Genomic DNA, 115343 nt, shown 5'->3' with positions numbered 1-115343 from the left:
GAGCACCCGGACCCCCGCCAGCCCCAGTTCGGTGGCGAGCATCAGGCCGACCGGCCCGGCGCCCGCCACGAGCACGTCGTAGTCCGTACGGCCGGTGTCCGCGGCGGGCGCGGTCTTCGTGGACATCTGGTCTTCTTCCGCAGAGGGCAGGGTCACGAACGGCATTCTATGCTTCAAGAACACTGATCGTGTCAACCAGAACGCTGCTCGCCTGTGGCTAGACTGTGCCGCATGGCATCACCCGCTGAGCGACGGCGCGCGGCGCGGCACCAGCAGCCCCTGGCCGACGACACCACCGCGACCCGTCGCGGGCCGTCGGCGGGGCGCAAGAAGCCGATCACCGTGGAGGCCATCGTCGAGACCGCACTCGGCATCGTCGAGCGCGAGGGATACGACGCCCTGACGATGCGACGAGTGGCCACCGCGCTCGAAACGGGCCCCGCGTCGCTCTACGCCCACGTCGTCAACAAGGAGGACCTGGACGACCTCCTCATCGGACGGCTCTGCGCCGAGATCGAGCTCCCCGAACCGGACCCGCGCACCTGGCGCGCGCAGATCATCGACGTCTGCGCCCAGCTCCGTGACCAGTACCTGCGCTACCCCGGCGTCTCCCTGGCGGCGCTCGCCGTGGCCCCCACGAACCTGGAGACCCTGCGCGTGAGCGAGGGCATGCTCGGCATCGTGCTGGCGGGCGGCGTCGACCCGCGGACGGCCGCCTGGGCGATCGACGCGCTGACCCTCTACGTCAACGCCTTCTGCCTCGAGACCTCTCTGATGGACCGGCATGTCGACCAGGAGGGGTGGGCCGTCGGCCGGGACGAACTCTTGCGCCGGTTCGCCGCGCTGCCCGGCGCCTTCCCCCACACGAAGCGGTACGCGGCCGAGCTCACGTCCGGCACCCCCCTGGACCGGTTCGAGTTCACCCTCAACCTGATCGTCGGCGGCCTCGGCGCCCGCGACTAGTGCCTCACGGTCGCGCGGGGATCACCGGAGCTCGATCATTCCCCGCGGCCCAGGCGGTACGCGGGGAGGATCTGCGCCGCGTCCCGCCGCAGGTCGTCCTCGTCCTTTGCGGGACCTCCGGCGCTTTCCCAGATCATCCTCATCGCGTGGTCCAGCCAGTCGGCGTCCAGGCGTAGCCAGTGCTCGGCCAGGTGCCTCAGGACGAGCCGGCGGAAACGGCGGCGGGTATGGCGGTCGGCCGGCGCGAACCCGAAGAGCGCGATCTGCAGGCACGCCTCGAAGGCCTCGGTGAGCTCTTCGGGCCCTTCGTCGCGTCCGAGTTCCAGCCACAGACGGATCAACGCGTGCGCCGCCGACAGCGGGGGCCTTTCGCCGTGCACGTGAAATGTCGCAACGGCGCTGCCCAGCTCCCCGGCCAGCGGTTCGAGGGCGTGGACGAGGACGTCGTCGCCGTCATCGCACAGGACCCGCGCCTGCCGGCGGAGGAGGCCGGCGTCCGTCCGGATCCAGGCCAGCCACCTCAATCCGCGGGTTCGGTTGGGGTGTCCCGGGGCGATGTCGTAGGTCCAGAACGGATCGGTGGGCGAGAGTTCGCCGTCGGAACGCCCTCTTATCCGCAGTTGCCGCCGATCGCCCTCCCACACGCGGTCGAGGTCGAGGAACTCGACGAAGGCGAGCCAGCCTTCCGGGGGAAGCTGGGAACGCCAGAGAAGGGCGATCCTGCGCCATTCCGCGACCGGATCACTCGCGTTGGGGAACAGCTCGTCACCGGTGAGCTCGCCGCCGGTGAGCAGCAGGAGGAGCACCAAGTTGGCCGAATAGACCGCGGGCCCGCGCGGCACCGTGACCGGCTGGGGGGCGTAGTCGGCGTGGCGGGTGTCCCGTCTCGGGACCAGGGCGTCGTGAAAGAGCTCGAGGAACAGATCCCGGAACAGGACGCGCTGCTCCTCGGTAATGTCCTGGAGCCGTTCCTCCACGAAGCCCACGGTCGTGTTACGCATCGTGAGGGGCATGAACGACAGGACGGCGTGCAGGTACGCTTCGTCGATCGGCACGTGCCGGCCACGCTCCCTCGTCCGGCTCATCAGTTCGGCCAGCTCGGCGATCTCGTTGACGACGCACCGGGCGACGAGGAACTCGCCGAAGGTGGCGTGGAGGAACTCATACGTCGAGAGGCGCCGGTCGTCGCGCGTGGCCTGCGCCTCGTGGACGAAGAAGAACCGGCCGAGAACGATCTGGGCGGCGGTCAGCCGGGAGCGGAGGCCCGCCGGTGCCATCGGCTGGTCGACGTCGGCGGCGAGCGCCGCGAGGTCGGCGTCGAGTTCGACCTCGGTAATCCACTGCCGGCCCCGGTTGAACATCGCGAACGCCACCAGCGACAGGTGCGTCAGCTCGCGCTCGACCGCTCGCTGGAAGTCCGGCCGCGCGAGTGCGGCTCCGGCCTTGCGGACCTCCCGCTCCGCGAAGTCGTGCAGGAGCCGCTCGTAGAGCTCGCCCTGACCGAGGGAGGCGTCGCTGCCGCGCAGCCGGTTCCGGCCGGCGTCGTAGAGGGCGAGCATCAGGAGGAGGAGCGGCTGGCGCGCGAGTTCGCCCTGGGCCAGCACCGCCTCGGAGGTCAGGGGCCGCCAGCCGGCGTTGGTCTCGTTGGTCTCGTTCCACACGCGAAGCCATGCGCCGACCTGCCGTTCGCGGAACGGCTCCAGGCGCACCGCCACCATCCCCGCGACCGGACGGGCCCGGTCGGCGACGGCCGTCCGGCTCGTCACCCACACCGCCACCGGACGCCCCTGATCGGCCTCACGACTCTGGAATTCGGCGACCTTCTGCAGATAGTCGGTCTGGCTGACCCCGGTCGCCTGCAACAGCTCGTCGAACCCGTCCAGTAAGACCACCGGGAGCGCGTCGCCCCTGCTGCGCGCGAGCTCGGGCCAGGACAGGGTCTCTCCGGTGGCGGTTCGCACGGCATGCTCGATCTGCGCCTGCAGATCCGCGTCGGCGGGCACCTCGCGAAGTTCGACGCGTACGGTCAGGAACTCGCTCGGCGGCAGCCTCGCCGCCAGGATCCGGGTGAGCACCGACTTTCCCGACCCGGGCTGGCCGAGGACCATCAGGGGAGCGCGGGTCGCCTCCGGGACGGTGAGACGGCCGAGCAGGAAGGCCTCCAGGTCCTCCCGTACGGGCTGCTCCTCCCACCAGGACTCCTCCCCCACGCCCTCGGGCCGGTCGACCACGGCGGTGCGGTAATCGGGGTTCACGTAGGCCATGCCGAGTGACGGCAGGCGGACCCCCGGGAACGCGTCGTTGGAGGTCAGGATCGGCCGGTCCAGCGCCGCGCGGTAGGCGCGGGAGAGACTCAGCCGCCGCTCGTCCGGAAGCCGGCCCGTCGCGATGCCGGCGAGGGTCCGTTCCAGTCCCGCGAGGGCGCCGCCCAGCTCCCGGAGCCGCTCCCGCGTGGCCTGATGGTCCACCGCGTTCGCCCAGAAGGCGACCTCGGGGAACTCCACCGCGAGCCGGCGGAACAGCTCCTCGTAGCGCACCACGGCCCGGCCCGGCGTCTCGGTGATGAGCGTCCCGGTCAGCCGGTCCCGCTGCGTCTCGTCGAGCCGGTCCCAGGCGGCGAGCCCGGAGAGGAAGCGCACCACCTCCTTCGAGAGCCCCCCGTAGAAACCGCCGAGGGTGTCGAGCGTCACCTCGTACGGCCACTGCGGCGCGGGCATCGGGACCTCCGCCTTGAGCAGGCCGGTGGCCAGGTCGGCCGGCCGGTTCGTCCCCGGCGGGCCGCCTCCCGCGAGCGCCACCTGCTCCGACGGCTCGATCCGCTCGACGTCGAAGGGCAGATCCAGGCCGGCGAGCGCCTCGAAGTAGGCCGTGAGGACGATGACGGCGTGGGCCGCCGCCAGCCGCTCACTGCGCTGGAAGCGGTCCAGCCCCCGGATCCGGTCGCCCAGCTCGGTGACCAGAGCGCCGCTGAGCCGGGCCAGCTCCCCGCGGGCGTCGAAGAGGCTGAGGACGAACGCGCCGCCCGTCGCCGAGGCGGCCAGCAGCAGCCCGCCGCTGAGCCGGTCCAGAGCCTTGGCGGTGCCGCTCTGCCCGCCCAGCAGGCGAACCGCGTCCCGATAACTCAGCCCCATCGTCCACCTCGCCCCGGAACGGTGCCAGCGGCCGGACGACCTGAGCGGCCACCGCGGCTCGCCCCACCCAAGCACGGCCCCCGACCGCGGGCCACCCCGATGCGGACGTTCCGCTCGAACGCGGTGGCCGTTCGTGGTCAGGGTCGTCGCTGGCGCGGGACGATCGGCGGTTCTCGCCGCTCGTCGTCGGCGGGTGGGCGGGCGCCCGGCGGCAGGGTCTTCACGCGCAGGCTGGAGCAGGACGGGCACGACGGGTCGATCCACGGCGGCATGCTCGCCGTCCCCTTGTAGCGCCAGGTGACCACCTGGCCGCCGCGGCCGTCGTCGCAGTGCCACGCCTCGTACACGCCCTCCCAGGCGTGCTGGCACGTCAGGCAGTTGAAGGGCCAGGTCTGAAGGATGATGTGCGGTTCTCTCATGACTCGCTGCGCTCCTGGAAATCCGGCAGGACGTGCTGGCAGATCACCGTGGGCGCGGACCCCGGACGGGCGCGCGAGGATGAGCGGTCGCGGCGGCTCGGAGCGGCCGGGACCACGTCGCGGCGTGTGTCAGGGGTGCGCCGGCGCCGTCACGTACGCGAGGAGCACAGATCGATCAGCAGGCCCGCACCCGCGTGTGCCGCGGGCGGACGCGACCAGCGGCCGCCGGAGCGGACGCCCGCCGGCCGGGCGGCCGCGCCGGCGTCCGGCGTGGCCGGCAGGAGCCACGGCACCGCCGCGGCATGCCACGGCCCGAGCGCGCGCTGCTGCGCCGAGCCGCGGTGGTCGATGACGCCGCACGGCGGGTGGTGGTGCGGGTGGGGCGCCGGCGCGCACGGGCGGCCGGCGTCGGCGACGCTGTCGGTGTCCGGCGTCTCGCCGCGGCTCGGCTCGGCGGGCGGCGGCGTGCCGGAGGCCGATGAGACGCACGCTCGCGTCGTGGCGCTCAGCACACCGGCGTGGACGTTCGGCGGGCACAGACTCGAATGGATCACGACGCCCGCGAACACGAACAGCCACAGCACCCAGCGGTGTCCGTGGGCGGCGTTCGTACGCGGGTCCGTAATCATCAGGCGGCATACTACTCTCGGTAATCATCGGCTACGAAGAGTGGAAATCGCCTGGCACACCGGCCATTCACCCGGCCGCGAAGACGAGAGATCGCCATGGTTTCCGCCGGCCACCCGCCTCTCGGCCGTCGCCGATCACGACCTCGGGTCGTCGAAACGCCGCAGCGTACGGCGATGCCACATGATCAAGACGCCCGGATACCGACCAGAACGCGCCACTTCGGGCCGTTGATCATGCGACACCGGCCTGCCTCGCACAACAGATTTCGTTGACTGTCAGTAATCGACATGTGACAGTGAGCAACGCGCCATTCGTCGGCGAATCCAGGACGACAGGCGCGGTGGTGCCGCCGCGGTAAGGAGAAGACATGCTGGTTCGCAGGCCCTCATCCGGCTCCTCCCCATTCCTACCCGCGGTGATGGCGATGACCGGGCTCGCGTTGTCCGCCGCCGCGCTCACCCCGGACTCCGCCGGCGCCGTCTCCCGCCCACGAGCAGGCCGCGCGCATGCGGCCCGAACGGCGGGGACCACCGCCTGCGGCGGCTCGCAGACCGTCGCCTACTCCCCCGGCCTGACGACGCGGCCGCAGGAGATCACCATCCACGGCACGTCCACGCTCATCCGGTGCGTCTCCAGCGCGGACCCGGCCATCACCGCCGCCCGGTCGACCTTCCACGCCACCGGCCGGCTGTCCTGCGTCTCCGGCCGGTACTCCGGCACCCGGAAGGTCACCTGGAACAACGGCCGGACCAGCACGATGTCCTTCACCGCGGTGGTCTCGGTCAACGCCGGCCAGAGCGTGGTCGCGATCAAGGGCACGGTCACCGACGGGGAGTTCGACGGGCAGAAGTGGAGCGCGGCCTACACGATGTCCACCGCCCGGCCCCAGTCCTGCGCCACCAGAGAGGGCCTGCCCACGGTCGCGGGCCGGCTGCTGCTGACCGTCGGCTCGGCCGTCCCGGGCGCCGCGGCCCCGGACCTGTCCCGCCCGACCCGCCACTGACCCACCGCCGGACATGTGCCGTACCACATTGGTCGGCTCCGAGTCATGGAGGCCTCCCATGTGGAGCGACCGGGGCCGGCGGTCTAGGTTCGCTGGCATGAGTGGTGAGACGGCGAAGCACCGGGAGCTGACCGGCAGGACCGCGGTCGTGACCGGCGGGGCCAGTGGCATCGGGCGGGCCTGTGCGCGGAGGCTCGCCGAGGCGGGCGCGCATGTGATCGTGGTGGACGTCAGCGCCGACGGGGCCAAGGAGGCCGCGAGCGAGGCCGGCGGGGAGTTCCGGGTGGCCGACCTGTCCGAACCGGACGTCGTGGACACCCTGGATCTGGCCGCCGACATCCTCGTCAACAATGCCGGCCTGCAGCATGTGGCGCCGGTGCACGAGTTCCCGCCGGAGGAGTTCGCGCGGATCCAGCGGCTCATGGTGGAGACGCCCTTCCGCCTGGCGCGCCGGCTCCTTCCCGGCATGTACGCCCAGGGCTGGGGGCGCATCGTCAACGTCTCCTCGGTGCACGGGCTCGTCGCCTCGCCGTACAAGGTCGCCTACGTCACGGCCAAGCACGCCATCGAGGGCATGTCCAAGGTGATCGCGCTCGAGGGCGCCGAGCACGGCGTGACCTCCAACTGCGTCAACCCCTCCTACGTCCGTACGCCGCTGGTGGAGAAGCAGATCGCCGCGCAGGCCCGGGCGCACGGCCTCAGCGAGACGGAGGTCGTCGAGCAGGTCATGCTGGAGCCGGCCGCGATCAAGCGGCTGCTCGAACCCGCCGAGGTCGCCGACGTGGTGGCCTACCTGTGCTCCGAACAGGCGGCGTTCATCACCGGCTCCTCGATGCCGATCGACGGAGGCTGGACCGCGCACTGACCCGCGAGAACACCCCCCGTGAACACCCGGATCTTCTTCGAACTGCTCGCCCGTGAGGCGCCGGCGGTCGACTTCGAGACGCCGATCGCCGAGGCGAGGGCCGCCGGCGCCTCCCCCGCCGACCTCGCCGAGCTGGAACAGGCCAAGACGGCCGCGTTGCGCGTACGCGCGCTGCTGGCCCGGCGGGCGCGGCGGGAGGTGGAGCTGTCCGCGCTGTTCGAGACCGCGAGCGACCTGGCCGGGCTGCGCGACCTCGACGCGGTGCTGAACGCCATCGTGCGCCGGGCGCGCCAGCTGCTGGGCGCCGACGTCGCGTACATGACGCTGAACGACCCGAGCCGCGGCGACACGTACATGCGCGTCACCGACGGCTCCATCTCGCGTGCCTTCCAGACGCTCCGGCTGCCGCTCGGCTCCGGGCTCGGCGGGCTGGTCGCGCAGACCGGCGCGCCGTACGCCAGCTCCGGCTACCTGAACGACGAACGGTTCCGGCACACCGGGTCGATCGACGGCGGGGTCACCGAGGAGGGGCTCGTCGGCATTCTCGGAGTGCCGATGCGGCTCGGCGAGCGGGTCATCGGCGTGCTGTTCGCCGCCGACCGGTCCGAACGCTCCTACGCCCAGGAGGAGGTGGCGCTGCTGTGCTCGCTGGCCGCCCACGCCGCGGTCGCGATCGACAACGCCCGCCTGCTCCAGGAGACCCGCGTCACGCTGGAGGAGCTGAGCGCGGCCAGCGAGGCCGCACGAGTGCGCGGCGACGCGGTCGAACGGGCCGCGCGGGCGCACGACCGCATGACCGACCTGGTCGTACGGGGCGGCGGCGTCGAGGACGTCGCGTCGGTGGTGACCGACATCCTCGGCGGCTCACTCGTCGTGCTGGACGCCGACGGCCGCCGCCTCGCCGAGGTCGGCCGGGTCGATCGGGTGGACGAGGATCTGATCACGCGAGCGCGCACGCTGGGTCGTACGGCGCGGCGGGGCGACCTGCGGGTCATCCCGATCGGCGCGGGCGCGGAGGTGCTCGGCACGCTGGCGCTGCACGCCGCCGGTGACATCGCCGACGCCGACGAGCGGATCCTGGAACGCGCCGCCCTGGTCATGGCGCTGCTGCTGCTGTTCCGCCGCAACATGACCGAGGTCGAGGGCCGGGTACGCGGCGAGCTGCTGGACGACCTGGTCGCCGGGCACGTCTCGGACCCGGACGCGCTCGACGCCCGCGCCCGCCGGCTGGGCGTCGACCTGGGCGCCGACCACGTCCTCGTCGTCGCCAGACACGGCGGCCGGCGCGAGCGGGCGGCGTTCTGGGCGTCGTCGTTCTCCGCGGCCGAACACGGCCTCAGCACCGCCTACTCCGGTGAGGTGGTGCTGCTGCTGCCCGGCCATCGTCCGGAGGAGGCCGCCGCCCGCGTCGCCAAGGAACTCGGGGCCGCGCTCGGCCTGCCCGCCACCGCCGGCGCGGCCGGCCCGGTCGACCTGCCCGGCGGCGCGGACGCGGCGCGCCGGGAGGCACGGCGCTGCGCCGACGCGCTGCTGGCCCTCGGCCGCGAGGGCGACGGCGCGAGCGCGGACGGCCTGGGCTTCGTCGGGCTGCTGATCGGCGAGGGCGGCGACACGGGCGCGTTCGTCGAGCGCACGCTCGGCCCGGTCATCGCCTACGACGAACGCCGGGGAACGGCGCTGACACTGACGATGGCGATCTACTTCGGCACCGGCGGCAGCCTCGCGCGCACCGCCGAGCGGCTCCACATCCACACCAACACCGTCACCCAGCGGCTGGAGCGGATCGGCCGGCTCATCGGCGCCGACTGGCAGCGGGCCGACCGGGCGCTGCAGATCCAGCTCGCGCTGCACCTGCACCGCCTGCGCGGCAGCCTCCCGCTCTGACCGGCCCCTCGCGTTCACGCTCTGACCGGCTCCCCGTTCTCCCTCTCGCCGACGGGTACGGTCGCCCCGTCCGCGGCGCGCTCGCGGCGGCCGGCCGTCAGCCAGGCGGCGGTGCCCCAGATGCCGCGCCGGAAGACCAGCACGGTGAGGGCGAACACGGTCCCCGTGACGATGCCGGTCTCCTCGAAGCCGGCCGTGGACAGGTAGTCGCCCAGCTCGACGATCAGGACCGCGCCGAGCACGCCGCCCCACAGTGTGCCGATGCCGCCGAGGACGACCATCATCACGACCTGGCCCGAGGTGGTCCAGTACACCTCCTCCAGCGAGACGAAGCCGTGCCCCATGGTGAACAGTCCCCCGGCCAGCCCGGACAGCCCGGCGGACAGCACGAACGCGAGCAGCTTGTACCGGTCGACCGGGTAGCCGAGCGCACGGGCGCGCGCCGGGTTGTCGCGCACCGCGACCAGCACCCGACCGAACGGCGAACGCACCACGCGCCAGGCGAACCACAGCCCGAGCACGGCGATCGGCAGGCCCGCGTAGTAGAAGAAGAACGGGTCGGACAGGTCGACGCCGAAGAAGTCGCGCGGGATGCCCTGCAGCCCGTTCTCCCCACCGGTCAGGCCGCGCCACTGGTTCGCGACGAAGTAGACCAGCTGCGCGAACGCCAGCGTCACCATGGCGAAGTAGATGCCGGTGCGCCGCACCGACAGCCAGCCGATCGGCACCGCCAGCACGGCCGCGGCCAGCGCTCCGCCGAGCACCGCGACCGGGAACGGCAGCCCGCTGTGCAGCGCGATCAGCCCGGTCAGGTACGCCGAGGAGCCCCAGAACGCCGCGTGCCCGAACGACAGCAGCCCGGTGAAGCCGAGCAGGAGGTCGACCGCCACCGCGAACAGGGCCCAGCAGACCATGTCCATCGCGACCGGCGGATAGATCAGCCACGGCAGGGCGAGCGCCACCAGCAGGCCCGCGGCGAGCAGGACGGGCCGGGCGGCCAGTCTCCGGAGGATCACGCGACTCCCTCCTCGCGTCCGAACAGCCCCGCGGGCCGCCAGAGCAGGACGACGACCATGAGGATGAACACCAGCGTCTGCGACAGCGACGGCAGGTAGAAGTTCGTCACGGCGGTGAGCACGCCGACCGCGAAGCCGGACACCACCGAGCCGAAGATCGAGCCGAGCCCGCCGATCACGACCACCGCGAAGACCGCGATGATCAGGTCCGATCCCATGAGCGGGTTGACCGCGCGCATCGGCGCGGCCAGCACCCCGGCGAGCCCGGCCAGCGCGATCCCGGCGCCGAACACCGGGGTGACCCACCGCCCGACGTCGATGCCGAGCGCGCGGGTCAGCTCCGGCCGTTCGGTGGCGGCCCGGACGATCATCCCCGCCCGCGTACGGGACAGCGCGTACCAGACCACCAGGCAGGCGACGACCGCGACGCCGAGCACGAACACCCGGTACGACGGATAGGAGAACAGCCCGAGGTTCACCGAGCCGGACAGCGCGGACGGGCGCGGGTACGGCTGGGACTGCACGCCGTACTCCCGTTTGACCAGGTCCTGCAGCACGAGCGCGATGCCGAAGGTGAGCAGGAAGTTGTACAGCGGGTCGAGCGCCGCGAGCCGGCGGACCAGCAGCCGTTCGACGGCCACCCCGACGACGCCGAGCACGACCGGTACGACGGGCAGCGCGATCCAGAAGCTCACGCCCCAGTGGTCCAGCAGCACGTACGCGCCGAACGCGCCGAGCATGTAGAAGGCGCCGTGGGCGAAGTTGACCACGCCGAGCATGCCGAAGATGACCGCCAGGCCCAGGGCCAGCAGGGCGTAGAACGCCCCGCTGACGAGGCCGTCGAATGCCTGTTGCAGCATCAGAGCCCGCAGGCCGCGTCGGGCTGCTGGAACGCCTGGTCCGCGGGAATGGTCTTGAGGATCTTCTCGTAGTCCCAGGGCTCCTTGACCTCAGCGGACGGCTTCACCTGGGCGAGATAGGCGTCGTGCAGCAGGAGGTGGTCCTGCGCGCGGATCGTGCCGTTCTTGGCGAACACGTCGCCGAACTTGTAGCCCTCCAGCTGCTTGACCACGGCGTCGGACTTGTCGGTGCCGGCGCGCTGGACCGCCTCGAGGTACTGCAGGGCGGCGGAGTAGTTCGCCGCGTGCGCGAAGGTCGGACGCTTGCCGGTCTTGGCCAGGAACCGGTCCGCCCAGGCCCGGTTGTCCGGGCTCGCGTTCCAGTACCAGGCGTCGCTGAACTTCGTGCCCGCCAGGGCGTCCGGGCCGACCGAGTGGATGTCGGTGAGGAACATCAGCCCGACGGCCAGCCCGATGCCCTTCTTCCTCAGCCCGTACTCGTTGTACTGCTTGACGAGGTTGACCAGGTCACCGCCGGCCTGCATGGCGCCGAGCACCTGCGGCTTGGGGTTCAGCCCGGGCGCCTTGAGCAGGAACGTGGAGAAGTTGTCGCTGGGGAACGGTGTCGGGTCGTTCTTGACGATCGTGCCGCCGGCGCCCTTGATCGCGGCACTGAAGCTCTTGGTCATGTCCTGCCCGAACGCGTAGTCCGGGTAGATGATGTACCAGTTCTTCGCGCCGTCCTGGGTGATGGTGTCGCCGGTGCCGTGCGCCAGCATGTAGGTGTTGTAGCCGTAGTGGAACGTGTACTTGTTGCACTGCGCGCCCTCCAGCGCGGTGGTGCCCGCGCCGATGTCCATGAAGATCTTCTTCTTGGACTTGGCGACGCCCGCCACGGCGAGGGCGGCCGAGGAGGTCGGCACGTCGAGGATGATGTCGGCGCGCTGCCGGTCGTACAGCTCCTGGGCCTTGGAGCTCGCGACCTCCGGCTTGTTCTGGTGGTCGGCGGTGGTGACCTCGATCTTCTTGGCCACGGCCTTGCCGCCGTACTTGGCCTTGAAGTCGGCGATCGCCATCTTGACCGCCTCGACGCTGGCCTTGCCCGAAAGGTCGGCGTAGACGCCGGACTGGTCGTTGAGGACGGCGATCTCGATCTTGCCGTCGCTGATCTTCCCGCCGCCTCCGCCGGGACCGCCGTTGCATCCGGCGGTGACCAGGGCCACCCCGGCGGCCAGCGCGGCCGTACGACGATAAGTCCTCATCGCGTTCTCCTTCAGATTCCGAGGTAGCCGAGGAGCTCGTGCTCGCGCGCCTTGACCTCGGCGTTGTCCATCGATTCGGCGATCCGGCCCTCGGCGAGCAGGTAGTGCCGGTCGGCCACCGTGGCGGCGAAGTGCACGTTCTGCTCGATGAGCAGGACGGTGACGCCCTGGTCCTTGACGTCGCGCAGGATCCCGCCGATCTGCTGGACGATCAGCGGGGACAGGCCTTCGGTCGGCTCGTCGCACAGCAGCAGCCGCGCGCCCATCCTCAGCACCCGGGCGAGCGCGAGCATCTGCTGTTCGCCGCCGGAGAGCCTGGTGCCCGGCGAACGGCGCCGTTCGCGCAGCCGGGGGAAGGTGTCGTACACCTGGTCCAGCGACCACGGCTTCGGGCCGGCCACCGGCGGCAGCAGGAGGTTCTCCTCGACCGAGAGGTTCGCGTAGATCCCCCGGTCGTCCGGCACGTAGCCGAGCCCGCGCCGCGCCCGCCGGTGCGGCGCGAGGCGTGACACGTCGGCGCCGAGGAACTCCACCGTGCCCTCGGCCTGGGAGTGCAGACCCATGACGCAGCGCAGCAGGGTCGTCTTGCCGGCCCCGTTGCGGCCGACCAGGGTGACGATCTCGCCCTCGCCGACCTCCAGGGACACCTCGCGCAACGCCTGCGCCTCGCCGTACCAGGCGGACAGGCGGTCAATCCGTAGCATCGGCGTCTCCCAGGTAGGCGGCGACGACCCGGGGGTCGCGCCGGATCTCGGCGTACGGCCCCTCGGCGAGGACCCGGCCCGACTGCAGGACGGTGACCTTGTCGGCGAGCGAGGCGACGACGTTCATGTTGTGCTCGACCAGCACGACCGTCCGGCCGTCGCGTACGCGACCGATCAGTTCGACGGTGGCGTCGACGTCCTCGGCGCCCATGCCCGCGGTCGGCTCGTCCAGGAGCAGCACCTTCGGGTCCAGGGCGAGGGCCAGCGCCAGTTCGAGCGCCCGCTTGTGCCCGTACGAGAGCGCGCCCGCACGCGTGTCGGCCAGGTCGGCGAGGCGCACCTGCGCGAGCAGGTCCCGCGCGCGGTCGCCGAACCGGCCCAGCCGCTTGTCCGAACGCCAGAACCGCCAGCCGAGGCCGGTGCCGCCCTGCAACGCCAGCTCGACATGCTCCCGCGCGGTGAGCTGCGCGAACAGGCTCGTGATCTGAAAGGACCTGGCGACCCCGAGACGGGCGATCCGCTCGGGCGGCCGCCCGGACAGCTCGTGCTCGCCGAACGTCACGCGGCCCGCCGTCGGCCGCAGAAACCCGGTGAGGAGGTTGAACAGCGTCGTCTTGCCGGCGCCGTTCGGGCCCACGAGCGCGTGCACGCCGCCTTCGGGGACGTCGAGGTCCACGTCGTCGACGGCACGGAAGCCGCGAAACTCCTTGGCCAGGCCCCGGGCGCGCAGAACCGCTGCCATCCGCTCTCCTGCCGTTGTCGCGTCGATCACACCGTTCGTTGACCGGGAACCCTAGGACGCGGGTCAGCGACCGACCATGTGCCGCGAACACACATTCGGCCGCGAAGAGGCGTCCCTCTCCTCCACAGGACCCCGGTCACCACGGCCGCGACCGCCGGGTCCGCACCCCCCACGAGTGGCTGATGTGGGTCACGCACACCTCCGGTGGCGCGAAAGTGTGGCGGCGGCCGATGGAACGCGGTCGCCCGCGCGGTGACGATTACGGCGTTCTCGGGGGGCGCCGACGACGCAGGGAGACTTCATGCCGCGTATTCGCCTCCTCGCCGCGATGGCCCTGGGTCTCACGCTCACCGCGCCACCGGCCGTCGCGGCCTCCCCGCGCTCGTGCGAGGTCGCCGTGCCCGGCGCGGCGTACGAGGTCGGCGCGTGCCTGCCCGACCTGACCACGGCCGGCACCGTCGCCGACGGGCACAGCGACCCGGCGCAGTGGGTGGGCCTGCAACCGGCCGGGACGCGCAACCCGACCGGGGTGCCGGGCACGCAGATCGACGGCTACTTCCCCGACACCTCGACGCTGAACACCACGCACGGCTGGAACCACGACTCCCAGTTCGTGATCCGCCTGCCCGACCACTGGAACGGCGGACTCGTGGTCGCCGGCACGCCCGGGAACCGCGCGCAGTACGCCAACGACTTCACGATCTCCGACTGGGTGCTCGCCCGCGGGTACGCCTACGCGGCGACCGACAAGGGCAACGTCGGCTCGGCGTTCTACCGGGACGGACGGCGACCCGGCGACGCCGTCGCCGAGTGGAACACCCGCGTCACCCAGCTCGCCCGTGCGGCCAGGACGACGGTCGCCCGCAGGTACGGCCGGGCTCCCGCGCGGACGTACGCGGCCGGCATCTCCAACGGCGGCTACCTGGTCCGCTGGCAGCTGGAGAACCACCCGGAGCTGTACGACGGCGGCGTGGACTGGGAGGGCACGCTGTTCCGCGCGGACGGCCCGAACCTGTTCACCTACCTGCCGGCGCTGCTGAGGAACTACCCCGCCTACGCCGCCGGCTCCGCCGGGGCGCACCGGGCGCTGCTGGACGCCGGCCTCGCGCCCGGCTCGGAGTTCCTGTGGCCGTACCACGAGCAGGTCTACTGGGACCTGACCCAGCGGATCTACCGGGAGGAGTTCGACCCCTCCTACGACGGCGCCACCGAGGCGGGCACACCGTACTGCGCGAGCGGCACGCCGGGCTGTGACGCCGACTACGACTACGCCGCCCGGCCCCGCTCGGTGCACCGGGCGGTGGCCCGCGTGTCGCTGACCGGCCGGATCCGCAAACCGCTGATCACCCTCCAGGGCACGCTGGACACGCTGCTGCCGATCTCCCAGGACGGCGACGTGTACGCCCGCATGGTGCGCGGGCCGTTCCGCTACTACCGGGTCGAGGGCGGCAACCACGTCGACGGGCTGTACGACACGTATCCCGACCGGCTGCGGCCCATGTTGCCGTGCTTCCGCGCCGCGTTCACCGCGATGGAGGGCTGGTCGGCCGGCCACACGCCGCCGCCCAGCGCCACGCTGCCCAGGCCGGCCTCCGGAGACCTCGCCAACACCTGCTCGCTGGCGTCCTGACCAGCGAGCCGCTTGAGGAAAGGAGCACGATGAGATTAACTCTGCGCCGCCTCCGCCGGGGTGCCGTCGCCCTCGCGGCGACCGGCCTGCTCGGCACCGCCGCGACCGCGGTCGCCGCACCCGCCCACGCCGCCACGCTGGGCCGTTACAACGTCAGCGCCGTCTACGACTCGGGGGTGTCCTCCGGCGGCTTCATGGCCGACCAGCTCCACGTGGCCTACTCCGGCACGATCAAGGGCACCGGCGTCTTCGCGGGCGGCCCGTACCACTGCGCCCAGGGCAGCCTCACCACCGCCGAGCTGGCGTGCATGTACAACATCCAGAGCCGGAACCTGTCCTCGCTGGAGCAGACGGCCCGCACCCGGTCCGCGCAGGGCACGATCGACAACGTCGCGAACCTGTCGGGCCACCGCGTGTACGTCTTCCACGGCACCGCCGACACGACCGTCAGCGTCGGCTCCCCCAACGACCTCGTGCAGTTCTACGAGGACTTCGGCGCGAACGTGACGTACGACAACACGACCCCGGCGGCACACTCCTGGGTCAGCCCGCTCGGCCCGAACGCCTGCGGCACGAGCTACACCCCCTACATCAACAACTGCGGCACCGACCCGGAACGCACGATGCTCACCCACCTGTTCGGGTCGGTCGCCGCACCGGCCGCGAGCCCGTCCGGCAGCGTCGTGTCGTTCGACCAGAACGCCTACGCGCCCGGCGGCAGCGCGAGCGCGATCAGCATGGGCGCCACCGGCTACGCCTACGTGCCGCCCGCCTGCGCCTCGGGCACCTCGTGCCGGCTCATGGTCGCACTGCACGGCTGCCTGCAGGGCGCCGGCTCCATCGGCACGACGTTCGTCACCAAGGCGCACCTGAACGAGTACGGCGACACGAACAACATGATCGTCCTCTACCCGCAGGCCGTCGCGAACTTCGGCAGCAACCCCCAGGGCTGCTGGGACTGGTGGGGATACCTGAACGCGGGCAACTACGACACCCACGGCGGCGCCCAGATCACCGCGATCATGAACATGGTCCACGCCCTCGGCGGCTGACGCTCACCCCCGTACGGGCCCGCGCCACCACGGTGGGCGGGCCCGTCGTCGCTTTGCGTGCGCTGAGGACGGCTGTTGGACGCCAGCTCGGTGACGTGGTCGGCGATGCGTACTGTCCTTCGGCAAGCCGCCGGCACTCAAGTAGATATCATTGTTCTTTAGTGGATACCATCGCTCTTTGTGATCTCTCCACTGCGACCTGGGGACCCTGCGCGGATAGGTCCGTACCGGTTGGAGGGCCGGCTGGGCGCGGGAGGCATGGGACAGGTCTATCTCGGGTCATCCCCGAGTGGCCGGGCCGTCGCGGTCAAGCTCATCAGAACCGAGCACGCGCGGGACCCGCGGTTCCGGATGCGGTTCTCCCGGGAGGTCGAGGCAGCGCGGCAGGTGGGCGGTTTCCACACGGCGCAGGTGCTCGACGCCGACCCGCATGCCGACTTCCCCTGGCTGGTCACCGCCTTCATCCCGGGCCCCACGCTGCAGCGTGTCGTTGCCGAGCACGGGCCGCTCGCCTCAGCCGCCGTGGCCCGGTTGGGTGCGGGGTTGGCCGAGGGGCTGGCGGCCATCCACCGGTGCGGGTTGGTCCACCGTGACCTGAAACCCGGCAACGTCATCATGGCCGACGACGGGCCGCGCATCATCGATTTCGGCATCGCGCATGCCGAAGACGGCGACTCGACGACCGGCGGCGGCGCGGTCATCGGCACCTACGCCTACATGTCGCCCGAACAGGCCCGCGCCGAGCCGGCATCGGCGGCCGGCGACGTGTTCTCCCTGGGTTCGGTGCTGGTCTTCGCCGCCACCGGCCGAGGTCCGTTCGACGCGACGACCGTGCCCGGCATCGTCCATCGGATCACCAGCGAACCGCCGTGGCTGGGCGGTCTCGATGGCGAGCTGCGAGCCCTGCTGGTCGAATGCCTCGCCAAGGACCCGGCCGATCGCCCTTCCGCCGCCGACGTGCTGAATCGCCTCTCCGTGACCGGGCCGATGGCACACGCCTTCGCCGACGCCGCCACGACCCCGGGCACCGGCGCGCCGCTGGGACGGCGCACGCTGCTGTTCGGTGGGATCGCCGCCGCCGCCACCGCGATCGCTGTTCCCACGGTCCTGCTCTGGCCGAATGTCACGTCACACAGCGCTCCCGCCGCCAAGAGCGACGTCGGCAAGCCGCTCGCACGTCTGGACGCCGGCGACACCGGCGATGTCACTGAGATCGCCTTCAGCCCGGACGGCAGGACACTCGCCGGCGCGGGTTTCGACCGCACCCTCCGGCTCTGGGACATCACATCGGGCCGTACGGTCTTCGCCATCGCCGGGCACCGCGACGTCCTGGCGGTGACCTACAGCGCGGACGGTCAGACCCTGTTCAGCGGCGACAATGCCGTGCGGCGCTGGGACGTGCACACGGGCGAGTCACGAGGCGTCCTGGTGAGCTATGCCCGGGGCACCGTCACCTGCCTGGCGTTCAGCCCCGATGAGAAGACTCTCGCCGTCGGCCTCACCAGCGGGGACGACAGCAGGGTCGAGGTCGTGGACATGACCACCGGCCGTTCCGTCGCGACGTTCGGGCACAACGGCAACATGAACTCGGTCGCCTTCAGCCCGGACGGCGAGACCGTGGCCAGTGTGTCCGATATGGAGGCGGCGGTACGGCTGTGGTCGGCCAAGACCGGCCGTCTCATCCGATCGTTCACCGCCCCCATGGGCGGAATCCTGGACTACGCCTCGGCGATGTTCAGCCCTGACGGGAAGACCCTCGCTGGAGCCGGGCCTGGCATCAAACTGTGGGATGTGGCCACCGGGCGCCTCACCGCGACGTTCACCGACTCCCACCACATCCTCGACACAGCTGCATATCGCCCGGGCCGGGCGATGATCGCGGGCGCCGGACGCGGTGACCGGGTCGGCGCCGGCGACACCATCGGCAAGACCATCAGCCTGTGGGATCTGTCCAGCGGCCGTGTCACCACCACGCTGACCGGCGTCGTGCCGACCTCCCCGGCCGGCCACGAGGTCCCGTCGCTGGCGTTCAGCCCGGACGGCGGGATCCTCGCAGCGTCCATGGGAGAGCCAGGTGGTGCCCGATGGATCCAGCTCTGGAAGCTCTCGTAGCGGACGTTCCCCGACTAATTCCGGATGGTGCAAGTGGATGCCTTGTCGCCCGACGATCCGCGACAGATCGGCCCTTACCGCCTAGAGGGCCGGGTGGGCGCGGGCGGCATGGGGCAGGTCTATCTGGGCACCTCGCCGGGCGGACGCAAGGTCGCGGTGAAGGTGATCCAGCCGGAACTGGCGAACGCCCCACAGTTCCGTGCTCGGTTCACCCGGGAGGTCGAGGCGGCCCGCCGGGTGGGCGGTTTCCATACCGCCCATGTGGTCGACGCCGATCCGGGCGCCGAAGCCCCCTGGCTGGTCACCGCCTTCATCCCGGGCCCCACACTGCAGGAGGCGGTCAAACAGCGCGGCCCGCTCCCGCCGGAGGCCGCGGCACGGCTCGGCGCGGGGTTGGCCGAGGGACTGGCCGCCATTCACCAGTGCGGGCTGGTCCACCGTGACCTGAAACCCGGCAACATCATCATGGCCGACGACGGCCCGCGCATCATCGACTTCGGCGTCGCTCGCGCCCTCGATGCCACTTCACTCACCGCGACCGGCTCGGTGATCGGCACCTACGCCTACATGTCGCCCGAACAGATCCGCGCTGACCGGACCGACCCCGCGAGCGACGTGTTCTCCCTGGGCTCGGTGCTGGTCTTCGCCGCCACCGGACGGAGCCCGTTCGACGCACCCACCGTCGCGGCGATCGTCCACCGGATTCTGCACGACCGGCCCGCACTCGGCGGTCTCAGCGGCGATCTGCGCTCCGTGCTGGCCGCATGCCTGGCGAAGGAGCCCACCGATCGTCCGGCAGCGCAGAGCCTTCCTGCCCGCTTCACCGGCCTCGGTCCTGGTGGTACGGCCCTTCCTCACACTGCGGCCCTTCCTGCGCCCGCCGTGGAGCAGACCGTGCCCGCGACCAGGATCCACCCTCAGACGTGGATCGAACCCGACCGGCCAGAGCTCTCTCGCGGGGTATCCCGCCGCACGCTGATCATCGGCGGGCTGGCGGCCACCGCCACCGCCGCCGTGGCAGGAGCCTCCGTGCTCCTGTACGGACGGGAACACTCGGCTTCCCGGTCTGGTAGACCCACTGCCGGCACCGCTGCCTCCGGCTCCAACGGCGTCGCCCTCACCGGACCTCAGTCACCCATCAGGGCCGTCGCCTTCGACCCGACCGGCCAGACGTTGCTCGCGGCTTCCGAGAGCTCTGCTGACAGCAGTGTCTGGCGCTGGAACGTCGCGACTCGCCGCGGGGCCGCCGTCCACATCAGCGCGCCCCAGTCAAGTCTCGGCCAGACCATGGTCTTCAGTCCCGACCGCACGCTGCTGGCCAGAGCCGACCTGAACAAGATCATGCTCTGGGATGTGGCGACCGGCCGTGTCACGCGCACGTTCGCCGTAACCGCCCAGCGCCCGAACGGTGGCCCGACCGACGGCTACGTCTTCTCGGTGGCTTTCAGCCCCGACGGCAGGGCCCTGGCCGCCGCCGGGCTCTTCAGGGGCGTGTATGTGTGGGACACCTCCTCAGGCCGCTCCCTCGGCGTCTACAAGGACTCGCCGGGCGGCTGGGTCGCCTTCAGCCCGGACGGCAGGCTCCTGCTCACCGGCGACCAGCCCCTTCAGCTCCGCGCCATGCCCTCTGGCCGGGTCGCGGCCACCTACGACTACCGCTTCGGCTATGCACCAGGCACGGTCGCGTTCAGCCCGGACAGCCAGGTGCTCGCCATCACCGTTCACGAGACCATCTACCTGTGGAATGTCGTCTCGCAACGCCCCGTCACCACGCTGAAGGGCCACACCGGATACATCCGAGCACTCGCCTTCCATCTCCGAGGCGGTACCTTGGCCAGCGGGGGCGACGACAAGACGATCCGGCTGTGGAACACCGCCACCGGAGCCACGGTCACCAAGTTCACCACCCTCGGCTCCGTCAGCGCCTTGGTGTTCGCCCCCGACGGGTCAACTCTCGCGGCCGGCCTCAGCGACGGCAGCGGTGATACCGCCAACGACCGCATCCGCCTCTGGCACATCCCCTGATCGTGAGCCTGCAGAGGCCTGTGGGAGAACGGATGACTCCGCAACCGAGAAATCCCCAGAAGCTGAACCCGGCCCGGCTATGACAAGTTGAAAATGCATGCGGCCTAAAAAAGGCCTTAAGTTCACGCCGCGTACCCCGTGTACTGGCGGATGCCTGCGGCTGGCGCTGTTACAGCAGGGGGATTTGCTCGGCCGTGTCGGGTGGTTGGAGGTCATCTTCCATTGGGAGCCCGGATAGGTGTCGTAGTTCGTTGAGGCTGAGGGTCACGTTGTTGGGCAGGTCGTTGACCAGTGCGGTGAGTAGGAGAGCTGCTGCGGTGGCGTCCCACAGGGCGCGATGGGGGCGGCTGTTGGGCGTCAGGTCGGTGACGTTGTCTGTGAGTGCGTAGTGTTCGACCAGTGCGGTGAGGTTTTTCTTCCGTAGGCCCGGGTGGAGGTATCGGGCGAGGCGCAGTGTGTCGATCAATCCGGCGGGCTGGATGCTCGGGCAGCGGCGATGGAGGAGTCGCCAGTCGACCGAGGTGTTATGGCCGACGAGGACTTTGCCGGAGACGCGTCGTGCGAGTTCGGGCGCGACTTTGGGAAGTCGCGGTGCGGTGGTCAGGAGAGCGTCGGTCAGACCTGGGGAGATCCAGGGGCGGCGCGGGATGGGTCGTTCCGGGTTGATGAGGGTGGTGTATGCGTTGTCGAGGGACGGACGGCCGGCGGTGATGGGGACGAGGGCGATCTCCAGGATGGCCTCGTCGTCGCGGTCTTGCGCCCCGGTGCCTTCCAGGTCGAGCGCGACCAGGGGTGCTTCGGTCCACAGGGCGCTGGCCATGGCCGCCCGCCTCTCGAATGGTGGTCAAGGATCAGTCGTCTTCATCAAATCGTGTTGTGGTGGTGAAGCGCTCGCGTATCGCGGCGAGGTGTTGTCGTTCTTCGTCGGTTGGGCCGTGGCCGGTGAGTGAGCGGCCGTGGGCGTGCAGGTAGTGGGGTTGGTCGAGTTCCCAGATCTGGTACCGGAGGGTGTGCTGGATCGGGTAGCGGCGTTGTTCGCCGAGCCCGTGGGTCCAGACATGACCGCCTTCGGCATCGATGAGGTAGGGGCTGGAGTAGTCGAGTCCGCCCAGGACTTGCTCGAACTCTGAGGGACTCGGTGCCCGGTGGTCGGCGGCGCACAGGTTCTGCTGGGCGACGGGGCAGATGTCGCACAGTTCGCGGACTCCCCAGTGGCCGTTGTAGTCGGGCAGGTCGTGGGCGTAGGAGACGCCGCACGAAGTCTTACGGAATAGCGGCGTGGTGATCCCGGAGGCGCGCCAGGCGTCGATGACGCGGGCGTCCAGTTCGGCGGGCATGGTCTTGCGGCGGTGGAAGTCGGCGGCGTCGTAGGGCAGGTCGACGCCTTGGGCGTGCAGGTAGGCGGCGTTTTCAGGCTTGTGGTAGTAGCCGGTGAACACGATCGCGTCGGCGGCGTCGCCGATGTCGAGGACACGGCGCATGGTTTCGGGTGCGTCGTTCCAGCCGGGCACGATCGGCCGCCAGTACAGCACCACCTTGGTCCGGTTCTTGTGCTCGCAGGCGGTCGCGAGTGAGGAGACCGTGATGGTGCTCTTGGCCATCGGTTCGACGCGGGTGTCGGTGATGCCGGAGTAGGTGAACAGGAGCGTGACACGCAGATGGCGGAGTTCCTCCAGCTTGGCCATGTCGGCGGCCGTCACGCGGAATCGGGTGATGATCAGGACCAGGTTGTCCAGGCCGCGGTCATCCAGGGCTTGCAGGATGTGGAACAGGTGGGGTTTGACGCCGGGCAGGAACGGATCGGTGGCCTTGTTGAACAGCTGGATCGGCGTGATCGACGGGCGGAACGTCTGGTGGCCGAGAAGCATGTCGATCGCCTGGTCGGTGGGGCACAGCAGGTGGGGTGTCTTGTGCTCGAAGTCGCCCCAGAAGTGGCGGACGCAGTAGCCGTAGTCCAGTGGGCAGCCGATGATGTGATTCAGCGACAGCCCGGACTTGCGGTAAGTGATGATCTGCGCCATGTACGGATCCAGCGACGCGCGCTGGTCGGCGGACATTAACGCGAGTGTGCTGGGGCCGGTGGGGATATCGGTCATTGCGGGCTCCGTTCTGTGGTGGGGATGAGCAGGTGCCGGTTCGCGGCGCCGTACCAGATCGTGAAGTCGCGTTCGACGACGCCGGTGTGGTCGGAGGTGTGGATCAGGTTGTCGATCAGCCGTCCCTCGGCTCGGGCCGTGGCCAGGTTGTCGGCCCCGAAATGGCCGCGGATGCTGTTCGGATCGGCGAGGGAGGGATCGGTGCCGCCCAGGACCGCTCTGAGCCGGTCGGCGGCCTGATGACCGTGACCGAGGGCGACAATGACCTGGTTATCGACGAAGATGCGGCGCAGCTCAGCGGGGACGTCGAGTCCTAAAGTGCGGCAGACCTCGGGCGGAAGCATGTCGTCGTAGTGGGCGAAGACCTGCGCCTCCGTCGGGATGAGACTGCGGACGGCCGAGACGGTGACCACGCGGCCGACCCGTTGGAGCACGGCGTCGGCGAGTCCGCGGCGAAGGCAGTCGGGCTTGAGCAGGATCACCGTCCATTGCGCCCAGTCGACGACACCGAAAGGTGTCGTATCTCGTGGCGTTGCTGGCGCCGTCATCGGATCGTGCTCTCGGCGGGCTCAGCGCCGGCTCGAGTGGGCCAGCGCTGGGTCACCAGCCAGCGGTGTGCGGGCGTGAGGGCGTCGAGCGTCGCGGCCTCAATCGGTTCGCCGGGCTGGTGGATGATCTGCCGGTACACCTCGAACAGCAGTAAGACCTGGCGCCAGTACAAGCTCGCTGGGGCCGGCGGACGGGCCTCAGGATCGAAGCGGCGCCGGTTCGTGCGGAGCTCGGACTCCCACCGTAGGACGTGCCTGATCGTGTCCCAGGAGGTGTCGGCAGGCAAGGAAAAGCCGGGGAACGGATCACCGAGTTCGGGCTCGGCCAGAATCACGTCCATGCGCGCCAGGTCTGGCTCGTTGACGTGCATCGAGGCCACCTGGTGCGTGTAGGTGCCGAGCTGGGCACCGAGCTGGACGGCCGTGAACTCCTGGATGAGGGTGAAGGAGAACACGTCACAGACCAGCCCGATCATCGCGTCGTTACCGCGCATACCGACCACCAGGTGCAGGCGGCCGCCCCGAAGCAGGAACTGCAAGGACAGGGTGCAGGCCACATCCGGGTTGGCGGGATCGGTGAGTTCGTCTGGTCGCATGACGGTCATGACGGCCCGCTTGGAATCCGGGTCGTGCCGCAGCAGGTCGACGACCTGTTCCCACTGGCTGGGCCGGTCGGCGCCGGGGGAGCGGAACAGCCGTGGTCCGTACGCGGTGCCGGTGAGGTGGAGCCCGTCGCGTGAGAGGGAGCGCAGGCGGGGCGCGTAGTAACCGATCATCGCCAGGTCATCGCGGCCGGACAGGTACCACAACGCTTCGGCGTAGTTGAAGACGATGTTGGGCCTACGGGCCTTCAGGTACGGGGTGCGCCGACGCGGGTCGGCGAGGGTGAAAGCCACGTTCAGGCACTCGCGGGACCGGTTGCCGCGGGACGCGGTGGTGTATTCGGCGCCGGTGTGGAGCCGGTGCAGGACGGCTCGGTAGGCGTCGGTGAAGGAGGGGAAACGGGGCGGGTGCATCAGGTGCGCTCCGATCCGGTCGGGATGGTCGTCATGAGTTGAGTGAGCCGGCGCGCCCATGCCGAAAGTCGGAACGGCTCCAGAAGGAGCAGGCAGGCCTCGATCAGCTCCTCGTGCTCGCGGCTGCCGGCGATCCGCTGTGCCCACGTGATGCGTTCGACGGTCTCGGCACCGTCGGCCACATGGAGGGCAGAAGGCGTGTAGACGTCTGCGCACGCGAGGCTGGTCGGGGTGAGCGGAAGACAGCCGGCCAGCACGGCCTCGCCAAGGCGCTGGCTGACGTGACCGACCCGGGAGTAGCGGGCGCGGTTGAGCAGGATGGTCGTGGTGGCCGTCAGATACACGGCGCGGGTCTGGGAGAAGGCGCAACGTCCGGTGAAGTTCACCCACGGCCACCGACTGGTCTGGGTCCACTTTCCCGCGACCTGGTGCGGGAAGCGCGCGGCGGCCGGTGCGAAGAAGGCGGCGAAGTCGCCGTCGCGGTCGTACTGGTTCCCCACGTAGGCCAGCGCCAGCATCCGCGTCCGCGCCGATAACTCGGCAGGATCAGCCGCGTCGAGAAGACGGTCGGGCACAGGGGTAGGCAGAGAGACGCTCCCTGGCGGCGGCGCCAAGCCGGGTTCGCACACGAGGACGTTCCGCAGCTGCCGCAGGGACGCGTCGGTGGGCAGTTGCCGGTCGGTGTCCCAGATGAGTGTCGGCACACCTGCGTTGGTGTAGCTCCTGATCAAGTCGGTTTGTCGATGCAGGTCGCAGGTGTGGCCGACTGAGCCGCACGGGGTGGTGTTGCGTCCGGGGAGCGGCCAACGCCACTCACACATCAACACGTCCACCGCGGGGAATCCCGCATGCCAGCGGTACGGCAACGCCTGACCGGCCTCCGTACGGTCCCAATCGGTCTGCAGAAGCACGACCTCGTGCCCGAGCCCGATCAGCTCATCGACGATCGGGCGACGCCAAAAACGCCCCCCATCAGGGGTGTCGATGATCCCCGAACCGAGAAATCCCCAAAAGCTGAAACCGATCCGCATGCCGCACTTCCCTGGTCGGCGTAGGAACGCTGTCAGCCGACACGCTGCCGCACTGCGGGAAGCGCTTCAATTCTGGCGTGTAATGGCCCTTGCGGCCCGGCTATGACAAGTTGAAATATATACGGCCGAAAAACAGTATTAAGTCCACGCCGCCTACCGTTACTGCCACGTCGTTGCCTGCCGCCGTCTGGAGGTCATCGATTGATGGGCAGCGGCAGGATGAGTACGTCGAACGTCGGAGCATCCGGCCAGGCGGGCCGAAGTCTGGCCGTTTTCTTCCAGCCCCAGCGCAGGTACGCCTGGTACGCCCTGGTGTTCGCTGGGCGGACGAGGAGTGTCGCCCGTTCTTCAGTCCGCGCGCCGAGCAGTTCGTCATGCAGGGCGTGGGCGATGCCCTGTCCGGCGGCGGCTCGCCGGACCATGATTTCGGACAGGGCGAAGGTACGGCGTCCGTCTTCGCGGGTGAAGTCTGGTTCGGGCTCATCGAGGAGGCCGGCCCACCAGCCGTTCATGGCGTTCTCGTCCAGCGGCCAGCCCCATGCCTGCCCGACGGTGGCGCCGTTCATCTCCGAGAAGAGGAGGTCGAACCCGTCTCGGGCTGTGTAGGCGTCGTAGCGCCGCATGAACTCCCCATCTGAGGAAAACCCTACGCCTTCGCCGTAGGCGTCGCGGTGAATATCGGCGACCAGTTCGCGGACGGATCGGGCACCGGCCGCGTCGTAGCGGCGGAACTTAAGGGCGGGCACCGGTGACCTTTCCTTAGGGGGCGACGGACAGGGCGTGCGCGGCCGAATCGAACAGTGCCACGAGCTCCTCGGCCGACGCCTGGTGGGCGGCGGCGCGTACGGGGCGGAGCTCGATGAGCGTCCTGGCCGAGGTGAGCCGGTCGCCCAAGTCGGGAAGGACCGACAGCCCCTGGGCGATTGCCTCAGATGGGTCACCGTCTTCCAGCAGGGCGCCAGCGAGCCGGGCGCGATAATAGGCGGCATTGCGTGGTGGGAGGTGGGCGCCCAGAACATCGTCGTAACGCGATACGGCTCGACTGGCCTGCTTAAGCCGTAGCCAGCCGTCCGCGTCGTGTCCGTCGACCTCCGCGCGGGTCACAAATGTGGTCCACGCCGGGTCGGCTAGATGGTCGCCGCGATCGAGTTCGCGGTGGGCGCTTTCGATAGAGGTCTTGAACGCGGTCTCATCACCGAGCTGGGCGTAGGCGGCTGCCTGGCGCAGAGAGATCAAAGCGTGCAGTCGCGGTGAAGGCTCGTGCCGGGCGGCCTCAGCGGCGCGGGTCGCGAAGCGCAGGCCTTCTCGTGCCACGCCTCGGGAGGAAGCCCCGGCACGGGCGAGATAGGTGGACTGCATGGCCAGGTTGACGAACACATGGGCGGTGAGCTCGCCTGCGCCGACGCTACCGGCCAGGAGGTTGGCCTCCCCGTACATCTGGCGCGCGATGTGCTGCTGCCCACCGTCGTAGGCGAACCACCCCGTGGTGATCGCCAACTCCGTCGTGACGGTGAGCAGCTCACGGCCGACCGCGTCGGTGTAGTCGCCTTCGTCCAGCATCCGTCGGGCCCACGCGTACTGACGAGCCGCCTGCCGGACGATCGCGCCACCGCCGAGGTCGCGATCCTGCCGCCGCAGCTCGTCGAGGCAGCAGCGCATGTAGCGGACATGTGCGGGTCCGACGCGGTTCGGTATCCGCGTCGGCGACAACGCCGTACCCAGGGCGGCCACTGCCGTCATCCGGGTGAAGGATCGGCGATCCATGTCCACCTCTCCCGCAGGTTCGACGTCCTCTTTCCCGTCCAGGGGCGTATCACGCTCACCCAGCAGCAGCGGCAACAGCGCCTCGCGCGGGACGCCGAGCGCGTCGGCGACGCGGAGAAGTTCACGAACGTCGTAGAGGGTGTCTCTCTTGCCGCGCTCGACCAGGGAGACGGTCGACTGCGACCAGCCCTCGACCAGCGCGGCAAGGTCGAGCTGCGACAGGTCGGCGCCAGTACGCAGGAGCGTCAAGAAGGCGCCGAGGTCACCGCGAGCCAGTGCTTCCCGAATCGGTGCCGAATCCCAGACCCAGACCGGGACGCGGGTCTCCGCCGCTCGCGTCGCCTGCAGGCACGACGCGCATACGGGGTCGGCGTTGTACCTGCTTAAGACAGTCAAGCGGCAGCTTGGGCACACGCGCCCGGCGGCGGCCATTCATACGCCCCTTCTTCGCCACGAGATAATGTCCGAACCAGCGTAGCCCCACCCCTGAACACCGACTATGCCAAAGTGTCATAGGCGTATCCGCCACCCTGAGCGAATTCCCGCATGAAACGCCTATTCGGTGGTCGGGTAGGTGCCGCTGCGGTTCCGCACCCTGACGCGGCCCATCAGGATGCGACGCATAGCCCCGTAGCTGCATTCGAATCGGTCAGCGACCTGCCGGATGCTCCATCCTTGGCCATACAGGCGTACGGCGTCCTCCACCATCCGTTGCCGTTCGGTGTCGCACTCGGGATCGGTGGCGAGTAGCTCGCGGACCGCTGTCCGGCTGTAGCGACGGTGGCCGCCCGGTGTGCGAAGTGGCGACAGCTTGCCCTCGCGAGCCCATCGGGCGATTGTCGTCGTGCGGACGCCGAGCAGTTCGGCAACCTCGCGTGGTTTGAGCATGTCGTTGGGTTCCTGGACGAACATGGGTCTTGGTCACATCCGTCCGCGTGAGAGCGATCCTGCGGACGAGGCTGTTGGGACGTCGATGACCGACCAGACCGTCTTACCGCCATGCTCTTCGAGCCGCCAGCCCCAGTCCTTGGAACAGGCCTTGATGAGGAGCAGGCCGCGTCCGTCCACACGGTCGACAGACTCCTGCTGGCGCTCCGGGGCCGCTTCGCTGCTGTCCCATACCTCGATCAGCACGTTGTCGGTCCGCCGGGAGACGGTGATCTGGAAGACTTCACCGAGCTTCGCGGCATTCGTCACCAGCTCGACGGCGATGACCAGGACGTTGTCGATGACGTCGCCGATGTCCCAGCCGGCGGATGCGAGCCGCACCAGCGTGCGGACCTGTTCGGCCGCGATCGGATGCGGCGGAAGAGGAAATCGACACGTCCGGCTCTTGGAGATCGCCAGCCGCATGGTCTTCTCTGTGGCGGCAACTCGTAGATCGCGCGACGCGCACACTGTGCCCTCCCGTGTGTCTTGCTCCTGGAGCCGTCTACATGCGGCTAGCGCAATCAGACGGCTATGTGGGCCTGAGACCTTGCCGGGAGGGCATCGCATCCCGCGACGCCGTTATGTCGTGCGATGCCGCGCACAGCCATTACGCATCAGAATAATCGAAGACTCGGGTAGACGTGAATCTACTAAACGGCCATAAAGTCGCCGAAATTGACAGAACGGTGAAACTCTGCCGGTATCCAGATTCTGTTAACGGCGATGATCGCCCGGCCGTTTCGTGTCGCTGTGCCGTACGAACGATGGATGGCTGATCATGTTGATCGATGCTCCTCTCCACCGCGGCGCAGAGGAAGCACAGCGGATGCTGAGACATCAACCCGCTGGGGGGCGGAGCCCCTCACATCGGGGATTCCAGGGGGTCGCCCCCTGGGCAACACTGTGGCTGACCATCACCGCCCGTACGGGCCCGCGCCGCACCCGGCGCGGGCTCGTCACTTTGCGTGACGCTTATCGTGTACGGATGAAGAGAGCTGTCTTCGCGCTCTGCGGCCTGGTCGTGGCCGCGCTGCTCGCCCCGGCCGGGCCGGCGGCGGCCGAGCCGCGCCCGCATTTCGTCGCGCTGAGCTCCGTCGACTCGACGATCATCCAGGACATCCGGTACGCCACGCCGCACAACTTCACCGGGCGGGTCGTCACCGGCTACCAGGCGCCGCTGTGCCTCCTGACCGTTCCGGCGGCGCGGGCCCTGCACCGGGTGCAACAGGGGCTCCTCCACCGCGGTTACTCGCTGAAGGTGTACGACTGCTACCGCCCGCAACGGGCCGTGGACCGGTTCGTGGCGTGGTCGGGCGACCCCGGCGACCACGCGATGAAGGCCGAGTTCTACCCCGAGGTCGACAAGTCCCGGCTGTTCGACGAGGGATACATCGCCCGCCGGTCGGGCCACAGCCGCGGCAGTACGGTCGACCTCTCGATCGTGAGGCTGCCGGCCACGCCCACCCGCCCGTACCGGCCGGGCGAGCACCTGACCTCCTGCTACGCGCCGAAGGCCCAGCGCTTCCCGGACGCCTCGATCGACATGGGCACCGGCTTCGACTGCTTCGACGAGCGCGCCCACACGCTGGACGGCCGCATCACCGGCACGGCCCACACGGACCGCCTGTGGCTGAAGCGCCTGATGGAGGGCGCGGGCTTCACCGGCATCCCGGAGGAGTGGTGGCACTTCACCTACCGGCAGGAGCCATACCCGGACACCTACTTCGACGTCCCCGTCTCCCCCACCGAAGCGGGTCGCTGAGCGTGGAGGATCTCGATCAGTGACTCGGTGGTCGGGGCGGTGGTCAGGCCGCCCTGAGCGATGCGGGCGTTGCCTCCGCCACCGCCGCCCAGCCGCCGGGTGGCGCTCTCGACCAGCGCGTCGGCGCGCAGGCGGTCGGCCAGGCTCGCCGGGACGCTGACCACCAGGGTGTTCTTCTCCCCCGAGGTGGTCCAGAGCACGACGACCCGGTCGCGTTCGCCGGCGGTGCGCCGAGCCTGCTCGCGCAGGGCGCCGACCGTGCCGCCCGCCTGGGCCAGCATGACCGGTACGTCGTCGACCGCGGTCTCGACCGCGTTCGCGAGCGTCGCGGTGTCGCGCGCCGTCTTCGGTGTCCTGGCCGCCGCCACGAGACGGCGTGCCGCGGGCACGACGTCCTTCGGTGACGTCCTCAGCGTGGCCGCCACGTCCGACAGCGCCGCCCCCTGCTCGATCGAGTGGTCCACCGCTCGCTGCCGCGTCACCGCGACGACGCGGCGGACTCCCGCCGCGACGCTCTGCTCAGAGACGATGCGGAACGAGCCGAGCTGTGACGTGTGCTCCACGTGCGTGCCGCCGCACAGCTCCTTGGAGAAGTCGCCGAACGACAGCACGCGTACCGCCTCGCCGTAGTCCTCGCCCTCCAGTGAGACGGCGCCGGACGCCTTCGCCTCCTCCGCGGGCATGACCTCGACGCGACGCGGCGCGTCGGTCAGGATCCACTCGTTGACCAGCCGCTCGACCGCGGCGAGTTCCTCGGGCGCCGGGGGGCCGGGGTGGGTGAAGTCGAACCGCAGCCGTCGCGGCTCGACCAGCGACCCCGCCTGGCGTACGTGCGGGCCCAGCACCGTGCGCAGGGCCGCGTTCAGCAGATGCGTCGCGGTGTGGTTCGCCGCCGTGTCCGCGCGGGAGGACGGGTCCACGGTCAGGGTCACCGTGTCGCCGACCCGCAGGACGCCCGACCGGACGCTCACGCGATGCAGGTGGCCGCCGCCGGCGTGCACGACGGTCTCGGTGACGTCGCCCAGCACCCCGTCGCGGCCGACGACGCGTACGGTGCCACGGTCGCCGACCTGCCCGCCGCCTTCGCCGTAGAAGGGCGTGCGGTCCACGATCAGGTCGGCGTCGGAACCGGCCGCGACCGCCTCTGCCGTGGTGCCGTCGGAGAACAGCGTCAGGACCGTGGCCTCGGCCGACAGGGTGTCGTAGCCGAGGAACTCCGTCGCCGGACGGCTCGCGATCGCGGCGGGCAGCACGTCGTCCACCCGGAGCCGCCGATCCGTCCTGGTGCCGCGGCTGAGCTCACGGTGCCGCCGCAGCGCCTCGTCGAACTCCTCGCGGTCGAGGCTCACGCCCCGCGCGGCGGCCAGGTCTCGGGTGATCTCCACTGGCAGTCCGTACGTCGCGAACAGGTGGAAGGCGTCCGTGCCGCTCACCCGGCCGTGCCGGGCGACGACCCGGTCGAGCTGGTCGAGGCCGCGCCGTACGGTGTCGCCGAACTCGTCGCGCTCCTCCGCGATCGCCGCCGTGACCGCCGCCTGCTCGGCGGCCATGCGCGGGTACGTCGGGCCGAGCGAGCGCACGACCGCGTCGACGATCGGTGCGACGTCGAGGCGTTCCCGGTGGCGGCCCATCGCCTGGGTCACGCACTTGCGGATGAGGCGGCGCGGGATGTAGCCGCGGCCCTCGTTGCCCGGCCGTACGCCGTCGGACATGATCGCGACGGCCGCGCGCAGGTGGTCGGCGATCACCCGGTGGTGGTGCAGGACCTCGCCGGTCTCGCCCAGGACGTCCTGGACCGTACGGACCAGCGGCGCGAACAGACTCGTGTCGTAGACGCTGTCGAGGCCGTTCAGCGCGAGTTCCATGCGTTCCAGGCCCGAGCCGGTGTCGACGCTGGTGAACGGCAGCGGCCGCAGCACCCCGTCCAGCCCCTTGTCGAACTGCATGAAGACGCCGGCGTTCCAGATCTCGATGTAGCGCCGCTTCGTGTCGAACACGCCGCCGGGCACGTAGGCGGGCCCGAACTCCTCGCCGGTGTCGAGGAAGACCTCCGTGCACGGCCCGCAGGGACCGCTCTGGCCGGCCGGACCCCAGAAGTTGTCCTCCGCGGGCAGCGCGACGATGCGGTCGCGCGGGACTCCGGCCCGCTCCCACGCGCGCGCTGACTCCTCGTCCGGCGGCAGGCCCAGCGCCTCGTCGCCGCCGAACACGCTGACGTAGAGACGCCGCGGGTCCAGGCCGAAGTCGCCGGTCAGCAGCGCGTACGCGAGGTCGACCGCGCGCTCCTTGAAGTAGTGACCGATCGACCAGCTGCCGAGCATCTCGAAGTAGGTGATGTGGTGGCGGTCGCCGACGTCGTCGATGTCCTTGGTGCGGACGCAGCCCTGGACGTCGCACAGGTCGGGCGCGGGCGGCACCTTCTCCCCGGTGAAGTACTTCTTCAGCGGTGCCATTCCGGAGTTGACGAACAGCAGCGTCGGATCGCCCACCGGCACGAGCGAGGCGCCCTCGATGCGCCGGTGACCGTTGCGTTCGAAGAAACGCAGAAAAGTCTCACGAATCGTGTCGCCGTCCGTCGCGGACACCGCACGGCCCTCCCTCCGGCGACCGGGAATCCGGCCGTCCAGGTCGTTCACGTCTTCGCGGCATCGTAGGAAGACGAGTCGTGAGGACACGAACGAATTTCCCGGCTCCGGCCGCTCTGGTCCGGCGCCGCGCGGGGTCCTACGGTGGCGATGTTCGCATGATCGGCGGCCGACGGGGGGAGCCCATGCCCGAGATCTCGTCCCTGCGTCCGGGGGACCCCCGGAAGCTCGGCCGTTACCGTCTGACGGGACGCCTCGGCGAGGGTGGTCAGGGTGTCGTCTACGCGGCGACCGCCCCGGACGGTTCCCGGGTGGCGCTGAAGGTCCTGCACACCGAGTGGGCGGCCGACGGACGGATGCGGGCGGGCCTGGCCAAGGAGGTGGCGGCGGCCCGGCGGGTGGCGCCGTTCTGCGTCGCCCAGGTGCTGGACGCGAACCTGGCGAAGTCTCCGCCGTTCGTCGTCACGGAGTTCGTCGACGGGCCCACGCTCCTGCAGTCGGTACGGGCCGAGGGTCCGCGGTCGGGTCCGGCGTTGCACCGGCTCGCGGTGGCCACCGCGACGGCGCTCGCCGCGATCCACGAGGCCGGCGTCGTGCACCGGGACTTCAAGCCGGCCAACGTGCTGCTCGGCACCGACGGGCCACGGGTGATCGACTTCGGCATCGCCCGTACGCTCGACGGCGGTCCCACCCTGACCGGCGGCATCGTCGGCACGCCGGCGTACATGGCGCCGGAGCAGTTCGAGGAGCGGACGATCGGGCCGGCGGCCGACGTGTTCGCCTGGGGCTGCGTGATGGTGTTCGCCGCGTCGGGCTCCTCGCCGTTCGGCGGGGACAGCATCGCCGCGATCAGCAACCGCGTCCTGCGGGGGAAGCCCGACCTCGGACCGCTGTCCGGGCCGCTGCGGGACCTCGTCCTGGCGTGCCTGGCCAAGGACGAGCGGGCGCGCCCGTCAATGCGCGACGTGCTGATCTGGCTCCTCGGCCGGCCGGACGCGGGACGGGCGCCGATCGGCGAGGCGCTCGCGGCGGGCCGCCGGACGTCCGTGCTGCCCGACGAGCAGCTGCCCGACACGGGCGCGCCGCCGCCCGGCACCGTACCGGGAGGGCCCACGGGCCGCCGCGGCCTGGCGCTCGCGGGCGCCGCCGTCGCGACGGCGGCCGTGATCACCGTGGGCGGCCTGGTGGTCTGGCCGGGCCTGCGCGGAAACGGCGCCGTCCGCAGGCCCACCCCGTCGCCGTCGGCCTCCGCGTCCGCGCTCTCCGGTGACACCGGTCAGCTGTCCCGTACGCCCCGCCTCGGCCTGGAGTTCTGGCAGGGCGGCGCCCAGGACGCCATGTCGTTCGCGCAGCGGGGCGACAAGGACGTCGTGACGGTCGCGATGAAGAGGGCGCCGTTCGAGCTGCGCTTCCCCCGACAGGCCAAGGACGTCTCCCTGGAGGTCTGCGCCTGGACCGACGACAGCGTCTTCAACCTCCAGGACGGCGCGTCGGTCGCGGAGAACCCCTGCTTCCGGCCCGGCACCGGGCTCGCGGACTACGAGTACGGCAGCGGCACGCTGTACCTGGACAACGAGGGCCACAACGAGTTCGTCGGCACGAGGGTCGCCCACCAGTCCGCCGGCCAGGACAAGGTCTACATCGCCCACACCTGGCGCGACCAGCAGGAGACGCCCCTGCAGCAGTGGCACGGCGACGTGTACCTGACGATCTTCATCGACAAGAACCAGGACGGGAGGGCCCGGCTCACCGGGCCCGCCGAGTACGAGTTCGTCGTCCTGCACTTCTGACAGGCCGGCAGGGCGCGCTCAGTCGTGCGGTCGGAACGCCACGCGCACACAGCCGTCCTTCTTGTGCTTGAACATGTCATAGCCGTGGGGCGCGTCGTCGAGCGACATCTCGTGGGTGGCCAGCTGGCTCGCGGAGAGTTCACCGCTCGCCATGCGCTTGAGCAGCATCGGGATGTAGCGGTGCCCGTGCTGCTGCGCCCCGGCGAGCACCAGGCCCTTGTTCATCAGTATGCCGAGCGGGAACCGGTCCACCATGCCGCCGAACACGCCGAGGACGAACACCGAACCGCCCTTGGCGCACACCTGGATCGCCTCGCGCACCGCGATGGGCCGGTCCTGCTGCATGTGGAGCTGCTGTTTGACCCGGTCGTAGGCGTACTGGCCGTCCGGGGCGCCGGTGGCCTCCATCCCGACCGCCTCGATGCACACGTCCGGGCCGCGTCCGCCCGTACGCTCGTGCAGGTCGGCCCGTACGTCAGTCTGGGAGAAGTCGATCGTCTCGACGTCCATGTACCGCTCGGCCATGGCGAGCCGCTCGGGCAGCCGGTCGATGACGATGACGCGTTCGGCGCCGAGGAGCTGCGCCGCGCGTGCCGCCATCTGGCCGACGCCGCCCGCGCCCCACACCGCGACGACGTCGCCGGGCTTCACGCCGCCCATGTGGGCGCCCATCCAGCCGGTCGGCGCCGCGTCGGAGGCGTACAGGGCGTCCAGGTCGCTGACGCCGTCGGGCACCGGGAAGGTGCCGAAGTCGGCGAACGGGACCCGGATGTACTCCGAATGGCTGCCCTTGAACCCGCCCATGGCATGGGAGTAGCCGTACACGCCGCCGGTCTCGAAGCCGAGCGTGTCCTGGGCCAGTTCCCAGTTGGGATTGGTGTTGTCGCACAGCGACCACAGGTCGTGCGTGCAGTACCAGCACCGGCCGCAGCCGATGAAGGAGCACACGACGACCCGCTCGCCGACCTTGCGGCGACGGACCCCGCGGCCGATGTCGACGATCTCCCCCATGAACTCGTGGCCGATCACGTCGCCCGCCTGCATGGTCGGGATGTAGCCGTTGATGAGGTGCAGGTCCGAGCCGCAGGTCGTGGTCAGCGTGACCTTGACGATCGCGTCCTGGTCATTGAGGATCTGCGGGTCCGGGACCCGTTCGACCGAGAGCCGGTTCACGCCCTCCCAGCACAGCGCCTTCACTGCCGGCCTCCTCGGCGGCCGGCGAACTCCAGGAGCTTGCCCGCCTGCGCGGCTTGCGCGGCGGCCGGCCACTCCCCGCGCAGCACCTCCCCCGTCTCGATGATCGCCTTGGCGTCGCGGAGCGCCTGTTCGACCATGCGCCGGGGATCCTCTTCGGGGTGCCGGGTGACCATTCCGGCGACCTTCGTACGCGGCAGGTCGCGCAGTCGCGCGCCGAGCTCGGTGCCGCGGTCCCCGGGCGCGGGAGCGATCTTGATGTCGACCGCGTCGCCGAGCCGGGTGATCGGCTCTGGGAGGTCGGCCCGGGAGGCCAGCCGCTGTGGCGAGCAGTTGACGGTCACCATGATCCAGCGGTTCTTGAGCTCGCGCTCCCGTGCGCTCGGCCGGTTGATCGCCCAGCGGGCGACGCCCATTCCGGCGGCCAGCAGTCCCAGTCCGCCGGCGACCCGCTTCATGTTCGAGGTCATGCCCGTCGGCATCGCCGTGGGCATCGTCATCCGGCCCGTCATCCGGCCCGCCATCCGGCCGGACATCCGCCGCGCCATGCGAGCGGGCATCCGGGTGGGTCTCCGCCCCATCATCTGACCGGGCATCCGCGCCGCCATGCGAGCGGGCATCCGGCCCATCATGCCGGTCGGCGTCCGGCCGGGCATGTACTCCGCCACACGTGCGGGCATCCGCGCCGCCATGGCCTGGGCGGCGGACATTCGCCCGTGGGTGGGAGCACTCATGCCCCGAGCCCGGTCGCCGAGCTCCTGACAGGCGCTGACGAGCGTTCGGGCCGAGTGCGCGAGCGGTCCGTCGCGCATGACTCGGCGTCTGGGTATTCTCTCGGCGGCGAAGCGCCACCCGCGGATCTGCTGCTGCATGCGTCGGCACCGTTCGTGTCGCTGGAATATCGCTTTGACCTGCGATGTGCCGTACCCGCGCCCACCAGCGCGTCATGCGCGACGCGCGGTCCGCGGACGAAGCTTTACCGCCGCCACGCCGCGCCTTGCCCTGTCCCTGGGATCAGGAGACCGCGCCGACTCCGGCCAGCACCCAGGACGTGCCGTCACCGGTCTCGCCGTGGACGCCGGGGTGCCATTCGGGCGCCGGCACGAGCCCGGGCGGCACCAGGTCCAGGCCGCCGAACAGGCGCTCGATCCGCTCCCGGGGTCGCAGCACGGCCGGGGCCGTGGAGTTCGCGTAGGCGGCCGTTATCGTCGCGACCTTGTCCTCCCGCTGCCCGGTGCCGGTGATCGTCGAGATGACCACCCGGCTGCCCGGCGGCACCGCCTCGGCGAACCTGCGGACGAGCCCGGCGGCCTCCTCGTCGTCGGGCACGAACTGCAGCACCGAGACGAACAGCACCGCGACCGGCTCGTCGAAGTCGATCAGTGCCTTGAGCCGGGGATCGCCGAGGATCGCGTCCGGCTCCCGCATGTCCGCCCCGATGAACGCGGTCTGGTCGTCCGTGGCCAGCATCGCCTCACCGTGGGCGAGCACGATCGGATCGTTGTCGACGTACACGACGCGCGCCCCGGACGCGACCTCCTGCGCGACCTCGTGCACGTTGCCCTCGGTGGGCAGGCCGGTGCCGAGGTCGACGAACTGCCGGATGCCGGTCTCCAGCGTCAGATGGCGGACCACGCGGCGCAGGAAGGCGCGGTTCTCCCGCGCGACCTGCCGACCCTCGGGCATGACCGCCAGGATCGACTCGGCGGCCTCGCGGTCGACGGCGAAGTTGTCCTTGCCGCCGAGGTAGTAGTTGTAAAGGCGCGCGGGGCTCGGCCTGCTGACGTCGGCCGTCCGTGGCTCCGGCCGATCCTGCGGCTCCGGCACGGCGCGCTCCTCCCGAATGATCGTCGAAGCATCGTATCCACGGAGAATCCGCGCCACACCGTGAATGCCGGGAAGCGCCCAGCGACCGCTGGAATACGACGTCCCGTACCCATCGAAGCCTTTACTCCCCGTTGTCCGATTATGGGTGTCGATTCGTCAGGGAACGCCCATAACGTCAGTTACTAATCATCGGGATGCCGCCGTATTTCACGATCCGTGGGGAGGCCGAATGAACGCCTGGCTCCGGCTCCATCTACGGAGGCGCCCGAGAAGGGACGATTCCCGGCCGCCCGCGCGCGATGGGCGCCTCGATCACGCCGACGCCGGACGCCCGCCGGCGCCGAAGGACCAGCGGCAGGCGAAGACGGTGCGCGAGCTGGGGATCGCCGGAGCCGTCCTCCGGGCGGTGGAGCGGCGAGCGGCCGGCCGCCGCGTACGGCGGGCGCGCGTACGCGCCGGCGCCCTGCTCCGCATCAGCGGCCCCGCCCTGAACCAGGCGTTCATCGCGGTGTCCGACGGCACCGTGGCGGACGGCGCGCACCTCGACGTGGTCGTCGAGCCGGTACGGCTCGGCTGCCGGTCGTGCGGACGCGTCGTGACCTCCGACCGGATCCTCGCCACCTGCTCCGGCTGCGGCAGCACCCGGCTGGACCTGCACAGCGGCGACGGGCTCGTACTGGAGTCCGTGGAGTTCACCGAGTCCGAGCGGAGACACGAGCCGTCGGCCTGAACGCGGCACTCACGTCCGGCGGCGTGCCTCGTCCGGCTTCGGCGTCCGCGGGCCGGCTCACAGCACCAGGTTCAGCAGCATGATGAGCACGATGGAGACGACCGAGATGATCGTCTCCATGATCGACCACGTCTTGATGGTCTGGCCCACGCTCAGCCCGTAGAACTCCTTGACGAGCCAGAAGCCGGCGTCGTTGACGTGGGAGAAGAACAGCGACCCCGAACCGATGGCCAGGACCAGCAGGGCCGTGTGCGATGAGCTCATGCCGGTGGCGAGCGGGGCCACGATGCCGGCCGCCGAGATGGTGGCGACGGTGGCCGAGCCGGTCGCGAGCCGGATGCCGACCGCGACCAGCCAGCCGAGCAGCAGCGCGGAGATGCTCGCGCCGTTCGCGGCCTGGGTGATCGCCTTGCCGACACCGGCGTCGATCAGGGTCTGCTTGAAGCCGCCGCCGGCGGCCACGATGAGCATCACGCTCGCGATGGGCGGCAGGGACTCGGCGACGATGGCGGAGATGCGCTCCTTGTCGAACCCCGCCGGCACGCCCAGCGTGAACATGCCCACGATGACCGCGACGAACAGGGCGAACAGCGGCGTGCCGATCGCGTCGAGGGCGGTACGGACGGCGCCGTCGTCCAGCCAGACGTCGGCGACGGCCTTGGCGAGCATGAGCACGACGGGAAGCAGGACGGTGCCGACCGTGAGCCCGAACCCGGGCCGCCTCCGGTCCGCCTCCTCCTCGCCGCCCTCGTCGTCGTCCATCAGGCCGGCGGGCGGCTCGGCGTGCACCCAGCGTGAGGCGACCCGCCCGAACAGCGGCCCGGCGATGATCACGGTGGGGACGGCGACGAGCAGTCCGAGGGCGAGGGTGACGCCGAGGTCGGCCTTGACCGTGCTGATCGCGACGAGCGGGCCGGGGTGCGGCGGCACCAGGCCGTGCAGCACGGACAGACCGGCGAGCGCCGGGATGCCGAGCAGCATGAGCGGCCGCCCGGAGCGCCGCGCGACGAGCAGGACGACGGGCACGAGCAGGACCAGGCCGATCTCGAAGAACATCGGCAGCCCGATCAGCACGGCGATGAGGGTCATCGCCCAGGGCAGCAATCGCGCGCCGGACTTGGCGAGGATGGTGTCGACGATCTGGTCCGCCCCGCCGGACTCGGCGAGCAGCTTGCCGAGCATCGCCCCGAGGGCGATGAGGACGCCGACGCTGGCGACGACGTCGCCCACGCCCTTGCTGAAGCTGGTGATCATGTTTTCGAGGGACATGCCGGCGACGGCACCGAGCGCTCCGGACCCCAGCGCCAGCGCGAGGAACGGATGGACCTTCAACTGCGTGATCAGTACGACGATGACGGCGACACCGATGACGGCTGCCACGATCAGCCGGGTGTCGTGGCCGTTCCAGGAGGACGCGGCCAGCGCGGGACCAGCGAGCGCTGTCATGGGGGCTCTCTTCCTGTCGTGAGGCTGGTGGGGGTTCGAGGGGGTCATCCCTTGGACAGGCGGAGTACGACACCGGCGGCGCTCGGGAAACGATCACAGCGTCCATCCTCACTCCTCTACCGACAAACCGCCAGGTACCAGGCTTTCCTCGCTTTCCCTCATCGACGCGGTTCAGTCATCGCGTTCACCGGTGGCTGAGGTAGGTGAGGACGGCGAGGACGCGGCGGTGGCCGCGGTCGGTCGGCGAGAGGCCGAGCTTGGCGAAGATGTTGCCGATGTGCTTGTGCACGGCGTTCTCGGTGATCACGAGCCGGGCGGCGATCGTGGTGTTGTCCTTTCCCTCCGCCATGAGGGCGAGCACCTGGCGTTCGCGTGGCGTGAGGCCGGCGATCGGGTCGCGGGCGGAACGCGTGAGGAGCTGCGCGATCACTTCGGGGTCCATGACGGTGCCGCCGGCGGCGACCCGCCGCAGCGCGTCGACGAACTCGCTCACCCGGCTCACCCGGTCCTTGAGGAGGTAGCCGACGCCGCCGCGTTCATCGGAGATCAGCTCGCCGGCGTACTGCTGCTCCACGTACTGGGAGAGCACGAGCACCGGCAGGCCGGGGTGCCGGCGGCGGGCCTGGAGGGCGGCGTGGATGCCCTCGTCGCGGAAGGACGGCGGTAGCCGTACGTCGACGATGGTGAGGTCCGGCCGGTGTTCGTCGACGGCGTCGATGAAGCCGGGGGCGTCCTGGGCGATCGCGGCGACGTGGAAGCCCCTGGCGGTCAGCAGGAGCTCCAGCCCGCTGGACAGCAGGACGTTGTCCTCGGCGATCACGATGCGCATGGCAGGCTCACCGTGATCGTGGTCGGGCCGCCGGCCGGGCTGTGGATCTGGATGGTGCCGTCGAGTGCCAGGACGCGGCGGCGGATCCCGGCGATGCCGGTGCCCCGCGTCTCGTCGGCGCCGCCGATCCCGTCGTCGGCGACCTCGATCGCCAGCCGGTCGCCGGCGCGCGCGACGCGGACGGCGGCCCGGGTGGCCTGACCGTGCTTGGCGGCGTTGGTGAGCGTCTCGGCGACGGTGAAGTAGGCCACGGCCTCGACCGCGGGCGGGATCGTGCCGAGGTCGCCGACATCGAGGGTGGTGTCGATCGCCGATCGGGTTCCGAGCGCGGTCAGCGCCCCGGCGAGGCCGCGGTCGGCGAGGATCGGCGGGTAGATCGTCCGGATCACCGCACGCAGCTCCGCCATGGCCTCCTCGGTACCCTCATGCGCTTCCCGCAGGAGCCGGCCCACCAACTCCGGGTCCTCCCCCAGCGACTCACGGGCCGCGCCCAGCCGCATGGCGATGGCCACCAGCCGAGCCTGGGTGCCGTCGTGCAGGTCACGTTCGATCCGGCGGAGTTCCGCGCCGTGCGCGTTCATGGCGCCGGTCCGCGTCTCGGTCAGCGTCTCCACCCGCCGCGCCAGCCTCTCGGTGGCCGAGGGGGACAGCAGCGCGACACAGATCCGGGCGTGCAGGCGCGCCAGCGGCGGAACCAGCCAGTAGGTCAGGGCCGCGAAGACGACGAACTGCCCGGTCCCCAGGGTCAACGCCGTACCCCACCCGGACAGGGGGACACCGGCGAAGAAGCCGCCCGCGGGGGTGCCGGCGGGCAACGCCCACCACAGCGGCACCGTGACGGCCGTGGCCACCGCGTTGCCGGCGCACATCACCACGACGAGCCCGAACGCCAGACTGGTCACGATGTACGTGCCCAGCCACCCGAGGACCCGCCACGTACCGACACGGACGGGACCAGAACGCGAGAAGAGCAGCAACCGGTCGGCGCGGCGACGATGCCAGGACGCCCAGGCACGGGCCATCGTGGGGACGAGGAGTACGGGCAGCGCGAACAGGGCGACCGGAGCGGTGAGCAGGCTTCCCAGCAGGTAGCCCAGACCGCGCCACATCGCCGAAAGCCGGCCGACCCCGTGGTGCTTCATTCGCCCAAGTCTGAGCCATGGCGACCGAGCCCGGCACTACAGCCTGCTACCTCCTTTTCCCACTGGTCAGCGGTATCGTCCGCCGCGCCCCGCCCGGCCTAGCGTCGCTGCCCATGACGAGATCATCCACCCGGCGGCGCGGCCGCTCCATCCCGCGGAACCTGGCCCTGACCGCCATCGTGGCCGGGGCCCTCTCCACCGGCTGCGCGTCCGGCGCGAGCGCGGCCCGGCAGCACGACGGCCAGGCTCGGCTCCAGCGCGACACCGACGCGATCACCGCACTCGGCGTGACGGGGGTGCAGGCCCGCCTGATCGGCCCTGACGGCCGGAACCTGACCGCCACCAGCGGCGTCGCCGACCGGACGACCCGGCGGCCGGTCCCCCCGGACGGCTACTTCCGGATCGCCAGCACCACCAAGACGTTCGTCGCCACCGTGATCCTGCAACTGGCCGGCGACGGCAGGCTCTCCCTGGACGACACGGTCGAACGATGGCTGCCCGGCGTGGTGTCCGGGAACGGCAACGACGGCCATGCGATCACCATCCGCCAGCTGCTCCAGCACACCAGCGGCATCCACGACGACTACCCCGACTACACCTCGGCGGAGGACTTCCACCGGCACCGATACGACACCTACACACCCGAGCAGACCGTCGCACGGGCGATGCGCCACCGGCCGGACTTCCGCTCCGGCACGGACTGGAGTTACTGCAACACCGGCTACGTCCTGCTCGGCATGGTCGTCCACCGGGTCACCGGACACCCCTGGCACGAGGAGGTACGGGATCGGATCGTCCGGCCGCTCGGCCTCCGGCACACCTTCTGGCCGGGTACCTCACCCGAGCTGCCCCGGCCACACGCCGAGACGTACCAGAGCTTCGCGCCCGGCGAGCCACCCGTGGACGTCACCGAGCAGATCGGCCAGGGCACCAATGGAGAGGCCGGGCTCGTCTCCACGACCGCCGATCTCAACCGATTCCTCCGTGCCCTGCTCGGCGGCCGACTCCTGCGCCCGGCGCAGCTGGCGCAGATGAAACACACCATGCCGGTCAGCGAGGAGTTCCAGAAGCTCATGCCGGGCGCCCGTGACGGGCTGGGGGTCTTCTCCCGCCCCCTGTCGTGCGGCGGGGTGTACTGGGGCCACGAGGGCGGCGATTCCGGCTGGATCACCGCCGACGGTGTCACCGCCGACGGCCGGCGCGCCGTCACGGCGTCGCTGTCGGGCGTGTTCGCCGCATCATCGGACGACGTCCTGCGCGTGGAACAGGCCGAGAGCAAGCTGATCGACGACGCCCTGTGCGCGGCCCCGGACGACGGCCCCGAGCGGCGTTGAAGCCGCCTGGGACGCCAGAGAAGATTAATTGTGACGTAACGGGCGAAGTTGTTTACTCCTGGCGCTCTTGACGGCGAACACCGCGCCAGCGGACAGTAGAAGAGATCGCACATTGTGCACTTCTGCGGTCGATTCGGAATGCGATGGCGCATTTATCGCCAGCCGGATAACTCGGTCCGCGGCCGGTCGCTCGGAGATGTGACCGCGCAAACCCGAGGGCAGGAGACGCCGCATCCCGGTGGCGCGGGGATGCGGCGTCGGCGACCCTGCCCGCCGCGGCCGCATGGCCGGCCGGCGCGAGGGAAGAGAGTTCCCGTGGGCGATCGGGAGAGCCTCCCGGTCGCCCATTTCGTGTGCCCGGAGATCCCGCGGCCGTTGGCATATACCCCCTGGGGGTAATAACATCGCCGGGGACCACGTCATCGGCCGGGAAGGGGCGCAATGGGCGCGATCGGGCATGCTCTGGCGATAGCGGGGTCGATGGCCTGGGAGATCCTGTGGGCGCTGATCCTCGGCTTCGCGCTGTCGGCGGTCGTGCAGGCCGTCGTACGGCGATCGACGATCGTCCGGCTGCTCGGCGACGACCGGCCGGGCACGCTCATCGTCGCGACCGGCCTCGGCGCCGCGTCCTCCTCCTGCTCGTACGCCGCCGTCGCGCTGGCGCGTTCGCTGTTCCGCAAGGGGGCGAGCTTCACGGCCGCGATGGCGTTCGAGATCGCCTCGACCAACCTGGTGATCGAGCTGGGCATCGTGCTGGCGCTGCTGATGGGCTGGGAGTTCACCGCGGCGGAGTTCGTCGGCGGGCCCGTCATGATCGTGGCCATCGCGCTGCTGTTCCGCCTGTTCCTGCGCGAACGCCTGCTGCGGGAGGCGCGTCACCAGGCCGAACGCGGCGTCGCCGGGTCGATGGAGGGGCACGCGGCGATGGACATGGCGGTGCGCCGGGAGGGGTCGTTCTGGCGGCGGCTGTTCTCCAGGGAGGCGTTCACGGCGGTCTCCCACGTGTTCGTGATGGAGTGGGCGGCCATCCTGCGGGACCTGGTCGTCGGGCTGCTCGTCGCCGGCGCCGTCGCCGCATGGGTGCCCGACTCGTTCTGGCGCCACTTCTTCCTCAGCGGGCATCCGACGGCGGCCGCCCTCTGGGGTCCGCTCGTCGGGCCGCTGGTCGCCGTCGTCAGCTTCGTCTGCTCGATCGGCAACGTCCCGCTCGCCGCGGTGCTGTGGAACGGCGGCATCAGCTTCGGCGGGGTGATCGCCTTCATCTTCGGCGACCTGATCATCCTGCCGATCATCAACATCTACCGGAAGTACTACGGGATCCGGATGGCCCTGTTCGTCACCGCGACGTTCTACGCCGCCATGGTCGCCGCCGGATACGTCGTCGAGCTGGTCTTCGGCACGACCGGGCTCGTCCCGGAGAGACGTCACGCGGCCGTGATGGCGGCGCACGTCTCCTGGAACTACACGACCTGGCTCAACATCGCCTTCCTGGCCATCACCGCCATCCTTGTTGCCCGTTTCGTCCGTACGGGCGGCGTGCCGATGCTTACCATGATGGGCGGCGACCCCGAAAAGGACCAGACTGCCCACCATCACGGGTAGCCGGCACGCTCACCCGCTCCAACCGGCTTCGCGACGCCGGCTGTCATGGCTGAGGAGAACCGTCAGCCGTTACATCCGCACGAACAGCCTTTGGGGCAGGAGCAGCCCGAGCCGTGACCACATGAGCAGTTGCGCATGTCCCGATCGTGCGCCGTGGTCACCCTGACGGGCAAGGAAGACTATGGTCACCTCCGCGTCGACATGCGCTACCGAACGACCGTTGCGGATGAGACTTGTCTGCCTTCCGGATGCAACCCAATCGATACGCGCGGAGTCCAAGGGCGGCAGGATCGGACCCGATGACGGAGGCGTGAGGCTAGATGGGCACCGGTGAGCCGCGGTTCGGCGTGCTCGGCCCGTTGGTGATCGAAGTGGACGGGCGGCCCGTGCCGCCGCCCGGGTCCGCGGTGGTCCGCGGGCTGCTCGGCGTGTTGCTGCTCGCGGGGAGACGCCCGCTGACGACCGAGCAGCTGATCGAGCTCGTGTGGGCCGACCGGGCGGACCGTACCGGCCGCGGATCGGTGCAGGCCGCGGTCTCGCGCCTGCGCGACTGGCTGAGCCGGCTGCCGGGTGACACACCGCCGGTCGAGTACGACGGCGCGGGCTACCGGCTGGTCGTGCCCGCCGAGGCCGTGGACATCGGCCGGTTCCGCGCGCTGGCGCGGAGCGCCTCGGCCACCGACGACCCGTCGGTGCGGTGCGAGCTGCTGGAGTCCGCCCTGGACCTGCGGCGGGGGCCCGTCCTGGCCGATCTCGACCGGGCCGGGTCGCTCATCCGCGAGGCCGACGCCGGTGTCCGCCGGGCCGCCGTGGCGTTCGCCGAGGCCGCCATCGCGGCGGGCCGGCCCGGCTCCGCGGTGGCGCGGGTCGACGCCCTGGCGGACGAACATCCGCTGGACGAGGAGCTCCAGGCGAGCCTGATCGAGCTGCTGTCGATCGCCGGGCGGCCGGCCGACGCTCTGCGGCGCTACCAGCGGGTGCGGGAGCGGATCATCGACGAGATGGGCGTCGAGCCGGGTGCCCGCGTCCAGCGCGCGTACCTCACCGTGCTCGCCCGGGACCGCGACCACGGACCCGGACCGCTCGTGGAGACCGCGCTGCCGCCGCCCGCCCAGCTGCCGTCCGCGATCGCCGACTTCATCGGCCGGGAGGCGCACGTCTTCCTGCTGGTCCGGGTGCTCAGGCAGGCCACCATGCCGGTGGTGATCTCGGGGATGGGCGGCGTCGGCAAGACCGCGCTGGCCGTGCACGCCGCGCATCGTGTGGCCGAACGGTTCCCCGACGGGCAGCTGTACGCCGACCTGGGCGCCGAACGCGCCGAGCCGGCGAGCCCGGCCCGGGTGCTCGGCGGGTTCCTCACCGCGCTCGGCATCGCGGCGCACGCGGTCCCGGAGTCGCTGGAGGAGCGCAGCGCGCTGTTCCGGAGCCTGCTCGCCGGCCGGCGGATCCTCATCGTGCTCGACAACGCGGCCAGTGAACGCCAGATACGCCCGCTGTTGCCCGGATCGCCGGGCTCGGCGGTGATCGTGACCAGCCGGGCCCACCTGACCGGGCTGGAGTCGGTCCGGCGGATCGAGCTGGACGTGTTCGACTCCGGCGAGGCGACCGCCCTGCTGGCCCGGATCGCCGGTCAGGACCGCGTCGAGGCCGAGCCGGAGGTCGCCGCGGAGATCGCCCGGCTCTGCGCGTACGTGCCGCTGGCCGTGCGGATCGCCGGCGCGCGGCTGGCCGGCCGCCGCCGTTGGAGCCTCGGCCATCTGGCCGCGATCCTCGGCGACCAGCACCGGCGGCTCGACGAGCTGTCCGCCGGCGACCTCGCGGTCCGCGCCGGTTTCTCGGTCGCCTACGCGCGGCTGCCCGACGGCGCTCGTGCCCTGTTCCGGCGGCTCGGCCTGCTGGACGTGGGCGACGTGGCGGGCTGGGTGGCCGCCGCGATGCTGGACGCCTCGGTGGAGGAGGCACAGGAGCACCTCGAGACGCTCGTCGACGCCCGGCTCCTCGACGTCGCCGGCGCCGACCCGACCGGACGGCTCCGCTACCGCTTCCACGACCTGCTGCGCCTGTACGCCCGCGAGCGGTGCTACGAAGAGGAGCCGGACACCTGGCGCGAGGCGCTGACCAGGGCCTTCAGCGCGTGGCTCGCCATGGCCGAGCGCGCCGCCGAGCACGTGCCGGGCCCCTGCTACGCGGCCGTCCACGGCACCGCGCCCCGGTGGCCGCTGCCGACGACGATCACCGCGGCGGCGCTGCGCGACCCGGCCGCCTGGTTCGACGCCGAATGGCCGGCGCTGGTGGCCGCGGTGGGCCAGGCATGCGACCTCGGTCTCGACGAGTTCGCCTGGGACCTGGCCGGATGCCTGGAGAAGTACTTCGACGTCCGGGTCATGACGGCGGAGTGGCAGGCGGTCCACGAACGCGCCCTGCGACTCTGCCGCTCCACCGGCAACCGGCTCGGCGAGGCCGTGCTGACCCGCGGACTGGTCGAGCTGACGACCTGGATCTCGTCCTCGCGGTCGGGCACGGCAATGGCCACGCTGCACGAACGGTCGCAGCGTTTCCTGACGATGTTCGAGGAGCTGGGCGAGCCACGCGGCGTGGCCGACGCGCTGGTGAACTGCGCCTGGGCGCTCGTGGCCGGGGGTGACACGGACGAGGCCCTGGCGGTGGCCGGCCGCGCGCTGGAGCTCGCGCGCGACCACGACCACCTCGGCGGGCAGGCACGCGCGCGCCAGGTGATGGGCGTCGCCTGCGGACACGCGCGCGCCGAAGCCGCCATCGAGCACCTGACCCACGCGCTGCAGCTCGCTCGCGAACTGGGCAACCCGCGCTTCGAGGCCACCGCGATGCAGTTCCTGGGCGCCGCGCACTGCGCGGCCGGCCGGCTCGACAGCGGGCACGACCTGCTCGTCGCGTCGCTCACCATGTGCCACGCGCGCGGCGACCGCTACGCGGAGGCGTTCTCGCTGCTCTACCTGGCCAAGCTGTACGCCGCGCTGGAGGATCCCCGCGCGCGGCCGGCCGCCGAGGCGGTCCTGTCGGTCAGCCGCCGGCTCGGCATGCCGCACCACCTGGCCGACGCCCTGAGGGTCCTCGGCGACCTGGACCTGGCCGCCGGGCGGTACGCCTCGGCGACGCTCCGGCTGGAGGAGTCGGTGCAGATCTGGCGGAGCCGCGGCTGGACCTCCTTCCTCTCCGAGACGCTGCGCAGCCTCGGCCGCGCCCACGCGGGGACCGGCGACACGACGGCCGCCGTGCGAGCGTGGGCGGAGGCCCGCACCCTGTTCGAGGAGCTGGCCGACACGGCCGGGGCCGCGGAGGTCACCGCGCTGCTGGAGAAGGCCGGCGCGACGCTGTAGGCGCGCCCCTGCGACCGGTGCACGCGGCCCGCCCCGCGGCGGGCCGCGTGCCCGGTGTTCGCTCCCCCGCCGGTCAGGACGTCGCGGCCAGGTGGTCGCGCAGCCCGGCGCCGAACGGCGTGGCGGTGCCGTTGTAGTCGCTGATCAGCGACGGGCCGGAAGAGCAGTCCCAGGTGTTCCAGGTCCAGCCGAGGTAGCCGACGCCGTGGGCGTCCGCCCAGTTCATGACGGTGTCGATGAACCCGTGCCCGCAGTCGTTCTCACCGATCTCACTGAGCGTCAGCGGCACCTTCGCCGCCACCGGAGCGAGCTGGGAGTCGAAGCACGACGTGTTGGAGCAGGTGTTGAAGTTGTACAGGTGCGCGAACGCCGCGAGGTTGTGCCGCGGATCCGACGGCTCGTACGCGAGCCACTGGGTCAGGTCGTTGGAGTAGGCCAGCCCGCCGACGAGGACGACGTTGTCCGCGCCGGTCGCGCGTACCGCGTCGACCAGCGACTGGAACCCGGCGACCTGGTACGGGATGCCGGCGCACGTGCCGCCGTCGCGCCAGCAGGTCCAGCCCGAGGTCTCGTCGCCGGTCGCCCGCTCCGGGTAGGGCTCGTTGAACAGGTCGAACACGACCGCGGTGTCGCCCTTGAAGGCACCCGCGACGCCGGTCCAGAACGCCGGGGCGTACTGCGCGTCCGGCATCGGCTTCTGGCAGGTCGCGTTCACGTCCGAGCAGCCGGAGGACGGGCCGGTGTAGGTGCCGTGGCTCCAGTGCATCTCGACGATCGGCGTGATGCCGTGCGCCTCCAGCCGGGAGACGAAGCCCTCGACCTCGCTCTGGTACGCCGCGCCGCCGTACCGGGAGTCGACGTCGCTCAGGCCGAGCCAGCAGTCCTCGTTGAGCGGGATCCGCACCGCGGTGATGTGCCAGGCGGCCATCGCCGCGATGGACGCGTCGTCGACCGGGCCGTCCCAGAAGCCGTAGCCCTGCACGCACATGAACTCCCCGCCGGACCGGTTCGCGCCGCGGAGCCGTACGGTGGCGCCGGCGGCGTCGACCAGGTGGTTCCCGGACACGTGCAGCTTGGGCGCGGTCGTGTTCCCGCCACCGCCGCCCGCGGTCACGTGCACGGCGGCGGAGGTCGCCGAGGCGCCGGCCGCGTCATAGGCACGGGCGGTGAGCGTGTGGGCGCCGGCCGGGACGCCGGCCCAGGTGTAGGCGTACGGGCTGGTCGTGTCGGTGCCGAGCAGCGTCGAGCCGTCGTAGAACTCCACCTTGGCGATCGAGCCGCCCGTCTCGGTGGCGGTCGCCGCGATCGGCAGGTCCGCTCCCGCGGCGACGGTGGCGCCGTCCGCCGGGGTGGTGATGCCGACCTGTGGCGTGGCGCCGCCGCCGTCCCCTCCCCCACAGGTGGTTCCGTTGACCGCGAACGACGCGGGAGCCGCGTTGGTCCCGCTGTAGCTGAAGTTCGCGCCGATCTGGGTGCTCGCGCCGGTGGCGAGCGTGCGGTTCCAGGACGCGCCGGTCACCGTCACCGTCCGGCCCGACTGGCTCCAGTCGCCGCTCCAGCCCTGGGTGAGCGTCTGGTTCCCGGTGTAGGCGTAGGTCAGCGTCCAGCCGTCGAGCCGGTCGCCGAGGTTGTGCAGGGTGATGGAGGCGGTGAAACCGGAGCCCCAGTCGTTCACCGTGTAGTCCACCGCGCAGCGCACGGCGGCGTACGCGGGGCTCGCGCCGGTGGCCAGGACGCCGCCGAAGGCGCCCAGGGCGAGCGCGAGGATCGCGGAGATCACGCGTCGGGATCGCATTGGCCACTCCAAGGGGCGAGTCGCAATGGGAGCGCTCCCACATGCCGCCACGACGGTAACTTGACCCCTTACTTCAAGAAAAGTGGCTTTCACCGGCATTCACGGAAACCTTGCGGGCGCGGCCTTCTTCGGCAATTGTTAGGGAGGCTCCCAATCAAACGTGGTGACGGTCAGCCTGGAGGATCGGACCCGGAAGGTACGGTTATCTATGGTCAGGACATCTTTGATCATGGTGGCGCTCGCGGGAACGATCACCGCGGCGGCCGCGACGCCGCCTCGCGTCGCCACCGCGGCCCCACCGCCCGCCGCCGTCATCGCGCCCGGCCCCGGCACCGCACCGCTCACCTCCGGCTGGCGCATCCAGTCCTCGTCCGTCGCCGGGACCTCCGGGGCGCAGATCTCCCGCCCGGACTACTCCGCGACCGGCTGGCTGCCGCTCTCCCAGCCCCAGACCCTGATGGCGGGCCTGGTGGAGAACGGCCGGTACCCGAACGTCTTCTTCTCCGACCGGCTCAAGAGCGTGCCGAAGGACCAGTTCAACGTGAACTGGTGGTACCGCGACCAGCTCACCGTGCACCCGCGGGCCGGCGGCCGGACGTACCTGATCATGAACGGGGTGCTGGGCACCGCGGACCTGTGGGTCAACGGCACCAAGGTGGCCGACCGCACGCAACTGCAGGGCGCCTACTCGCGGTTCGAGTACGACGTCACGCCCTACGTCCACGACGGTGCCAACGCGATCGCGCTCGACGTCGCCAAGAACGACCCGAAGACCTACCTCACCGACAGCCAGCTCGACTGGAACCCGCACGCGCCCGACGAGGGCACGGGCCTGCGCTTCGCACCGCAACTCGCCCAGGCCGGGCCGATCTCGCTGCGCGACGTCCACGTCGTGCAGAACAACGCCAAGGACCTCAGCAGCTCCGACCTCACCGTGAAGGCCGACCTGCGCAACGACACCTCCACGGCCCAGCGCGGCGAGCTGGACGCCACCATCACGCACGGCGCGACGCGCGTACGGGTGACCACCACCGCGGACGTGCCGGCGCGAAGTACGCGCACGGTCACGCTCTCCCCCGCCGACCACCGGCAGCTCCACCTGTCCCACCCGGCGATCTGGTGGCCGTACCAGCTCGGCGGCCAGCCGATGTACCACCTCGACGCCGCCGTACGGACCGGCGGCCAGGAGTCCGACCGGTACGGCGAGGACTTCGGCATCCGCACCGTGACGTCCTCGCTCACGCCGGTCACGCAGGGCAAGACCCACGCGCCCCACGGCTACCGGCGGTTCGTGATCAACGGGGTGCCGCTGGTGATCCGGGGCGGCGGATGGTCGCCCGACATGTTCATGCGCTACTCGCCGCAGAACATCCGCGACCAGCTCGCGTACGTCAAGAACCTCGGCCTGAACACCATCCGGTTCGAGGGCAACCTGCCCCCGGATGACATGTTCGCCCAGATGGACCGCGCCGGGATCCTCGCCATGACCGGCTGGCAGTGCTGCGACCGGTGGGAGGACCCCATCGCCAAGTGGCCGGACGCCCTCCGGGCGAACGCGGCCAACCAGGCCACCCGCGTCGCGTCCTGGCTGCGGAACCACCCGAGCGTCTTCACCTGGTTCCAGGGCAGCGACGAGGCGCCGGAGGCGGCCAAGGAGGCGATCTACCTCAAGGCGTTCGCGGACGCGAACTGGCAGACGCCACAGGTGGCCTCGGCGGAGTACAAGAGCTCACCGAAGCTCGGCCCGTCCGGCGCCAAGGAGGGCCCGTACAACTACGTGCCGCCGGGCTACTGGTGGGCGAACGGCCCCGAGACGGCGGGCAGCGACCCGAGCTTCACCAACGCCGGCAGCGCCTGGGGGTACGACACCGAGACCAGTGCGGGCAACACCGTGCCGACGCAGGACTCGCTCAACCGCTTCCTGACGCCCGCCGACCAGGCGAAGATCTGGGACCTGTCCACGACGAAGGGACCGGGCACCGGGCCGGACCTGTTCCACGTCGCCGCCTCGTTCAACACCTACACGAAGACCGCGCGGATGGGGCAGTACAACACTCCGCTGTGGAACCGCTACGGCTCCTGGTCCGACATGGCCTCGTACCAGAAGATCGCGCAGATGGGCGGGTACGAGGTGACGCGGGCGCAGTTCGAGGCCTACCTCGCGCGCTCGGGCGATCCGGCCAACCCCAGCCCCGGCGTCATCTACTGGATGCTGAACAAGGCGTGGCCGTCGCTGCACTGGAACATCTACAACTACGACTTCGACCAGCCGGGCGTGTACTTCGGCGCGCTCAAGGCCGGCGAACCGGTGCACATCATGTACGACTACGCCGACGGCTCGGTGAAGGTCTCCAACGTGACCCGCTCCCGGCAGGACGGCCTGACCGCGTCCTCGCGCGTCATCGACCTGAACGGCGCGGTCCGCGACGAGCGGCGGGTCGCCGTCTCCGGCCTCGCCTCACAGGGCGTGCAGACCGTGCTGACGCCGAAGGTGCCGGCGCAGACCTCGCAGACCTACTTCCTCGAGCTCACACTGAGCAAGGGCGGCCGTACGGTGAGCCGGAACGTCTACTGGCTGTCCACGAAGCCGGACAAGGTCGACTGGGCCAAGACGGTCGGCCAGGGCTACGGGGCCACGTTCCAGCCCGCCGGGTACGCCGATCTCACCGGCCTGCAGAAGCTCCCGGCGGCGACCGTCGCGGCGTCGGCGTCGACCCGCCGGGAGGGCGCCGACGCGGTCACCACGGTCACGATCCGCAACACCGGCAAGGCGCCGACCGTCTTCACCCGCGCCGACGTACGGCGGGGCGCGGGCGACGGCCGGGCGGCGAACGGCGACAACCAGGTGCTGCCGATCACCTGGAGCGACAACTACGTGACGCTGTGGCCGGGCCAGAGCCAGACGCTGACCGCGCGCTACCGCGCCGCGGACCTGCGCGGCGCGCATCCGGTCGTCAGCCTCACCGGCCGCAACCTGCCCGACCGGACGATCGCCGCCGGCCGTTAGGGCCTGTCTCAAAGCCCCGCTGTCCTACTGCGCGGCGCGGACTTTGAGACAGGCCCAAGGACCTGTCGCGAGAAGCCGTCCGCCGGTTACGACACGACTGCGACCTGACGCGGACGGCATCTCGACACGGGTCCGGCACGGTCGGCACCATGACGCAGCTTCAACCGGCCAGGGCCACTCGGGCGACGACCGGGCGCAGGCCGCACCTGCCCGCGCTGGACGGGCTACGGGGTGCCGCGATCCTCGGGGTGCTGTTGTTCCACACCGGCCACCTGCCCGGTGGTTTCCTCGGGGTGGACCTGTTCTTCGCACTGTCCGGCCACCTCATCACCGACCTGCTGCTGCGGGAGATCGAGGCGACCGGCACCGTGTCGCTGGTCGCCTTCTGGGGCCGGCGCGCCCGCCGGCTGCTGCCCGCCCTGGCGACCATGCTCGCCGGCGTCACCGTGCTGGTGTGGGCGGTGGGGCCGCCGGACCTGGTGCGAACCACGCTCTCGGACGGCCCGTGGGTGCAGCTGAACCTGGTCAACTGGCATCTGCTCGCCGAGTCGGCCGGCTACTGGGACCGGTTCGGGCCGTCCCGGGTGTTCGAGCACCTGTGGAGCATCGCGGTCGAGGAGCAGTTCTACCTGGTGTGGCCGGTGGTCCTGCTGGTCATCGCCCGGTGTGGACGGCGGGTCGCGACGGTCGCGGCCCTGGTCGCGGCCCTGGTCTCGGTCGTCTCACTGGTGCTGATGGTCACGCTGGTCGACCCGGCGGACCCGACCCGGGTCTACACCGGCACCGACACCCGGGCGTTCTCGTTGTTGCTGGGCGCCATGGTCGCCACCCGGCCGGTGCGCGCCCTGGTGGCCCGCGTGGCCGGCCGGCGGGCGGGCGTCGTGTCGTGCTCGCTGGCGATCGGAATGGGCACGGCGTGGTCGCTCGTCGACGGTGTGAACTCGGCGTGGCTGTTCACCGGCGGGCTCTTCGTGCACTCGCTGGCCGCCGCGCTGCTGGTCGGGCTGTGTGCGGGAGAGCCGCGAACGGCGGTCGGCACGGTCCTCGCCTCGTGGCCGCTGCGCGGGCTGGGACTGATCTCCTACAGCCTGTACCTGTGGCACTGGCCCGTCTTCGTACTGCTCTCCGCGCAGCGCGGGTGGGTCCGTACGGTCGCGGCGTGCGCCGTGTCGATCGGTCTCGCCGTGCTCTCGAAGTACCTGGTCGAGGACCCGATCCGGTTCCGTGCCGGGTGGGCCACGAGGCGAAGCGGGCTGCTCGCGTTCGCGGCGGTCATGGCCGGGCTGGCCGTGTTGTGGTCGGTGCTGCCCGCCCCGGCCCCGGTCACCATCGACATCGGCAGGCTGGGCTGATCACCTGAACAGCGGGCAGGTTCGCCGCTTGTCCGACTCCGGGGTGGGCAGGGTGAAGCGGACCTGCGCCTCCGTGCGCTTGGATCCGCCGCTCTGGATGTGCACGCCCAGCGCCGTACACACGATCTGGTCGATGCCCAGCGGGGTCACCTCGTGAATCGACAGCGGCACCAGGAGCCGGATGACGCCCGGTGCGACGGTCACCACGACCTGGGTCGTCGCGCTCGCCGAGATGTCGGTGCGCAGACCGGATTCGCCGGGCCCCGAGAGGAGCAGCGCCATGGCCTCGGGGATCCCGCCCAGGTGGCCGGTTCGCCGCAGCTGCGGCGAGAGCTCGCCCCGCGCGCCGACGAAGTACAGCGTCACCCCGGGTGCCACGCCCGTCGGGGCCTCGCCGCCGTCGGCCACCCCGGAAGGACGGACACCGCATCCCGCGAGCAGCAGGACCACGACCGCCGGCCAGATCCGCATCCGCCTCACCGGTCCTCCGGATTCCTCGGCAGCCGCAGCACGAAGCGCGCACCGCCGCCGTCGGCATTGCCCGCGGTGAGATCGCCGCCGTGCAGACGGGCGTTCTCCCGGGCGATCGCCAGCCCGAGCCCGTTGCCCGGCGTACGGGTGCGAGCGGCGTCGGCCTTGTAGAAGCGGTCGAACACCTGCGGCAACACCTGCTCGGGCAGGCCCGGTCCGCCGTCGGTGACCTCGATCAGCACCTGCTCCCGTGACGCCGAGACGCGCACGCGCACCGGCGGTGCGCCGTGCCGCAACGCGTTCTCGGCCAGGTTGGCCACGATGACGTCCAGCCTGCGCGGGTCCACCCGCAGGAGGATCCCGTCCGGGGCCACCACGTCGACCCGGTCCAGCCGCCCACGGGCCCGCAGGCAGTCACGTACGGCGCGGGCCGCGTCGACCTCCTCCACCCGCAGCCGGGCGGTGCCGGCGTCGAAGCGGGACACCTCCATCAGGTCCTCGACGAGCCGGACCAGCCGATGTGTCTCGGTGATCGCCATCTGCGCGGACTCGCGCGCGTCCGCCTCCATCCCGTCGGTCGTCGTCGCCAGCACCTCCACCACCGCCGTCAGCGTGCTCAACGGGGTACGCAGCTCGTGGGAGACGTCGGCGGCGAACCTCCTGGCATCGGCCTGCATCCGCCGCATCGCCGCCATCGACGCCTGCACCGACTCGGCCATCTCGTTGATGGTCACGGTCAGTTCGGCCAGCTCGTCGGCGCCCTGCGGCGGCGACCGCGCGTCGAGATCACCGGCCGCCAGCCGGCGCGCGGTGTCGCGGAGTTCACGCACCGGGCGCAGCACGCCGCCCGCGGCGATCAGCGCCAGCAGCACGGCCGGCGGCAGCGCCAGCGCGGCGGTGCCGGCCGCGGTCCTGGCGAGGCCGTCGATCCGCCGCTCGACGTTGCTGAGGTCGCGCACGGCGTACACCTCGATGCCGGACGGGGTGCGGGCGCCGTTCGGCGCGGTGAGGGTGATGGGCATGCCGACCAGCAGCCAGGGCTTGCCGCCCGCGATGATCCGCTCGGTGACGAGCCGGCGCCGGGTGCGTACGGCGGTGCGCAGCGCATCGGTGACGAGCCCGGTGTCGGGGCCCTCCGCCGAACGCAGGTTCCGGTAGGTCACCAGGGTGTCCGCGCCGACGGCCGCGCGCAGCCGTTCCAGCGCGCCCTGGTCCGGCGGATAGACCAGCTGGGGGGTGATCGCACCGATCTGCCCGGCGATGGTCTCGGTGAGCCGCTGCTGCGTCGAGGCGACCAGCGCGGCGCTCGCCGATCCGGCGCTCGACCAGGCCGCCGCGGCGGCACCGAGCACGGTCACCAGCACGAACGCGACCACCAGCCGGACACGCAGCCCGCGCGGCCTCGGCCGCCTGGTCATACCGGCCCGAACCGGTAGCCGAACCCGCGTACGGTCTGCACGTACACCGGCGTCGTGGGATCGGCCTCGATCTTCCCCCGCAGCCGCTGCACGCAGTTGTCGACCAGCCGGGAGTCACCGAGGTAGTCGTGCTCCCACACTTCCTCCAGCAGCTGCTGCCGGCTGAACACCCGCCCGGGAGCCCGGGACAGGGCCAGCAGCAGCCGCAGCTCGGTCGGCGTCAGCGACACCGGTGAGCCGCGCAACGACACCGTCAGCGCGGTGGTGTCGACGCGCAGGTCGCGGTGCACTCGCACGTCGCCGGAGCCGCCGGCGCCGCGGCGCAGCACCGCGCGGATGCGCGCGTCGAGCACGGTGGGCTGTACCGGCTTGACGACATAGTCGTCCGCGCCCGCCTCCAGACCACCGACGACGTCGAAGTCGTCACCGCGGGCGGTGAGGATGATCACCGGCACGTCACCGGCCGCCCGGATCCGGCGGCACACCCCGAACCCGTCGATGCCCGGAAGCATGAGGTCGAGCACCACCAGGTCCGGCGCTGACGAGCGCAGCTCGCGCAGACCGACCTCGCCGGTCTCCGCGGTGCGGACGCCGTGGCCGTGCCGGCTCAGCGCGAGCTGCAACCCGCGCCGAACCAGGGGATCGTCCTCGATGAGCAGAATCGCCGGCACCCGTCCAGTATGGACAGGACCGGCCCGGCTCGACGGTGACGGCGTTCTCCTGCGACACAACCGGGACACGACGGCGCAGGCACCGGGACACGGCGGCGGCACCGTCGAGGCCATGACCAAGACACGAAGCCTCATCCCGGGCCTCATCCCGGGCCTGACCGGGCTGCTCCTGCTGACCGCCTGCTCCGGCGGGTCCACCGCGACGGCGGCCCCCACCGGCCCCGGCCTGTCCAAGGTGCTCTTCCTCGGCGACTCCATCGCCGCCGGTGAGGCGCTGCCGCTGGCGGCCGCCTTCAAGGCCGGTGGTGTGGCGTTCCAGTCGATCGCCGCCGACGGCGGCGGGAACGTCGTCGGACCGTTCTCCGGCGAGAACTGGAAGAAGCTGCCGGCACAGATCGCCTCCGCCCGGCCCACCGTGGTCGTCTACCAGCTCACCACCTACGACTGGGGCAGCCGGCAGCAGCAGCGGGCCGCCTACGACAGGCTCCTGACCACCGTGACCGGGGCGGGCGCGAAGCTGGTCATGGTCACCGCGCCGCCGATCAGGGCCGACGACTTCTACCGGCCGCACATGGCCGACCTGGACCGCGCCCCGGACGTCGCCCGGGCGGTCGCGGCGGAGTCGTCCGGGCGGGCCCAACTGCTCGACGCCGGCGCGGTGTGGGGCAGGACCTATCAGCGGGTCAGAGACGGCAGGGCGGACCGCAGCACCGACGGCATCCACACCTGCCCGCAGGGGGCGGCCCGTTTCACCAACTGGCTGCTCGGCCAACTGGCGAAGTCGTTCCCCGGCTTCACGCCGGCGGCGCCCCGGTCGTGGGCCAACACCGGCTGGTCCGCCGACAAGCACTTCAAGGGCTGCTGACCGGCGAGCCGTGGGCCGGTCACGCCTGGCACGGCCACCACGGTCAGCCGGCCGCCCTCGGGGAACCCGGCCCCGGAGCTGACGACCGCGGCGACGCCGGTCATCAGCGCACCGGGACCTTTGAGGGCGGCGGGCCCCCTCGGGTCGGGGCCGTCGAGGAAGCGCGTCAGCACGGCGGCCTCGGCACGCAGCCGCGTCGCCCGGTCCGCCTGCGCGGGCGCCGTCAGCCGGGCCGCCATCTCCAGCCGCTCACCGGCCTCCGCGCGCACGATGTCCGCCATGGCCCGTTCGCTCAGCTCGCGTCGCGCCGCCTCCGTGGCGCCGACGCCGACGGGCGACTGCTGGAGGCCGTGTGGCCCGGATCCGTCCACGGGCACCGCCTCGGCGTTGTCCAGCGCGGCGAGCGCCGAGCGCAGGGCGCTCACCGCGGCCTTGTCGCGGGCGCGCATCGCTTCGGGCAGGGCTTGACGCATCCGAAGGCGTAGGGACATGCCGGTGACCTTAGGGTCGTGCGTCCGCCCCCACAACGGAATATGTCCGGCGCACCCCGGTGAGCGTCAGGTCAGCCGACGGGCGAGGATCTCGCTGATCTCGCCGAGCCGGCGGACCTGGTCGGCGTCGAGCGTGTCGAAGATGACGCTGCGGACGGTCTCCACGTGCCCGGGGGCGGCGGCCTCCAGCGCCGTGAAGCCGTCGTCGGTCAGCACCGCGATCTGGCCGCGCCGGTCGGTCGGGCAGTTCTCCCGGCGTACCCAGCCGCGCTCCTCCAGGCGCGCGATGGCGTGGGAGAGCCGGCTCGCCGACATCCGGGTGGCGTCGGCGAGCTCGGTCATCCGCAGGGCCCGGCCGGTCTCCTCGGACAGCCGGACCAGGATCTCGTAGTAGGCGTGCGGGAGGCCCGAGTCGCGGCGCAGCTGGGCGTCGATGGCGTCGAGCAGCAGCCGGTGCGAGTTCAGATACGCACGCCAGATGCGCTGCTCATCGGCGTTCAGCCATCGCGTCTCAGTCACGAACACGATTCTAGTTTGGGCGGGTCAGCGCCCTTATGTCGGCGAGGGGTGGTCTCCTCACTCCACCGCCGCGGCGACCGCCTCGGACCAGATCTGCACGGCCTCGTCGATCTGCGCGGCGTCGACCACCAGCGGCGGGATCATCCGGACGACGTTGCCGTACGCGCCGCAGGTCAGCAGCAGGAGCCCGCGCTGTGCCGCCTCCCGCTGGGCCCGCTGGGCGGCCGCGGGGTCCGGTTCGCCCCCGGTGCCGAACTCGCTGCCCAGCATGAGGCCGCGGCCGCGTACGTCGCCGATGACCGGATGGGCCGAGGCGACCTTGCGCAGCCCGTCGCGCAGGCGAAGGCCCATCGCGTCGGCGTTGGCCACCAGTCCCTCGTCCTGGATGACGTCCAGTGTGGCCAGCGCGGCCGCGCACGCCACGGCGTTGCCGCCGTACGTGCCGCCCTGCGATCCCGGCCAGGCGCGGCCCATCAGCTCGGCCGGGGCGGCGATCGCCGACAGCGGGAACCCGCTGGCCAGGCCCTTGGCCGTGATGAGCACGTCCGGCCGTACGTCGGCGTGCTCGTGCCCCCAGAACCGCCCGGTGCGCCCGAAGCCGGTCTGGACCTCGTCGACGATGAGCAGGCCGCCGTGCCGGTCGGCGCGCTCGCGCAGCCCCTCCAGGAACCCGGGCGGGGCGGGGATGTAGCCGCCCTCGCCGAGCACCGGCTCGACCACGAACGCGGCGGTGTCCTGCGCGGGGCTGACCGTCGCGAGCAGGTAGTCCAGCTCGCGCAGCGCGAAGCGCGTGGCCTCCTCCTCGCTCCAGCCGTACCGGTACGCCTGCGGGAACGGCGCGACGGCCGCCCCGGGCATCAGCGGGCCGATGCCGGCGCGGAACTTGGTGCCGGCGGTGGTCAGCGAGGCGGCGCCCATGGTGCGCCCGTGGAAGGAACCGTGGAAGACGACGATGTTCTGCCGGCCGGTCGCGTGGCGGGCCAGCCGGATCGCCGCCTCGACGGCCTCGCTGCCGGAGTTGAGGTAGAACAGCGCGTCCAGGCCCTCCGGGAGCACCTCGCCCAGGCGCTCGGTGAGCCGGAGCAGCGGGCGGTGCATCACCGTCGTGTACTGGCCGTGGATGAGCGTGGCGACCTGCTCCTGCGCGGCCCGTACGACGCGCGGGTGGCAGTGCCCGGTGTTCGTCACACCGATCCCGGCGGTGAAGTCGAGGTAGCGGCGGCCGTCTTCGTCGTAGAGGTGCACGCCCTCGCCGCGGGCGGCCAGCACGGGCGTGGCCTGGGTCAGAACCGGGGACAACTGCGCCATGGGTCGCTCCTGAAGATTGTTGACAATATGATGATATGCAAGCATGCTCCAAAGGCATTGTCCAGACGCAGGTCAGGAGGGCTCCATGAGCGAGCGAAGCGAGCGAACCGGCAAGCACGTGCGCCTGGTCACTCCCCCGACGAAGGAGGGCTCATGAGCGAAGGCGCGTTCGAGACGGCCCGTACGGCGGTGGAGTCCGTGTCCAAGGGGCTGTTCGTCGGCGGTTCGTGGCGTGACGCCGAGGCGGGCGGCACCTTCGCGGTCGAGGACCCGGCGACCGGCAAGACCCTGTGCTCGGTCGCCGACGCGACTCCCGCCGACGGCATGGCGGCGCTGGCGGCCGCGGTCGCGGCCCAGGCGTCCTGGGCGGCCACGGCGCCGCGCGAACGCGGCGAGATCCTGCGCCGCGCGCACGCGCTGCTGCTCGCGCGCCGCGAGGAGTTCGCCGCGCTGATGACCGCGGAGATGGGCAAGCCGATCGCCGAGTCGCTGGGCGAGGTCGCCTACGCCGCGGAGTTCTTCCGGTGGTTCGCCGAGGAGGCGGTACGCATCGGCGGCGACCACGCGGTCGCGCCGGACGGCGGGAGCCGGTTCCTCGTCATGCGGCAGCCGGTGGGCCCGAGCCTGCTGGTGACGCCCTGGAACTTCCCGATGGCGATGGGCACCCGCAAGATCGGACCCGCCGTCGCGGCCGGCTGCACGATGGTGCTCAAGCCGGCCGAGCAGACGCCGCTGTCCGCGCTGGCCCTCGCCGACGTGCTGCGCGAGGCCGGGCTGCCCGACGGCGTGCTCAACGTCGTGCCGACCTCGGACCCCGGCCCGCTGGTCGAACCGCTGCTGCGCGACGGCCGGATCCGCAAGCTGTCGTTCACCGGCTCCACGGAGGTCGGGCGGCTGCTGCTCGGTCAGAGCGCGAGCCAGGTGCTGCGGGTCTCACTCGAACTGGGCGGCAACGCCCCGTTCATCGTCTTCGCCGACGCCGACCTCGACGCGGCGGTCGAGGGCGCCATGCTGGCCAAGATGCGCAACATCGGCGAGGCCTGCACCGCCGCGAACCGCTTCTACGCCGAGGCCCCGATCGCCGAGGAGTTCACCCGGCGGCTGGCCGAGCGGATGGGCCGGCTGACCGTCGGCCCCGGCCTCGACCCGGCCAACCAGGTCGGGCCGCTCATCGACGAGGCGGGCCGGCAGAAGGTCGCCGCGCTGGTGGACGACGCGGTGAGCCGCGGCGCGACGATCCGTACGGGCGGGTCGGCGCCGGCCGGTCCGGGCTACTTCTACCCGCCGACCGTCCTGTCGGGAGTGCCGGCCGACGCGCGCATGCGCCACGAGGAGATCTTCGGCCCGGTCGCCCCGGTGACCGCCTTCGACACCGAGGAACAGGCCCTCGCGTGGGCCAACGACACCGAGTACGGCCTGGTCGCCTACGTCTACACCCGCGACCTCGACCGGGCGCTGCGGGTGTCGGAGGCGCTCGAGACCGGCATGGTCGGCCTCAACCGCGGCGTGGTGTCCAACCCGGCGGCGCCCTTCGGCGGCGTCAAGCACTCGGGCCTCGGCCGCGAGGGTGGCAAGGTCGGCATCGAGGAGTTCCTGGAGACCAAGTACGTCGCCATGGGCTGAGGCTGCGAGGGCCGGCTTCAGGGGCCGCCGCCCGGAAGGGCGGCGGCCCGGCGGTTCCACGGAACGGCTTTCTCTCGGCGTCGCGGGAGGTTGTGAGCTGTGCTCGGATGAGCGTGCGCGAGTGTGCGTGAGGTCGTGTTCGTGATGTCGGGCAGCCTGGTCGAGGTCGTGAGAGGGCGGGCGTGGCCTCGCTGACGGCCTTTGACTCCGCCTACACCATCAAGTGGGGCGCCCAGCATTGACAGAAGCCCCTCACCACCACCGACCGCCCCGTCACCCGCCACCAGGCGGCAGCGGCGGCGATCGGACGACGCGCCCTCGGGCACCCGATCCGGCGACGGACGACACCACCCACGCTCAGTCCTCAGGGACGGTGCGCAGGCGCTCGATGGAGTCGGTCATGTGCTCCTCGATGAGCCGCAGCAGGCGTTCCTCGTCGCCGTCGCTGATGGCGTCGACCAGCTTGCGGTGCTCCTCGACCAGGTCGTCCGGCTCGGGGTACTTCTCCTGGAGGGCGTTCAGGCACATGCGGGCCTCGACGAGCAGCGTCTGGGCCATGCGCTCGAGGCGCGGGCTTCCCGACGACGCGACGAGCACCTGGTGGAAGGCCTGGTCGGCGTCGCTCATCGCGATGCGGTCGCGCTCCCCGGCCGCCGTCACCAGCGCCTGGAGCGCCTCGGTGAGCCGGACGAGCGCCTCGCCCCGGTTGCGCGCCATGATCATCCGGCAGGCGGCGCGCTCGATGGCCAGGCGGGCGAGGTAGACGTCCTCGACGTCGTCCTCGGCCAAGGTGATCACGAACAGGCCGCGGTGCGGCTCGCTGCGCAGCAGGCCCTCCTGGACGAGGCGCTGCATGGCCTCGCGCAGCGGCCCGCGGCTGACGCCGAGGCGCGCGGCGAGGTCGGCCTCGCCGAGTTGTGAGCCCGGGGCCAGCGATCCGTACATGATCGCGGATCGCAGCTCGTCTGAGATGATCTCAACGGTAGATCTTCGGGGTACGGGCTCGAGCTCGCCCAGCCGTCCCATCGTCAAGTCGCCTCCGTACGGAAGAGGGAGCCCGCTCCGGTACGCAGGCCGTGGTCACCGGCGAGGCGAAGCCCCTCCCAGACGCTCACCTGGTTCGCGGTGAGGACGGGCTTGCCCAGTCGTTCTTCGAGGTCGTCGAGCCACGCCACGGTGTGCAGCGCCGTGTCGGGCACCAGCACGGCCTCGGCGTCGGCGTGGTCGTTGGCGGCGACGAAGCCGAGGACGTCGTCGCGGCCCAGCGTGCCGACCTCGGCCGCGGTGACGATGCCCCGGCACGAGAGCGCGACGACCTCGATGTCGTGCTCGTCCAGGAAGCCGGCGAAGCGCTCGGCCACGTCCGCCGGGTAGGTCGCCGCCACCGCGACCCGGCGTACGCCGAGATGCCGGGCGGCGTTCACGAAGGCGAACGAGGTGCTGGAGGCGGGCACGCCCGCGGCCTCCTCGACCCCGGCGACCTGCTCGGCCGCACCCTGCCGGCCGAAGACGAAACTGCCGCTGGTGCAGGCCCAGATCGCGGTGCCCACGCCGAGGGCGCGCAGCTTTCGCGCGCCCTCCGCGAGTACGTCCGGACCGCCGATGTCGAGCAGGGCGTCCACACGGTGCGCGTCCTCACGCATGAGCGTGTGCACCACCGGCAGGCTCACGTCGCCCAGGACACGCTCCATCAGCGGGTAGTCGTCCTCGGCACTGAATCCCGGGTAAAGGATCCCGACCGTGTGGCCCATCTTCTCTCCAGTTTGGCAGATTGTTTACAAGTTACCGCTTCATGCGGCGGTGGGGCGCGCGGCCTCGACGAGCCACTGACCGGCGCCCATCGCCTCGGCGCCCATCGCCCGCAGTGCCGAGCACATCGTCACCTGGTTCGCGGTGAGCACCGGCTTGCCGAGCGTCCGCTCCAGCGGCGCGATGATGTCGTACGTCGGGACGTTGGTGCAGCTGATGAAGATCGCCTCGGCGTCCGGCCGGTCGACCGTGCGTACCGCGGCGACCACCTCGGAGTAGCCGACCTTCCAGATGTGGTTCATCAGCCCGAGCCCGACGCTCGACCCGGTCTCGATGCCGTGCTCGCCGAGGAACGTGAGCAGCCGGTCGGTGACGCTGTCGATGTACGGCGTGACGACCGCGATCCTGCTGACGCCGAGGAGCCGGAGCGACTCCACCAGCGCGCCGGAGGTCGTCGTGGCCGCGGGCGCGCCGGCGTCCAGGATGCTCCGGCTCAGCAGCCGCTCGCCCTCCGCCCCGTGCACGAAGCTGCCCGAGGCGCAGGCGAAGGCGACGACCAGCGGCTCCGGCGCCAGCACGTCACGCGTCGCCCGGCGTACGGTGTCGACGTCGGCGAGCGCCGAGGCCATCTCGATGGTCACCGGCACCGGCACGAAGGGCAGGCGGGTCATGAACAGGGACACGTGGTCGGGCGCCCATCGCCACAGCTCGCGGTCGAGGGCGAAGTCGAAGGGCGCGACGACGCCGACGCCCACCTGGGCGACCAGCTCGAAGTCGACGACCACGTCCATCGGACCGCCCGCGGGTGCGTCGGCACTCACCGTTCGTACCGCTGGTACAGCAGGCGCTCGCCCACGCTGCCCGACCGCCACACGTCGTTGCACGCCTCGGCCATCGGCTCCAGGCCCTCGACGATCGTGGCGTAGACGTTGCCCGGCACCCAGCCCACGTCGCCGTTGAGGAGCAGGTTGTTGCGGCCGTAGAAGATCGCCATGTCGATCACGCCCGGAAGCGCGTCGATCCCCTTCTCCTCCTTGAAGCGCCGGTCGAGCATGCCGCCGTTGAAGGAGAAGTACACGACGTCGCCGGGGATCGGCGTGACCGTGGGGTTCTCCAGGCCGGGCTCCTCGGCGGCGAAGCGCTCGACCATGGTGTAGACCTCGTTACGGGCGTACTTGGCGTGGTAGATGTCGCCGCCCTGCGGAAGCGCCTGCCACACCGCCTCGCAAGTGCGGGGCGCGTCCTTGTCGAGCAGTTCCGCGACGCACGACACACCGCGGCGCTCCAGCGTGATCTTGATATGTCTCGGCATGCCAGACCTCCCACTGCACATGGTCGAGGTGAGGCACGTCGCTCACCCCGATGACTTTCCCTGCGGGCGCCTTGGGATCCGTCCTGGCCTCTGGTCCGGGTGATGGTGGCCGGGGTGGGTTCAGGTTGCGACGGTCTTGCAGCACATGTTCAGCTCGTGCGCTGATTGTTGACAATCATACGAAGTCTGCCTAGCGTGTCAATGCCCCTGGTGACCTCGGAATACGCACGGGAGCGTCAGCTGTGACCACGCGGAATCCGGCCGTTCTCGTGCTGGAAGGCGACGTCCCGCCGCCCCGGTTGGCCGCCATCGGACGGCTCGCCGACGTCCGGCGCACCCGCGCGGACGGCCTGGCGGACGCACTGCCGGGCGCCGAGGTGCTCTTCCTGTGGGACTTCTGGTCCGACGCCGTCGCCGCCGCGTGGCCGCACGCCGACGCGCTCCGGTGGGTGCACATCGCCAGCGCCGGCGTCGACCGGCTGCTGTTCCCCGGCCTCGTCGAGAGCGACGTCGTGGTCACCAACTCGCGGGGCGTCTTCGACGAGCCGATCGCCGAGTACGTCCTGGGCGTGGTCCTCAGCTTCGCCAAGGACCTGCACACCACGGTGCGTCTGCAGGACCGGCGTGAGTGGCGGCACCGCGAGACCGAGCGGATCACCGGCGCCCGCGTCCTGGTCGTCGGCACCGGCCCGATCGGCCGGGCCATCGGGCGCCGCCTGTCCGCCGTCGGCATGGCGGTCTCCGGCCTCGGCCGCACCGGCCGTACGGGCGACCCGGACCTGGGTGAGGTACGGCCGTTCGGCGAGCTGCACCGGGCACTCGCCGACGCCGACTACGTCGTGCTCGCCGCGCCGCTCACCGACCTCACCCGCGACATGATCGACGCCGGCGCGCTGGCCCGGATGCGGCCCTCCGCCCGGCTCATCAACGTCGGCCGCGGCGGACTCGTGGTGGAGAAGGCACTGGTCGACGCGCTGTCCGAGGGCCGCATCGCCGGAGCCGCGCTGGACGTGTTCGCCACCGAGCCGCTGGCGGAGTCCTCGCCGCTCTGGACCCTGCCGAACGTCCTGGTCTCCCCGCACATGTCGGGCGACACGATCGGCTGGCGCGACGAGCTGTCCGGGCTCTTCCTCGACAACCTGGGCCGCTACCGGGACGGACGTCCGCTGGTGAATGTGGTCGACAAGAAGCTGGGTTACGTCACGAGAGGGACCTGATGGCCGAGATCGCGTACCTCACCGCGAGCGAGATGCTGGCCGCCTTCCGCGCCGGGAGCCTGTCTCCGGTCGAGGCCACGTCCGCCGTCCTGGCGCGGATCGCCGAGGCCGATCCGTCGGTCAACGCGTTCTGCCTCGTCACCGCCGACGAGGCCCTCGACGCGGCGCGCGCGTCGGAGGAGCGCTGGCGGCGCGGCGAGCCGCTCGGGCTGCTCGACGGCGTCCCCGTCTCGGTCAAGGACGTCCTGCTGACCCGCGGCCATCCGACGCTCCGCGGCTCGCGCACGATCGCGCCGGACGGTCCGTGGCCGGACGACTCCCCCGCCGTCGCGCGCGTGCGCGAGCACGGCGGCGTGATCGTCGGCAAGACCACGACGCCCGAGCTCGGCTGGAAGGGCGTCACGGACAATCCGCTGACCGGGGTCACCCGCAACCCGTGGGACACCTCGCGGACACCGGGCGGCTCCAGCGGAGGCGCCTCCGCGGCGGTCGCCCTGGGCATGGCGCCGCTCGCCCTGGGCACCGACGGGGGCGGTTCGGTGCGCATTCCCGCCGGCTTCACGGGCGTCTTCGCGCACAAGCCCACGTACGGGCGGGTGCCGCACTTCCCGGCGAGCCCGTTCGGCACGCTCGCGCACGTGGGCCCGATCGCCTGGAGCGTCGCCGACGCCGAGCTGCTGCTCGAGGTCATCTCGGGGCCCGACAGCCGCGACTGGTCCGCGCTGCCGCCGTCGGTCCCGGCCGCGCCGGTCGACGTGCGAGGCCTGCGGATCGCGTTCAGCCCGACACTCGGGTACGCGCCGGTGGACGCCGAGGTGGCGGCCGCCGTCGAGAAGGCGGCCGCGGTCTTCACCGACCTCGGCGCGCGGGTGGAGCAGGCCGACCCGGGCTTCGCCGACCCCGTGGAGGCCTTCCACGTCCTGTGGTTCGCCGGCGCCGCCAAGTCGGTGGAGTCGCTCACCCCCGCACGGCGCGAGCTGCTCGACCCGGGCCTGCGGGAGATCTCCGAGCAGGGCGCGCGGCACTCCGCGCTCGACTACCTCACGGCGACCGCGTGCCGGATGGAGCTGGGCCGCCTGATGGGCGCCTTCCACGAGGACTACGATCTGCTGCTCACCCCGACGCTGCCCATCCCGGCGTTCGAGGCCGGCCGTGAGGTGCCGCCGGACTGGCCGTCGCCCCGGTGGACGAGCTGGACGCCGTTCACCTACCCGTTCAACATGACCCAGCAGCCGGCGGCCAGCGTGCCGTGCGGCTTCACCTCGGCCGGCCTGCCGGTGGGCCTGCAGGTCGTGGGCCCGCGCCACGCGGACGCCCGCGTCCTGGCGGCCTGCCGTGCCTTCGAGCAGGCCCGCCCCTGGCACGACCGCCGCCCGGGCGCCGGCGATTCTCCCCAATGAACCATTTGTTGCCTCACACCTCCTAAAGCTGGGCTCAGCAGGTCCAGACCCCTAATATGAGGGCGCAACAGTCAGGTGCGGCCGCTGAAGGGGACGACGTGATGGAGATCGCGGACCGGGCATCAGGCCCTGAACAGCCGCCCGCCCCGGACGCCGTGCCGCACTCCCCGCTCGGCGGATCGTCCGGCCGCGAGGCGAACCCCGCGTCACGGGCCGTCCGTGCCGCCGGCGTGCGTGGAGGCATCGCCGACAGGCACTAGGCGTGGTACGACGAGGCGGGCCGCCCTCGACGCGCACACGGTCGAGGGCTCGGATAAGGAGCGAAGAATGCCGGACACGTGGGTCGTCGTGGGCCTGGACAACGGGGGCACCTGCAACAACGCGACGGTGCTCGACTCGTCGGGGAAGTTCCTCGTCGACCGGCTGGTGGAGATCCCCAGCCGCGTCACCGAGGGCCCAGAGATCGCGGTCGGCGCCCTGGCCGAGGCCCTGGACGGCATCCTGGCCCTCACCGGTGTCGAGCGGTCGCGGGTCCGCGCCGTCGGCCTGGACACCCCGGGCCCGGCCAGCGCCGACGGCGTGATCTCCTCCAAGGGCGCGACGAACTTCCCGCAGCCGGCCTGGTGGGGCTTTGACGTCCGTACGGCGCTGGAGGAGCGGCTCGGCCTGCCGGTCGTCTACAACAACGACGGGAACGCCGCCGCTCTCTACGCCCACCACGCCCACTTCGGCACGGAGGCCGCGAAGCACTCCTCGATCTCGGCCATCGTCGGCACCGGCCTGGGCGGCGGCGTGATCGAGTCCGGCCAGGTCGTACGCGGGGCGGCCGGCATGGCGGGCGAGCTCGGGCACGTGCACATCCCGATGCAGGGGCTGCTGGATGAGGGACAGCCGCTGCCGATGTGCAACTGCGGGTTCGGCGCCGACGCCGAGAGCGTCGCCTCCCTGACCGGCATCGCCGCGAACCTCCTCCCGTACTGGCTGACCCGCTTCCCCGGGCACGAGTTGGCGAGCGTGCCGGTCCTGGAGGCCGCCAAGCTCGTCCGTTCCCTCGGCGAGGACGGCGACCCTCTCGCGCTGAAGATCTTCGAGCAGCAGGCGATGGCGCTGGGCCGGCTCTTCACGATCGCGGCCAACTTCACCGACCCGAGCGCGTACTTCATCGGCGGCGGCGTGGTCGAGACGGGCCCGAAGTTCCGCGAGTGGTTCCTGGACAAGGTGCGCGAGCACACCGTCCTGCGGGAGGAACAGCAGCGGGTCGCGTCGTTCGCCCTGGTCCCCGACCTGGACATGGCCGGCGCCCGGGGGGCCGCGATCGCCGCCCGCGACGCCTCCGCGCCGTGACCCCGCCGCGGCCGCACGGGCCCATGCGCGTCAACCGCTCATCGGAGCTGGAGTGGAGCGGTGTCCAAACGTTCATGAAGGCCCCGGTGTGCCTGACCCCGGAGGACCTGCGGGCCGGCAACGTGGACGTCGCGGTCGGCGGCGTGCCGTGGGACGGTACGGCGTCCGGCCTCAGCGGCACCCGCCTGGGCCCCCGCGCGATCCGGCAGGGCGACTACATCTCCGGGTCGCGGCACATCACCCACCTCGGCGTCCGGGTGAACCCGCTGGACCACCTCGTCCTGGCCGACTACGGCGACGCCGAGGTGCTGATCGGCGACGTGGAGGGCACGTACGAGAACGTCCGCGCGTTCGTCGCCGAGATCCTCGCCGGCGGCGCGATCCCGATCATCCTCGGCGGCGACCACGGGGTCACCTGGCCCGCCGCCACGGCGGTGGCCGACGCGTACGGGCACGGCAAGGTCGGCATCGTGCACTTCGACGCCCACGCCGACACCGCCCCGGACATGCAGGGCTCGCTGTACGGCCACGGCACGCCGATGCGGCGGCTGATCGAGAGCGGCGCGGTGCCCGGCCGCAACTTCGTGCAGGTGGGGCTGCGGGGATACTGGCCCGAGCCGCCCGTCCTGGAGTGGATGGAGTCTCACGAGCTCCGGACGCATTTCATGGCCGAGATCCACCTCGACGGCTTCGGTGCGGTGCTCGAACGCGCGGTCGACGAGGCACTGGACTCCGCCGACCACCTGTACATCTCGCTCGACGTGGACGTCGCCGACCCCGCGTACGCCCCGGGCACCGGAACGCCCGAACCGGGCGGCCTGACGAGCGCCGAGGTGCTGTGGGCGATCCGGCGCCTGGCGGCCGAGGTGGGAATGGTCGGCATGGACGTGGTGGAGGTCAGCCCACCGTACGACGTGGGCCCGGACATCACGGCCCTCCTGGCCCGGCGCGCGGTGATGGAGGCGCTGACGGGCACGGCCATGCGACGGATCGGCCTGACCGAACCGGACTACTTGGACCCGCGCTCGACGGGCCCCGGCGAAAGCCGCACGTACCGGACACCGGAGGGTCCCTGACCGGTGAGGGAACCTTTGAGCGCGGGCCTGAAAACCCCCGGCTTAGTGAACGACGCGCCGATCATCGAACGACCGCTCGCCGCGCGCGGCCCCGGCACAGCGGCCCCACGACCGTCCCGCTCACCGAACCAGGACCCGACGGCCCCCCGCTTCGCGGCACGCGGCGCGTACGGTCCCGGCAACCTGGCCCCGGCACTCCCCCGGCCTGCGGAACGGGTGCTCGGCACGTACGGTCCCGGCACCCCGGAGCCACGGCGGCCCGGCCCGAGGAACCAGGGCCAGGCACGCTCCCGGCCTGCGGAACAAGCACTCGGCGCGCACGGCCACGGCGGAGCGGATGCACGATCGACCCGCCCGGCGAGCCATCACGCGGCACGCCCCCACCCTGCTGAACAGGCGGTCGGCGCCCACGGCCACGATGCCGTGGAACCGCCGCCGTTCCGCCCGACCAGCCGGCGGCGCCCTGCCAGACAGGCGCACGGCCGCGGCACGGCGGATGCGCGATCGCCCCGCCCGGCGCGAGGCGGCGGGCCGCGCGTCTCCCCGGCGGTGGGTTCGTCGTCGCCCGGCCCCGTCCGGTCGCGCGGTGGTAGGCCTCGCCGGTGCCGGGGTGATCCGGGGCCGGCGGACGGTGTGGCCCGTGCCGGCCGCCGGACTCGGCCAGGGGCCTGCTCCACACCGGCCGGAGCCGGTCCCGATATTTACTTCACTTAATCGATTGACAAAGCGGGGAATCCAGCCACAACCTTGAGGGGTGAGCCATGACGTTCGCCTGACGGTGCGCCTGCATGTCGACCTTCGCCTGCAGGCCAGCGCTCTGTGCGTGCCCTCCTCGCCCCGCCGCTAGATCTCCCGCCTGGCAGGAAGAGGATTCGTCATGACCCAGCACCGGTCACAGAACCGGGCTTCGCGCCATCTCGTCGACCTGGACGCCCGCTACCGCGAGCGTCTCCACCGCGGCCACGCTCTCGCCCCGGCGGAGACGGTCCCCGCGGACGGCACGCTCCTGGACGTGGTCCCGCTCCCCGACACGGGGAAGGTCCTGATGATCGTGGCCCACGTCGTCCCCGCCTCGGCCGCGTTGCCGGGCGCGTTTCCCGCGGTCCCGGCCGACACCCGGCCCGCCTGCCCTCCGGCGCCCCCGCAGACGACGGTCGGCGCCCCCGCCGGCGCGACGAGTACGGATGACGCCCCGGCCGACGGCGCGCACGTTCCCGGCGAAAGCCAGACGCTTCTCACGGACGACGCCTCGACGTCCGCCGAAGGCCATGTTCCGGTGCCGCCGATGACGGACGAGACACGGCGGGACACCGCCCCGCTGACCGTCGCGGGAGGGTCCCCCCTGCCGGCTTCCGGGGTACGTGCCCGGCCCTCATCCGGCCCGGCGAAAGAGACCTCGCCTGATCCCACCGGCCAGGCGTCCCCACCATCGGACTCTCCGGGACGGAAGGGGCCGTGGGCGGATCCGGGCGGGACGGAGCCCGTACGAGATGACGACGCGCCGCCGCAGGCCCTGCGCATCGACCAGCGCTCCCGGCGCGTCTGGGTAGGGGGCCGGGAGATCGGCCTGACCTACCAGGAGTTCGAACTGCTGGTGCACTTCACGAAGCATCCGTGGCAGGTCTTCAGCCGGGCCGAGCTCATGCAGGCGCTCTGGCCGGCGGCGGACGCCGCGACCAGGACGGTCGACGTGCACGTCCACCGCCTCCGCCGCAAGCTCGGCAGCGCGGGCTCCCAGCTCGCGACCGTACGGCGAGTGGGCTACACCTACCGGCCCCACCTGGTGAACAGGAGCGGTCTCGCCCAGGCCGGCGAGTGACCGGCCCTGCCCGAAAAGCGGTCGATCGCCGGTACGGCGACGATCTACGATGCGGACGATGAGCAGCAGACTGCGTGAGGTCGCGGCGGTGAACGCGCGGATCGTCGCCGACGGCGCGTACACCGCCGAGAACGGTACGCGCGTCGTCGTACGGCCCGCCCTCGACGCGGCGATCCGCGGCACGGTGAGCCATCCCCCGGAGGGCGCGCTGTCCGTACCCACGGGAACTCACCGCACGGCGTTCGAGGTGACCGCGGAGGGCAGCCTGGGCGCGGCGCGGCGGTTGCATCTCGCCGGCGGCGGGCGGATCGCCGTGCTGAACTTCGCCTCCGCGCGGAACCCGGGAGGCGGATACCTCGGCGGCGCCCGGGCGCAGGAGGAGGACCTGTGCCGTACCGCGCTGTTGCATCCCTGCCTGCTCCAGGCCCCCGATTACTACGCCGCGCACCGCGCCTCGTCCGACCTGCTCTACAGCGACCGCGTCATCTGGTCCCCCGACGTCCCGGTGCACCGGGGCGGCGACGGACGGCTGCTCGCCGAGCCGTACCCCGTGTCGTTCCTGACCTCGCCCGCGCCGAACGCCGGCGAGGTACTGCGACGCGACCCCGCCGCGGGCGACACGATCCGGCGCACCCTTCACCGGCGCGCGGAGCGGGTGCTGGCGGTGGCCGCTCACCACGGCGCCCACCGGCTGGTCCTCGGCGCGTGGGGCTGCGGAGTGTTCCGCAACGACCCGCACGATGTCGCGGGCGCCTTCCACGCGCATCTGACGGCCGGCGGCGCCTTCTCGTCCGCCTTCGAGCAGGTGGTCTTCGCCGTCTGGGACCGCTCACCCGTCTCCGCGAACCGCGCCGCGTTCGCCGAACGCTTCACCCCCGCGACCGACCCCGCCTGAGCGGCGTCCTGACCGCGAGCGGGTGACAGCCGTCATCCGGAACCGCCCACCCCATCTCCGCGAGCCGCGTCCCGTTCCCCGAACGCCTCACCCCCACGACCGACCCCGCCTGAGCGACGTCCCCACCACGAGCGAACGACAACCGCCATCCCGAACCGCCCACCCCATCTCCGCGAACCGCGCCCCGTTCCCCGAACGCCTCACCCCCACGACCGACCCCGCCTGAGCGACGTCCCCACCACGAGCGAACGGCAGCCGCCATCCCGAACCGCTCACCCGCGCCGCGCCTCCGCGGGGCGCCTGAACGCACCCGCCTCGCGGGCCTGGCGACGGTGACATCGGGGCCGGCTTCGCGGGCCGGACACGTTGACGCGCGAGTTATCCACAGGCGCTCCACGGCCATCGACGTGCCGGTCTCCGGCAGCCCATCATGGCGAACATGCCCAGCGGCGGGCCCTCCCTTTCACCGGAGTGAGCGGGCCCGCCGCCGGGCTCCACCATCGGCATCGCGAAGGGGTCGACTATGCACGGGGGCCTGCCCTTCATCGGGTTCAGCACCATCGTCTACGGGGTCGTCGGGCTGGCCGTGGCCGCCGGCGGCGCGGTCACGAGGTTCCGGAGGCACAAGTGACCGCGACACTGACCGTGATCGTCCCGGCCCACAACGAGGAGGCGGGCCTGCCCGCGACCCTGGAGGCGATCCGCCGCCAGACGGTCCCGCCGGACAAGGTCGTGGTCGTCGACGACGGCTCGACCGACCGGACGGGCGAGGTCGCCGCGGCGTACGGGGCGACCGTGCTGAGACCGCCGCACAACCTGGGCAGCAAGGCCAAAGCGCAGAACCACGCGCTGCCCGCGTGCGACACCGACCTCGTCCTGGCCGTCGACGCGGACACCGTGCTCGCCCCGGACTACATCGAAAAGATCAAACCGGCCTTCGACGATCCGGAGGTCGTCGTCGCGGCCGGCAACGTGCAGACCCGCTTCACCCGCACCGTCTGGGAGCGCGGCCGCTCCATCGAATACCTCTTCGGCTTCCACTGGAACCGCCCGATCCAGAACGGCGCGAACAGCCCGGTCGTCTGCTCGGGCTGCTGTTCGGCCTTCCGCCGGGCGACGCTGACCGGCTTCGGCGGCTTCCCCGAGCGCACCATCGTCGAGGACATGGACTTCACCTGGTCGATGCAGATCGCCGGCCGGCGCGCGGTGTACGTCGGCGACGCCGTGGCCTGGGCCGCCGACCCGGAGACGCTGACCTACCTCCGCAAGCAGGTGTGGCGGTGGATGGCCGGCTTCTTCCAGAACGTCCGCCTCCACCTCGGCGGCCTGGTGAGACGAAAACCCATGCTCGCGGTCTGGATCGTCCTGGCCCTGGCCGAGATCTTCACCGCGCCTCTGTGGTGGGCGACGCCGTTCGTGCTCACGCTGGGCATGCATCGATCCGTGGGCACCGTCCTGACGTTCTGGCTCGTGCCGGAGCTGCTGTTCACCGTCCCGCCACTGCTGTACGCCGCCAGGCGCCGAAGACTTCCGGTGCTGGGCGTGATGGCCAACGTTCCGTTCGTCTACCTGACGAAGGCCGTCAACATCTACTACGCCTGGAAGGCCCTCATCGTCGAGCTCATCCTCGTCCCCCTGCACCTGTCCCGGGGGCTCGTCATCTACGAGAAAGGCCGCGCCTGAGGCTTCCTCCGTGAAGACGTCCACGGGAAATACTCAGGCGCGGCCGACGAACGGTGACGGGGACGAACGGTGACGGGGCGAGCCCGTCACGCAGCGGCGAGCCCATCAAGCGGCCGCGAGCCCGTCAAGCGGCCGCGAGCCCGTCACGCGGCGGGGCCGTCACGCGGCGGCGAGCTCGTCACGCGCCGAGGGCCTCCGCGCTGACGGGGCCGCCACCCCGCGGCTTAGGCCGCCGCGTGGCGGGAGGACCTACCGCTTCCGCATGACCTCCGGCTCCTGGCGGCGCAGCATCCGCTCCACGAGGAAGATGAGCACCACGGTGAGGACCACCATCATCCCCATGTCCAGCAGCCAGGTGCTGAACTGCTGCTTCCACAGCGGGTCGGGTGATTCCCCGTGCTTGTGCGGCAGCAGGAAGCTGATGTCCAGCGTGCCCGCCATCGCGGCGAACGCCCACCGGGCCGGCACGATCCAGGCGATCTCCTCCAGGACGGCCTTGCCGTCCAGGTGCACGAGGGCTCCACAGAACACGATCTGGACCAGCGTCGTCAGCACCAGGAGCGGCATCGTCATCTCGCTGGTCTTGACGATCGCGGAGATGAGCAGGCCGAGCGTCATCGCGGTGAAGGACAGCAGCGCGACGGCGACGATGAGTTCGGGCATCGGGGAGGTGACCACGCCCTTGTCCCTCATGTTGACGCCGAGCATGGCGACCAAAGTGAGGACGATGCCCTGACCGATCGTGATCACACCGAGCACGAGCAGTTTGGAGGTGAGGTACGCCGATCTGGACAGGCCGACCGCGCGTTCTCGCTGATAGATCGGTCTTTCCTTGACGAGTTCGCGCACCGCGTTGGCGGCGCCGGTGAGACATCCGCCGATGCACAGGATCATCAGGAGGTTGGCCGCGCCGCCCTGCGAGCCCGGGATCTTCGACGTGAGGTCACCGGCCGGGATGACGCGCGCCACCGCGCCCATGATGATCGGCAGCGCCACCGTGATGCCGAGGAACAACGGGTCCGCCGCGATGCTGCGGATGTAGCGCCGGATCAGCGTGCTCAGCTGTTCGGGCCAGCTCTGCGGCTTGGGCGGCGGCTGGTAGCTCACCGGGCCCGCCTGCGCGACCGGCTGGACCAGGTCGGCCGTGACGTACTTCTGATGCGCCGGCGACTGGCGGTAGCGGCCGCCCCAGTCGATCGACGGGTCGTCGAACGCCTGGAAGACGTCGGCCCAGTCGGTGAACCCGAGGAACGGCAGCGCCTCCTTCGGCGGGCCGAAGAACGCGATGCGGCCGCCCGGCGCCATGACGAGCAACCGGTCGCAGATGTCGAGGTTCGCGACGCTGTGGGTGACCACCGCGACCGTGCGGCCGTCGTCGGCGAGGCCGCGCAGCATCTGCATGACCGACTTGTCCAGGCCCGGGTCCAGGCCCGACGTCGGCTCGTCCAGGAACAGCAGCGACGGCTTGGTCAGCAGCTCGAGGGCGACGCTGACGCGCTTGCGCTGGCCGCCGGACAGGGCCGAGATCTTGTTGTCGCGCCGGTGGTCCAGGCCGAGTTCCTTGAGCACCTCGTCGACCCGCGCCTTGCGCTCGTGCTGGCGGGTGTCGTCGGGGAAGCGCAGCTCGGCGGCGTAGATGAGCGCGCGGCGCACGGTGAGCTGGGTGTGCAGGATGTCGTCCTGCGGCACCAGGCCGATGCGCGACCGCAGTTCGGAGTAGTCACGGTAGAGGTCACGGCCGTCGTAGGAGACCGTGCCCTGGTCGGCGGGCCGCAGGCCGGTGAGCGCGCGCAGCAGGGTCGACTTGCCCGAGCCGCTGGGGCCGATGACGGCGACGAGGCACTTCTCCCCGAGCGGGAAGGACACGTGGTCCAGCAGCACCTTGCCCTTGTCGACCGTGACGGTGAGGTCGTGCGCGCTGAAGTTGACCGCGCCCGTGTCGGTGTACTCGGTGAGGACGTCGCCGACCAGGTGGAACGTTGACGGGCCGATGCCGATGATGTCGTTCGGGCCGATGATCGCGCGCTCGACGCGCTGGCCGTTGACGTAGGTGCCACTGCGGCTGCCGACGTCGACGAGCTCGTACGTCCCGCCGGACGACCGCAGCTCGGCGTGCTGGCGCGACACCCGCAGGTCGGCGACGACCATGTCGTTCTCGGGCGCCCGGCCGATGCGCAGGACCTGCTGGCCGCCCAGGTTGCGGACCTTGGTCGGCTCGCGGTACTGCCCGCTCATCGTGGGCATCGGCGCCCGCGGCGGCGGGGTGCCGTGAGTCGGCTGGTAGCCGATCGGATCGGCCTCGTACCCCTGGGCGGCGGGCGGCATGGAGCCGGGACCGCCGAACTGCGTGGCCTGGTCGTACGGAGGCATCGTGCCGGTGCCGCCGCCCTGGGCGGGCTGCTGGTACGGCGGCATCCCGCCCGTGCCGTCACCGTGGGCCGGCTGCTGATACGGCGGCGCCGCCCCCGCGCCCTGGGCGGGCTGCTGGTACGGCGGCATCGTGCCCGTACCTCCCACCTGGGTGGGCTGCTGGTACGGCGGGAGCCCGCCGGTGCCGCCCTGCGCGGGCTGCTGGTACGGCGGCATCCCGCCCGTGCCGTCACCCTGGGCCGGCTGCTGATACGGCGGCATCCCGCCCGTGCCGTCACCGTGGGCCGGCTGCTGATACGGCGGCATCCCGCCCGTGCCGCCGCCCTGCGCGGACTGCTGATAAGGGGGCATCGTGCCCGTGCCGTCACCCTGACCCGGCGGCGAGGCGTACGGCGGGGGCACGGACTGCGGCCCCGACGCGGCGGCCTGGCCGGGGTATCCGGCGGGCGGCTGCTGCGCGGGCGGCGGCGCCTGGCCCTGACCGCCGGGCGGCGGGAACACCTGCCCGGGCGGGTGCGGCGAGAAGCCTCCCTGCGCCGGAGCGGGATGGGCGGCCGGGTCCGTGCCGGGCTCCGCGCGCGTCGCCGACGCGGGCGCGGCGCGGAAGGCGACCGGCACGCCCTGCTCCGGGTGGCCGAGCCGTACCTGGCTCCCCGGCGCCACGACGAGCCGCTGCACCCGCCGGCCGCCGTCGTACGTGCCGTTGGCGCTGCCCGCGTCCTCGAGGATCCACTGACCGCCCTCGAAGCGCAGCACGGCGTGGGTGCGCGAGACCCCGTCGACCGAGACGACGATGTCCGCGCCCGGATCGCGGCCGACGCGGTAGGAACGTCGTGGATCCAGAGCCACTGAAACGCCGTTGCTCTCCACGACAAGCTGAGTCACGAAATCGCCTTTCCCGTCGTCGACCCCGAAGCCCCGTGTGTCGGCGCGTCAAGAGGAGCGCATCACCAGGACCGCCGCTAAAGCGTAGGGCCTGTCACGTAAACGCGGCAATGCTTCGAAAAGTATGCAACTAGCCCCTATCTCCCGGCAGGCGAACACGGATCGTCGCCGAATCGGGCGGACGGGAGTCTCCCGTTGCTTGACCTTCCCTTGGTGCGCGCTTGGATGACGTTGCCCTGGCTTCAAGATCACCTTGGCGCCCGTACGGCGGCGGAACGCAATGCCTCATTCCGCGGTAAGCGTGATGTAGCCGATTTCACAACTCGCTTGATTTGCCCTCTGGGCCGCGATCGTTGATCATTGGCCGAATGTCCCCCGCTCCCCAGCCGCCCCATCGCGGGCTAGCGGAGAGCGCGGCCGGGCTGTGACCGCCACACTGGAGGCGCCACGCCCCGCCGACGCGCTACGGGCACGACCGGTGCGCCACCGGCGGTGGCTGCTGCACCCCGTCGTGGCCGCTACGAGCATTGCCGGAATCCTGCATCTGCTGTGGGCGCTGTTCCTCGCCCGGGGCGGCGGCGACCTCGCCGCCCAGAGCGCGTGGGCCGAGTTCGCCCTGCGGCATCCGGGTTCGGCCTACGACTTCGCGTGGTACGGCGGCATGCACCCCGCCTCGTACAGCGTGATCTCCCCGTACCTGATGGCCCTGCTGGGCGTCCGCACGACCGGCGTGCTCGCGGGCACGCTGTCGGCCGGCCTCTTCGCGCTGATCCTGACGCGCTCGGAGATCCGCCGGCCGCTGCCGCCCGCGCTCTGGGGCGCCTTCTCGATGTCGTGCAACGCCGTGTCCGGCCGGGTGACGTTCGCCCTCGGCGTGTTCTTCGCCCTCGCCGCCATCACGGTGGTGTTCGCGGCACGCGGGCCGCGCGCGCCGCGGGCCGCCGCCATCATCGCGCTCGGCGTGCTGGCGACGCTGGCGAGCCCGGTGGCGGGGCTGTTCCTCGAGGTGGCGGCCGCGGCGCTGTTCCTCACGCGGCGGCGCCGGCCGGCGTACGCCGTGGCGGCCGGGCCGCCGTTCGTCGTCGGCCTGTCGGCGCTGCTGTTCCCGTTCAAGGGCGTGCAGCCGTTCCCGTGGTTCCTCGTCGTGGCGCCGGTGGCGAGCGCCATCGCCCTCGCGCTGTACGCGCCCAAGTCCTGGCGCAACGTCCGCGTCGGCGCGGTGGTGTACGCGGTCGGCACCGTCCTCACCTGGCTGATCCCCTCGCAGGTGGGCAGCAACGTCGACCGACTCGCCCTGCTCTTCGGCGGCGCGGTGATGCTGGCCGCGGCGATGGAACGCAAGATCGCCATCCTGTACGTCGCGTTCGCGGCGACGGTCATCTCCCAGGTGATCCGGCCGGTGTTCGACGTGGTGAACACCGGCTCGCCCGACGGCCACACCGCCGGCGTGCTGTCGGAGCTGCGCAACGTCGGCGCCGACCGCGGCCGGGTCGAGGTCGTGCCCGAGCGCACCCACCTGGAGTCGTCGGAGTTCGCCCCGGTGGTGAACCTGGCGCGCGGCTGGAACCGCCAGGCCGACGTCGACCGCAACCCGCTCTTCTACGACGGCACCCTCACGCCCGAGACCTACCACGCCTGGCTCAGGAAGTGGGCCGTGCGCTACGTGGTGCTGTCGGACTCCACGCCCGACTGGCAGGCGATGGAGGAGGCTCGCATCGTCGCGGGCGGGCAGCCGTGGCTGAAGCAGATCTGGCACGACGCGAACTGGCGCCTGTACGAGCTGTCCGACCCCGAGCCACTGGCCGATCCGCCCGCCACCGTCGCCCGCGCCGACGACGGCGAACTCGACATCAACGTGCCGTCCAGCGGCTGGGTGCTCATCCGCGTGCCATGGTCGCCATGGGTCGGCGTACGCGACGGCGGCCCGGGCTGCCTGGCACAGGCCGGCGACTGGACCCGGCTGTACGCCCCGGTCCCCGGCCGCTACCGTCTCGGCGGCAGCTACCAGCTCCCCCGCGGCACCCCCTGCTGAGCGACCACCGGTCGCCAACGACACGACACCGCCCGGACCGTCCTCCAGGTCCGACCCCGGCCGTACGGCCCGATCCCCGGCTCGGCCACAGCCGCCAGCTCCCCTGCGGCACCCCTCTGGAGGCGACGCGGCACCTTCTGCTGAGGGCCTGCCGGTCGCGAGCGGCACGGCACCGACCAGACGGTCTCCAAAGCCAGCCCGGCCGTACGCCCCGCTCCCCGACCACCACCGGCTCGGCCGCCGCCACCGGCTTCCCCGCGGCCCCCTCCGGAGAGACGGCCCAAGCCGTACGCCCCGGTCCACGACCGCCACCGGTTCAACCGCCGCCCGCCAGCTGCCCCGCGGCACCCCCTGCTGGTGGACCACCGGCCGCGAACGGCGCGTCATCGACCGGACCGTCCTCCAGGTCTGGTCCCGGCCGTATGGCCCCGGTCCCCGGCCGTCACCGGCTCGGCCACGGTCACCAGCTCCCCCTGCTGGGAGACCACCGGCCGCGAACCACACGACACCGACCGGACGGTCCCCAGAGCCCGCCCGAGCCCGCTCGACGGCAGTCACCAACTCCCGGCGGCACCGCCTGCTGACGGATCGCCGGTCGCGAACGGCACGGCACCGACCGGACGGTCCACAGAGGCGGCCCCGGCCGTACGGCTCCATTCCCTGGCGGCTCGGCGGCGGTTGCCCCCTGCAACACCCCTCCGGGGAGACCGCCCGTCACCGGCGGCGTGGCACCACCGGACGGTCTCCAAAGGCGGCCCCGGCCGTACGCCCCGGTCCCCGGCCGCTACCGGTTCGGCCGCGGTTCCCGTTCTCCTACGGCGCCGCTGAGAAACCACCCGGCGCGAGCGGCGTGGCGGTGTGTCTTCAGGTCAGGAGGTCTTGCCCTCGCCGGTGAAGGAGCGCAGGCGCGTGCGGCGGAGCCAGACCACGGCGCGGTTCATGGGGCCCTCGAACAGCACGTAGCCGATCAGCGTCACGGTGACGCCGACGACCGTGCCGCCGGCGATGTCATCCGGCGCCGCACCGGCGAGCGTCAGGGCGGCGGCCACGACCAGCCATCCGCCGGACGCCGCCAGGCCGAACCGGCGGCCCGCGAGGAACAGTCCGGCGGCCGTGGCCGCCGCCAGCGCGGCGTGGTCGCTCGGCGCCGGCAGGTCCGAGGAGTGCACCACCAGGCCGTGGAAGGCGGTCCAGTGAACGGTGGGCATCCGCTCGACCGGCTCGTTCGCCGCCACCGCGGCGATGGCGCCGATGGGCGCCCAGAGCGCGGCGGCCATGACCCCGGCCCGCTCCCGCCGCGCCGCCCACCACGCCCAGCAGAGCAGGGCCGCGAACAGCACCGGGTCCGCCTTCGCGCACGCCACGGCCGCGGTGTGCAGCCAAGGTGCGACGGCCAGATGATCGCTGAGCATGGTTCTCCGCCTCGATGAGATGGGTCGCGGGCCGGTGTTCCCGGCCGATGATCGTCGACGGCCACTGTAGGGATCGGATGGTGAGCGCGGGGTTATCGCGCCGAATCGCCCGCATACCGTGGCGTGTCGCGGTCGCGCCGACGGTCTGATGCCTCGTTGATGTGCGGCCGCGCGGTGCCGGCAGACCCCGACCTGACGGCGCGCACCCGTACGGCCAGGCCGCACGGCAGGCAGCGGGCGGCTGGGCGGCGGATGGCGGGCGGGCGGGCGGACGGTGCAGCGGGCAGCGGGCAGCGGGCAGCGGGCAGCGGATGGGCGACGCAGCGTGCGGCGTGCGGACGGTGCAGCAGGCAGCAGGTAGCAGGTAGCAGGTAGCAGGTAGCAGGTAGCAGGTAGCAGGTAGCAGGTAGCAGGTAGCAGGTAGCAGGTAGCAGGTAGCAGGTAGCAGGTGCGTACGGTTCCTTGTCGCGGACGCCTCGGCGGACACGCCGGACCTTGACCTACTCGATACGCGGAAATGACAGCGACCCTACAATCTGTAGGGTGAACCCCCGTGACCGGTACGGCAGGCACCTGACCCACCCCGGCCTCCCCCTGATCCTGGTCGCCACGCTGTACGCGGCCGCGCAGGTCGTCGCCGTCACGACGCGCATCGGGCTCGGCTGGGACGAGAGCGTGTACGTCAGCCAGGTCAGCCCGCACGTGCCGACGGCGTTCTTCAGCGCTCCTCGGGCCCGCGGCATCACCCTGCTGGTCGCTCCGATCGTCGGGCTGACCTCCTCGCTGACCGGGCTGCGTCTCTACATGACCGTGCTGTCCTCGGCCGGGCTCGTCGTCGCGTACTGGCCCTGGACCCGCCTGCTGCGGCCGGTCACCGTGGCGCTGGCCGCGCTGCTGCTCACCGTCCTGTGGGTGACGCAGTTCTACGGCAACGAGGTGATGCCCAACGTCTACGTCGCGTACGGGGCGGTGGCGGCCGTGGGCTGGTTCGCGCACACGATTCGCGGCACGAACCGGCTCGCGCCGGTCTGGCTCGTGCTGAGTCTGGCGTTCGTCGCGCTCATGCGGCCGGGTGACGCTGCGTGGCTCGTGCTTCCGCTGCTCGGCGCGGTCGCGTTCGCGCCGAGGCGGCGGCGCATCGCGCTGGCGGCGGTGGTCGCCGGGCCGGTGGCCGGTTCCGCCCAGTGGATCGTCGAGGCGTACACCCGGTTCGGCGGGCCGCTGAAGCGGCTGCGGGCGTCGAGCCGCACCGAGGGCGGCCTCGGCTGGCATCCCGAGGGCGTCCGGATGGAGTTGCACGCGCTCAACGACCGGCTGCTGTGCCGCCCCTGCACCGGCGCGACCTGGCACGTGGCGCCGTTCGCGGCCTGGTGGCCGCTCATGCCCGCGCTCGCGGCCGCCGGGCTCGTGCTCGCGGCGCGCGGCGGGCGCGGGCGGCTGGTCGCGTTGCCCGCCGTCTGCGGCGCCGTGATCGGCGTGTCCTATCTGCTGCTCGTCGGGTACGCCGCGCCGCGCTTCCTCATCCCGGCGTACGCGCTGCTGGCCATCCCCGCGGCGGAGCTCGTACGCGGTGCGGCGACGCTGGGCCAGGGGCGCTGGCGGCTCGTGACGGCCGGCCTGGTCGCGGTGGGTCTGGCCGTGCACGCGGGCGGCCAGCAGATCGTTCTCGGCCGCATGGTCCGCACCCAGCACAAGGCACGCCAGGACTACGGCGTCATCGCCGGAGAACTGCGCGGCCTCGGCGTACGGGCCCCGTGCACGCTGGCGGGCGAGCAGGCCCCCGTGCTCGCGTTCTACGCCGGCTGCCGATCGATGCAGATCGCCGGGAACGACGCGTCCACGAGCGTGTCCGGCCTGCTGGCCCAGGCGGACGTCACCCGCCTGGCCGTCGTGGAGCACACCAACCCACGCCCGCGCTACACCCGTGGGTGGCACCACTACACCTTCAGCACGCCGACCGGCCGTACGTGGCGCGTCTTCCTGCCGCCACGCCCACCCGCCGCCCCGCGAAGCTAGGGCCTGTCTCGAAGCCCCGCGGTCCTACCGCACGGCGTGCAGGCGACGCCTCGCCGCGGGGAAGAGCCGCCGGCCGGCACCGGGCCGACTTCCTTCTCCGCCCTGCGACGCGACGCCTGGACACCGCTCGACACGGACGGGGACGGCGAGACAGACCCTGGCGCCGCGGCCACGCACCGGGCTGCGGCCGGTGGAGTGACACGGCCACGCCTCCGCGATGGCCGTCGTCCCACGCACCGTCGAGATCGGCGGGTGCCGGCCAGGCGTCCTGCGATCCCGGCGTGATCTGCCGGTCGCCCTCATCACGGCGACGCGAGACAGGCCCCTAGGCCTGCGGTGGCCCGCCTCGCCCGCACCCTGCGGGCGGCGAGGAGTCGCTCGCCTCACGTTGAGGATCCACCAACGTCGGGAAAGAGTGAACACCGCGCCAGGGAGGCGTCAGCCCGCGAGAAGGCGGCGGAGCATCTCCTCGTCGTCCGGGCCGAGGCCGGTGACGAACCGTTGCAGCACCGCGGCGCGGTCGGATTCGCGGCGCAGGGCCTCGTGCATGACCTGGGCCGCGTGCTCGGTGGCGTCCTTGGCGGGCAGGTAGGCGCCGCGCCTGCCCTCGGCGTCGCGGACGACGAGCCCCTTGTCCCAGAGGCGTTTCAGGATGGTGTGCACCGTGTTGTAAGCCAGCTCGCCGTCGCCGATCCGTGTCTGGACCTCGGATGGCGTCAGCGGCCGATCGGTCGCCCGCAGAGCGTGGAGGACCTCTTCTTCGAGCTGCCCGGCACCTCGGCGTCCTCCGGCCATATGGTCACTTTACCGGTGATACATCCGGATATGCGGGTACATGCTTGTCCCGATTCTTCCCCTTTCGCCGTACCGGCCGGACGCCCGGCGGCGGAAGGGCCGTGACCCAATCGTTCCCCCCGTCACCGGCGCGGCTGTACTATCTGGGTAGTAGTGCAGTCGCGATACACGGGAGCGGTGGACGGACACGTGCGAATGCCGCGGTACGGGCCGACAGTCGCCACGAGAGCGACGACATCGTCAACGACCCGCCGAGGAGCCCGCAGTCCAATCGGCACCGGTTCGAAGACCACCGAACAGTCGCCTCACTCGACGCCGCGGACAGCGCATGATCGCGGCCGGCCCACCGGTCCGCTGAGCGCCTGCGGCCACTGACGCCTCGTCACCCGGCCACTACCGGTCCAGGTGCCCGTTCTTCATCTCGTGTTTCACCGGTGTCGATCCACTAAGGGAACATTAGAGTCCATGAGTCGAAGCGCCCTCGTACGGCAGCCGCCGTCTGATCTCGTGACGATTCAGGCCGACGGGTCCGTCGGCGCACGAGGTCCGGTCCGCGTGCGGCTCGTCGCGGTGCTGCTGCTGGCCGCGCTGGCCATCGGGCTCACCGGGGCGGGGCTCGCCGACGTCGACGTCGCGGGCGGGCTGTGGGACGGGGCGGACTGGGTCTCCCAGGGCGCCGCGCGGATCCGCTGGGGACTCGTCCCCCTGATCGCGGCTCTCACCGCGTTGCACTATCTGACCTCGGCACTCGGCGTACGAGCGACCGCCTCCGGCGCCTCCGAGTCCGCGCGGCCGGACCGGCTCGGCGTCTGGGAGATCACCGGCGCGCAGTTCGCCGGGGCCGCGGCGAACCGGCTCGCGCCCGCCGGGCTGGGCACTGCGGCCGTCACCTGCCGTTACCTGACCCGGCGCGGCCTGCCGGCCTGCGCGGCGACCACGACGGTGGCCGTCGTCGGGCTGGTCCGCGGGCTGACCAAGCTCGCGCTGGTCACGCTGGCGATCGCACTGTGGAGCGGCCTGGGCCAGGCCCTGCGGCCCGTCGGCAACGTCAGCCGCCTCGCCGCGCGCCACTCCGGCATGCTGGTGCCCGCGGCGATCGTCGCGGGCGTGGCCGTGTGCGCGCTGGTCGCCACCGCGCTGGTCTGGCGGCGCCGGCAGACGCGGTTCCGGCTCGGAGAGGCGCTCGCCGGCGTCGGGCACTCCGTCCGTCACCTGCTGCGGCGGCCCCGCTGCCTGCTGACGCTGGTGGCGGCCGCGACGCTGGCAGACCTGGCGCTCGCCCTGGCCTTCGCGATGAGCGTCATGGCCGTGCCCGGCGTCCCGACGGGGTCGGTCGGCTCACTGATCGCGCTGTACCTCCTCGGCGCGACGGCGGGTGCCGCCGTCCCCACGCCGGCCGGTGTGGGGTCGACGGAGGCGGCGCTCATCGCCGCGCTGGCCACCGTGCACATCCCGGCCGCCCAGGCCGCGACCGGCGTGCTGCTGTTCCGGGTCATGACGTTCTGGGCCCCGGTGCCGGCGGGCGTGCTGAGCACGCGCTGGCTCCGCCGCCGCGGCGGCCTCTGACCGCGCGGACCGCCAGGCCCTAGTCACCCTTCGCGACGAGCGTCAGCACGTCGTACTTGGCCACGGACGAGCCGTCCTGTTTGGTCACGTCCGCGTCCCAGCGCACCTCGCCGTACTCCGCGCCGTGCCGCGGCTCGATCCGCTTGGCGGTGAGCGTCACGGTCAGCTCGTCGCCGGGGTAGACGGGTGTGAGGAAGCGGAGGTTCTCCAGGCCGTAGTTGGCCAGCACCGGGCCGGGGTCGGGATGCACGAACAGACCGGCGGCCAGCGACACGATCAGGTAGCCGTGGGCGACGCGGCCGTCGAAGAACGGGTTGGCCCGCGCCGCCTCCTCGTCCATGTGCGCGTAGAACGTGTCGCCGGTGAACTCCGCGAAGTGCTCGATGTCGGCCAGCGTCACGGTGCGCGGCCCGGCCACCACCGTGTCACCGACCCGCAGCTCGCCGAGGTGCTTGCGGAACGGGTGGACGTCGGTGACCGTACGCTCGGCGCCGGGCGTCCACCGGCCCGTGACCGCGGTGAGCATCCGCGGGCTGCCCTGCACGGCGGTGCGCTGCATGTGGTGCAGCACGCCGCGGATGCCGCCCATCTCCTCGCCGCCGCCCGCACGGCCGGGGCCGCCGTGGACGAGGGCCGGCAGCGGTGAACCGTGCCCGGTGGACTCCCGTGAGGTCTCCGCGTCGACGATGAGCAGCCGGCCGTGCCACGGCGCGACACCCAGCACCATCGCGCGGGCGAACTCCGGGTCGCCGGTCACCACCGAGCCGGCGAGGCTGCCCCGGCCGCGCGCGGCCAGCGCGACGGCCTCGTCGGGAGTGCCGTACGGAAGCAGGGTGCTGACCGGTCCGAACGCCTCCACCTCATGAGGCTCGTCCCGGCCGGTGTCGTCGGCGCGCAGCAGGATCGGGGACAGGAACGCGCCGCGCTCGGGGTCGGCGTCCACGACCCGCACGCGCTCTGGGTCGCCGAAGACCGTACGCGCGGCGGCCGACAGCGCCTTGAGCGACCGGCGCACCTCCTCGCGCTGCCCCAGGCCCGCCAGCGCACCCATCCGTACGGAGGGGTCGGCCGGGTTGCCGACCGTCACCTCCGCGAGGCGTTCGGCGACGGCCCGCTCGACGTCGTCGATGATCCCGGCCGGAACGAGGGCACGCCGGATGGCGGTGCACTTCTGCCCGGCCTTGACCGTCATCTCGGTGACGAGCTGCCCGACGTAGACGTCGAACTCCGGGTCACCGGGTCGTACGTCCGGGCCGAGGATGGAGCAGTTGAGCGAGTCGGCCTCGGCGTTGAAGCGCACCGACCGGCTGACCACGGCCCGGTGGGAACGCAGCAGCGCGGCGGTCGCGGCCGACCCGGTGAACGCCACGAGGTCCTGCTCGGTCAGGTGGTCCAGCAGGTCACCGGCGTCGCCGCAGACGAGTTGCAGTGAGCCTTCCGGCAGCAGGCCCGACTCGACGATCAGCTCGACGAGCCGCGCGGTGAGATAGGCGGTCTGCGCGGCCGGCTTGATCAGGCTCGGCACCCCGGCCAGGAACGCGGGCGCGAGCTTCTCCAGCGGCCCCCAGACCGGAAAGTTGAAGGCGTTGATCTGCACCGCGACGCCCCGCAATGGCGTACAGACGTGCTGGCCGGCGAACCCGCCGCTCTTGCTCAGGGGTTCGAGGCCGCCCTCGACGTACACGGTGTCGTCGGGCAGTTCGCGGCGCCCCTTGCTGGAGTAGGAGAACAGGACGCCGATGCCGCCGTCGACGTCGAACCTGGCGTCGTTCAGCGTCGCGCCGCTGCGCAGGGACAGGTCGTACAGCTCCTCGCGGTGCCCCCGCAGCTCCGAGGCCAGCGCCTTGAGCAGCGCGGCCCGCTGGTGGAAGGTCATCTCGCGCAGCACCGGACCGCCGACCCGGCGTCCGTGCTCGAGCGCGGCGCGGAAGTCCACACCGGAGGAGGAGACCCGGGCGATCTCCGCGCCGGTCACCGCGTCGTGCAGCGGCGCGCCCTCGTCGTGCGGGACATGCCAGGCGCCGGAGACGTAACTGGCCAGTGGTGCCATCGGACCCGACCTCCTCGTCGGTGGACCGTACCGGCCGATCGTAACCCGTCCCGCCCGGCCGCCCCAGGCCGGTGAGACGGCTGGTTGACTGCGGGGATGACCGACCACGAGGTTCTGCGCGTCTTCTGCGATTCCGGCGGCCGGCACGGCAACGAGCTGGCGGTCGTACGCGACGGCGCCTCCGTCCCGGACGAGTCCGGCCGGCAGGCGCTGGCCCGGGAACTGGGCTTCAGCGAGACCGTGTTCGTCGACGACCCGGACCGCGGGCTGATCGACATCTACACGCCGACGCTGCGGCTGCCGTTCGCCGGCCATCCGTGTGTCGGCGCGGCCTGGCTGCTCGGCGTCCCGCGCCTGGTCACGCCCGCGGGCGAGCTGACCGTACGCAACGCCGACGGCCTCGTGTGGATCGCCGCGCGCGCCGCGTGGGCGCCGCCCCGAACGCTGCGGCGGTACGGCTCACCCGCCGAGGTGGACGCACTGCCCGTACCGCCGCCGGGCGAGTGGGTGTACGCGTGGGCGTGGCAGGACGAGGCGGACGGCCGGGTCCGGGCCCGCGCCTTTCCGGGCCGGGGCGACGGCATCGACGAGGACGAGGCCACCGGCGCGGCGGCTCTCCTGCTGACCGCCCGCCTGGGCCGCGCCCTGACCATCGCCCAGGGCCGCGGCTCCCAGATCCTGACCGCCCCCGTCCCGGCCGGGACCGGCGCGGGGAACCACCAGCTGATCGAGGTCGGCGGCCGCGTCCGCCGCGCCTGATTCCCCGGCGGTCACCGGGCGGAATCGATAACGTCTCGGGGCATGACCAAGATCTTCGACGTCGGCCGGGAGCTCGCGACGGGTATCGGTGACCGGGCGGACGCCTGGCGGTTCATCCGCGGCTTCGCGGCCGGCTGGCAGGCGCCGCTGACCGACGACGACGGCTGCCCCGCGTCGGACCTCGACGCCGCCGAGGCGCGACTCGGACTGCGGCTGCCCACGGCGCTGCGCGAGGCGTACCGGCTGTTCGGCCGCCGCGAGGATCTCACCGCGAACCAGGACGTGCTGCTGAGCCCCGACCGGCTCCACCTGGACGGGGAGGTGCTGGTGTTCCGCGTCGAGAACCAGGCCGTCGTCCACTGGGGCGTCCCCGTCTCCGAACTGGAGGAGCCCGACCCCTCGGTGGTGGTACGCGCGAGCCTGGCCGACCCGAGCGCCGAGCGCTGGGAGCCGTGGCTGGACCGGTTCTCGCTCGCGTGCGTCGAGATCGTGCTGTCCGAGTCGCTGTTCGTCTCCGAGGAACTCGGAGACAACCGGGGAATCGCCGACGGCGAGTCCGACCTGCTGGAACGGCACTACACCCGCCTGCCCCTGCCGGACTACCCGACGTCCCAGACGACCGTCCCCGCGATCCGCTGGTTCGCCGGACGCGACGTGATCATCCGCGACGATCAGCGAACCTGGATGTGGGTCCGCGCCCGCACGTGCGAGGCGCTGACCACGGTACGGACCGAGCTACCCGGCGACTGGATCATGACCGGCACCGACGAGCCGAACTGAACCCTCGTCAACTCGCCGCACGGCGGGTGCGCCACAGCCACAGCAGGCCGAGCATCGGCAGGACGAGCGGCACGTAGCCGTACCCGCTGCCGTACCCGGACCACACGGTCGCGTCCGGGAAGGCGGCCTTGTCGGTGAGGCTGTAGGTGCCGATCACGATCACGCCGACCAGCTCGATCGTGCACGAGGTGACCGCGATGCGGTGAGAGGTGCGTCCGGACCGGGCCAACGTCACCGTGGCCACGATGTAGACCACCGCGGCGAAGGCCGACAGCAGGTACGCCACCGGCGCCTCGTGGTACTTCGTCGCGATCTGCACGCCGGCCCGCGCTCCGGCGGCGAGCGCGAACACCCCGTAGACCGCGATCAGTACGCGACCGGGACCGCTGCGACGGGCGGCCCGCTCGTCGGTCGCCGACGATGCCGTCGGGGTCTTCTCAGCCATGCCACACCTGCTGCATTCGAACGATGAGTATGGCCGACACCAGGAAGCCGGCCGCGACGACGGCCGGTCCCCACCGGGTGCGCTCCGCCAGCCCCCACGCGGCTGCGATGGGCAGGATGACCAGCGACCCGGCGAGGTAGCCGATGAAGATCGCCATTCCGCCGACCGGCCGCGCCGAGGCGGCGAGGCGGACGATCGCCCACACCACCTGCACGAGCAGCCCGGCCTCGCCGAGGACCGCCGCGGCCAGCAGGAGCCTGCCGACCCGGCGGTCCAGCGCGGTCATCACCAGGCTCAGCCCGGCGAGGACCAGCATGCCGACGATCAGTGTCACCGCCAGCGTGTCGACCACGCGTCAGCCTTCCCCTCGACCCGACCATTACGGGACGAGACAGTACTACGCAACGTAGTAGAAGGCGTCAGCGACGTACGATCTCGACGTCCAGCTCGACCTGGAGGATGCCGCCGACCACGCCGATGCCGACCCGCACCGCCTGGTTCCAGTCGATGGCGAAGTCCTCGCGCCGCAGCTCGGTCACCGCGTGGAAGGCCGCGCGCGTGCCGCCCCACGGGTCCGGGCCGACGCCGAGGTAGGTCAGGTCGAGCACGACCTGGCGGGTCACGCCGCGGATGGTCAGCTCGCTGTCCATCGCCCAGCGGTCCTGGCCCTGCGGGCGCAGGTTCTTGCTCCGGAACGCGATCTCGGGGAACGCCTCCGTGTGCAGGAAGTCCTTGCTGCGCAGGTGCGTGTCGCGGTCGGCGTTGCCGGTGTCGACGCTGCCGGCCTGGAGCGTGACCTCGACGACGGAGTTCTCCACCGGCTCGGTGATCGTCGCCGCGCCGCCGAACTCGGCGATGCGGCCGCGCACACTCGCCAGCCCGAGGTGCCGGGCGCGGAAGTGGACGGAGGAGTGCACCGGGTCGATGTCCCAGACGCCCGGCTCGGGCAGCCGGAGATCGCCGGTCGTGGTGAGCTGGATCTCGCCCAGGTCGAGGCCGCCGGCGCCGACGACCGCGCTGCGCGCGACCGGCTGGTGGCCGGGCGCGGAGACGATGAGCGTGTACGCGCCCGGCGCCACCTGGGGGATGGCGGCGCGTCCGGCCGAGTCCACCGTCGTACGGCCGATCTGCTGGCCCGCCGTGTCGGTGAGGGTGAGGACCGCGTGCTCGACCGGCCAGCCTCCGGGCGCGAGCACCCGGACCGTGACTGAAGGATTCACGAGAGGGGCCCCTTTCAGGCGCTCAGGGTGACGTCGGCGTCGGTGGCCTGGCCGTCCTTGACTTCGACGGACACCGCGGCCGGACCGTGTCCGGCGGCGACGAGCGTGTAGTTCCCCAGCGCGAGGTCGCCGAAGGAGAACGAACCGTTCGCGTCGCTCATCGTGTTCGCGACGATCTTCCCTTCCTCGTTCATGAGCGTGACTCGTGCGTTCTCGTACGGTCTGTCGTGGTTCCAGACCTCGCCGTGCAGCGATCCGCGGGCGGCGAGCACCAGGTCCTGGCGCGCCTGGGTGCCCTGGCGGATGGTGACGGCGGCGGCGGCCGGCTGGTGGGACGACGCGGACACGACCAGGGTGTACATGCCCTCGGGCAGGCTGATGAAGGAGAAGCCGCCCTCCTCGCCGGTACGCGCGGTGCCGACGACCTCCCCCTGCACGTCGGTGACGGTGATGGTGGCGTTGGGCACGGGCGTGCCGCTGCCGGCGATCCGCACGGTGCCGGTCAGCCCGCCGACGCCGGCGACGGTCATGTCGTGGCGGACGGTGTCGTCGCCGACGGCGACGAGCGAGGCGATCGGCTCGTGCCCCTGCGCCGAGGCGATGATGAGGTACGTGCCGCCGTTGTTGACGCTGAGCCGATACTCCCCGTCCGGCCCGGTGTACGCCGAGCCGATCTTGCGTCCCGCCATGTCGGCCAGCGTCACGACCGCCCCCGAGACCGGCGGGCCCTCGGTGCGCCGGACGGTGCCGAAGACGGTGAGCGTCTCCCGTAGCGCCGCGTTCTCAACCATGAGTATCTCTTCCTCCGATTAATGGCTATTCCGGGGCCGCCGCGAGGGCCTCGAGGGCGGGCAGGGCGGCCTCCAGCGCAGACCGCTGAGCGGGCGGCAGCTGATGGATGCGTTCGGCGAGCCTTCCGGTGGTGCGCCTGCTCAGCTCTTCCAGCAGCTCGGTCCCGGCCGCGCTCGCGGTGAGACGGCAGACGCGCCGGTCGTTCGGGTCCTGCAGCCGGTCGATGAGACCGAGCTTGTCCAGCGCGTCGACGATGTGCGACACGGTGGGCGTGCTGACCGCCATCCGCTTGGCCAGCTCCCCCACCGACAGCGGTTCACCGGCCGCGACGGTGGCCAGCGCCGACAGCCGACTCGGTGTCAGGTCGTCGGGCCAGTCCTTGCGCAGCTTGCGGTTCAGGCTCGCCATCGCGAGCCTGAGCCGTCCTGCCGTCGCGGCCGGTTCCGCCGACGCGACCCGTTCGGCCGTCTCCGCGGGACCCGTGTTCATTCGCCCAGTGCCACGCGTACGGTGGCGGGCTCGCCGGAGTCGATGCGCACGGCGACCGTGGCGGGACGGTGCCCCGCCGCGACGACGGTGTAGTGCCCGTCCGCCAGACCGGTGAGGTGGTACGTGCCGTCGTAGCCGGTGGTCGTGGTCGCGATGACCTCGCCGGTCTCGTCGGTGACCGTGGTCGTGATGCCGCCGAGCGGGATGCCGTCGGGCGAGCGGACGACACCGCGCATCTCCCCCGTCGGGCCGGAGTCGTCGCCGTCGAGGGCGAAGTCCTGCACCGCGCCGGACGCGCCGACGAGCACCGTCGCCGCCTGCGGCGTCCACCCGGGCGCGCTCGTGATCACGAGGTAGTCGCCGGGAGGAGCCTGGAAGGCGTACCGGCCGTCGGGTCCCGTGTTGGTGCGCCCGAGCTGGTGCCCGTCCGGACCGGCGATGGTGATCGCCGCGTACGCCACCGGGTTGCCGGCGCCGTCGTGGACCAGGCCCCGTACGCCGTGCGACCCGGACTCGCCGGTGCCCTCGTGGACGAAGGACTCGCGGGGGGACGGGCCCGAGCCGTTGGGCACCATCTGCGGGACGTTCAGCTCGCTCATGCCGCCGGCCTCACCGGCCACGCCGGCCAGTTCCGAACCGAGGGACTCGCGCTGGGCGGTCTTCCTGGCGCGCTTGGTCAGCAGCGACGCGGCAGCGGCGATGACGCAGGCGACAATGGCGAACGTGAACGCGATGACCAGGCCCTGGTGGAACGGCTTGGTGATCAGGTGCGGGAAGTAGCTGCGACCGGTCAGGTAGGCGCCGTGGTCCTTCAGGTTGCCCAGCTCGGGTCCGAGCAGCTGCTTCATCGGGTTGTAGCCGAGGAACGCGGCGAACAGCACCGCGATCGGCGGCAGGTGCGCGATGGTCTGCGCCGACTGCGGCTGGATGCCCTGCGAGACCAGGCCGTTGTACATGGTGTCCGGCAGGTTCGACGCCAGGCCCACCACCATCAGGCTGAAGAAGATGCCGATCGACAGCACCATCGAGGCGTTCATGAACGTGGCGTTCATCCCGGCGCCGACACCTCGTTGGTCGGCGGGGACGGAGTTCATGATCTCCGCGCGGTTCGGCGAGACGAACATGCCGGACCCGATGCCGTTGACGATCAGCAGCACGGCGAACACCGGGTAGGAGAAGTTCACCGGGATGGCGAGGAGCAGCCCGAAGCTCGCGGCGGTGATGAGCGTGCCGCCGACGGTGAAGTAGCGGTGGCCGAGCTTGTCCGAGAGCACCCCCGACAGCGGAGCCGCCAGCAGGAAGCCGATGGTCAGCGGGATCATGTAGATGCCCGCCCAGAGCGGAGTGTCCTCGAAGCTGTAGCCATGCTGCGGCAGCCAGATGCCCTGCAGCCAGATGATCAGCATGAACTGCAGGCCGCCGCGGCCGAGCGCGGTCAGCAGATTGGCGATGTTGCCCGCGGCGAAGGTGCGGTTGCGGAACAGCGACAGGTTGAAGAGCGGGTCTTTGATCTTGCTCTCGATGATCAGGAAGATGATCAGGACGACGACGCCGCCGATGAGGGCGCTGAGCACCCAGGGGTTGGTCCAGCCCATGGTGTGGCCGCCGTACGGCTGGAGGCCGTAGGTGATGCCGACGAGCACGGCGATGAGGCCGATCGCGAAGGAAAGGTTGCCCCACCAGTCGATCTTTGCCTTCCGGCGGATGCCGGTGTCGTGCAGCTTGATGAACGCCCAGAACGTCCCGAAGATGCCGACCGGGACGGACACAAGGAAGATCCAGTGCCAGTTCACCGGGCCGAGGACACCGCCGAGGATGAGGCCGATGAACGATCCGGCGATCGCCGCGATGGCGTTGATGCCCAACGCGGTGCCGCGCCGGGTGGCGGGGAACGCGTCGGTGATGATCGCTGTGGAGTTCGCGAAGAGCAGGGCGCCGCCGATTCCCTGGGCGATACGCCAGCCGATCAGCCATAGCGCCGCGGTCGTGCCGTGCATCCAGCACACCGAGAGCAGGATGGAACAGACCGTGAACACCGCGAAGCCGAGGTTGTACATGCGGACCCTGCCGAACATGTCGCCGAGCTTGCCGAACGCCACCACCAGGACGGCGGTGACGACCATGAAGCCCATCATCATCCACAGCAGGTAACTCGTGTTGCCGGAATCGAGGGGATTGAGCCCGATTCCATCAAAAATATTCGGAAGCGCGATGAGGACGATCGACTGGTTGATCGTCACCATCAGCACACCGAGCGTGGTGTTCGAGAGGGCGATCCACTTGTAGTGCGGTCCGAGGGGCCGTGCCTGTTCCGCACGTCTGTGCGTCTGGGCGGGCGCTGTCATAAGGGGTCTGCGCTCCTGTGCGTCTCTTGCTCGTAATCTTTTCGCAACAAAGGTTGCTTAGTGCTAACTAACTATACGCCTACGCACAGTGCTCTCAATCCCCTTCGGAGTGTGACAACCCACTCACCAGGCCACGAGTCATCATTCGCGCACGCCCCTGCTCGATACTGGACTGATGGCGCATCGACAGCGGCCGGTTCCGGTCGAGGAGGAGATCGACTCGGGCGTCGCCACGCTCGTCCCGGACCCCGACCGGCCGCGCTCCTGGACGCTGGAGGTCGACGGCACGCCACAGTCGCACGTCGACCTGGACGATCCGGAGTACCTGGACTTCGAGTACGTCCGGCGGCTCGGCCACGTCGTCGACCTGATCGCCCCGCGAGGACGGCCGCTGCGCGTGCTGCACCTCGGCGGCGGCGGCCTGACGCTCGCGCGGTACGTCGCGGCCACCCGGCCGCGGTCCGCCCAGCAGGTGGTGGAGATCGACGCCGCCCTGGTCGACCTCGTACGGCGGCGGCTTCCCCTGGACCGCGGCGCACGGATCCGGATCCGCGTCGGCGACGCGCGCGCCGTCCTGGCCCGCGCGCCCGAGGACACCTTCGACCTGGTCGTGGCGGACGTCTACGCCGCGGGGCGGCAGCCCGCGCACCTGACGTCGGCGGAGTTCCACGCCGCCGCCGCGCGCACACTGCGCCCGGGGGGCTACTACGCCGCCAACCTGGCCGACGGCGCGCCGCTGTCCTTCGCCCGCGCGCAGGTGGCGACGCTGCGCACGGTCCTGCCCGAGGTCTGCCTGATCGCCGACCCGGCCGTGCTGCGGGGCCGTCGGTTCGGCAATCTCGTCCTGGTGGCCGGCCGTACACCGCCGCCGGTGGCCGAGCTGACCCGCAGGGCCGCCGGCGACCCGTTCCCGGGCCGGGTGGTGTACGGGAAGGAGCTGACGAGGTTCGCCTCGGGCGCGGCCCCGGTCACCGACGCGACGGCCCGCCCCTCACCGCCCCCGCCCGAGGGCGTCTTCGGCTGAGCCGCTCACCGAGCGGCCCTCCTCGATCAGGCCCACACCATCGTGCTCGAGACGGAGGAACGCATGCTCGCCGGACTTCTCCCCGGCGAGGTACGGCGACTGGCCGCGCTCCTCACCACCTGCGCCGAGAACCTGTCACGAGCGTGACACGCCACCGTCGTCCAGCACCTTTTGCAGGAACGAGGCGACATGGGTGGACCTGTACGTCCCGTCCTGAAGGCCGACCTCGCGCGCTTCGTCCGCGTCGATGAACCGCAGGGAGCCGTCGGCGGTCTCCGCCGCGCCGAACTCGCCGGTGTCCACGATCCCGGGCCAGGCGTCAGGCCGGTGATAGATCGGCGGGTCGGCGGGAAAGAGGGCGAGCAGGCTCTCGTCGTGACCGACGACCGCCCAGGTCCCGTTCTTGATCTGGCTCTCCTCCGTGTACACCGGATGCCGCCGGGACCTCGCACGGAGGTCCGGGCCGAGCCGTCCGTACGGTGAGCGCCCCTCGAAGAGTCCGAGCGCGGTGCCGAAGCGGTTCCGGGTCAGCACGAGGGCCAGGTGGTGACCACCCTCGCGTGCGGGGATCGCCAGCACGTCTCCGGGCCTCGGTCGGGGAATGCGCTTCTCCGGCACCTCGGCCGTGAGCCCGCCGAGGTCCGCGCCCTGGACGTCGGCCAGCGGAACGCACCCGGAGCGCAGCACCCGGAGCAGAGCCTCCGCGAACCGCTGCGGGGTGACCGGGACACCGGAGACGGCGCTGAGCCGCTCGGCCAGCGCGGTCTGCCACTCCCCCGCGTCCACGAAGACGGCGTCGTTCAACTCCGGCACGCGGGACGGCCGCCCGCCCGCGTACGGCCTGCCGCCCGCCAAGGTGACCTGATACGTCAGCGGCTGCGGGAAGGTGCCGTCGGTGGCCTCACTGTTCGCCGGGACCGCCCAGCCGAGGACTTCCAGCAGTTCCGCGAGAGTGATCGGACCACCGACCTCGTGGGCGAAGCCGGACGCGACCTCGGCGAGCCCCGCTGCGACCTCGGCCGGAAGAGGACTCGCCTCGGCGTCGCCCTTCACCGTGTTCCCTCCCCTAGCCGGCGCGTCGCCTCATCGGACGCGGGAGCGTTCGGTGGGGTCCGGGGGCGTTGTCCATCCCCCGGACCCCGGTGTGCCGCCCATTTGCACACACCGGCACGTTTAAGAGAGCGGATCAGTCCTGAGGTCGCCGCGCTCTTCCTATTGAGCTAACGCCGCACGTGGAGCGGCATGCCGGGCTCGAACCGGCACCTCGGCGAGTGTCGTCCGCACTCGGTCGATCCGGTGTTGAGCGGCGAATGCTGAATCTGGAGCGAGAGTCTGAGTTTGAGCGGCTGGTGCGCCTCTGCCATTGGGCCATCCCGGCGTGTGGTGCCGGGAGGGGGATTCGAACCCCCACTTTTCTCTCCGCGTTCAAACTGAGCTTCAGTTTCAGCTTGCGCTCCTCACGCATCCCCCGCCCGGGGCGGGGGAGTCTTTGAGACTACCCCTCGAACAGGTAGCCGAAAATGGCGTCACCGGTGCGCTGGTCGGTGACCTCTGCGCCGTTGGCCTCCTCACGGGCGAACTTCACCGCACGCTGGAGCCGCTCCACCCGGTCGATGAGCTCGTTGATCCGCCGGGCCGGCAGCGCGCCGGAGAACTTCGTCGTGGTCCAGTAGCCGACCGTGACGTCCTCGTAGTACACCTCGACCTGCGCCGGGTGCTTGTCGGTGGCCTCGGCCTTGACGTGGTTGCGTGGCACCTTCTTCGTACGGTTGGTGCGCACCGGCTCGGTCTTCCAGCAGTCGGCCGACTCGTCGAACGACCACGACTCCGCCGCGTCCAGCACCGGCAGCTTCTTGACGAAGGTGTGCAGATCGGTGAGCTGCTTTTCCAGGAAGAGCAGGTACGACACCGGGACGTCGCGCAGCAGGGTGCGGCCGTCGACCGTGATGTCGGCCTTGGCGGTGCAGTTCGCCCAGTCCTTGGTGGCGGTCACGTCGAACAGCCGCGTCATGACCTCCGAGGTACGGCGGATGACCTCCTCCGCCTTGACCTGCACCCGCGTGGACTCCGGCGGGAGCTGCTCGCCCTCTTCGTCCTTCGGCTGGTAGACCCGCGAGATACCGGCCAGCAGCGCCGGCTTCTGCAGGCCGTGGTGCGCGTCGGTCAGGTCGCGGAGAGAACCGCTCTTGACGCCCTTCTCCACCGCGATGATCTGATTGAGCTTCGCCATTTTGCCCCCTTTCAAGCGAAAGGAACGCTATCGCGGGAACTGTGGCGCCGCAGCCGATTAAAGGTCAGTCCTTGCGGCCCGTGACGGCGATGCCGAGGCCCAGACCGATCATGGCGAGGCCGCCCGCTCCCCCGACCAGCCTGAGGCGCCGTGGCGAGCGTCCGAACCAGGCGCGCGTTCCGCTGGCCGCCAGACTCCAGATCGAGTCGCAGATCAGCGCGATCAGGGCGAAGATCAGTCCGAGCGTGAACATCTGCAGAGGCACGCCGCCGCGGTCGCGGTCGACGAACTGCGGCAGCACCGCGGCGAAGAACACCACGGTCTTGGGGTTGGCGACGCCGACGAGGAAACCGTCCAGGCACGCGCGCCAGCCGCCGCGGTCGTTCGGGTCGGTGCGCACGTCGACGTGGCCGCGTCCGCTCAGCAGTGCGCGGGTGCCGAGGAAGACCAGGTACGCCGCGCCGCACAGCTTGATCGCGGTGAACAGGGCCACGGAGCGCTCGACCACCGCGCCGACGCCGAACGCGACCGCGCCGGCCACGACGAGTGCGCCCAGTTCGTTGCCGACGACCGAGACCAGCGCGGTGCGGCGGCCGTACGCCAGGGCCCGGCCCACGACGAACAGCACGCTCGGGCCGGGGATCACGATGATGATCAGGGCGGCGAGGCCGAAGGCCAGCGCCTGGGAGAAGGAGATCACCGCTCCGACGCTAGGCGCGTCCCAGCCGCCGCACAACGCGATTTTTCCGCGGTCGTCAGGCCAGGTCCCGCCACTCGGTGGAACCGCCATGGGCGACGACGTCGCGCGACAGCGCCCGGGTGGCCGCGAGCACGGCCGGCACGAGCCGGCGCAGGTCGGCGCCCTGCCTCCGGGTGACCAGCGACATCGCAGCCAGCACTCCGCCGTGCGCGTCGCGTACGGGTGCCGCCACCGAGCAGGAGCCGAGCGTCATCTCCTCGCTGGTCACCGCGTAGCCGGCCCGGCGGACGTCGGCCAGGCACGCCCGCAGCCGCTCCGGGTCGGTGATCGTACGCGGCGTGTGCGGGGTCAGGCCCTCGGCCAGCACACCGTCGACGAACTCGTCGGTGGAGAAGGCGAGCAGCACCCGGCCGACTCCGGTCGCGTGCAGCGGGAGTTCGGCGGCCACCCGGGTCACGATCGGCACCGACCGGGGGCCGCGCAGTCGCTCGAGGTAGAGGGCCTTGTGCTCGTGGAGCACGGCGAGCTGGACGTTCTCGTGGGTGACCTCGTACAGGTCCTCCATGTGCGGCAGCGCCAGCTCGCGCAGCGCGGTCGCGGCCGAGGCCTGGGCACCGATGCGCCACAGGCGCATGCCGACGCGGTACGAGCCGTCGGACAGGCGTTCGAGGAAACCGCCGGTGGTGAGTTCGCCGACGAGCCGGTGGCCGGTGGCCAGGGGCAGGCTCGCTCGGCGGCAGATCTCGGTGAGGGACAGCCGGACGCCTCCGGGCGCGAACGCCTCCAGAATCGCCATCACCTTCCCCGCCACACTGGGGGGTGTTCCCGCGCTCACCATGCCCTGCCTTCCCGACCCGGGCATCAACAATAAGGCGGCGTCCCGCCGCACCGGACCGGTGGAACGGGACGCCGTCGCGCGGATCAGTTGGCGCCGATGCCGAGCGCCTTCATGATCAGATCCAGCTTGCGATCCTGGCTCACGAGATGCTCATCCTGCGCGTCGAAGCGCTGGTCGATCTCGGTGAACCGCTGGTCGATCTCGGTGAAGCGGTTTTCGTGGCGGTTCCGGAGAGTCATTGAGGCACTCCTGTCGACACGAAGTGCGTCGGAGATATTACGGGGAGTAAAACTCCGAAGGGAAATCGATCACTCACGCTTGGTGATCACGCCGTCCTCGATGAGGACGCGCTGGGCGACGGCGAAGGCGGAGTTGGCGGCGGGCACGCCGCAGTACACCGCGGTCTGCAGCAGCACCTCCTTGATCTCGTCGGCGCTGAGGCCGTTGCGCACCGCCGCGCGTACGTGCATGGCCAGCTCCTCCAGGTGGCCGCCCGCTACCAGGGCGGTCAGCGTGATGCAGCTGCGCGTACGCCGGTCCAGCAGCGGCCGGGTCCAGATCTCGCCCCAGGCGTACCGGGTGATGAAGTCCTGGAAGTCGGCGGTGAACTCGGTCTTGCGCGCCTCGGCCCGGTCCACGTGAGCGTCGCCGAGCACCTCACGGCGGACCGTCATTCCGTCACTCATGGCGTCCCTTCCAGATGGCGGAGCATCGCGTACGTCACCGGCTCCGGTCGTTCAAGGTTGGCGAGGTGGGCGGCGCCCGGTACGACGACGAGCTTCGCGCCGGGGATGCCCTCGGCGAGCGTCTCGGCGTGGTCCAGCGGCGTGGCGACGTCCTCGGCTCCGGCGACGATCAGCGTCGGCGCCCGCACGTCGCCGAGCCGGTCGCGTACGTCGAAGGCGGCGAGCGCCTCGCAGCAGGCCGCGTAGCCCTCCGCGTCCACCCGCGCGAGCATCGTCCGCGCGGACCCGGTCCCGGCGTACGCGGGGGTGAACCACCGGCCGAGGAACGTGTCCGCGAGCGGTTCCAGGCCGCCGGCGCGCACCTTCGCGGCCCGGTCGTGCCAGGCGGCGGGGTCGCCGAAGCGCGCCGAGGTGCAGCACAGGACCAGGCTCGTGATCCGGTCGGGGTGCTCGATGGCCAGGGTGGTGCCGACCGCCCCGCCGAGCGAGACCCCGCCGTAGGCCACCTTGTCCAGGCCGAGCGTGTCGAGGAGGCCGGTCACCGCCGCGGCGATGTCGCCGACCGTGCCGTGGAGGAGGCCGGAGCCGCCGTGGCCCGGCAGGTCGTACCGGAGCACCCGCCGGCCGGCGGTCAGCGCGGCGAGCTGCGGCTCCCACAGGTCCATGGTCGTGCCGAGCGACGGGCCGAGTACGAGGACGGGCGCGCCGTCCGGCCCGTCGAGACGGTGGTGCAGCCGCGTCATCGGCCCGCCTGCCCGGTGTAGGCCGCGAGGGCGCGGTCGACGAGCTCGGGCGCGAGGCCGACCGCGTCGGCCGGGTCGACCCCGCCGGGGACCAGGTCGCGCAGCGGGCGGCCCTCGCGCAGGGCGGCGGCGACCGTACGGTCGGCCTCGGCGCGGCCGGTCTCGCGTGCGAGGGCGGCGGCGACGTGCTCGGACAGCAGCTCGTCGCGCAGGTTCGCCCGCATCCGGTCCGGGAAGACCTCCAGCCCGCCGGCGAGTTCGGCCGCGGTCTCGGCCGCGCCGCCGGTCAGCCTCAGGGCGTCGTTCAGGGGGAGCCATTCGGCGTGCCACTCCCCCGCCGGCCGTTCCAGCCCGGCCGCCTGCGAGGAGAACAGGACCTGCGCGTACGCCGGCACGCGCAGCGCGGCGGAGCGGATCATGGTGGCGAGCACCGGGTTGCGCTTGTGCGGCATGGCCGACGAACCACCGCGGCCGGGCGCGGCGGGCTCGGCGACCTCGCCGATCTCGGTCTGGGCGAGCGTGACGACGTCGGTGGCGAACTTGCCGAGCGCACCGGCGACCAGGGCCAGCGCGGCGCCCAGCTCGGCCACCGGCGCGCGGAATGTGTGCCAGGGCAGGACCGCCTCGGCCAGCCCGGTCTCCTCGGCGAACACCGGCAGCAGCTCGGTCGTGCCGTACGCCGCCATCGTCCCGGCCGCGCCGCCGAGCTGCGCGGGCAGGCGTACGCCCGCGAGCGCCTCGCGCGCCCGCGCGACCGCGGTCAGCCAGCCGGCCGCGCGCAGCCCGAAGGTCGTCGGCACGGCCTGCTGCCCGAACGTACGGCCGGCCATCGGCGTCTCGCGGTGCTCTCGGGCGAGACCGGCCAGGGCCTCGGCGGTGCGTGCGAGGTCGGCGAGGATGATCCGTCGCGTGCGGTCGGCGACCAGCATCGCGGCGGTGTCCATGATGTCCTGGCTCGTCGCTCCGTGGTGGACGTGCTCGCCGGCGGACTCGCGCAGGTCGGCGACCAGCGGGACGACCGGGTTGCCGGCGGCCCGCGCCCGTACGGCCAGGTCGTCCAGGTCGACGTGCGTGGCGAGGACGGCCTCGGCGACGCCCTCGGGGATCACGCCGAGGCGCGCCTGGGCGCGGGCGAGCGCCGCCTCGGCGTCCAGCAGCGCGCGCAGCCAGGCCTCGCCGGAGGCCGCCTTTTCGGCGGCGGTGCCGGCGGCGACCGGCGAGAGCAGGTCAGACGGCAAAGAAGACGGTCTCCTGTTCGCCCTGCAGACGGACGTCGAAACGGTAGGACCGGTCGTGCTCGCGGACGGCGACGAGCGTGTCGCGCCGCTCCGGCGGGACGCCGGACAGGACCGGGTCCCCGGCGTTCCCCGGCTCGTCCGGGAAGTAGATCCGGGTGATGACCGGTTTGAGCAGGCCACGCGCGAACACGAGCAGCGCGAGGTACGGGGTGGGGCCGCCCGGCTTCAGCGTGGAGAACCAGTAGTGCCCGGCGGCGTCGGTGCCGCAGCGGCCGAACCCGGCGAAGTCGTGCCCGTCGCGGGTCAGCGCGCCCACCGCGCGCGGCACCTCGCCGTCGGGTCCGGCCTGCCAGATCTCCAGGAGGGCGTCGGGCAGCGGCTCGCCCGCGCCGTCGAAGACGCCGCCGTGGATCCGGATGGCGTCGGGATGCCACTCGGGCACCACACGCGGGCCGTCGCCGTACGGGAGCGCGTAGCCGAAGAACGGCCCGACCGTCTGCGAAGGCGTCGTCTCGTTCATGAGTCCTCCTTCGTCGGAGGGTGTGACCACAGGAGCGTGCCTTTTGATTCCCTCGCTTCGCTCGGTCATGAGTCCTCCGCCGGGATCGCGCCGAGGACGATGTCCCACTGGTAGCCCAGCGCCCACTCCGGGACGGTCGTGTCCATGTCGAGGCGGGAGATCAGGCGTTCCTTGACCTTCTCGTCCGCGATCGAGCCGAAGATCGGGTCGTAGGCGAACAGCGGATCGCCCGGGAAGTACATCTGGGTGACGAGCCGCTGGGTGAAGGCGGTGCCGAACACCGAGAAGTGGATGTGCGCGGGCCGCCAGGCGTTGTGGTGGTTCCGCCAGGGGTAGGCGCCCGGCTTGATGGTGACGAACCGGTAGCGCCCGTCGGCGTCCGTGAGGCAGCGGCCGGCGCCGGTGAAGTTCGGGTCGAGTGGCGCCGGGTGCTGGTCGCGCGCGTGGATGTAGCGGCCGGAGGCGTTGGCCTGCCAGACCTCCACCAGCGTGTTCGGCACCGGACGGCCGGAGGAGTCGAGCACGCGGCCGGTGACGATGATGCGTTCGCCCAGCGGCTCACCGCGGTGCTGCCGGGTCAGGTCGTTGTCGAAGGTGCCGAGTTCGGAGTGGCCGAACACCGGGCTGGACAGCTCGACGGCGTCCGGCCCGTACGCGGGCACGATCAGCGGCCGCGACGGCGCCCGCAGCGGGGTGCTCTGGTACGGCGGGTGGAGATAGGGAGGGTGCGGATCGCTCACGGAGTCTCCTTCATGACGCGCTGGCGAGAGGCGGGTCGGTGCGTTCGCGGATCTCCTGCTCGCTCACTCCGGGCGCGGTCTCGACGAGGACGAGGCCGTCCGGGGTGACGTCGATGACGCCGAGGTCCGTGATGATCCGCTGGACGCAGGCGCGGCCGGTGAGCGGCAGCGTGCAGTCCTTGACGATCTTGGAGTTGCCGTCCCGGTCGTTGTGGCTCATGACGACGATCACCGTGCGGGCGCCGTGGACGAGGTCCATCGCGCCGCCCATGCCTTTGATCATCTTTCCGGGGACGGCCCAGTTGGCCAGGTCGCCGCGGGCCGAGACCTGCATCGCGCCGAGCACCGCCACGTCCACGTGGCCGCCGCGGATCATGCCGAACGACAGCGAGGAGTCGAAGTAGGACGCCCCGGGCCGTACGGTCACGGTCTCCTTGCCCGCGTTGATCAGGTCCGGGTCGACCGCGTCCTCGGCCGGGTACGGACCGACGCCCAGCAGGCCGTTCTCCGAGTGGATCACCACGTCGACGTCGGCCGGCAGGTACCCGGGGATGAGCGTCGGCAGCCCGATGCCGAGGTTGACGTACATCCCGTCGGCCAGCTCTTTGGCCGCCCGCTCGGCGATCTGCTCCCGCGACCAGCTCATTCGGTGACCGTCCGCTTCTCGATGGGCTTGTCGGCGGCCTGCTCGGGGGTGAGGGCGACGACGCGCTGGACGAAGATGCCGGGCAGGTGGACCTCATCCGGGTCGAGGGCGTCGACGAGCTCCTCGACCTCGGCGACCGCGGTGCGGGCGGCCATCGCGCACAGGGGGTTGAAGTTGCGCGCGGAACGGTGGAAGACCAGGTTGCCGTGCCGGTCGCCGCGGACGGCGCGGACCAGCGCGAAGTCGGTGGTGATGCTCTCCTCCAGGACGTACTCCCGGCCGCCGAACTCGCGGACCTCCTTGGACGGGGAGGCCACCGCGACCTCACCGTCCGGGCCGTACCGCCAGGGCAGCCCGCCCTCGGCGACCAGCGTGCCGACGCCGGCCGGGGTGTAGAAGGCGGGGATGCCGCAGCCACCGGCGCGCAGCTTCTCCGAGAGCGTGCCCTGCGGCATCAGTTCGAGTTCGATCTCGCCGCCGAGGTAGCGGCGGGCGAGCTCCTTGTTCTCCCCGACGTACGAGCCGCGCGCACGGGTGATGCGGCCGGCGTCGAGGAGGCGTCCCAGGCCGAGGCCGATGGTCCCGCAGTTGTTCGAGACGATCGACAGCTCCGAGGCGCCCGCTGCGTACACGGCGTCGATCAGGGTGAACGGCACACCGCACAGCCCGAACCCGCCGACGGCGATCGACGCGCCGTCGCCGAGGTCCGCGACGGCCTCCGCCGCCGAGGAGACCACCTTGTCCATGCCCACCACCCTGCCAAGCCGTCGAGAGCGTTCATGACCATTCTTCCGCTCAGTGGAAAACGTGTGATCGCGGCCGGACCGGTTCGTGAGGGACGTCCGGAACACGTCGCAGGTCCGGACGCCGACGCCCCGGGGATCGCGGTGGCCCCTTGGTACCGTCGAACAGGCGGCGGGGACCGAGGAGGACACACCGATGCAGCGGCCGACGAGCCACGTGGGACGACCGGCGGGAGCCCGGACGCCGTGACCGGCCCGCACGACCACGGCGGCGGCGGTCACGGGCACACCCACGGTGTGAGCGCGGACTCCGACAAGCGCCTGCTCACCGCCGCGCTCGCGCTGATCCTGGCGTTCATGGCCGGCGAGATCGTCGTCGGCGTTCTCGCCCGTTCGCTCGCGCTGATCTCCGACGCGGCGCACATGCTCACCGACGCCGCGTCGATCGCCCTGGCGCTGGTGGCCATGCGCCTGGCGGCCCGGCCGCCGCGCGGCGGCTACACCTACGGCCTGACCCGCGCCGAGATCCTGTCCGCGCAGGCCAACGGGATCACCCTGCTGGTGCTGTCGGCGTGGCTGACCTACGAGGCGGTCCGGCGGCTGATCCATCCGCCGGAGGTGACCGGCGGGATGGTGCTCGGCACGGCCCTCGCCGGGGTGGTGATCAATCTGGGCGCGACCTGGCTGATCGGCCGGGCCAACCGCGACAGCCTCAACGTCGAGGGTGTCTTCCAGCACATCGTGACCGATCTGTACGCCTTCGTCGCCACCGCGGTCGCCGGGCTCGTCGTGGTCCTGACCGGCTTCGGGCGCGCGGACGCGATCGCCTCGCTCCTCGTCGTCGCCCTGATGGTCAAGGCCGGCGCCGGGCTCGTACGCGATTCGGGGCGGATCTTCCTGGAGGCCGCGCCCGCGGGTCTCTCGCCCGAGCGGATCGGGCAGGCCCTGGCCCGCCGCCCGCACGTCGTCGAGGTGCACGACCTGCACATCTGGCAGATCACCTCGGGCATGCCGGCGGCCTCGGCCCACGTGCTCGTGGCCCTCGGCGAGGACTGCCACGCCGTACGGCACGACCTGGAGCACGTGCTGGAGAAGGACTACCAGATCACCCATACGACGCTTCAGGTCGACCACGCCTCGGAGCAGTTGCTGACCATCGAGCGACGGCACTGCGACGACCCGCACGGCCCCAGCCACCGGAGAAATTGAGTGGCGGAGCACCGCGTCATGGGGCAACGTAGAGGTCCCAGGCACCGGGCAGTCCGGATGCTTGCCTATTCTGTCCGGATGTATGGGATCTTCGCTTTCTGACGTGCGGTCGCGGCTGCCCGAGCTGATGCTGCGCGACCAGCACCGGCTGCGCCGCCGTCTCGACGGCATCCGTGGCGTACGCGACGACGCGGCTCGCGAGGACGTCCTCGCGAAGGTCACCGCCGATCTCGAGGCCGCCGAGCTGCGGGTCGCGCTGCGCCGCGACGCCATGCCCGAGGTGACCTACCCCGAGGCGCTGCCGGTCAGCCGCCGCAAGGACGAGATCCGCGAGGCGATCGAGAACAACCAGGTCGTGATCGTCGCCGGGGAGACCGGATCGGGCAAGACGACGCAGCTGCCCAAGATCTGCCTGGAGCTCGGACGGGGCGTCAAGGGGCAGATCGGGCACACCCAGCCGCGCCGGCTGGCCGCACGCACGGTGTCCGAGCGGATCGCCGAGGAGCTGCACACCACGATCGGCGAGACCGTCGGCTACCAGGTGCGCTTCACCGACCATTCCAGCGACACCACGCTGGTCAAGGTCATGACCGACGGCATCCTGCTGAACGAGCTGGCGCGCGACCGGATGCTCCGGCGCTACGACACGCTGATCATCGACGAGGCGCACGAGCGCAGCCTCAACATCGACTTCATCCTCGGATACATCAAGCGCCTGCTCCCCCGCCGGCCCGATCTCAAGGTGATCATCACCTCGGCCACCATCGACCCGGAACGCTTCTCCCGTCACTTCGGCGACGCGCCGATCGTCGAGGTGTCCGGGCGCACGTACCCGGTGGAGGTGCGGTACCGGCCGGTCGAGGAGGACGACGACCCGACCCAGGCCATCCTCGACGCGGTCGACGAGCTCGCCCTCGAACCCCCGGGCGACGTGCTGGTCTTCCTGTCCGGCGAACGCGAGATCCGCGACACCGCCGACGCCCTGGACAAGCACGCCAGGCGAAGGAACGCGGTGTCCTGGGAGGTCCTGCCGCTGTACGCCCGGCTGTCGGCGGCCGAGCAGCACCGGGTGTTCCAGCCGCACGAGGGGCGCCGGATCGTGCTGGCCACCAACGTCGCGGAGACGTCGCTGACCGTCCCCGGCATCAAGTACGTCATCGACCCGGGCACCGCGCGGATCTCCCGTTACAGCCACCGTACGAAGGTGCAGCGGCTGCCGATCGAGCCGGTGTCGCAGGCCTCGGCCAACCAGCGCAAGGGCCGCTGCGGGCGCGTCTCGGAGGGCGTGTGCATCCGGCTCTACTCCGAGGAGGACTTCCTCGCGCGGCCGGAGTTCACCGACGCGGAGATCCTGCGGACCAACCTCGCCTCGGTCATCCTGCAGATGACCAGCCTGGACATCGGCGACATCCTCGACTTCCCGTTCATCGACCCGCCGGACCGGCGCAACGTCAAGGACGGCGTCGCCCTGCTGGAGGAGCTCGGCGCCCTGTCGTCGGGGAAGCTGACGTCGCTGGGCCGCAAGCTCGCCCAGCTGCCGGTCGACCCGCGGCTGGCGCGGATGGTGCTGGAGGCCGACCGGAACGGCTGCGTACGCGAGGTCATGGTGATCGCCGCCGCGCTGTCCATCCAGGACCCGCGCGAACGGCCCGCCGAGAAGCGGCAGGCGGCCGACGAGAAGCACGCGCGGTTCGCCGACAAGGAGTCGGACTTCCTCGCCTACCTCAACCTGTGGGACTACCTCCGCGAGCAGCAGAAGGAGCTGTCGGGGAACCAGTTCCGCCGGCTGTGCAAGCAGGAGTTCCTCCACTACCTGCGCGTCCGTGAGTGGCAGGACATCTACGGCCAGCTCCGGCAGGTCGGCCGCGACCTCGGCGTGACGCTGAACAGCACGCCCGCCGATCCTCAGCAGGTGCACGTCTCGCTGCTCGCCGGGCTGCTGTCGCACATCGGCCTGCTGGACGAGCCGAAGAAGGAGGCCAGGAAGGACGGACGCCGCGGCCCGCGCGAGTACGACGGCGCGCGGAGCGCCCGGTTCGCCCTCTTCCCGGCCTCCGCCCTGGCCAAGAAGCCGCCGCGCTGGGTGATGGCGGCCGAGCTGGTGGAGACCTCGCGGCTGTGGGCGCGCATCGCCGCCCGGATCGAGCCGGAGTGGATCGAGCCGCTGGCCGGGCACCTGGTCAAGCGCACCTACAGCGAGCCGCACTGGGAGAAGAAACAGGGCGCCGTGATGGCCTACGAGAAGGTCACGCTGTACGGCGTGCCGATCGTGGCCGAGCGCAAGGTGAACTACGCGCGGATCGAGCCGGAGCTGTGCCGGGAGCTGTTCATCCGCCACGCGCTGGTCGAGGGCGACTGGGACTCCCACCATCGCTTCCTCCGCGACAACCGGCGGCTGCTGGAGGAGGCCGAGGAGCTCGAACACCGCGCCCGGCGCCGCGACATCGTGGTGGACGACGAGACGCTGTTCGAGTTCTACGACGAACGGGTCCCCGCCTCGGTGGCGTCGGCGCGGCACTTCGACTCCTGGTGGAAGAAGGCGCGGCGCGAGACGCCGGACCTGCTGCTGTTCTCCACGTCGATGCTGGTCAACGAGACGGCGGGCACGGTCACCCGGGAGGACTATCCCGACTCCTGGCAGGTGGACGAGCAGCGGCTGGCCCTCTCGTACCAGTTCGAGCCGGGCACGGAGGCCGACGGCGTCACGGTGCGGATCCCGCTGCCGGTGCTCAACCAGGTGGACGCCTCGGGCTTCGACTGGCAGATCCCCGGCCTACGCGAGGACCTGGTCACCGAGCTGATCCGCTCGCTGCCCAAGCGCCTGCGGGTCAACTTCGTGCCGGCGCCGGACGTGGCGCGCAAGGTGCTGGACCGCCTGGACCCGTCGTCGGGCCCGCTGCTGGAGTCGCTGTCTCGCGAGCTGCGCGCGATGACCGGCGTGGACGTCCCGGTCTCGGCGTGGGACCTGTCCCGGGTGCCCGAGCACCTGAAGATCACCTACCGGGTGGTGGACCGCCGCGACACCCTCGCGGAGGGCAAGGACCTGGACGAGCTGAAGCGCCGCCTCGCCCCGAAGGTGTCGGCCACGCTGGCGCGGGCGTCGGACGCGATCGAACGCCAGGGCCTGCGCACCTGGGACTTCGGCACGCTCCCCCAGGTGCACGAGCGGGGCCGGGTCAGGGCGTACCCGGCGCTGGCCGACGAGGGCGACAGCGTCGCGATCCGCACGTACGCGACCGAGGCGGAGCAGGCGCGCTCGATGTGGCGCGGCACACGACGGCTGGTGCTGCTGAACTCCCCATCGCCGGCGAAGGTGTTGCAGTCGAAGCTGTCGAACCAGGCCAAACTGGTGCTGAGCACGACGCCGCACGGCAGCGTGGCCGCGCTGCTGGACGACTGCGCGATGTGCGCCGCCGACAAACTGATCACCGACGCCGGCGGCCCGGTGTGGGACGAGGCGGGTTTCACGCGCCTGAAGGACCACGTGCGCGCGGAGCTCTTCGACACGACGGCCGTCGTGTTCAACCACGCCCAGCGGATCCTGGCCGCCTGGCAGGAGGCCGAGGCGCGACTGAAGAGCACGACGAGCCCGACGCTGGCCCCGTCGGTGACCGACATCCGCGCCCAGCTGGGCCGCCTGATCTTCCCCGGCTTCCTGACGGCGGCGGGCTTCCGCCGCCTGCCGGACGTGCTGCGCTACCTGCGCGCGATCGCCCGCCGCCTGGACCGGCTGGCCGAGGACTACCACCGCGACGCCGAGAAGATGCGGCAGATCCAGCAGCTGGAGGCACGGTACGTCCGCACCCGCGACGCCCACCCGGGCACCCCGAAGATCCGCGAGGTCCGCTGGATGCTGGAGGAGCTGCGGGTGAGCTTCTTCGCCCAGCAACTCGGCACCGCGTACCCGATCTCGGAGAAACGCATCCTGAAGGCGCTGGACCAGGCCGCGCCGTAGGGAGCCCGCTCGTCAGCGGGACAGGTCGTAGTCGCGGTGGCGGGCCTTTCGGGTGCGGGCCCAGTACTCGAAGGTGAAGCCCGGCCACAGCGTGCGGTTGACGCCCTTGTCGTCCAGGTACCAGCTCTTGCAGCCGCCCTCGTTCCACACCGCCTTGCGCAGGCGGCGCTGGAGGCCCCGGTTGAAGCGTCGCTGCGCCTCCGGGCGTACCTCGATGACGTCGGCCTGCTCCTCTGACAGCATCCGCAGGCAGCTCAGCACGTGCTGGACCTGGGACTCGATCATGAAGACGACCGAGTTGTGGCCGAGCCCGGTGTTGGGACCCAGGAGCATGAACAGGTTCGGGAAGCCGGCGATGGTGATGCCGTGGTGGGCCTCGATGCCGTCGGCCCAGGCCTCCTGGATCTTCACGCCGCCGCGGCCGACGATGCGCTGCTCGGCCAGGGCGTCGGTGACCTTGAAGCCGGTGCCGTAGATGATGACGTCCACGTCGTGCGCGGTGCCGTCGGCGGTGACCAGGCCGGTCTCGGTGATCTCGGTGATCTGCCCGGTGACCACGTCGACGTGCGGCTGGGACAGGGCCGGGTAGTAGTCCGAGGACAGCAGGATGCGCTTGCAGCCGATCGTGTAGTCCGGGGTGACCTTGGCGCGCAGCTCCGGGTCGGGCACCTGGCGGGCGATGTGCGCGCGGGCCACCTTCTCCTGCGGGGCCATGAGCTTCGGGCTGATCGTGAAGCCGACCGCGCGGGCCTCCAGCACCCAGTAGATCGCGTCGCGGAAGGCGCGCGTCGCGCCCGGCATGTACCGGAACATGCCGCGGGCCCACGCCGGGAAGACGAAGTCGGGTTTCGGCTGGATCCACGGCGGGGTGCGCTGGAACACGCGCAGGCTCGCCGCGCGCTCGGCGACCTTCGGCACGAACTGGATGGCCGACGCACCGGTGCCGATCACCGCGACCCGCTTGCCCGTCAGGTCGCAGGAGTGGTCCCACTGCGCGGAGTGGAACGCCGTGCCGGTGAAGCGCTCGGCGCCGGGGATGTCCGGCACCGCCGGGACGTGCAGCGCGCCGATGCCCGACACGACCGCCTTGGGGGTGAGCACGGTGCCGTCGTCGAGGGCGACGCGCCAGTGGCGCGCCTCGTCGTCCCACTCCAGGGAGTCGACCGCGGCGCCGTACCGGATGTGCGACGCCAGCCCGTACTTGTCGACACAACGCCGCAGGTAGGCCCAGATCTCCTCCTGGGGAGCGAACATCCGCGACCAGCCGGGGTTCAGCTCGTACGAGAAGGAGTACATGTGGGAGGGCACGTCGCAGGCGCAGCCCGGGTATCGGTTGTCGCGCCACGTGCCGCCGAGGTCGTCGTCCTTCTCCAGTACGACGAAGTCGTCGAATCCGGCCTTCTTCAGCTGGATCGCCATGCCGAGGCCGGCGAAGCCCGAGCCGATGATCGCGAGTTTCACGTGACCTCCCGTTCGAGGACCTACTCGCAGTAGGTTACCAACGGTAGGTTACCGCCGGTAGGTTCTGAGATACAGTTCACATGTGGAGACCAGACGTCGCCGGATGACGCGAGCCGAGCGCGAGCGGCAGATGCTCGACGTCGCCGAGGAGGTCTTCGCCACCCAGGGGTACGGCGCGGTGTCCATGGAGGAGATCGCGGTACGCGTCGGGCTGTCCAAGCCGATGCTGTACGAGTACTTCGGCTCCAAGGAGGGCCTGCTGCTCGCCACCATCGCGCGGGCGCGGCGCGAGCTGCGCGAGACCACCGAGCGCGCGGCGGCCGAGGGCGACACCGCCGAGGACAAGCTCTACAACGGCTACCTCGCCTACTTCCGCTTCAATGAGGCGCACCGCCGCGCGTGGCTGGTGCTGCTCCAGGAGCCGGTGCTGAGCGGCGACGCGGCCGACGAGATCGAGGCGACGCGCCGGCAGCAGACCGACCTGATCGTCGCGCAGATGGAGTGGCTCACCCCGGACCGGCCGAGGCGCGACCTGGAGGCGTACGCGGAGATCATCGTCGGCGCCTGTGAACGCCTGGCCCTGTGGCGCATGCGCAACCCGGACGTCACCCCGGAGGAGGCGGCCCGCCAGATGATGGACGTGACCTGGAGCGGTCTTTCCACGTACGGCGGCTGAACGACGCCAAGTCTGATTACTCCTTGTTGTCCAAAGATCGCGTTATGTCCGGATGCCGGGCGGGGAACAATCCCGCCATGGTGATCGACGCGTTTGGCCTGGCCGACGTCACGTGACGATGCGCCGTCGGCGGCCGGTCAGCCGGCCGCCCGGTCGTCCGCGACGCCCGCGGCAGTTCCCGGACCAGGACGGCCCGGGGCGTCCGCGGGTGGAACGGGCGGTGCGGCGGCTCTTCCAGAAGCGCACCGGTCTGCCGGAGGCGGCCGAGCACGGCGCGGAGATGAACCTGCCGCCCTGGCACACGCACCTCGCCGCCCTGGCCTCCGCCGGGCTCGGCGGAATGACCCGCCGCCTGCCCGCGCTGATCGCCGCGGCCGCACGGCTCGCGTGGCGGGCCAGCCCGGCCGACGCGATCGCCACCGTCACCCTGCACCTGCTGGCCGGCGTCTTCACCGCGTACGGCCTGCTCGCGACGACCGGGGTGCTCCGGGCGCTGTTCGCCGGCGGCGCGACCCCGGACCGCGTACGCGCGGCGCTGCCCTCCCTGGCCCTGGTCGCGGTCGCGACCGCGCTGCGGGCGGCACTGCAGGCGGGCGCGGGCTGGGCCCAGGCGCGGCTGAAACCCCGGGTCGACCACCTCGTGGAGAAACGGCTGTTCGACCTGACCACGCGGGTCGAGCTGCCCTCCTTCGACGACACCGAGTTCCACGACGCGATGCACCGGGCCCGCGACCGCGGGCTGATGGAGGCGGCGCCCGTGGTCGAGGCCACGATCGACGTCCTCAACGGCATCGTCGGCCTGGTCGCCGCCGCCGGAGCGCTCGGCGTGCTGCACCCGGTGCTGCTGCCCCTGCTCTTGATCACGGCGGTGCCCGACGGCTGGGCGGCGGCGCGGGCCGCCCGCATGCGCTACCTGGCGATCTTCGTGCTCTCGGCGGTGCGCCGGCGCAAGTGGATCCTGGCCGACCTGATGGCCGACCGCGACTCGGCGGCGGAGATCCGTGCGTTCACCATGCGCCCGTTCCTCGCCCGCGAACACGACCGGCTCGCCATCCGCGAACGCGACATCCACGTCGAACTGGCCCGGCGCCAGACCATCGTACGGATCCTGGGCGACACGGCCGGCGGCGTCGCGACCGGGGCGGTGTACGTCGCGCTCGGCGTGCTGCTCGCCGTCGGCGCCGTGCACCTCGCCGTGGCCGGCACCGCGGTGCTCGCCATCCGTACGGGACAGACCTCCCTCGCCGCGCTGCTGTTCGCGGTGAACCGCTGTTACGAGTCCGGCCTGTACTTCTCGGACTATCTGGACTTCTGCGCCGACGCCGAGCGCCGGGTCCCGCAGGCCCGCGACCGGCCGGTGCCGGACGGCTTCGAGGTGATCACCGCCGAGCACGTCGGGTTCACCTACCCGGGCGCGGACCGGCCCGCACTGCAGGACGTGTCGGTACGGATCCGCGCGGGCGAGGTCGTGGCGCTGGTCGGGGAGAACGGCTCCGGCAAGACCACCCTCGCCAAGATCCTCGCCGGCCTGTACAGCCCGGACGAGGGCGAGGTCCGCTGGGACGGCACGCTCCTGCGCGACGTCGACCTCGACCGGCTCCGGCAGAACGTCGCGATGATCCCCCAGCACTACACGCACTGGCCCATGACCGCGCGGCACAACATCGCCATGGGCCGGGAGCCGCACGAGGATCCCATCGCCGACGCGGCGGCGGCCTCCGGCGCCGACGAGGTGATCGCCGGTCTGCCGTACGGGTACGACACGCTGCTGGACCGCCGGTTCAAGGACGGCCACGAACTGTCCGGCGGTCAGTGGCAGCGCATCGCGGTCGCGCGCGGCTTCTACCGCGACGCGCCCCTGCTCATCTGCGACGAACCCACCGCGGCCCTCGACGCCCGCGCCGAGCACGCCCTGTTCGAACGCATCCGCGCCCATGCCGACGGCCGTACGGTCCTGCTCATCACGCACCGGCTCGCCAGCGTCCGCCACGCCGACCAGGTGTACGTCCTGGACGGCGGCCGGCTGGTCGAGCAGGGCCCACCGGCCGAACTCCTCGCGGCGGGCGGGGTGTTCGGCGAGCTGTACGGCCTGCAAGCCCGCGCGTACCGCCTCGACTCGCGCGGTTAGACACCGGGGACCGCTGACACTGAGATCTCTTGGTTCGGCGGTGCGTGGAATGGCGAGTGGCTGCCGCGCGATTTGGCGAGTCACGGCCAATTCAGTGACCTATGGTCCCCTCCTGGGACACAACGGTACGTCTTCGCGACGTTGTCGACGGGGAAGGGATCGCGAACGTGCGATACAAGAAGAAGACCATCGCCAGCACTTCGACCACGGGGGCGCGTGGGGAGAAATCGTTGTTTTCGACGAAAAGTGCCGCTGCCGTTCTCGCGGCTTCGCTGATCACCGCGCCCGTGCTCTTGTCGGGCACGGCGAACGCGGCCTCCGACACCACGCCACCGCGCTATTGCGCGGTTCTGCTCGGCAGGTCGGCCAGCCCCACCCAGGCGTCCCCGGTGCTGGGCGAGTCGTGTTCGGAGACCTCGGCCACCGAGGCGGCCGCGGGCCTGGGCCCTGCCGCGCAGACCGTGCTGATGACCTGGTACGCGGATGCGGGTTGGAAAGGAACGTCCGCCGCCATCTACGGCGACTACGGCACCTGCGACGCCGCGGGCTACACGTTCTATCCGAACGACTGGTGGGCAACGAACATGTCGTCGATCCGAGGAGATCAACACTGCGACAAAGTCGCGCTGACCTCCCTGGTCGGATTTGAGTCCGACGGTGTGAGCCTGCCGTGGAGTTTCGGCGCCACGCGCTGGAACGACAGCGTCCACAGGGTGCACGTTTACTACTGATAAGAAATGACCTCAGGGTTCCGTGAGTCCCGCCTGAGCGCAGTACCCCAGGATCCTAGGCTTCTCCGTCTCCGCCATTCGTCGAGCCGGGGGCGTACTGGGCCTCGCCGTGGCCGAAGGACCAGTCGGTCGATTCGTTCTCGGTCACGGTGATGAACACGTTCCGCGGCTCGGTGCCGGCGTACTCCTCGGCCAGCTCGGCGATCCGACGGTACAGCGCGCGCTTCTGCTCGGGTGGGCGGCCGGAGCGCATGGTGATCGCGACGTACACGATGCCCTCGTCGCGGTGGACTCCCAGGTAGTCGTCGTAACGCAGCGTGCCGCTCGTGCCGTCGTGGCTCGTGAGCACCTGGAAGCGGTCGTCGGGCGGGAAGCCGATCGTCTCGACCAGGGCGTCGTGCACGGCGCGGCCGAGCGCGTCGAGTCGTTCGGCGTCGGCTCGCAGCGCGTCGACACGGACGAACGGCATGTCACTCACCGCCCCGGCGGACGTGCCCGGCGAGCAGGCCGACGGCGCCGTCGACGGCCTGCGCGAACGCCTCCGGCGAGCCGGCGGCGCGGGCCAAGACGTAACCGCCCTGCAGCACCGCGACCAGCGCGCCGGCGGTGGCCGCCGGGTCGAGCCGGGCGTCCAGCTCGCCGTTCGCGCGGCCCTCCGCCAGCAGCGCGGCCAGCCGGTCGGTGAGCCAGGCGAAGGTCTCCGCGACCGGCCGGCGCAGGTCCGGGTCGCTCATCACGTCCGGGTCCTGGGTGAGGCGGCCGACCGGACAGCCCTTCAGCACGTCCCGTTCGCGGCGCAGGTAGGCGGTGATCCGGTCGACCACAGGGCCGGGACCGGAGAACTGGACCTCCGCCCGCTCCCGGAGCTCCCCGGCGCTGCGGCTGATCGCGGCGAGCGCGAGGTCGGGCTTGCCGTGGAAGTGGTGGTACATGCTGCCCTGGCCGGCGCCGGACCGCTCCTGGATCGCCTTCGGGCTCGTGCCCACGTAGCCGCGCTCCCACAGCAGCTCACGGGCGCTCTCGATCAGTCGTTCCCTGGTGTCCATTCCCCTTATCGTACATACCAGTAGGTACAGTCGCGAGGTGGCGGGCGACCGCCGGCAGCAGGGTGGCGGCGTCGTCGGCGGCCCAGCAGACGTACCCGTCGGGGCGTACGAGCAGCGCGGCGGCGCCGAGATCGGTGGTGGACCCGGCGCGGACGAGGTCGACGCCGGCCGGAAGCCGGAGGCCGGACGGGACGATCCCGGCCAGGTCGAGCAGCACGGCGTGCCCGGCGCGGAACAGCGCGGACACCCGGGTGGGCCCGGCGTCGGCGAGCAGGTCGGCGTCCGGCATCCGGTGCCCGGTGAGCGGGTGCTCGCCCGCCAGGTCGTAGCGCAGCGACAGCCCGGACATCAGGCCCGCGAGGTGCCGGTTGGCGTCCGGCAGCCGCAGGAGGTCGATGACGATGTCGCGCAGCGCGGCCACGTCCCCGCTCGCCCGCGGATCGGCCAGCACCCGCTGCGCCGACGTGTGGTGCAGGACTCCGGCCGCGACCGGATGCCGCTCGGCGTGGTAGGTGTCCAGGAGCCCCTCCGGCGCGCGGCCCTGGACGGTCGCGGCCAGCTTCCAGCCGAGGTTGACGGCGTCCTGCACACCGGTGTTCAGGCCCTGCCCGCCGAGCGGCGGGTGGATGTGCGCGGCGTCCCCCGCGAACAGCACGTCGCCCACGCGGTAGTTGTTCTGTCCCGTGAGGTTGGGGATGCGGCTGGCGGGTGGTCGGCCTCCTAGCGCGGTGTGTGCGCGGTGGTGATTGTAGGTGTGCAGCCACTCGGGGAAGGCTTGGCGTCGTTCGGTCTCTGACCG

Annotated in this window: 97 protein-coding genes and 1 pseudogene (1 of these 98 running past the window's edge); 36 read left to right on the top strand and 62 right to left on the bottom strand. The window is 71.5% G+C overall.

Features of this window, described 5'->3' with window-relative positions; translation table 11 throughout:
- Positions 1–156, bottom strand: partial view of an FAD-dependent monooxygenase gene (locus QSK37_RS35610; RefSeq protein WP_285629735.1) — the 5' end (the start) only. Its footprint begins 1416 nt before the window's first position; the window shows 156 of its 1572 coding nt (coding positions 1–156); the start codon lies at positions 154–156; its stop codon lies off the left edge, out of view.
- A 75-nt stretch (positions 157–231) separates the two neighbouring features.
- Between QSK37_RS35610 and QSK37_RS35605 the strand changes: the two genes are divergently transcribed.
- Positions 232–963, top strand: a complete 732-nt coding sequence (locus QSK37_RS35605) for a TetR/AcrR family transcriptional regulator (protein ID WP_285629733.1) — start codon at positions 232–234, stop codon at positions 961–963.
- A 35-nt stretch (positions 964–998) separates the two neighbouring features.
- Here QSK37_RS35605 and QSK37_RS35600 read toward each other — a convergent pair whose 3' ends face one another.
- The 3 genes from QSK37_RS35600 to QSK37_RS35590 all read right to left on the bottom strand — a co-directional run bounded on the left by QSK37_RS35600 (position 999) and on the right by QSK37_RS35590 (position 5142).
- A complete protein-coding gene (locus tag QSK37_RS35600; RefSeq protein ID WP_285629731.1) occupies positions 999–4094 on the bottom strand; it encodes an NACHT domain-containing protein in 3096 nt (1031 codons plus the stop codon).
- 137 nt (positions 4095–4231) lie between these two features.
- A complete protein-coding gene (locus tag QSK37_RS35595) occupies positions 4232–4513 on the bottom strand; it encodes a hypothetical protein (RefSeq protein ID WP_285584675.1) in 282 nt (93 codons plus the stop codon).
- Between the two features lie 149 nt (positions 4514–4662).
- A complete protein-coding gene (locus tag QSK37_RS35590; protein WP_285629729.1) occupies positions 4663–5142 on the bottom strand; it encodes a hypothetical protein in 480 nt (159 codons plus the stop codon).
- Positions 5143–5510: 368 nt separating this feature from the next.
- Here QSK37_RS35590 and QSK37_RS35585 point away from each other — a divergent pair, with 368 nt between their 5' ends.
- The 3 genes from QSK37_RS35585 (at position 5511) to QSK37_RS35575 (ending at position 8895) form a co-directional block, all read left to right on the top strand.
- Positions 5511–6146 (top strand): hypothetical protein, encoded by a 636-nt coding sequence (locus QSK37_RS35585; protein WP_285629727.1) that lies wholly within the window; start codon positions 5511–5513, stop codon positions 6144–6146.
- A gap of 97 nt (positions 6147–6243) precedes the next feature.
- Positions 6244–7011 carry a 3-hydroxybutyrate dehydrogenase gene (locus QSK37_RS35580; protein WP_285629725.1) on the top strand — a complete coding sequence of 256 codons (768 nt, stop codon included), beginning with the start codon at positions 6244–6246 and terminating at the stop codon, positions 7009–7011.
- An 18-nt stretch (positions 7012–7029) separates the two neighbouring features.
- Positions 7030–8895, top strand: coding sequence for a helix-turn-helix domain-containing protein (locus tag QSK37_RS35575; RefSeq protein ID WP_285629723.1), 1866 nt, complete (start codon positions 7030–7032; stop codon positions 8893–8895).
- Positions 8896–8909: 14 nt separating this feature from the next.
- Here QSK37_RS35575 and QSK37_RS35570 read toward each other — a convergent pair whose 3' ends face one another.
- Genes QSK37_RS35570 through QSK37_RS35550 form a run of 5 tightly spaced genes read right to left on the bottom strand, consistent with a single transcriptional unit; the run spans position 8910 to position 13458 of the window.
- On the bottom strand, positions 8910–9911 hold the full coding sequence (locus tag QSK37_RS35570) for a branched-chain amino acid ABC transporter permease (protein WP_285629721.1): 1002 nt from the start codon (positions 9909–9911) through the stop codon (positions 8910–8912).
- Complete coding sequence (locus QSK37_RS35565) at positions 9908–10771, bottom strand: branched-chain amino acid ABC transporter permease (RefSeq protein WP_285584683.1); 864 nt, start codon at positions 10769–10771, stop codon at positions 9908–9910. Before QSK37_RS35565 ends, QSK37_RS35570 begins: the two co-directional genes overlap by 4 nt.
- Entirely contained in the window at positions 10771–12012 is a 1242-nt protein-coding gene (locus QSK37_RS35560) for an ABC transporter substrate-binding protein (protein WP_285629720.1), read from the bottom strand. The genes QSK37_RS35565 and QSK37_RS35560 overlap by 1 nt, the downstream gene beginning before the upstream one ends.
- 11 nt (positions 12013–12023) lie before the next feature.
- Entirely contained in the window at positions 12024–12716 is a 693-nt protein-coding gene (locus tag QSK37_RS35555; RefSeq protein WP_285629718.1) for an ABC transporter ATP-binding protein, read from the bottom strand.
- Positions 12703–13458 carry an ABC transporter ATP-binding protein gene (locus tag QSK37_RS35550; RefSeq protein WP_285584690.1) on the bottom strand — a complete coding sequence of 252 codons (756 nt, stop codon included), beginning with the start codon at positions 13456–13458 and terminating at the stop codon, positions 12703–12705. The genes QSK37_RS35555 and QSK37_RS35550 overlap by 14 nt, the downstream gene beginning before the upstream one ends.
- A 301-nt stretch (positions 13459–13759) precedes the next feature.
- Between QSK37_RS35550 and QSK37_RS35545 the strand changes: the two genes are divergently transcribed.
- From QSK37_RS35545 to QSK37_RS35530, 4 genes are all read left to right on the top strand, one after another.
- Positions 13760–15088, top strand: coding sequence for a tannase/feruloyl esterase family alpha/beta hydrolase (locus QSK37_RS35545; RefSeq protein ID WP_285629716.1), 1329 nt, complete (start codon positions 13760–13762; stop codon positions 15086–15088).
- Between the two features lie 29 nt (positions 15089–15117).
- On the top strand, positions 15118–16140 hold the full coding sequence (locus QSK37_RS35540) for an extracellular catalytic domain type 2 short-chain-length polyhydroxyalkanoate depolymerase (RefSeq protein ID WP_285629715.1): 1023 nt from the start codon (positions 15118–15120) through the stop codon (positions 16138–16140).
- Between the two features lie 180 nt (positions 16141–16320).
- Complete coding sequence (locus QSK37_RS35535; RefSeq protein ID WP_285629713.1) at positions 16321–18252, top strand: WD40 repeat domain-containing serine/threonine protein kinase; 1932 nt, start codon at positions 16321–16323, stop codon at positions 18250–18252.
- 24 nt (positions 18253–18276) lie between these two features.
- Positions 18277–20277 (top strand): WD40 repeat domain-containing serine/threonine protein kinase, encoded by a 2001-nt coding sequence (locus tag QSK37_RS35530; protein WP_285629711.1) that lies wholly within the window; start codon positions 18277–18279, stop codon positions 20275–20277.
- Positions 20278–20446: 169 nt separating this feature from the next.
- Here the strand turns inward: QSK37_RS35530 and QSK37_RS35525 are convergent, their stop codons facing one another.
- The 9 genes from QSK37_RS35525 to QSK37_RS35485 form a co-directional block, all read right to left on the bottom strand.
- Positions 20447–21097, bottom strand: coding sequence for a 3'-5' exonuclease (locus tag QSK37_RS35525; RefSeq protein ID WP_285629710.1), 651 nt, complete (start codon positions 21095–21097; stop codon positions 20447–20449).
- Between the two features lie 31 nt (positions 21098–21128).
- A complete protein-coding gene (locus QSK37_RS35520) occupies positions 21129–22373 on the bottom strand; it encodes a hypothetical protein (protein WP_285629709.1) in 1245 nt (414 codons plus the stop codon).
- Complete coding sequence (locus QSK37_RS35515; protein ID WP_285629708.1) at positions 22370–22921, bottom strand: nucleoside-diphosphate kinase; 552 nt, start codon at positions 22919–22921, stop codon at positions 22370–22372. Before QSK37_RS35515 ends, QSK37_RS35520 begins: the two co-directional genes overlap by 4 nt.
- On the bottom strand, positions 22918–23937 hold the full coding sequence (locus QSK37_RS35510; protein ID WP_285629707.1) for a thymidylate synthase: 1020 nt from the start codon (positions 23935–23937) through the stop codon (positions 22918–22920). The genes QSK37_RS35515 and QSK37_RS35510 overlap by 4 nt, the downstream gene beginning before the upstream one ends.
- Positions 23937–24968, bottom strand: coding sequence for a hypothetical protein (locus tag QSK37_RS35505; RefSeq protein ID WP_285629706.1), 1032 nt, complete (start codon positions 24966–24968; stop codon positions 23937–23939). The genes QSK37_RS35510 and QSK37_RS35505 overlap by 1 nt, the downstream gene beginning before the upstream one ends.
- Before the next feature lie 194 nt (positions 24969–25162).
- A complete protein-coding gene (locus QSK37_RS35500; RefSeq protein WP_285629705.1) occupies positions 25163–25714 on the bottom strand; it encodes a GNAT family N-acetyltransferase in 552 nt (183 codons plus the stop codon).
- Between the two features lie 13 nt (positions 25715–25727).
- Positions 25728–27164 carry a helix-turn-helix domain-containing protein gene (locus tag QSK37_RS35495; protein WP_285629704.1) on the bottom strand — a complete coding sequence of 479 codons (1437 nt, stop codon included), beginning with the start codon at positions 27162–27164 and terminating at the stop codon, positions 25728–25730.
- 123 nt (positions 27165–27287) lie between these two features.
- Entirely contained in the window at positions 27288–27644 is a 357-nt protein-coding gene (locus QSK37_RS51885; protein ID WP_285629703.1) for a helix-turn-helix domain-containing protein, read from the bottom strand.
- A gap of 9 nt (positions 27645–27653) precedes the next feature.
- On the bottom strand, positions 27654–28085 hold the full coding sequence (locus tag QSK37_RS35485) for an ATP-binding protein (protein ID WP_285629702.1): 432 nt from the start codon (positions 28083–28085) through the stop codon (positions 27654–27656).
- Positions 28086–28647: 562 nt separating this feature from the next.
- Between QSK37_RS35485 and QSK37_RS35480 the strand changes: the two genes are divergently transcribed.
- On the top strand, positions 28648–29424 hold the full coding sequence (locus QSK37_RS35480; protein WP_285629701.1) for a M15 family metallopeptidase: 777 nt from the start codon (positions 28648–28650) through the stop codon (positions 29422–29424).
- Here the strand turns inward: QSK37_RS35480 and alaS are convergent.
- Positions 29382–32009, bottom strand: a complete 2628-nt coding sequence (gene alaS, locus QSK37_RS35475) for an alanine--tRNA ligase (protein ID WP_285629700.1) — start codon at positions 32007–32009, stop codon at positions 29382–29384. The two genes, QSK37_RS35480 and alaS, sit on opposite strands and share 43 nt — an antisense overlap.
- A 185-nt stretch (positions 32010–32194) precedes the next feature.
- Between alaS and QSK37_RS35470 the strand changes: the two genes are divergently transcribed.
- Complete coding sequence (locus tag QSK37_RS35470; RefSeq protein ID WP_285629699.1) at positions 32195–33799, top strand: serine/threonine-protein kinase; 1605 nt, start codon at positions 32195–32197, stop codon at positions 33797–33799.
- A gap of 18 nt (positions 33800–33817) precedes the next feature.
- Here the strand turns inward: QSK37_RS35470 and QSK37_RS35465 are convergent, their stop codons facing one another.
- From QSK37_RS35465 to QSK37_RS35455, 3 genes are all read right to left on the bottom strand, one after another.
- The gene (locus QSK37_RS35465; RefSeq protein WP_285584711.1) at positions 33818–34996 is read right to left on the bottom strand and encodes a zinc-dependent alcohol dehydrogenase; all 1179 of its coding nucleotides are present in this window, start codon (positions 34994–34996) and stop codon (positions 33818–33820) included.
- A complete protein-coding gene (locus tag QSK37_RS35460) occupies positions 34993–35703 on the bottom strand; it encodes a hypothetical protein (protein WP_285629698.1) in 711 nt (236 codons plus the stop codon). Before QSK37_RS35460 ends, QSK37_RS35465 begins: the two co-directional genes overlap by 4 nt.
- Positions 35704–36007: 304 nt before the next feature.
- Positions 36008–36820, bottom strand: coding sequence for an SAM-dependent methyltransferase (locus tag QSK37_RS35455; RefSeq protein ID WP_285629697.1), 813 nt, complete (start codon positions 36818–36820; stop codon positions 36008–36010).
- Between the two features lie 229 nt (positions 36821–37049).
- On the opposite strand from QSK37_RS35455, the gene QSK37_RS35450 reads away from it, so the two are divergent.
- Positions 37050–37550, top strand: coding sequence for a hydrogenase maturation nickel metallochaperone HypA/HybF (locus QSK37_RS35450; protein WP_285629696.1), 501 nt, complete (start codon positions 37050–37052; stop codon positions 37548–37550).
- Between the two features lie 57 nt (positions 37551–37607).
- Here QSK37_RS35450 and QSK37_RS35445 read toward each other — a convergent pair whose 3' ends face one another.
- From QSK37_RS35445 to QSK37_RS35435, 3 genes are all read right to left on the bottom strand, one after another.
- Complete coding sequence (locus QSK37_RS35445) at positions 37608–38996, bottom strand: GntT/GntP/DsdX family permease (RefSeq protein ID WP_285629695.1); 1389 nt, start codon at positions 38994–38996, stop codon at positions 37608–37610.
- 184 nt (positions 38997–39180) lie between these two features.
- Positions 39181–39825 (bottom strand): LuxR C-terminal-related transcriptional regulator, encoded by a 645-nt coding sequence (locus QSK37_RS35440; protein WP_285629694.1) that lies wholly within the window; start codon positions 39823–39825, stop codon positions 39181–39183.
- A complete protein-coding gene (locus QSK37_RS35435; protein WP_285629693.1) occupies positions 39813–40967 on the bottom strand; it encodes a sensor histidine kinase in 1155 nt (384 codons plus the stop codon). Before QSK37_RS35435 ends, QSK37_RS35440 begins: the two co-directional genes overlap by 13 nt.
- A 113-nt stretch (positions 40968–41080) precedes the next feature.
- Between QSK37_RS35435 and QSK37_RS35430 the strand changes: the two genes are divergently transcribed.
- The 3 genes from QSK37_RS35430 (at position 41081) to QSK37_RS35420 (ending at position 47259) form a co-directional block, all read left to right on the top strand.
- Complete coding sequence (locus QSK37_RS35430) at positions 41081–42301, top strand: serine hydrolase domain-containing protein (protein ID WP_285629692.1); 1221 nt, start codon at positions 41081–41083, stop codon at positions 42299–42301.
- A gap of 441 nt (positions 42302–42742) precedes the next feature.
- Positions 42743–43903 carry a permease gene (locus QSK37_RS35425; protein ID WP_285629691.1) on the top strand — a complete coding sequence of 387 codons (1161 nt, stop codon included), beginning with the start codon at positions 42743–42745 and terminating at the stop codon, positions 43901–43903.
- A gap of 320 nt (positions 43904–44223) precedes the next feature.
- Positions 44224–47259 carry an ATP-binding protein gene (locus QSK37_RS35420; RefSeq protein ID WP_285629690.1) on the top strand — a complete coding sequence of 1012 codons (3036 nt, stop codon included), beginning with the start codon at positions 44224–44226 and terminating at the stop codon, positions 47257–47259.
- A gap of 73 nt (positions 47260–47332) precedes the next feature.
- On the opposite strand, the gene QSK37_RS35415 is transcribed toward QSK37_RS35420, so the two are convergent.
- Entirely contained in the window at positions 47333–49054 is a 1722-nt protein-coding gene (locus QSK37_RS35415; protein WP_285629689.1) for a cellulose binding domain-containing protein, read from the bottom strand.
- A 208-nt stretch (positions 49055–49262) separates the two neighbouring features.
- Here QSK37_RS35415 and QSK37_RS35410 point away from each other — a divergent pair, with 208 nt between their 5' ends.
- Complete coding sequence (locus tag QSK37_RS35410) at positions 49263–52061, top strand: glycoside hydrolase family 2 protein (RefSeq protein ID WP_285629688.1); 2799 nt, start codon at positions 49263–49265, stop codon at positions 52059–52061.
- 149 nt (positions 52062–52210) lie between these two features.
- Positions 52211–53413, top strand: a complete 1203-nt coding sequence (locus QSK37_RS35405; protein ID WP_285629687.1) for an acyltransferase family protein — start codon at positions 52211–52213, stop codon at positions 53411–53413.
- On the opposite strand, the gene QSK37_RS35400 is transcribed toward QSK37_RS35405, so the two are convergent.
- The 3 genes from QSK37_RS35400 to QSK37_RS35390 are packed head-to-tail and all read right to left on the bottom strand — an operon-like array spanning position 53414 to position 55973.
- Positions 53414–53884, bottom strand: a complete 471-nt coding sequence (locus QSK37_RS35400; protein WP_285629686.1) for a hypothetical protein — start codon at positions 53882–53884, stop codon at positions 53414–53416.
- A gap of 5 nt (positions 53885–53889) precedes the next feature.
- On the bottom strand, positions 53890–55302 hold the full coding sequence (locus QSK37_RS35395; RefSeq protein ID WP_285629685.1) for a sensor histidine kinase: 1413 nt from the start codon (positions 55300–55302) through the stop codon (positions 53890–53892).
- A complete protein-coding gene (locus QSK37_RS35390) occupies positions 55299–55973 on the bottom strand; it encodes a response regulator transcription factor (RefSeq protein WP_285629684.1) in 675 nt (224 codons plus the stop codon). The genes QSK37_RS35395 and QSK37_RS35390 overlap by 4 nt, the downstream gene beginning before the upstream one ends.
- Here QSK37_RS35390 and QSK37_RS35385 point away from each other — a divergent pair.
- A complete protein-coding gene (locus tag QSK37_RS35385) occupies positions 55954–56838 on the top strand; it encodes an SGNH/GDSL hydrolase family protein (protein ID WP_285629683.1) in 885 nt (294 codons plus the stop codon). The genes QSK37_RS35390 and QSK37_RS35385 overlap by 20 nt on opposite strands.
- 557 nt (positions 56839–57395) lie before the next feature.
- Here the strand turns inward: QSK37_RS35385 and QSK37_RS35380 are convergent.
- Both QSK37_RS35380 and QSK37_RS35375 read right to left on the bottom strand, forming a co-directional pair.
- A complete protein-coding gene (locus tag QSK37_RS35380) occupies positions 57396–57848 on the bottom strand; it encodes a MarR family winged helix-turn-helix transcriptional regulator (protein WP_285629682.1) in 453 nt (150 codons plus the stop codon).
- 57 nt (positions 57849–57905) lie between these two features.
- Positions 57906–59156, bottom strand: a complete 1251-nt coding sequence (locus QSK37_RS35375; protein WP_285629681.1) for an aspartate aminotransferase family protein — start codon at positions 59154–59156, stop codon at positions 57906–57908.
- 153 nt (positions 59157–59309) lie between these two features.
- Between QSK37_RS35375 and QSK37_RS35370 the strand changes: the two genes are divergently transcribed.
- A complete protein-coding gene (locus QSK37_RS35370; protein WP_285629680.1) occupies positions 59310–60779 on the top strand; it encodes an NAD-dependent succinate-semialdehyde dehydrogenase in 1470 nt (489 codons plus the stop codon).
- 357 nt (positions 60780–61136) lie between these two features.
- On the opposite strand, the gene QSK37_RS35365 is transcribed toward QSK37_RS35370, so the two are convergent.
- The 4 genes from QSK37_RS35365 to QSK37_RS35350 are packed head-to-tail and all read right to left on the bottom strand — an operon-like array spanning position 61137 to position 63840.
- On the bottom strand, positions 61137–61805 hold the full coding sequence (locus tag QSK37_RS35365; RefSeq protein WP_285630264.1) for a GntR family transcriptional regulator: 669 nt from the start codon (positions 61803–61805) through the stop codon (positions 61137–61139).
- A 2-nt stretch (positions 61806–61807) separates the two neighbouring features.
- Positions 61808–62530, bottom strand: coding sequence for a maleate cis-trans isomerase family protein (locus tag QSK37_RS35360; RefSeq protein ID WP_285629679.1), 723 nt, complete (start codon positions 62528–62530; stop codon positions 61808–61810).
- Between the two features lie 39 nt (positions 62531–62569).
- Positions 62570–63319: a maleate cis-trans isomerase family protein gene (locus QSK37_RS35355; protein ID WP_285630262.1), complete on the bottom strand. Its 750-nt coding sequence runs from the start codon at positions 63317–63319 to the stop codon at positions 62570–62572.
- Between the two features lie 26 nt (positions 63320–63345).
- Positions 63346–63840: a DUF3830 family protein gene (locus QSK37_RS35350; RefSeq protein WP_285576957.1), complete on the bottom strand. Its 495-nt coding sequence runs from the start codon at positions 63838–63840 to the stop codon at positions 63346–63348.
- 242 nt (positions 63841–64082) lie between these two features.
- Here QSK37_RS35350 and QSK37_RS35345 point away from each other — a divergent pair, with 242 nt between their 5' ends.
- The 7 genes from QSK37_RS35345 (at position 64083) to QSK37_RS35315 (ending at position 73274) form a co-directional block, all read left to right on the top strand.
- Positions 64083–65057 (top strand): D-2-hydroxyacid dehydrogenase, encoded by a 975-nt coding sequence (locus QSK37_RS35345; RefSeq protein ID WP_285629678.1) that lies wholly within the window; start codon positions 64083–64085, stop codon positions 65055–65057.
- Positions 65057–66457: an amidase gene (locus QSK37_RS35340; protein ID WP_285629677.1), complete on the top strand. Its 1401-nt coding sequence runs from the start codon at positions 65057–65059 to the stop codon at positions 66455–66457. Before QSK37_RS35345 ends, QSK37_RS35340 begins: the two co-directional genes overlap by 1 nt.
- A 327-nt stretch (positions 66458–66784) precedes the next feature.
- On the top strand, positions 66785–67801 hold the full coding sequence (locus QSK37_RS35335) for an ROK family protein (RefSeq protein WP_285629676.1): 1017 nt from the start codon (positions 66785–66787) through the stop codon (positions 67799–67801).
- A gap of 74 nt (positions 67802–67875) precedes the next feature.
- Positions 67876–68877: an agmatinase family protein gene (locus QSK37_RS35330; protein WP_285629675.1), complete on the top strand. Its 1002-nt coding sequence runs from the start codon at positions 67876–67878 to the stop codon at positions 68875–68877.
- Positions 68878–69754: 877 nt separating this feature from the next.
- Positions 69755–70696 carry a winged helix-turn-helix domain-containing protein gene (locus QSK37_RS35325; RefSeq protein WP_285629674.1) on the top strand — a complete coding sequence of 314 codons (942 nt, stop codon included), beginning with the start codon at positions 69755–69757 and terminating at the stop codon, positions 70694–70696.
- 58 nt (positions 70697–70754) lie between these two features.
- Positions 70755–71591, top strand: a complete 837-nt coding sequence (locus QSK37_RS35320; RefSeq protein WP_285629673.1) for a TIGR02452 family protein — start codon at positions 70755–70757, stop codon at positions 71589–71591.
- 627 nt (positions 71592–72218) lie between these two features.
- The gene (locus QSK37_RS35315; RefSeq protein WP_285629672.1) at positions 72219–73274 is read left to right on the top strand and encodes a glycosyltransferase family 2 protein; all 1056 of its coding nucleotides are present in this window, start codon (positions 72219–72221) and stop codon (positions 73272–73274) included.
- Positions 73275–73523: 249 nt separating this feature from the next.
- Here the strand turns inward: QSK37_RS35315 and QSK37_RS35310 are convergent, their stop codons facing one another.
- Positions 73524–76529, bottom strand: coding sequence for an FHA domain-containing protein (locus tag QSK37_RS35310; RefSeq protein WP_285629671.1), 3006 nt, complete (start codon positions 76527–76529; stop codon positions 73524–73526).
- A gap of 424 nt (positions 76530–76953) precedes the next feature.
- On the opposite strand from QSK37_RS35310, the gene QSK37_RS35305 reads away from it, so the two are divergent.
- Positions 76954–78561: a DUF8823 domain-containing protein gene (locus tag QSK37_RS35305; protein ID WP_285629670.1), complete on the top strand. Its 1608-nt coding sequence runs from the start codon at positions 76954–76956 to the stop codon at positions 78559–78561.
- An 869-nt stretch (positions 78562–79430) separates the two neighbouring features.
- Here the strand turns inward: QSK37_RS35305 and QSK37_RS35300 are convergent.
- Positions 79431–79973 (bottom strand): hypothetical protein, encoded by a 543-nt coding sequence (locus QSK37_RS35300; RefSeq protein WP_285629669.1) that lies wholly within the window; start codon positions 79971–79973, stop codon positions 79431–79433.
- Between the two features lie 543 nt (positions 79974–80516).
- Between QSK37_RS35300 and QSK37_RS35295 the strand changes: the two genes are divergently transcribed.
- The gene (locus QSK37_RS35295; protein ID WP_285629668.1) at positions 80517–81989 is read left to right on the top strand and encodes a hypothetical protein; all 1473 of its coding nucleotides are present in this window, start codon (positions 80517–80519) and stop codon (positions 81987–81989) included.
- Positions 81990–82427: 438 nt separating this feature from the next.
- On the opposite strand, the gene QSK37_RS35290 is transcribed toward QSK37_RS35295, so the two are convergent.
- On the bottom strand, positions 82428–82784 hold the full coding sequence (locus QSK37_RS35290; protein WP_285629667.1) for a BlaI/MecI/CopY family transcriptional regulator: 357 nt from the start codon (positions 82782–82784) through the stop codon (positions 82428–82430).
- A 465-nt stretch (positions 82785–83249) separates the two neighbouring features.
- On the opposite strand from QSK37_RS35290, the gene QSK37_RS35285 reads away from it, so the two are divergent.
- Positions 83250–84350, top strand: a complete 1101-nt coding sequence (locus tag QSK37_RS35285; RefSeq protein WP_285629666.1) for a lysylphosphatidylglycerol synthase transmembrane domain-containing protein — start codon at positions 83250–83252, stop codon at positions 84348–84350.
- A 19-nt stretch (positions 84351–84369) separates the two neighbouring features.
- Here the strand turns inward: QSK37_RS35285 and paaZ are convergent, their stop codons facing one another.
- The gene (paaZ, locus tag QSK37_RS35280) at positions 84370–86400 is read right to left on the bottom strand and encodes a phenylacetic acid degradation bifunctional protein PaaZ (RefSeq protein ID WP_285629665.1); all 2031 of its coding nucleotides are present in this window, start codon (positions 86398–86400) and stop codon (positions 84370–84372) included.
- A gap of 96 nt (positions 86401–86496) precedes the next feature.
- Here paaZ and QSK37_RS35275 point away from each other — a divergent pair, with 96 nt between their 5' ends.
- Positions 86497–87159 (top strand): PhzF family phenazine biosynthesis protein, encoded by a 663-nt coding sequence (locus QSK37_RS35275; RefSeq protein ID WP_285629664.1) that lies wholly within the window; start codon positions 86497–86499, stop codon positions 87157–87159.
- A gap of 42 nt (positions 87160–87201) precedes the next feature.
- Positions 87202–87939, top strand: coding sequence for a hypothetical protein (locus tag QSK37_RS35270; RefSeq protein ID WP_285629663.1), 738 nt, complete (start codon positions 87202–87204; stop codon positions 87937–87939).
- A 7-nt stretch (positions 87940–87946) separates the two neighbouring features.
- On the opposite strand, the gene QSK37_RS35265 is transcribed toward QSK37_RS35270, so the two are convergent.
- The 6 genes from QSK37_RS35265 to QSK37_RS35240 all read right to left on the bottom strand — a co-directional run bounded on the left by QSK37_RS35265 (position 87947) and on the right by QSK37_RS35240 (position 93230).
- The gene (locus tag QSK37_RS35265; RefSeq protein WP_285629662.1) at positions 87947–88384 is read right to left on the bottom strand and encodes a hypothetical protein; all 438 of its coding nucleotides are present in this window, start codon (positions 88382–88384) and stop codon (positions 87947–87949) included.
- Complete coding sequence (locus tag QSK37_RS35260) at positions 88377–88736, bottom strand: hypothetical protein (RefSeq protein ID WP_285629661.1); 360 nt, start codon at positions 88734–88736, stop codon at positions 88377–88379. Before QSK37_RS35260 ends, QSK37_RS35265 begins: the two co-directional genes overlap by 8 nt.
- 67 nt (positions 88737–88803) lie before the next feature.
- On the bottom strand, positions 88804–89604 hold the full coding sequence (locus QSK37_RS35255; protein WP_285576916.1) for a YceI family protein: 801 nt from the start codon (positions 89602–89604) through the stop codon (positions 88804–88806).
- A 14-nt stretch (positions 89605–89618) separates the two neighbouring features.
- Positions 89619–90395 carry an MSCRAMM family protein gene (locus QSK37_RS35250; protein WP_285629660.1) on the bottom strand — a complete coding sequence of 259 codons (777 nt, stop codon included), beginning with the start codon at positions 90393–90395 and terminating at the stop codon, positions 89619–89621.
- 25 nt (positions 90396–90420) lie between these two features.
- Positions 90421–90885 carry a MarR family winged helix-turn-helix transcriptional regulator gene (locus QSK37_RS35245; protein WP_285576913.1) on the bottom strand — a complete coding sequence of 155 codons (465 nt, stop codon included), beginning with the start codon at positions 90883–90885 and terminating at the stop codon, positions 90421–90423.
- On the bottom strand, positions 90882–93230 hold the full coding sequence (locus tag QSK37_RS35240; protein ID WP_285629659.1) for an MFS transporter: 2349 nt from the start codon (positions 93228–93230) through the stop codon (positions 90882–90884). The genes QSK37_RS35245 and QSK37_RS35240 overlap by 4 nt, the downstream gene beginning before the upstream one ends.
- Positions 93231–93405: 175 nt before the next feature.
- Here QSK37_RS35240 and QSK37_RS35235 point away from each other — a divergent pair, with 175 nt between their 5' ends.
- Positions 93406–94254: a spermidine synthase gene (locus tag QSK37_RS35235; RefSeq protein ID WP_285629658.1), complete on the top strand. Its 849-nt coding sequence runs from the start codon at positions 93406–93408 to the stop codon at positions 94252–94254.
- 135 nt (positions 94255–94389) lie between these two features.
- Here QSK37_RS35235 and QSK37_RS35230 read toward each other — a convergent pair whose 3' ends face one another.
- The 12 genes from QSK37_RS35230 to QSK37_RS35175 all read right to left on the bottom strand — a co-directional run bounded on the left by QSK37_RS35230 (position 94390) and on the right by QSK37_RS35175 (position 103341).
- Entirely contained in the window at positions 94390–95307 is a 918-nt protein-coding gene (locus QSK37_RS35230; RefSeq protein WP_285629657.1) for a hypothetical protein, read from the bottom strand.
- 442 nt (positions 95308–95749) lie between these two features.
- A complete protein-coding gene (locus tag QSK37_RS35225; protein WP_285629656.1) occupies positions 95750–96484 on the bottom strand; it encodes a DUF7873 family protein in 735 nt (244 codons plus the stop codon).
- A 64-nt stretch (positions 96485–96548) separates the two neighbouring features.
- Positions 96549–97184: a LysE family translocator gene (locus tag QSK37_RS35220; protein ID WP_285629655.1), complete on the bottom strand. Its 636-nt coding sequence runs from the start codon at positions 97182–97184 to the stop codon at positions 96549–96551.
- A gap of 55 nt (positions 97185–97239) precedes the next feature.
- The gene (locus QSK37_RS35215) at positions 97240–97980 is read right to left on the bottom strand and encodes an IclR family transcriptional regulator (protein WP_285629654.1); all 741 of its coding nucleotides are present in this window, start codon (positions 97978–97980) and stop codon (positions 97240–97242) included.
- Between the two features lie 125 nt (positions 97981–98105).
- Positions 98106–98261 (bottom strand): hypothetical protein, encoded by a 156-nt coding sequence (locus QSK37_RS35210; RefSeq protein ID WP_285629653.1) that lies wholly within the window; start codon positions 98259–98261, stop codon positions 98106–98108.
- A 69-nt stretch (positions 98262–98330) separates the two neighbouring features.
- Positions 98331–98708 (bottom strand): 4-carboxymuconolactone decarboxylase, encoded by a 378-nt coding sequence (pcaC, locus tag QSK37_RS35205; RefSeq protein WP_285629652.1) that lies wholly within the window; start codon positions 98706–98708, stop codon positions 98331–98333.
- Positions 98705–99451: a 3-oxoadipate enol-lactonase gene (gene pcaD, locus QSK37_RS35200; protein WP_285629651.1), complete on the bottom strand. Its 747-nt coding sequence runs from the start codon at positions 99449–99451 to the stop codon at positions 98705–98707. The genes pcaC and pcaD overlap by 4 nt, the downstream gene beginning before the upstream one ends.
- Entirely contained in the window at positions 99448–100689 is a 1242-nt protein-coding gene (pcaB, locus tag QSK37_RS35195; RefSeq protein WP_285629650.1) for a 3-carboxy-cis,cis-muconate cycloisomerase, read from the bottom strand. The genes pcaD and pcaB overlap by 4 nt, the downstream gene beginning before the upstream one ends.
- The gene (gene pcaG / locus QSK37_RS35190) at positions 100679–101209 is read right to left on the bottom strand and encodes a protocatechuate 3,4-dioxygenase subunit alpha (RefSeq protein WP_285629649.1); all 531 of its coding nucleotides are present in this window, start codon (positions 101207–101209) and stop codon (positions 100679–100681) included. Before pcaG ends, pcaB begins: the two co-directional genes overlap by 11 nt.
- Before the next feature lie 65 nt (positions 101210–101274).
- Positions 101275–101949, bottom strand: a complete 675-nt coding sequence (gene pcaH / locus QSK37_RS35185; RefSeq protein WP_285629648.1) for a protocatechuate 3,4-dioxygenase subunit beta — start codon at positions 101947–101949, stop codon at positions 101275–101277.
- Between the two features lie 10 nt (positions 101950–101959).
- A complete protein-coding gene (locus QSK37_RS35180; RefSeq protein WP_285629647.1) occupies positions 101960–102595 on the bottom strand; it encodes a CoA transferase subunit B in 636 nt (211 codons plus the stop codon).
- Positions 102592–103341, bottom strand: coding sequence for a CoA transferase subunit A (locus tag QSK37_RS35175; protein ID WP_285629646.1), 750 nt, complete (start codon positions 103339–103341; stop codon positions 102592–102594). Before QSK37_RS35175 ends, QSK37_RS35180 begins: the two co-directional genes overlap by 4 nt.
- Before the next feature lie 243 nt (positions 103342–103584).
- On the opposite strand from QSK37_RS35175, the gene QSK37_RS35170 reads away from it, so the two are divergent.
- Together QSK37_RS35170 and hrpA are read left to right on the top strand one after the other, a co-directional pair.
- Positions 103585–104547 (top strand): cation diffusion facilitator family transporter, encoded by a 963-nt coding sequence (locus QSK37_RS35170; RefSeq protein WP_285629645.1) that lies wholly within the window; start codon positions 103585–103587, stop codon positions 104545–104547.
- A gap of 82 nt (positions 104548–104629) precedes the next feature.
- Positions 104630–108502 carry an ATP-dependent RNA helicase HrpA gene (gene hrpA / locus QSK37_RS35165; protein WP_285629644.1) on the top strand — a complete coding sequence of 1291 codons (3873 nt, stop codon included), beginning with the start codon at positions 104630–104632 and terminating at the stop codon, positions 108500–108502.
- Between the two features lie 12 nt (positions 108503–108514).
- Here hrpA and QSK37_RS35160 read toward each other — a convergent pair whose 3' ends face one another.
- Positions 108515–109963 carry a flavin-containing monooxygenase gene (locus tag QSK37_RS35160; protein ID WP_285629643.1) on the bottom strand — a complete coding sequence of 483 codons (1449 nt, stop codon included), beginning with the start codon at positions 109961–109963 and terminating at the stop codon, positions 108515–108517.
- An 82-nt stretch (positions 109964–110045) separates the two neighbouring features.
- Here QSK37_RS35160 and QSK37_RS35155 point away from each other — a divergent pair, with 82 nt between their 5' ends.
- The 3 genes from QSK37_RS35155 (at position 110046) to QSK37_RS35145 (ending at position 113498) form a co-directional block, all read left to right on the top strand.
- Entirely contained in the window at positions 110046–110639 is a 594-nt protein-coding gene (locus tag QSK37_RS35155; protein WP_285629642.1) for a TetR/AcrR family transcriptional regulator, read from the top strand.
- Between the two features lie 208 nt (positions 110640–110847).
- Positions 110848–112767: an ABC transporter ATP-binding protein gene (locus QSK37_RS35150; protein ID WP_349498016.1), complete on the top strand. Its 1920-nt coding sequence runs from the start codon at positions 110848–110850 to the stop codon at positions 112765–112767.
- 167 nt (positions 112768–112934) lie between these two features.
- Positions 112935–113498, top strand: a complete 564-nt coding sequence (locus QSK37_RS35145) for a hypothetical protein (protein ID WP_285629641.1) — start codon at positions 112935–112937, stop codon at positions 113496–113498.
- 55 nt (positions 113499–113553) lie between these two features.
- Here the strand turns inward: QSK37_RS35145 and QSK37_RS35140 are convergent, their stop codons facing one another.
- From QSK37_RS35140 to QSK37_RS35125, 4 genes and pseudogenes are all read right to left on the bottom strand, one after another.
- Entirely contained in the window at positions 113554–113967 is a 414-nt protein-coding gene (locus tag QSK37_RS35140) for a tautomerase family protein (RefSeq protein ID WP_285629640.1), read from the bottom strand.
- Between the two features lies 1 nt (position 113968).
- A complete protein-coding gene (locus QSK37_RS35135; protein ID WP_285629639.1) occupies positions 113969–114544 on the bottom strand; it encodes a TetR/AcrR family transcriptional regulator in 576 nt (191 codons plus the stop codon).
- Positions 114507–115208: an FAD-dependent monooxygenase gene (locus tag QSK37_RS35130; protein WP_285630258.1), complete on the bottom strand. Its 702-nt coding sequence runs from the start codon at positions 115206–115208 to the stop codon at positions 114507–114509. Before QSK37_RS35130 ends, QSK37_RS35135 begins: the two co-directional genes overlap by 38 nt.
- A 6-nt stretch (positions 115209–115214) precedes the next feature.
- Positions 115215–115343, bottom strand: a pseudogene (locus QSK37_RS35125) (integrase core domain-containing protein); the annotation flags it as partial.

The sequence above is a fragment of the Actinoallomurus iriomotensis genome, from assembly GCF_030269445.1.
In the GTDB taxonomy this organism is placed as follows: Bacteria; Actinomycetota; Actinomycetes; order Streptosporangiales; family Streptosporangiaceae; genus Actinoallomurus; species Actinoallomurus iriomotensis.
This window is presented reverse-complemented; position numbering and strand designations above follow the sequence as displayed.

What these genes read in the sequence shown, in the direction of transcription:
- QSK37_RS35215 (WP_285629654.1), bottom strand. Translation starts at nt 97,980, where the DNA reads ATGGCGATTCTGGAGGCGTTCGCGCCCGGAGGCGTCCGGCTGTCCCTC.
- QSK37_RS35540 (WP_285629715.1), top strand. Translation starts at nt 15,118, where the DNA reads ATGAGATTAACTCTGCGCCGCCTCCGCCGGGGTGCCGTCGCCCTCGCG.
- QSK37_RS35395 (WP_285629685.1), bottom strand. Translation starts at nt 55,302, where the DNA reads ATGACCAGGCGGCCGAGGCCGCGCGGGCTGCGTGTCCGGCTGGTGGTC.
- QSK37_RS35210 (WP_285629653.1), bottom strand. Translation starts at nt 98,261, where the DNA reads ATGACTCTCCGGAACCGCCACGAAAACCGCTTCACCGAGATCGACCAG.
- QSK37_RS35460 (WP_285629698.1), bottom strand. Translation starts at nt 35,703, where the DNA reads ATGTCCGCCGCCCAGGCCATGGCGGCGCGGATGCCCGCACGTGTGGCG.
- QSK37_RS35435 (WP_285629693.1), bottom strand. Translation starts at nt 40,967, where the DNA reads ATGAAGCACCACGGGGTCGGCCGGCTTTCGGCGATGTGGCGCGGTCTG.
- QSK37_RS35265 (WP_285629662.1), bottom strand. Translation starts at nt 88,384, where the DNA reads ATGGCTGAGAAGACCCCGACGGCATCGTCGGCGACCGACGAGCGGGCC.
- QSK37_RS35420 (WP_285629690.1), top strand. Translation starts at nt 44,224, where the DNA reads ATGGGCACCGGTGAGCCGCGGTTCGGCGTGCTCGGCCCGTTGGTGATC.
- QSK37_RS35350 (WP_285576957.1), bottom strand. Translation starts at nt 63,840, where the DNA reads ATGCCGAGACATATCAAGATCACGCTGGAGCGCCGCGGTGTGTCGTGC.
- QSK37_RS35375 (WP_285629681.1), bottom strand. Translation starts at nt 59,156, where the DNA reads ATGGCGCAGTTGTCCCCGGTTCTGACCCAGGCCACGCCCGTGCTGGCC.
- QSK37_RS35340 (WP_285629677.1), top strand. Translation starts at nt 65,057, where the DNA reads ATGGCCGAGATCGCGTACCTCACCGCGAGCGAGATGCTGGCCGCCTTC.
- QSK37_RS35550 (WP_285584690.1), bottom strand. Translation starts at nt 13,458, where the DNA reads ATGGCAGCGGTTCTGCGCGCCCGGGGCCTGGCCAAGGAGTTTCGCGGC.
- pcaD (WP_285629651.1), bottom strand. Translation starts at nt 99,451, where the DNA reads ATGACGCGGCTGCACCACCGTCTCGACGGGCCGGACGGCGCGCCCGTC.
- QSK37_RS35525 (WP_285629710.1), bottom strand. Translation starts at nt 21,097, where the DNA reads ATGGCCAGCGCCCTGTGGACCGAAGCACCCCTGGTCGCGCTCGACCTG.
- QSK37_RS35225 (WP_285629656.1), bottom strand. Translation starts at nt 96,484, where the DNA reads ATGGCGAAGCTCAATCAGATCATCGCGGTGGAGAAGGGCGTCAAGAGC.
- QSK37_RS35250 (WP_285629660.1), bottom strand. Translation starts at nt 90,395, where the DNA reads ATGGTTGAGAACGCGGCGCTACGGGAGACGCTCACCGTCTTCGGCACC.
- hrpA (WP_285629644.1), top strand. Translation starts at nt 104,630, where the DNA reads ATGGGATCTTCGCTTTCTGACGTGCGGTCGCGGCTGCCCGAGCTGATG.
- QSK37_RS35510 (WP_285629707.1), bottom strand. Translation starts at nt 23,937, where the DNA reads ATGCACCCGCCCCGTTTCCCCTCCTTCACCGACGCCTACCGAGCCGTC.
- QSK37_RS35545 (WP_285629716.1), top strand. Translation starts at nt 13,760, where the DNA reads ATGCCGCGTATTCGCCTCCTCGCCGCGATGGCCCTGGGTCTCACGCTC.
- QSK37_RS35275 (WP_285629664.1), top strand. Translation starts at nt 86,497, where the DNA reads ATGACCGACCACGAGGTTCTGCGCGTCTTCTGCGATTCCGGCGGCCGG.
- QSK37_RS51885 (WP_285629703.1), bottom strand. Translation starts at nt 27,644, where the DNA reads ATGTTCGTCCAGGAACCCAACGACATGCTCAAACCACGCGAGGTTGCC.
- QSK37_RS35440 (WP_285629694.1), bottom strand. Translation starts at nt 39,825, where the DNA reads ATGCGCATCGTGATCGCCGAGGACAACGTCCTGCTGTCCAGCGGGCTG.
- QSK37_RS35430 (WP_285629692.1), top strand. Translation starts at nt 41,081, where the DNA reads ATGACGAGATCATCCACCCGGCGGCGCGGCCGCTCCATCCCGCGGAAC.
- QSK37_RS35360 (WP_285629679.1), bottom strand. Translation starts at nt 62,530, where the DNA reads ATGGGCCACACGGTCGGGATCCTTTACCCGGGATTCAGTGCCGAGGAC.
- QSK37_RS35370 (WP_285629680.1), top strand. Translation starts at nt 59,310, where the DNA reads ATGAGCGAAGGCGCGTTCGAGACGGCCCGTACGGCGGTGGAGTCCGTG.
- QSK37_RS35355 (WP_285630262.1), bottom strand. Translation starts at nt 63,319, where the DNA reads ATGGACGTGGTCGTCGACTTCGAGCTGGTCGCCCAGGTGGGCGTCGGC.
- QSK37_RS35285 (WP_285629666.1), top strand. Translation starts at nt 83,250, where the DNA reads ATGAGTCGAAGCGCCCTCGTACGGCAGCCGCCGTCTGATCTCGTGACG.
- QSK37_RS35300 (WP_285629669.1), bottom strand. Translation starts at nt 79,973, where the DNA reads ATGCTCAGCGATCATCTGGCCGTCGCACCTTGGCTGCACACCGCGGCC.
- QSK37_RS35425 (WP_285629691.1), top strand. Translation starts at nt 42,743, where the DNA reads ATGGGCGCGATCGGGCATGCTCTGGCGATAGCGGGGTCGATGGCCTGG.
- QSK37_RS35470 (WP_285629699.1), top strand. Translation starts at nt 32,195, where the DNA reads ATGCCCGAGATCTCGTCCCTGCGTCCGGGGGACCCCCGGAAGCTCGGC.
- paaZ (WP_285629665.1), bottom strand. Translation starts at nt 86,400, where the DNA reads ATGGCACCACTGGCCAGTTACGTCTCCGGCGCCTGGCATGTCCCGCAC.
- QSK37_RS35600 (WP_285629731.1), bottom strand. Translation starts at nt 4,094, where the DNA reads ATGGGGCTGAGTTATCGGGACGCGGTTCGCCTGCTGGGCGGGCAGAGC.
- QSK37_RS35240 (WP_285629659.1), bottom strand. Translation starts at nt 93,230, where the DNA reads ATGACAGCGCCCGCCCAGACGCACAGACGTGCGGAACAGGCACGGCCC.
- pcaC (WP_285629652.1), bottom strand. Translation starts at nt 98,708, where the DNA reads ATGAGTGACGGAATGACGGTCCGCCGTGAGGTGCTCGGCGACGCTCAC.
- QSK37_RS35595 (WP_285584675.1), bottom strand. Translation starts at nt 4,513, where the DNA reads ATGAGAGAACCGCACATCATCCTTCAGACCTGGCCCTTCAACTGCCTG.
- QSK37_RS35485 (WP_285629702.1), bottom strand. Translation starts at nt 28,085, where the DNA reads ATGCGGCTGGCGATCTCCAAGAGCCGGACGTGTCGATTTCCTCTTCCG.
- QSK37_RS35335 (WP_285629676.1), top strand. Translation starts at nt 66,785, where the DNA reads ATGCCGGACACGTGGGTCGTCGTGGGCCTGGACAACGGGGGCACCTGC.
- QSK37_RS35580 (WP_285629725.1), top strand. Translation starts at nt 6,244, where the DNA reads ATGAGTGGTGAGACGGCGAAGCACCGGGAGCTGACCGGCAGGACCGCG.
- QSK37_RS35290 (WP_285629667.1), bottom strand. Translation starts at nt 82,784, where the DNA reads ATGGCCGGAGGACGCCGAGGTGCCGGGCAGCTCGAAGAAGAGGTCCTC.
- QSK37_RS35320 (WP_285629673.1), top strand. Translation starts at nt 70,755, where the DNA reads ATGAGCAGCAGACTGCGTGAGGTCGCGGCGGTGAACGCGCGGATCGTC.
- QSK37_RS35605 (WP_285629733.1), top strand. Translation starts at nt 232, where the DNA reads ATGGCATCACCCGCTGAGCGACGGCGCGCGGCGCGGCACCAGCAGCCC.
- QSK37_RS35245 (WP_285576913.1), bottom strand. Translation starts at nt 90,885, where the DNA reads ATGAACACGGGTCCCGCGGAGACGGCCGAACGGGTCGCGTCGGCGGAA.
- QSK37_RS35585 (WP_285629727.1), top strand. Translation starts at nt 5,511, where the DNA reads ATGCTGGTTCGCAGGCCCTCATCCGGCTCCTCCCCATTCCTACCCGCG.
- QSK37_RS35505 (WP_285629706.1), bottom strand. Translation starts at nt 24,968, where the DNA reads ATGCGGATCGGTTTCAGCTTTTGGGGATTTCTCGGTTCGGGGATCATC.
- QSK37_RS35415 (WP_285629689.1), bottom strand. Translation starts at nt 49,054, where the DNA reads ATGCGATCCCGACGCGTGATCTCCGCGATCCTCGCGCTCGCCCTGGGC.
- QSK37_RS35180 (WP_285629647.1), bottom strand. Translation starts at nt 102,595, where the DNA reads ATGAGCTGGTCGCGGGAGCAGATCGCCGAGCGGGCGGCCAAAGAGCTG.
- QSK37_RS35365 (WP_285630264.1), bottom strand. Translation starts at nt 61,805, where the DNA reads ATGGGACGGCTGGGCGAGCTCGAGCCCGTACCCCGAAGATCTACCGTT.
- QSK37_RS35175 (WP_285629646.1), bottom strand. Translation starts at nt 103,341, where the DNA reads ATGGACAAGGTGGTCTCCTCGGCGGCGGAGGCCGTCGCGGACCTCGGC.
- QSK37_RS35495 (WP_285629704.1), bottom strand. Translation starts at nt 27,164, where the DNA reads ATGGCCGCCGCCGGGCGCGTGTGCCCAAGCTGCCGCTTGACTGTCTTA.
- QSK37_RS35235 (WP_285629658.1), top strand. Translation starts at nt 93,406, where the DNA reads ATGGCGCATCGACAGCGGCCGGTTCCGGTCGAGGAGGAGATCGACTCG.
- QSK37_RS35400 (WP_285629686.1), bottom strand. Translation starts at nt 53,884, where the DNA reads ATGCGGATCTGGCCGGCGGTCGTGGTCCTGCTGCTCGCGGGATGCGGT.
- QSK37_RS35445 (WP_285629695.1), bottom strand. Translation starts at nt 38,996, where the DNA reads ATGACAGCGCTCGCTGGTCCCGCGCTGGCCGCGTCCTCCTGGAACGGC.
- QSK37_RS35325 (WP_285629674.1), top strand. Translation starts at nt 69,755, where the DNA reads ATGACCCAGCACCGGTCACAGAACCGGGCTTCGCGCCATCTCGTCGAC.
- QSK37_RS35565 (WP_285584683.1), bottom strand. Translation starts at nt 10,771, where the DNA reads ATGCTGCAACAGGCATTCGACGGCCTCGTCAGCGGGGCGTTCTACGCC.
- QSK37_RS35405 (WP_285629687.1), top strand. Translation starts at nt 52,211, where the DNA reads ATGACGCAGCTTCAACCGGCCAGGGCCACTCGGGCGACGACCGGGCGC.
- QSK37_RS35520 (WP_285629709.1), bottom strand. Translation starts at nt 22,373, where the DNA reads ATGACCGATATCCCCACCGGCCCCAGCACACTCGCGTTAATGTCCGCC.
- QSK37_RS35330 (WP_285629675.1), top strand. Translation starts at nt 67,876, where the DNA reads ATGAAGGCCCCGGTGTGCCTGACCCCGGAGGACCTGCGGGCCGGCAAC.
- QSK37_RS35450 (WP_285629696.1), top strand. Translation starts at nt 37,050, where the DNA reads ATGAACGCCTGGCTCCGGCTCCATCTACGGAGGCGCCCGAGAAGGGAC.
- pcaG (WP_285629649.1), bottom strand. Translation starts at nt 101,209, where the DNA reads ATGAACGAGACGACGCCTTCGCAGACGGTCGGGCCGTTCTTCGGCTAC.
- QSK37_RS35140 (WP_285629640.1), bottom strand. Translation starts at nt 113,967, where the DNA reads ATGCCGTTCGTCCGTGTCGACGCGCTGCGAGCCGACGCCGAACGACTC.
- QSK37_RS35515 (WP_285629708.1), bottom strand. Translation starts at nt 22,921, where the DNA reads ATGACGGCGCCAGCAACGCCACGAGATACGACACCTTTCGGTGTCGTC.
- QSK37_RS35590 (WP_285629729.1), bottom strand. Translation starts at nt 5,142, where the DNA reads ATGATTACGGACCCGCGTACGAACGCCGCCCACGGACACCGCTGGGTG.
- QSK37_RS35135 (WP_285629639.1), bottom strand. Translation starts at nt 114,544, where the DNA reads ATGGACACCAGGGAACGACTGATCGAGAGCGCCCGTGAGCTGCTGTGG.
- QSK37_RS35530 (WP_285629711.1), top strand. Translation starts at nt 18,277, where the DNA reads ATGGTGCAAGTGGATGCCTTGTCGCCCGACGATCCGCGACAGATCGGC.
- QSK37_RS35270 (WP_285629663.1), top strand. Translation starts at nt 87,202, where the DNA reads ATGACCAAGATCTTCGACGTCGGCCGGGAGCTCGCGACGGGTATCGGT.
- QSK37_RS35560 (WP_285629720.1), bottom strand. Translation starts at nt 12,012, where the DNA reads ATGAGGACTTATCGTCGTACGGCCGCGCTGGCCGCCGGGGTGGCCCTG.
- QSK37_RS35555 (WP_285629718.1), bottom strand. Translation starts at nt 12,716, where the DNA reads ATGCTACGGATTGACCGCCTGTCCGCCTGGTACGGCGAGGCGCAGGCG.
- QSK37_RS35410 (WP_285629688.1), top strand. Translation starts at nt 49,263, where the DNA reads ATGGTCAGGACATCTTTGATCATGGTGGCGCTCGCGGGAACGATCACC.
- QSK37_RS35480 (WP_285629701.1), top strand. Translation starts at nt 28,648, where the DNA reads ATGAAGAGAGCTGTCTTCGCGCTCTGCGGCCTGGTCGTGGCCGCGCTG.
- QSK37_RS35385 (WP_285629683.1), top strand. Translation starts at nt 55,954, where the DNA reads ATGAGCAGAATCGCCGGCACCCGTCCAGTATGGACAGGACCGGCCCGG.